This window comes from Methanobrevibacter sp., assembly GCF_045646205.1.
In the GTDB taxonomy this organism is placed as follows: domain Archaea; phylum Methanobacteriota; class Methanobacteria; order Methanobacteriales; family Methanobacteriaceae; genus Methanocatella.
This window is the reverse complement of record NZ_JAZRKF010000059.1, coordinates 1-87,702: the sequence shown is the minus strand read 5'-3', so window position 1 is coordinate 87,702 and position 87,702 is coordinate 1. Positions and strand designations below refer to the sequence as shown.

At 33.7% G+C, this 87,702-nt stretch carries 94 protein-coding genes and 3 tRNA genes; 45 read left to right on the top strand and 52 right to left on the bottom strand.

The window, feature by feature from the left end; translation table 11 throughout:
• Window positions 1–290 precede the first annotated feature (290 nt).
• From ACKI44_RS10175 to ACKI44_RS10145, 7 genes are all read left to right on the top strand, one after another.
• The gene (locus ACKI44_RS10175) at window positions 291–812 is read left to right on the top strand and encodes a pyruvate ferredoxin oxidoreductase subunit gamma (protein ID WP_407424022.1); all 522 of its coding nucleotides are present in this window, start codon (window positions 291–293) and stop codon (window positions 810–812) included.
• 11 nt (window positions 813–823) lie between these two features.
• Window positions 824–1,066, top strand: a complete 243-nt coding sequence (gene porD, locus ACKI44_RS10170; RefSeq protein WP_303736585.1) for a pyruvate synthase subunit PorD — start codon at window positions 824–826, stop codon at window positions 1,064–1,066.
• Between the two features lie 13 nt (window positions 1,067–1,079).
• Window positions 1,080–2,225 carry a pyruvate synthase subunit PorA gene (porA, locus tag ACKI44_RS10165; RefSeq protein ID WP_407424020.1) on the top strand — a complete coding sequence of 382 codons (1,146 nt, stop codon included), beginning with the start codon at window positions 1,080–1,082 and terminating at the stop codon, window positions 2,223–2,225.
• Window positions 2,226–2,227: 2 nt separating this feature from the next.
• Complete coding sequence (porB, locus tag ACKI44_RS10160; protein WP_407424018.1) at window positions 2,228–3,097, top strand: pyruvate synthase subunit PorB; 870 nt, start codon at window positions 2,228–2,230, stop codon at window positions 3,095–3,097.
• Between the two features lie 10 nt (window positions 3,098–3,107).
• Window positions 3,108–3,608: a 4Fe-4S dicluster domain-containing protein gene (locus ACKI44_RS10155; protein ID WP_407424016.1), complete on the top strand. Its 501-nt coding sequence runs from the start codon at window positions 3,108–3,110 to the stop codon at window positions 3,606–3,608.
• 10 nt (window positions 3,609–3,618) lie between these two features.
• Complete coding sequence (locus ACKI44_RS10150; RefSeq protein WP_407424014.1) at window positions 3,619–3,846, top strand: 4Fe-4S binding protein; 228 nt, start codon at window positions 3,619–3,621, stop codon at window positions 3,844–3,846.
• A 61-nt stretch (window positions 3,847–3,907) separates the two neighbouring features.
• Window positions 3,908–4,750 carry a fumarate hydratase gene (locus tag ACKI44_RS10145; RefSeq protein WP_407424012.1) on the top strand — a complete coding sequence of 281 codons (843 nt, stop codon included), beginning with the start codon at window positions 3,908–3,910 and terminating at the stop codon, window positions 4,748–4,750.
• A gap of 187 nt (window positions 4,751–4,937) precedes the next feature.
• Here the strand turns inward: ACKI44_RS10145 and ACKI44_RS10140 are convergent, their stop codons facing one another.
• The 4 genes from ACKI44_RS10140 to ACKI44_RS10125 form a co-directional block, all read right to left on the bottom strand.
• The gene (locus ACKI44_RS10140) at window positions 4,938–5,831 is read right to left on the bottom strand and encodes a PhoU domain-containing protein (protein ID WP_407424010.1); all 894 of its coding nucleotides are present in this window, start codon (window positions 5,829–5,831) and stop codon (window positions 4,938–4,940) included.
• A gap of 5 nt (window positions 5,832–5,836) precedes the next feature.
• Window positions 5,837–6,709 carry a hypothetical protein gene (locus tag ACKI44_RS10135; RefSeq protein ID WP_407424008.1) on the bottom strand — a complete coding sequence of 291 codons (873 nt, stop codon included), beginning with the start codon at window positions 6,707–6,709 and terminating at the stop codon, window positions 5,837–5,839.
• A gap of 246 nt (window positions 6,710–6,955) precedes the next feature.
• Window positions 6,956–7,028 (bottom strand) — tRNA-Thr (locus ACKI44_RS10130).
• A gap of 40 nt (window positions 7,029–7,068) precedes the next feature.
• Window positions 7,069–7,151: transfer RNA gene (locus ACKI44_RS10125), tRNA-Leu, on the bottom strand.
• A 165-nt stretch (window positions 7,152–7,316) separates the two neighbouring features.
• Between ACKI44_RS10125 and ACKI44_RS10120 the strand changes: the two genes are divergently transcribed.
• The 7 genes from ACKI44_RS10120 (at window position 7,317) to ACKI44_RS10090 (ending at window position 12,519) form a co-directional block, all read left to right on the top strand.
• Window positions 7,317–7,484, top strand: a complete 168-nt coding sequence (locus tag ACKI44_RS10120) for a 4Fe-4S dicluster domain-containing protein (RefSeq protein ID WP_058738535.1) — start codon at window positions 7,317–7,319, stop codon at window positions 7,482–7,484.
• A 6-nt stretch (window positions 7,485–7,490) separates the two neighbouring features.
• Window positions 7,491–8,267, top strand: coding sequence for an adhesin (locus ACKI44_RS10115; RefSeq protein ID WP_407424006.1), 777 nt, complete (start codon window positions 7,491–7,493; stop codon window positions 8,265–8,267).
• A 12-nt stretch (window positions 8,268–8,279) separates the two neighbouring features.
• Window positions 8,280–9,560 carry an oligosaccharide repeat unit polymerase family protein gene (locus ACKI44_RS10110; RefSeq protein WP_407424004.1) on the top strand — a complete coding sequence of 427 codons (1,281 nt, stop codon included), beginning with the start codon at window positions 8,280–8,282 and terminating at the stop codon, window positions 9,558–9,560.
• 263 nt (window positions 9,561–9,823) lie between these two features.
• Window positions 9,824–10,468: a cobalt transporter CbiM gene (gene cbiM, locus ACKI44_RS10105; protein WP_407424002.1), complete on the top strand. Its 645-nt coding sequence runs from the start codon at window positions 9,824–9,826 to the stop codon at window positions 10,466–10,468.
• Between the two features lies 1 nt (window position 10,469).
• Complete coding sequence (locus ACKI44_RS10100) at window positions 10,470–10,757, top strand: PDGLE domain-containing protein (RefSeq protein WP_407424000.1); 288 nt, start codon at window positions 10,470–10,472, stop codon at window positions 10,755–10,757.
• A gap of 76 nt (window positions 10,758–10,833) precedes the next feature.
• Window positions 10,834–11,664 (top strand): cobalt ECF transporter T component CbiQ, encoded by an 831-nt coding sequence (gene cbiQ / locus ACKI44_RS10095; protein WP_407423998.1) that lies wholly within the window; start codon window positions 10,834–10,836, stop codon window positions 11,662–11,664.
• A 15-nt stretch (window positions 11,665–11,679) separates the two neighbouring features.
• A complete protein-coding gene (locus ACKI44_RS10090; protein ID WP_407423996.1) occupies window positions 11,680–12,519 on the top strand; it encodes an energy-coupling factor ABC transporter ATP-binding protein in 840 nt (279 codons plus the stop codon).
• On the opposite strand, the gene ACKI44_RS10085 is transcribed toward ACKI44_RS10090, so the two are convergent.
• From ACKI44_RS10085 to feoB, 3 genes are all read right to left on the bottom strand, one after another.
• Complete coding sequence (locus ACKI44_RS10085; protein ID WP_407423994.1) at window positions 12,516–12,716, bottom strand: hypothetical protein; 201 nt, start codon at window positions 12,714–12,716, stop codon at window positions 12,516–12,518. The genes ACKI44_RS10090 and ACKI44_RS10085 overlap by 4 nt on opposite strands.
• Window positions 12,717–12,765: 49 nt before the next feature.
• Entirely contained in the window at window positions 12,766–12,993 is a 228-nt protein-coding gene (locus ACKI44_RS10080) for a FeoA family protein (RefSeq protein WP_303736607.1), read from the bottom strand.
• A gap of 155 nt (window positions 12,994–13,148) precedes the next feature.
• Window positions 13,149–15,167 carry a ferrous iron transport protein B gene (feoB, locus tag ACKI44_RS10075; protein WP_407423992.1) on the bottom strand — a complete coding sequence of 673 codons (2,019 nt, stop codon included), beginning with the start codon at window positions 15,165–15,167 and terminating at the stop codon, window positions 13,149–13,151.
• 698 nt (window positions 15,168–15,865) lie between these two features.
• Between feoB and ACKI44_RS10070 the strand changes: the two genes are divergently transcribed.
• Window positions 15,866–16,585 (top strand): DUF4012 domain-containing protein, encoded by a 720-nt coding sequence (locus tag ACKI44_RS10070; protein ID WP_407423990.1) that lies wholly within the window; start codon window positions 15,866–15,868, stop codon window positions 16,583–16,585.
• Window positions 16,586–16,617: 32 nt separating this feature from the next.
• Here the strand turns inward: ACKI44_RS10070 and ACKI44_RS10065 are convergent, their stop codons facing one another.
• Both ACKI44_RS10065 and ACKI44_RS10060 read right to left on the bottom strand, forming a co-directional pair.
• The gene (locus ACKI44_RS10065; protein ID WP_407423988.1) at window positions 16,618–17,505 is read right to left on the bottom strand and encodes a type II secretion system F family protein; all 888 of its coding nucleotides are present in this window, start codon (window positions 17,503–17,505) and stop codon (window positions 16,618–16,620) included.
• Between the two features lie 4 nt (window positions 17,506–17,509).
• Window positions 17,510–18,943 (bottom strand): CpaF family protein, encoded by a 1,434-nt coding sequence (locus ACKI44_RS10060; RefSeq protein ID WP_407423986.1) that lies wholly within the window; start codon window positions 18,941–18,943, stop codon window positions 17,510–17,512.
• A gap of 109 nt (window positions 18,944–19,052) precedes the next feature.
• Here ACKI44_RS10060 and ACKI44_RS10055 point away from each other — a divergent pair, with 109 nt between their 5' ends.
• Complete coding sequence (locus ACKI44_RS10055; protein WP_407423984.1) at window positions 19,053–19,991, top strand: methyltransferase; 939 nt, start codon at window positions 19,053–19,055, stop codon at window positions 19,989–19,991.
• On the opposite strand, the gene ACKI44_RS10050 is transcribed toward ACKI44_RS10055, so the two are convergent.
• The 6 genes from ACKI44_RS10050 to pth2 form a co-directional block, all read right to left on the bottom strand.
• On the bottom strand, window positions 19,988–21,241 hold the full coding sequence (locus ACKI44_RS10050; protein ID WP_407423982.1) for a tripartite tricarboxylate transporter permease: 1,254 nt from the start codon (window positions 21,239–21,241) through the stop codon (window positions 19,988–19,990). The genes ACKI44_RS10055 and ACKI44_RS10050 overlap by 4 nt on opposite strands.
• A 233-nt stretch (window positions 21,242–21,474) precedes the next feature.
• Window positions 21,475–21,936: a MarR family winged helix-turn-helix transcriptional regulator gene (locus ACKI44_RS10045; protein ID WP_407423980.1), complete on the bottom strand. Its 462-nt coding sequence runs from the start codon at window positions 21,934–21,936 to the stop codon at window positions 21,475–21,477.
• 94 nt (window positions 21,937–22,030) lie between these two features.
• Window positions 22,031–22,300: an elongation factor 1-beta gene (locus ACKI44_RS10040; RefSeq protein ID WP_303736763.1), complete on the bottom strand. Its 270-nt coding sequence runs from the start codon at window positions 22,298–22,300 to the stop codon at window positions 22,031–22,033.
• Window positions 22,301–22,319: 19 nt separating this feature from the next.
• Complete coding sequence (locus ACKI44_RS10035; protein ID WP_058738518.1) at window positions 22,320–22,481, bottom strand: zinc finger domain-containing protein; 162 nt, start codon at window positions 22,479–22,481, stop codon at window positions 22,320–22,322.
• Complete coding sequence (locus tag ACKI44_RS10030; RefSeq protein ID WP_407423978.1) at window positions 22,482–23,150, bottom strand: delta 1-pyrroline-5-carboxylate synthetase; 669 nt, start codon at window positions 23,148–23,150, stop codon at window positions 22,482–22,484.
• 45 nt (window positions 23,151–23,195) lie between these two features.
• The gene (gene pth2 / locus ACKI44_RS10025; RefSeq protein WP_407423976.1) at window positions 23,196–23,534 is read right to left on the bottom strand and encodes an aminoacyl-tRNA hydrolase; all 339 of its coding nucleotides are present in this window, start codon (window positions 23,532–23,534) and stop codon (window positions 23,196–23,198) included.
• Window positions 23,535–23,706: 172 nt separating this feature from the next.
• Here pth2 and ACKI44_RS10020 point away from each other — a divergent pair, with 172 nt between their 5' ends.
• Both ACKI44_RS10020 and ACKI44_RS10015 read left to right on the top strand, forming a co-directional pair.
• Window positions 23,707–25,485, top strand: a complete 1,779-nt coding sequence (locus ACKI44_RS10020) for a ribosome biogenesis/translation initiation ATPase RLI (RefSeq protein ID WP_407423974.1) — start codon at window positions 23,707–23,709, stop codon at window positions 25,483–25,485.
• Window positions 25,486–25,796: 311 nt separating this feature from the next.
• The gene (locus ACKI44_RS10015) at window positions 25,797–27,059 is read left to right on the top strand and encodes an ATP-binding protein (RefSeq protein WP_407423972.1); all 1,263 of its coding nucleotides are present in this window, start codon (window positions 25,797–25,799) and stop codon (window positions 27,057–27,059) included.
• Here the strand turns inward: ACKI44_RS10015 and ACKI44_RS10010 are convergent.
• The 5 genes from ACKI44_RS10010 to ACKI44_RS09990 are packed head-to-tail and all read right to left on the bottom strand — an operon-like array spanning window position 27,056 to window position 30,722.
• On the bottom strand, window positions 27,056–27,433 hold the full coding sequence (locus ACKI44_RS10010) for a putative zinc-binding protein (RefSeq protein WP_407423970.1): 378 nt from the start codon (window positions 27,431–27,433) through the stop codon (window positions 27,056–27,058). The genes ACKI44_RS10015 and ACKI44_RS10010 overlap by 4 nt on opposite strands.
• Window positions 27,434–27,445: 12 nt before the next feature.
• Entirely contained in the window at window positions 27,446–28,159 is a 714-nt protein-coding gene (locus ACKI44_RS10005; RefSeq protein ID WP_407423968.1) for a DUF362 domain-containing protein, read from the bottom strand.
• A gap of 15 nt (window positions 28,160–28,174) precedes the next feature.
• Entirely contained in the window at window positions 28,175–29,338 is a 1,164-nt protein-coding gene (locus ACKI44_RS10000; RefSeq protein WP_407423966.1) for a pyridoxal phosphate-dependent aminotransferase, read from the bottom strand.
• Between the two features lie 56 nt (window positions 29,339–29,394).
• Entirely contained in the window at window positions 29,395–30,099 is a 705-nt protein-coding gene (radB, locus tag ACKI44_RS09995) for a DNA repair and recombination protein RadB (RefSeq protein ID WP_407423964.1), read from the bottom strand.
• Window positions 30,100–30,140: 41 nt separating this feature from the next.
• Complete coding sequence (locus tag ACKI44_RS09990) at window positions 30,141–30,722, bottom strand: L-threonylcarbamoyladenylate synthase (protein ID WP_407423962.1); 582 nt, start codon at window positions 30,720–30,722, stop codon at window positions 30,141–30,143.
• Window positions 30,723–30,783: 61 nt separating this feature from the next.
• Between ACKI44_RS09990 and pgsA the strand changes: the two genes are divergently transcribed.
• The gene (gene pgsA / locus ACKI44_RS09985) at window positions 30,784–31,350 is read left to right on the top strand and encodes an archaetidylinositol phosphate synthase (protein WP_407423960.1); all 567 of its coding nucleotides are present in this window, start codon (window positions 30,784–30,786) and stop codon (window positions 31,348–31,350) included.
• Window positions 31,347–31,598, top strand: coding sequence for a DUF357 domain-containing protein (locus tag ACKI44_RS09980; RefSeq protein ID WP_407423958.1), 252 nt, complete (start codon window positions 31,347–31,349; stop codon window positions 31,596–31,598). Before pgsA ends, ACKI44_RS09980 begins: the two co-directional genes overlap by 4 nt.
• Before the next feature lie 19 nt (window positions 31,599–31,617).
• Here the strand turns inward: ACKI44_RS09980 and ACKI44_RS09975 are convergent, their stop codons facing one another.
• Both ACKI44_RS09975 and ACKI44_RS09970 read right to left on the bottom strand, forming a co-directional pair.
• Complete coding sequence (locus ACKI44_RS09975; RefSeq protein WP_407423956.1) at window positions 31,618–32,322, bottom strand: ABC transporter ATP-binding protein; 705 nt, start codon at window positions 32,320–32,322, stop codon at window positions 31,618–31,620.
• A 9-nt stretch (window positions 32,323–32,331) separates the two neighbouring features.
• On the bottom strand, window positions 32,332–33,441 hold the full coding sequence (locus ACKI44_RS09970; RefSeq protein ID WP_407423954.1) for an ABC transporter permease: 1,110 nt from the start codon (window positions 33,439–33,441) through the stop codon (window positions 32,332–32,334).
• 73 nt (window positions 33,442–33,514) lie between these two features.
• Between ACKI44_RS09970 and ACKI44_RS09965 the strand changes: the two genes are divergently transcribed.
• Window positions 33,515–33,760, top strand: coding sequence for a DUF3781 domain-containing protein (locus tag ACKI44_RS09965; RefSeq protein WP_407423952.1), 246 nt, complete (start codon window positions 33,515–33,517; stop codon window positions 33,758–33,760).
• 1 nt (window position 33,761) lies between these two features.
• Here the strand turns inward: ACKI44_RS09965 and ACKI44_RS09960 are convergent, their stop codons facing one another.
• Both ACKI44_RS09960 and fbp read right to left on the bottom strand, forming a co-directional pair.
• Window positions 33,762–36,365 carry a transglutaminase domain-containing protein gene (locus ACKI44_RS09960; protein WP_407423950.1) on the bottom strand — a complete coding sequence of 868 codons (2,604 nt, stop codon included), beginning with the start codon at window positions 36,363–36,365 and terminating at the stop codon, window positions 33,762–33,764.
• Between the two features lie 46 nt (window positions 36,366–36,411).
• Window positions 36,412–37,506, bottom strand: coding sequence for a fructose-1,6-bisphosphate aldolase/phosphatase (gene fbp / locus ACKI44_RS09955; protein ID WP_303735754.1), 1,095 nt, complete (start codon window positions 37,504–37,506; stop codon window positions 36,412–36,414).
• 503 nt (window positions 37,507–38,009) lie between these two features.
• Here fbp and ACKI44_RS09950 point away from each other — a divergent pair.
• Window positions 38,010–39,464: an ATP-binding protein gene (locus ACKI44_RS09950; RefSeq protein WP_407423947.1), complete on the top strand. Its 1,455-nt coding sequence runs from the start codon at window positions 38,010–38,012 to the stop codon at window positions 39,462–39,464.
• 68 nt (window positions 39,465–39,532) lie between these two features.
• On the opposite strand, the gene ACKI44_RS09945 is transcribed toward ACKI44_RS09950, so the two are convergent.
• Window positions 39,533–39,931: a PaaI family thioesterase gene (locus ACKI44_RS09945; protein WP_407423945.1), complete on the bottom strand. Its 399-nt coding sequence runs from the start codon at window positions 39,929–39,931 to the stop codon at window positions 39,533–39,535.
• 94 nt (window positions 39,932–40,025) lie between these two features.
• Here ACKI44_RS09945 and ACKI44_RS09940 point away from each other — a divergent pair, with 94 nt between their 5' ends.
• The gene (locus ACKI44_RS09940) at window positions 40,026–41,510 is read left to right on the top strand and encodes a DUF2142 domain-containing protein (RefSeq protein ID WP_407423943.1); all 1,485 of its coding nucleotides are present in this window, start codon (window positions 40,026–40,028) and stop codon (window positions 41,508–41,510) included.
• Window positions 41,511–41,515: 5 nt separating this feature from the next.
• Here the strand turns inward: ACKI44_RS09940 and thiI are convergent, their stop codons facing one another.
• The 10 genes from thiI to ACKI44_RS09890 form a co-directional block, all read right to left on the bottom strand.
• The gene (thiI, locus tag ACKI44_RS09935) at window positions 41,516–42,661 is read right to left on the bottom strand and encodes a tRNA uracil 4-sulfurtransferase ThiI (RefSeq protein ID WP_407423941.1); all 1,146 of its coding nucleotides are present in this window, start codon (window positions 42,659–42,661) and stop codon (window positions 41,516–41,518) included.
• Window positions 42,662–42,672: 11 nt separating this feature from the next.
• Window positions 42,673–45,372, bottom strand: a complete 2,700-nt coding sequence (gene alaS / locus ACKI44_RS09930; protein ID WP_407423939.1) for an alanine--tRNA ligase — start codon at window positions 45,370–45,372, stop codon at window positions 42,673–42,675.
• Window positions 45,373–45,622: 250 nt separating this feature from the next.
• Complete coding sequence (gene rpl12p / locus ACKI44_RS09925; protein WP_303735762.1) at window positions 45,623–45,931, bottom strand: 50S ribosomal protein P1; 309 nt, start codon at window positions 45,929–45,931, stop codon at window positions 45,623–45,625.
• Window positions 45,932–45,994: 63 nt separating this feature from the next.
• Window positions 45,995–47,011, bottom strand: coding sequence for a 50S ribosomal protein L10 (locus ACKI44_RS09920; protein ID WP_303735763.1), 1,017 nt, complete (start codon window positions 47,009–47,011; stop codon window positions 45,995–45,997).
• Window positions 47,011–47,649 (bottom strand): 50S ribosomal protein L1, encoded by a 639-nt coding sequence (locus tag ACKI44_RS09915; protein ID WP_303735764.1) that lies wholly within the window; start codon window positions 47,647–47,649, stop codon window positions 47,011–47,013. Before ACKI44_RS09915 ends, ACKI44_RS09920 begins: the two co-directional genes overlap by 1 nt.
• A 177-nt stretch (window positions 47,650–47,826) precedes the next feature.
• Window positions 47,827–48,309 (bottom strand): 50S ribosomal protein L11, encoded by a 483-nt coding sequence (locus tag ACKI44_RS09910; protein WP_407423936.1) that lies wholly within the window; start codon window positions 48,307–48,309, stop codon window positions 47,827–47,829.
• Complete coding sequence (locus ACKI44_RS09905) at window positions 48,309–48,776, bottom strand: transcription elongation factor Spt5 (protein ID WP_296798221.1); 468 nt, start codon at window positions 48,774–48,776, stop codon at window positions 48,309–48,311. Before ACKI44_RS09905 ends, ACKI44_RS09910 begins: the two co-directional genes overlap by 1 nt.
• A 237-nt stretch (window positions 48,777–49,013) precedes the next feature.
• Window positions 49,014–49,193, bottom strand: coding sequence for a protein translocase SEC61 complex subunit gamma (locus ACKI44_RS09900; protein WP_407423933.1), 180 nt, complete (start codon window positions 49,191–49,193; stop codon window positions 49,014–49,016).
• Window positions 49,194–49,316: 123 nt separating this feature from the next.
• Complete coding sequence (gene ftsZ, locus ACKI44_RS09895) at window positions 49,317–50,453, bottom strand: cell division protein FtsZ (protein ID WP_407423931.1); 1,137 nt, start codon at window positions 50,451–50,453, stop codon at window positions 49,317–49,319.
• Window positions 50,454–50,557: 104 nt separating this feature from the next.
• Complete coding sequence (locus ACKI44_RS09890) at window positions 50,558–51,121, bottom strand: pyruvate kinase alpha/beta domain-containing protein (protein ID WP_407423929.1); 564 nt, start codon at window positions 51,119–51,121, stop codon at window positions 50,558–50,560.
• Between the two features lie 46 nt (window positions 51,122–51,167).
• Here ACKI44_RS09890 and ACKI44_RS09885 point away from each other — a divergent pair, with 46 nt between their 5' ends.
• The 7 genes from ACKI44_RS09885 to ACKI44_RS09855 all read left to right on the top strand — a co-directional run bounded on the left by ACKI44_RS09885 (window position 51,168) and on the right by ACKI44_RS09855 (window position 55,559).
• The gene (locus tag ACKI44_RS09885) at window positions 51,168–52,022 is read left to right on the top strand and encodes a coenzyme F420-0:L-glutamate ligase (RefSeq protein ID WP_407423927.1); all 855 of its coding nucleotides are present in this window, start codon (window positions 51,168–51,170) and stop codon (window positions 52,020–52,022) included.
• 54 nt (window positions 52,023–52,076) lie between these two features.
• On the top strand, window positions 52,077–52,919 hold the full coding sequence (locus ACKI44_RS09880) for a hypothetical protein (RefSeq protein WP_407423925.1): 843 nt from the start codon (window positions 52,077–52,079) through the stop codon (window positions 52,917–52,919).
• A 9-nt stretch (window positions 52,920–52,928) separates the two neighbouring features.
• A complete protein-coding gene (locus tag ACKI44_RS09875) occupies window positions 52,929–53,411 on the top strand; it encodes a TIGR00295 family protein (RefSeq protein ID WP_407424030.1) in 483 nt (160 codons plus the stop codon).
• Window positions 53,412–53,417: 6 nt separating this feature from the next.
• Window positions 53,418–54,326, top strand: coding sequence for a DUF5591 domain-containing protein (locus ACKI44_RS09870; protein WP_407424028.1), 909 nt, complete (start codon window positions 53,418–53,420; stop codon window positions 54,324–54,326).
• Window positions 54,327–54,423: 97 nt separating this feature from the next.
• The gene (locus ACKI44_RS09865) at window positions 54,424–54,708 is read left to right on the top strand and encodes an iron-sulfur cluster assembly protein (RefSeq protein WP_407423923.1); all 285 of its coding nucleotides are present in this window, start codon (window positions 54,424–54,426) and stop codon (window positions 54,706–54,708) included.
• 125 nt (window positions 54,709–54,833) lie between these two features.
• Window positions 54,834–54,908 (top strand) — tRNA-Ile (locus ACKI44_RS09860).
• Between the two features lie 147 nt (window positions 54,909–55,055).
• Window positions 55,056–55,559, top strand: coding sequence for an amino acid-binding protein (locus ACKI44_RS09855; RefSeq protein ID WP_407423921.1), 504 nt, complete (start codon window positions 55,056–55,058; stop codon window positions 55,557–55,559).
• Here the strand turns inward: ACKI44_RS09855 and ACKI44_RS09850 are convergent.
• Window positions 55,553–55,831, bottom strand: coding sequence for a HypC/HybG/HupF family hydrogenase formation chaperone (locus ACKI44_RS09850; protein WP_407423919.1), 279 nt, complete (start codon window positions 55,829–55,831; stop codon window positions 55,553–55,555). The genes ACKI44_RS09855 and ACKI44_RS09850 overlap by 7 nt on opposite strands.
• A gap of 82 nt (window positions 55,832–55,913) precedes the next feature.
• On the opposite strand from ACKI44_RS09850, the gene ACKI44_RS09845 reads away from it, so the two are divergent.
• Entirely contained in the window at window positions 55,914–57,209 is a 1,296-nt protein-coding gene (locus ACKI44_RS09845; protein WP_407423917.1) for an FAD-dependent oxidoreductase, read from the top strand.
• A 2-nt stretch (window positions 57,210–57,211) separates the two neighbouring features.
• On the opposite strand, the gene ACKI44_RS09840 is transcribed toward ACKI44_RS09845, so the two are convergent.
• The 3 genes from ACKI44_RS09840 to ACKI44_RS09830 all read right to left on the bottom strand — a co-directional run bounded on the left by ACKI44_RS09840 (window position 57,212) and on the right by ACKI44_RS09830 (window position 60,345).
• Window positions 57,212–58,264, bottom strand: a complete 1,053-nt coding sequence (locus tag ACKI44_RS09840; protein WP_407423915.1) for a glycosyltransferase — start codon at window positions 58,262–58,264, stop codon at window positions 57,212–57,214.
• Window positions 58,264–59,217, bottom strand: coding sequence for a cell wall biosynthesis protein (locus ACKI44_RS09835; RefSeq protein ID WP_407423913.1), 954 nt, complete (start codon window positions 59,215–59,217; stop codon window positions 58,264–58,266). Before ACKI44_RS09835 ends, ACKI44_RS09840 begins: the two co-directional genes overlap by 1 nt.
• 66 nt (window positions 59,218–59,283) lie before the next feature.
• A complete protein-coding gene (locus ACKI44_RS09830; RefSeq protein WP_407423910.1) occupies window positions 59,284–60,345 on the bottom strand; it encodes an mRNA surveillance protein pelota in 1,062 nt (353 codons plus the stop codon).
• Between the two features lie 44 nt (window positions 60,346–60,389).
• Here ACKI44_RS09830 and ACKI44_RS09825 point away from each other — a divergent pair, with 44 nt between their 5' ends.
• A complete protein-coding gene (locus tag ACKI44_RS09825) occupies window positions 60,390–61,682 on the top strand; it encodes a prephenate dehydrogenase (protein WP_407423908.1) in 1,293 nt (430 codons plus the stop codon).
• Window positions 61,683–62,134: 452 nt separating this feature from the next.
• Window positions 62,135–64,330, top strand: coding sequence for a CDC48 family AAA ATPase (locus tag ACKI44_RS09820; protein WP_407423906.1), 2,196 nt, complete (start codon window positions 62,135–62,137; stop codon window positions 64,328–64,330).
• A 31-nt stretch (window positions 64,331–64,361) separates the two neighbouring features.
• Here ACKI44_RS09820 and ACKI44_RS09815 read toward each other — a convergent pair whose 3' ends face one another.
• On the bottom strand, window positions 64,362–65,033 hold the full coding sequence (locus ACKI44_RS09815; protein WP_407423904.1) for a PolC-type DNA polymerase III: 672 nt from the start codon (window positions 65,031–65,033) through the stop codon (window positions 64,362–64,364).
• A gap of 129 nt (window positions 65,034–65,162) precedes the next feature.
• Here ACKI44_RS09815 and ACKI44_RS09810 point away from each other — a divergent pair, with 129 nt between their 5' ends.
• The 11 genes from ACKI44_RS09810 (at window position 65,163) to glmM (ACKI44_RS09760) (ending at window position 74,789) form a co-directional block, all read left to right on the top strand.
• Window positions 65,163–65,342: a MarR family transcriptional regulator gene (locus tag ACKI44_RS09810; RefSeq protein ID WP_407423902.1), complete on the top strand. Its 180-nt coding sequence runs from the start codon at window positions 65,163–65,165 to the stop codon at window positions 65,340–65,342.
• 104 nt (window positions 65,343–65,446) lie between these two features.
• Window positions 65,447–66,328 carry a DMT family transporter gene (locus ACKI44_RS09805; RefSeq protein WP_407423900.1) on the top strand — a complete coding sequence of 294 codons (882 nt, stop codon included), beginning with the start codon at window positions 65,447–65,449 and terminating at the stop codon, window positions 66,326–66,328.
• Window positions 66,329–66,365: 37 nt separating this feature from the next.
• Window positions 66,366–67,214: a methanogenesis marker 8 protein gene (locus tag ACKI44_RS09800; RefSeq protein WP_407423898.1), complete on the top strand. Its 849-nt coding sequence runs from the start codon at window positions 66,366–66,368 to the stop codon at window positions 67,212–67,214.
• A gap of 48 nt (window positions 67,215–67,262) precedes the next feature.
• A complete protein-coding gene (locus ACKI44_RS09795) occupies window positions 67,263–68,150 on the top strand; it encodes a DMT family transporter (protein WP_407423896.1) in 888 nt (295 codons plus the stop codon).
• Window positions 68,151–68,220: 70 nt separating this feature from the next.
• Complete coding sequence (locus ACKI44_RS09790) at window positions 68,221–68,364, top strand: hypothetical protein (protein WP_407423894.1); 144 nt, start codon at window positions 68,221–68,223, stop codon at window positions 68,362–68,364.
• Between the two features lie 47 nt (window positions 68,365–68,411).
• A complete protein-coding gene (locus ACKI44_RS09785; RefSeq protein WP_407423892.1) occupies window positions 68,412–69,278 on the top strand; it encodes an SDH family Clp fold serine proteinase in 867 nt (288 codons plus the stop codon).
• A 168-nt stretch (window positions 69,279–69,446) separates the two neighbouring features.
• On the top strand, window positions 69,447–70,721 hold the full coding sequence (gene thiC / locus ACKI44_RS09780) for a phosphomethylpyrimidine synthase (RefSeq protein WP_407423890.1): 1,275 nt from the start codon (window positions 69,447–69,449) through the stop codon (window positions 70,719–70,721).
• The gene (locus tag ACKI44_RS09775; protein WP_407423888.1) at window positions 70,721–72,376 is read left to right on the top strand and encodes an ATP-dependent DNA ligase; all 1,656 of its coding nucleotides are present in this window, start codon (window positions 70,721–70,723) and stop codon (window positions 72,374–72,376) included. Before thiC ends, ACKI44_RS09775 begins: the two co-directional genes overlap by 1 nt.
• Window positions 72,377–72,385: 9 nt before the next feature.
• Window positions 72,386–72,862 (top strand): hypothetical protein, encoded by a 477-nt coding sequence (locus tag ACKI44_RS09770; RefSeq protein ID WP_407423886.1) that lies wholly within the window; start codon window positions 72,386–72,388, stop codon window positions 72,860–72,862.
• 84 nt (window positions 72,863–72,946) lie between these two features.
• Entirely contained in the window at window positions 72,947–73,345 is a 399-nt protein-coding gene (locus ACKI44_RS09765; protein WP_407423884.1) for an OB-fold nucleic acid binding domain-containing protein, read from the top strand.
• A gap of 79 nt (window positions 73,346–73,424) precedes the next feature.
• The gene (gene glmM, locus ACKI44_RS09760) at window positions 73,425–74,789 is read left to right on the top strand and encodes a phosphoglucosamine mutase (RefSeq protein WP_407423882.1); all 1,365 of its coding nucleotides are present in this window, start codon (window positions 73,425–73,427) and stop codon (window positions 74,787–74,789) included.
• A 147-nt stretch (window positions 74,790–74,936) separates the two neighbouring features.
• Here glmM (ACKI44_RS09760) and ACKI44_RS09755 read toward each other — a convergent pair whose 3' ends face one another.
• The 5 genes from ACKI44_RS09755 to glmU are packed head-to-tail and all read right to left on the bottom strand — an operon-like array spanning window position 74,937 to window position 79,697.
• The gene (locus tag ACKI44_RS09755) at window positions 74,937–76,073 is read right to left on the bottom strand and encodes a tetratricopeptide repeat protein (protein ID WP_407423880.1); all 1,137 of its coding nucleotides are present in this window, start codon (window positions 76,071–76,073) and stop codon (window positions 74,937–74,939) included.
• Window positions 76,074–76,091: 18 nt separating this feature from the next.
• On the bottom strand, window positions 76,092–76,802 hold the full coding sequence (locus ACKI44_RS09750) for an anaerobic ribonucleoside-triphosphate reductase activating protein (protein WP_407423878.1): 711 nt from the start codon (window positions 76,800–76,802) through the stop codon (window positions 76,092–76,094).
• Complete coding sequence (gene hisC / locus ACKI44_RS09745) at window positions 76,802–77,902, bottom strand: histidinol-phosphate transaminase (RefSeq protein ID WP_407423876.1); 1,101 nt, start codon at window positions 77,900–77,902, stop codon at window positions 76,802–76,804. The genes ACKI44_RS09750 and hisC overlap by 1 nt, the downstream gene beginning before the upstream one ends.
• Window positions 77,903–77,905: 3 nt before the next feature.
• On the bottom strand, window positions 77,906–78,388 hold the full coding sequence (locus tag ACKI44_RS09740; RefSeq protein ID WP_407423874.1) for a gamma carbonic anhydrase family protein: 483 nt from the start codon (window positions 78,386–78,388) through the stop codon (window positions 77,906–77,908).
• Window positions 78,389–78,404: 16 nt separating this feature from the next.
• Window positions 78,405–79,697, bottom strand: coding sequence for a bifunctional sugar-1-phosphate nucleotidylyltransferase/acetyltransferase (glmU, locus tag ACKI44_RS09735; RefSeq protein ID WP_407424026.1), 1,293 nt, complete (start codon window positions 79,695–79,697; stop codon window positions 78,405–78,407).
• Window positions 79,698–79,853: 156 nt separating this feature from the next.
• Between glmU and ACKI44_RS09730 the strand changes: the two genes are divergently transcribed.
• A complete protein-coding gene (locus ACKI44_RS09730) occupies window positions 79,854–80,021 on the top strand; it encodes a rubredoxin (protein ID WP_295725593.1) in 168 nt (55 codons plus the stop codon).
• A 131-nt stretch (window positions 80,022–80,152) separates the two neighbouring features.
• Here the strand turns inward: ACKI44_RS09730 and glmM (ACKI44_RS09725) are convergent, their stop codons facing one another.
• The 7 genes from glmM (ACKI44_RS09725) to ACKI44_RS09695 form a co-directional block, all read right to left on the bottom strand.
• Window positions 80,153–81,490: a phosphoglucosamine mutase gene (glmM, locus tag ACKI44_RS09725; RefSeq protein ID WP_407423871.1), complete on the bottom strand. Its 1,338-nt coding sequence runs from the start codon at window positions 81,488–81,490 to the stop codon at window positions 80,153–80,155.
• A 9-nt stretch (window positions 81,491–81,499) separates the two neighbouring features.
• Entirely contained in the window at window positions 81,500–82,738 is a 1,239-nt protein-coding gene (locus tag ACKI44_RS09720; protein ID WP_407423869.1) for a 2,3-bisphosphoglycerate-independent phosphoglycerate mutase, read from the bottom strand.
• Window positions 82,739–82,997: 259 nt separating this feature from the next.
• Window positions 82,998–83,693, bottom strand: a complete 696-nt coding sequence (locus ACKI44_RS09715; protein WP_407423867.1) for a TIGR00297 family protein — start codon at window positions 83,691–83,693, stop codon at window positions 82,998–83,000.
• A 155-nt stretch (window positions 83,694–83,848) separates the two neighbouring features.
• Window positions 83,849–84,430 (bottom strand): 30S ribosomal protein S3ae, encoded by a 582-nt coding sequence (locus ACKI44_RS09710; protein WP_407423865.1) that lies wholly within the window; start codon window positions 84,428–84,430, stop codon window positions 83,849–83,851.
• 277 nt (window positions 84,431–84,707) lie between these two features.
• Window positions 84,708–85,307 (bottom strand): cytochrome c biogenesis CcdA family protein, encoded by a 600-nt coding sequence (locus ACKI44_RS09705; protein ID WP_407423863.1) that lies wholly within the window; start codon window positions 85,305–85,307, stop codon window positions 84,708–84,710.
• Window positions 85,308–85,604, bottom strand: coding sequence for a thioredoxin family protein (locus tag ACKI44_RS09700; RefSeq protein ID WP_407424024.1), 297 nt, complete (start codon window positions 85,602–85,604; stop codon window positions 85,308–85,310).
• Between the two features lie 43 nt (window positions 85,605–85,647).
• Complete coding sequence (locus ACKI44_RS09695) at window positions 85,648–86,901, bottom strand: RNA-guided endonuclease InsQ/TnpB family protein (protein ID WP_407423861.1); 1,254 nt, start codon at window positions 86,899–86,901, stop codon at window positions 85,648–85,650.
• Window positions 86,902–87,702: the final 801 nt, after the last annotated feature.

The window sequence follows — 87,702 nt, the reverse complement described above, 5'->3', positions numbered from 1 at the left end:
ATTATCAAAACTTTCATGAACGTCAACCAAATTTTTTATAATTATTATTATATCATTAACATTATTAAAATTAACATTTCTTTAAAATATTTATTATATTCAAAAAGATGTAGAGGTTGTATAACAAAAAAACAAAATTGTTAAAAAGAATATTAAAAAAATAAACAAAAAACAAAAGATTAAATCAAAAAACTTTAAACAAAATTATTCAAAAATTAAATTTTAACATAAAATTTATATATTTTGTAATTTATAATGATTATACATGATAAATATATGGAGGAGAATTAATGATTGAAATTCGTTTTCATGGAAGAGGTGGACAAGGTTCCGTAACTGCCGCTGAAATTTTGGCAAAAGCAGCTTTCAAAGACGGAAAATATGTTCAGGCTTTCCCATTTTTTGGAGTTGAACGTAGAGGAGCTCCAGTAATGGCTTTCACAAGAATTGATGACAAGCCAATTGATTTAAGATATCAAGTATATAGTCCAGACTATGTATTAGTTTTAGATGATGGATTATTAAATGTAGTAGATGTATTTTCAGGAATTAAAGACAATACCGAAGTTACTATTAATACTGAAACTTTTGAAGGAAGTGGAGCACATAAAGTCCACAGTATTGACGCAACTGGAATTGCATTAGACATGTTAGGTCGTAACATTGTAAATACTATTATTTTAGGATATTTTGCTAAGAAAACCCAAGCAGTAACAATAGACTCACTTCTTGAAGTGATTGCAGAAACATTCCCAGGCAAAGTTGGTGAATTAAACGTTGAAGCTACCAGAAAAGCTTATGATATGGGATGAGGGTGATTAATATGGTAAGTATAGGATGTGTAATTAAAAACCCAGGTAATACAAGAAATAATAAAACTGGAAGTTGGAGAACTTTCAAACCGGTTTTAGATAAAGAAAAATGTATCGATTGTGATAATTGTATTATTTTTTGTCCAGATGCTAGTGTAAACAAACAACATGATATTGATTACGATTTCTGTAAAGGATGTGGAATTTGTGCATACGAATGTCCTTCAGATGCAATCGAGATGATAAAAGAATAAAGAGAGTGATTAGATGGTAAAAGAAGTAATGACCTCAAATAAAGCAGTTGCAGAGGCTGTAAGATTAGCAAAACCACAAGTTATTCCTGTTTATCCAATTACTCCACAAACTACAATTTCAGAATATTTGGCACAATACGTTGCTGATGAAAAAATTGACGCCAAATATGTTAAAGTAGAATCCGAACACAGTGCAATAAGTGCTGCTGTTGGAGCCAGTGGCGCTGGAGTAAGAGTATTTACAGCAACATCTTCACAAGGATTAATGTTAATGCACGAAATTTTATTTGCAGCAGCAGGTATGAGAACACCGTTCGTATTAGCTGACGCAAACAGAGCAATTTCTGCTCCTTTAAACATTTGGAATGACCAACAAGACTCCATTGCACAAAGAGATGCTGGATGGTTACAAATTTATGTTGAAAATGCACAGGAAGCATTGGATACCACTTTAATGGCTTATAAAATTTCAGAAAACAAAGATGTATTGCTTCCATCAATGGTATGTCTAGATGGATTTATTTTGACACACACTGTTGAACCTGTAGAAATTCCGGATCAAGAAAGTGTAGATAAGTTTTTACCTCCATACGTTCCAGAACATGCATACCTTGATCCAAAAGAGCCAATGTCAATTGGTAACTTTGCTGATCCTGAATATTATACTGAAGCAAGATATGCAATGGAAGTTGCAATGAACAACTCAATTGAAGTTATTCAAAAAACCTGCGATGAATTTGCAGAAATCTTTGGAAGACAATATGGACTTGTTGAACCATATAAAACCGAAGACGCAGAAATAATATTTGTTGCAATGGGATCACTTTGCAGTACAATCAGAGTAATTGTAGACCAATTAAGAGAACAAGGCGAAAAAGTAGGTTTACTTAAAATTAGAGCTTACAGACCATTCCCAGTAGAAGCAATAAAAGAAGCAGTAAAAGATTGTGAAAAAATAGCTGTTATCGATAAAAACTTCTCATTTGGAATTGGCGGAGCACTTTATGCTGATATGAAAGTTAAAATCGATAAGGAAATATATGGATTCATTGCCGGTTTAGGTGGAAGGGACATTACCCCAGAATTCATATTAGAAGCATATGAAAAAACCAAAGTGCCAGAAAAAGATGTCACTTGGATTGGACTTAAGGAGGAATAGATATGGTAGATATACCTGATAAAGATTTATTAGCACCAGGACACAGAGGATGTGCTGGTTGTGGAGCATCTATTGGTGTAAAATTAGCTCTTAATGCTTTAGGCGAAAATACTGTAGCTATTTCTGCTACAGGTTGTCTTGAAGTTATGACTACACCATACCCAGAATCTGCATGGGAAGTTCCATTTATTCATGTAGCATTTGAAAACTCAGGTGCTGTTGCATCCGGTGTTGAAGCTGCATTAAGAATACAAGGAAAAGAAGATGTAAATGTTGTTGCTTTCGGTGGTGACGGAGGAACTGTAGATATCGGTTTACAATCCCTTTCAGGAGCTATGGAAAGAGGACACAATATGCTGTACATCTGTTACGATAACGAAGCATATATGAATACAGGTATTCAAAGAAGTGGAGCAACTCCATTTGGTGCATCAACCACTACTTCACCAAAAGGTAGTGCAAGTTTCGGAGAAGACAGACCTAAAAAAGACATGCCTATGATTATGGCAGCTCATGGAATTCCATATGTGGCTACCGCATCAATTGCATACCCAGAAGACTTTGTAAACAAAGTTAAAAAAGCAGCTTCAATTAAAGGACCTGCTTACATCCACTTACAACAACCATGTACAACTGGTTGGGGATATCCTTCTGAAAAAACAATTGAAATGGGCAGATTAGCTGTAGAAACTGGATCTTGGATATTATACGAAATTGAAAATGGTGAATTCAACATTACTTTTACACCTGAAGAAAGAAAACCTGTAAAAGAATATTTATCACCACAAAAAAGATTCAAACATCTAGAAGAAGAGCAAATCGAAAAAATACAAAAATTCGTAGACGCACAATGTAGTGAATTAGGATTATAGGAGGAAAACTATGGAAAAAATTTCCGTAAACAGCAATATCTGTGATGGATGTCTCAACTGTGAAAATATGTGTGCATCTGTCCATACTGCATCTAGAATAAAAATCATAGAACATAAATCCTCCTTCTATGGTATTGTATGTCAACACTGTGAAAGTGCACCATGTATCAAAATCTGTCCGACAGATGCAATCAGTGACGAAAAAGTAGACACTGAGAAATGTATCGGTTGTGGATTATGTGTAATGGTCTGTCCATTCGGTGCAATGACATATACCGCAAGTATCGCTGAAAAATGTGACCTTTGTGCTGATAGGGAAGAAGGCCCCGCATGTATTAAAGCATGTACTAAAAGAGCCATTTCTGTCGTTGATCCTGCAAAAATTAAAGCTAAAAACCAGGAAAAATATATTGCTAAACTTGCAGGATTATATGAACCTGACAGCAAAAAAGGGGGATTTGTTCACGTTATTACAAGTCAAGCCAGAGCTAGATTAGTTCTGGATGAATAGGAATATTTCTATGAACTGTTTAAACTGTACAACTTGTGAAAGTGATTGTCAACTCAAAGAAGTTGACACACCTTCTTTATTTTGTATGAACTGCCAACCATCCGAAGCACCATGTATAAAAAAATGTCCAAATAATGCTTTTGAAGTATTGGGCGGAGCTATTACCATTAATGAAGAGAAATGTGATAAATGCAAGGAATGTGAAAGCATCTGTCCTATTGGAGCCATACAGATTTAACTAATTTTAAATATTTTAAAAGCCAAAAATAGTATTAATTAAATTTTAAAAGGTTTTTATTTTGATTACTAAAGATACGATTAGAGATAAAGTTTATGAACTTTATAAAGAAGCAGTCATTGTTCTTGGTGATGATGTTAAAAAATCACTCAAAGATGCTCTTGAAATAGAAGAACATGATTTGGCCAGATTGAATATTGAAGCTATTTTAAAAAATATAGAACTTGCAGAAGAAAAAGGAATTCCAATGTGTCAGGATACCGGTTTACCAGTTGTTTTTGTAAAGCTTGGAAATGTTGAAGTGGAAAACTTGCGTCAGGGAATAGAGGAAGGAATCAAAAAAGCAACAAAAGAAGTTCCTATAAGGCCGAATATTGTTGATCCATTATCCCGTAAAAATACCAACATTAATGTGGGAGATTATATCCCTCCAATAGACATTGAACTTATTGATGAGGATTATCTTGAAATTACAATATTGCCTAAAGGATTCGGATCTGAAAACAACAATGCGCTTAAAATGGCACTTCCTGCAGAAGGAATTGAAGGAATAAAAGAGTTTGTTGTTGAATCCGTTTTAAAAGCCAAAGGAAAACCTTGCCCTCCAACAGTAGTTGGCGTAGGTATTGGCGGAACATCCGATTTATGTTTAAAATTGGGTAAAAAGGCCTTGCTTGGAAAAGTTGGTGAAAGAAACCCCGACCCAGAAATAGCTAAATTAGAAGAAGAGATTTTAGAAGAAATTAATGCTTCAGGAATCGGACCAATGGGGCTTGGCGGTAAAACAACCACATTAGACGTTAAAATCCTAAAAGCACATACTCATACCGCAGGCTTGCCTATTGGAGTATGTATCCAATGTTGGGCAGACAGACATGCAACCGGAAGAATCTATGATAATTAGATTCTTTTTTTCTAATTTTTTAAAATTTTGTTACTACATGTACATGAGATAAAATATTACATTACTTTTTTTATTGTCAAACATTAATTTGAACTGTGCGATTAATTAAAATGCATAATTAAAAGATAAGTATCATTTTAAATACAAGAAAAATAAATAATTCGCATAGTAAAAGAAAAGCATATTATTACAATTGTTCTCTGAAACTACGCGGAGTGGTTGGTCTTGGAATATTTTCATGAAACTCAATAGCTACATCCTTAATTTCAACAGAAATATCACCAATACGATCAAATGCTTTAATAACTCTGAATAAATAAATGAAATAGTTAGAACGCTCTTTTTCGTCAAATGAACTTTCCGCCATTTGAGTTGCAATCAAATTAATAGCTTTAGACTGAAGAATATGTAATGATTCCTCCAATTCCATAATATCATCTTTTAGCTCAGTACGACCCTCTAAAAAAGTAAGCATTGCTAAACGAAGTATTTTTTGAGCAGTTTTATACATTTTCTTTAATTTTTTAAGAATTGACTCATTTACTTCATAAATATCATTAATAACAAATTTTGCAATATGGCCACAATAATCACCAATACGTTCCAAATCATATGCCACTTCATTATATAAAACAGATTTGGAAAACTCAGGACGTTGATTAATGCTGATTATAGTTTCAACAGAAGTTCTTATTTTTTCAACCATATTGTTAGTAGCATAATCCATTTCTAAAGCCCTTTTTGCTTTATTCTCATCATATTCTAGAAAAGCATCAAAAGAAGCTTCAATTTGAGAATGAACATGTTTGGCCATATTAGCTAGCATATCATTAATTAAAACATTACCCGAAACATCTTTTTTACTTACATATTGACCTAACGATTCGGCAACATTCTCATAGCTTTTCATATCTATCATGTAAGCTCTTTTAATGGTGCCATCCTTAATTAACGGCTGTATTAATTGAGTAACATATCTGCGTGAAATCCCCAAACGCTGAGCTATTTCATCCTGCGTTTCCGGATTTTCATACAAAATTAAATCCAAAACTTCCATTAATGTTTTATTTTTCTTTGCCATAATATCTATTTTTTAAAATCGTCCAGCAAATCATTGGATTCAAATTGGAAATCATTAGCGGATTCATTGAATCTTTTTCTAGATTGAGTACGATTGCTTCTTTGAGCATTACTTCTATGGTGAACTTGATTTGACTCCAAATTATGAGAAGCATTTCTTCTATGATGGACCTGCTTTAACTCCAAATCATCCAAATCACGAGAAGCATTTCTTCTACGATAAGTCTGTTTTAACTCCAAATCATCCAAATTTCTATTACCATTAATTTTTATAGGACTGATATCCTTGTCAGAATTTCTTGTAGATGATAAAATACTATGAATTACATAGATTAATAATAAAAATGCAATCAAAGCAATTGGAAAATCAACATAGGAATATACGAAATGGAAAACTTCTGAAACAGAACTTCCAAAATCTGAAAATCCTCTTGCTAGAAACATTAATCCGATTAATAATATTATTATACCATCAGTTTTTTTGACATGGTTTCCTTTTATAACAAACGGATAAGCGCACATGACCACCAAAGATAAACCTAAAATCCTATACAGATTATTAGCTGCAACACCCTGAATGGACAGATAAATGTTTAAAAATATGTTAGGCAAGAATCCCCATTCAGAAAGGAATGCTAGAATCAACAATAACTGGATTATCAAGATTACAATTAATGGAAATACATAAGCGACATCCCATTCAAAATTTGCAGAAATCTTTGCATTTTCAACAGGTTTTTCCAGAACTTCCAAAAATACATTATAAAGAACAGATGATAAAACTGATCCTATAATAGTACCTGTAACTCCTAAAAATATTGTTGTAACAGCAACAAATGCTGAAATACATCCCACTAAAATAATCTTTGAATGATTCAAATTATCACCTGATAAAAATTAAATTCAATAAACGTATATAATAAATATCTTTTAAAATATTTAAATATTTTTATTCCAATACTGAAATGCTTCATGAAAGACTTATTTAATTTGTATCTCATGAAAAATTATTTTAAATAAAAATAAATAAAATAAAAAAGACATTAGGCCAAATAACTTCTTTTAATGATAAAATTTATAAAACAAACACTTTAAAAAATGTTGAAATTATGAAAAAATAGCCTAAGCCTTAGGGGGGATTCGAACCCCCGACTTCCACCTTACCAAGGTGGCGCTCTACCGCCTGAGCCACTAAGGCATAATCGAGAATACTGAGAAAAAATCATGTAAAATAATAGTGCAGGAGAAGGGATTCGAACCCTCGAAGGCCTATGCCAGAGGATCTTAAGTCCTCCCCCTTTGGCCGCTCGGGCACCCCTGCATACACTATAAATGTTTGTCTTTATAATATATAAATGTTTGGTTTTAATACAGTGATATTTTGAAATTTTAAAAAACACTATTTAAATATTAGTAAAATGAAATATTAAAATAGTTATATTGAAATTATTTTTATTAAAAAATTTAATCGTGGTGTAGTACATTGATGATTATAGATATGGAAGAATGTGGAATATGTGAAGATTGCATTGACGTCTGTATGGAAGAGGCAATCACAAAAAAAGCATATAAAGTAATTATTGACCCAGACAAATGCGATTCATGCGGAGAGTGTGTCGACGTTTGTCCTGTTGGTGCGATTTATGAAGAATGATCAGATATGAAAATAAAATTTACTTTAGTCGATTATGCGATTATAATTTTAGTAATATGTGCAATAATATTTGCATTTATTCATATTACATCAAATGATGATACAGTTAATGAAAGTACTTCCTATGATTCTTCAACGTTGAATAAAATTGCTGAGAAATATTTAACTTATTATAGGCAAGGTTATATTGTAAATACAACCGTTAACGGATTTAATGCTACAGATGGAAAACCGGTTACATTGACAGGAAACATTAAATGGCTGGATGACGATAGGGGAAGTAATGTGAAGGCTCTTGTTAACTCAAACGGAAGTGATTACATCGTAGGACTTTATAATCACGTTCCTAATGCAGATGTTTATATCAACAGTATGACCTTAGAAATGAATGGGGATAAATATTCCAATCTGACGGAAATTAAAGTTAATCCTAAAAATATTACATCAGTTAACGATTTAGTATCAGGAATATCCAATGATACTGAATACGAGATTACAACAACAATTACTCTCGATTCCATTGACGGTACAAAAATGCAAGAAATAACTAATGCATTGTTCAAAAATGATGGAAGAATTTCATTTAAAGGATCAAATACTGGTATAACTGACCAAATAAATGTTGTTAGAGCCACAAGCACTGAAATATCAGAAATTAGTCAAATTCTTGATAACTTTAATGGAATTACGAATGAAATAACCATAAGGATTTATAACTGCAGTGATAATGACATCAACACCATTAAAAATAATTATGATGTTGTAAATATCCAAAAATTCTAAGTTGTGTGATTTATGAGCTTCATTTATTCAAAATTAACATCTTTTATAAATTTAATAAATGATGAATTTCATAAATCCTTTTTATTCACAACAATTTTTTCAATTTTAGCTTTTATAGAAAATCAGTGGGTTAACAGCTTTTTTAAAGGATTATATCCTAGTGAGAATTTTTTAGGCTTTTTGAAAAAGAACAATATTTTGAAAAATCATGTTTTTAATCCTTTGATTGTTCTTGTTGTTTTTGCTGCATTTTTAGTATTATCGTTAAGCCCTATTTCTAATAGTTTGACTGTAACGCTAATCATTGCATTCCTTTTCTTTTTTATTGGTGCTACAATACTGCCCAGATTTTTTTTAAATGACATGAAAAGCGTTTTAACTTTTAAAAGAAAAGACATTTATTCAATAGGATTCTGTCTGATTTTAGTAAGTATTGCATTCTTCTTCATAAGCATTGCATCTGTTGGTGGAATCCCTATTTTAAAACCGTCAATAAGATACCTATTAAAGCCAGCATTTACAATGCCCGTATTTTTGATAATTCCCGGAACTTGCATTTTAGCAAGCGTTTATTTAAAGGATTATCAGGACCAGTTAATAACCCGTTCACAGGTCAGATTCAGATTCCTCGTACTGCTTGTAATTGATGTTGGTCTTTTATTGACTTTAGGCTACAGGACACCACTGCTTGCAGCACTGCTCCTCTTAATTATCCTTGGATATTATGGAGACATAATAGCTGTATGGGAAGTTGTTCTTGGAGGACTTGTTGGAGTTGGTGCAATAATTGGAATAGGATACTTCAGATCACTCCATGAATTGACCGTGAGTAAGGCAATTGATCCCTTTTACACCCTTAAAAGCAGAGCAGACTTTACTTTGCATGTATTGAACTTACTTGATATTATCGGAGGAAACTTCGGTACGACACACGGCCAGTTACTTGCAAGCACAATACCTGGAAGTGAACTTGGACCTAGAATGATGGTGGGCAAGCTAATTGCATGGAGAACAGAAGTTACAGTAACTCCAACATTAATCGGACAGATGGTGGCTGATTTTGGAAAAGTTGGTGTTGCAGTCGAGATGTGTCTTTTAGGATTTGTTTTAGGAATCGGATTTAAGATAGTGCAGAAAACAAAAGACTATTTCTATATTGGGCTTTACAGTTTAATTTTAACTTACACCATTTTAGGTGTTGAAACCGGAATTCTAGATATCCAAGTTTTATTCTATTTTGCTGTAGCTATTTTTATTTACTTTACAATAATTTTGAAATCTATCTTTAATTAGTATTACTAATATTAAAAAAATTATGTTACCAGTATTACGAAAGTATTACTAAACCTTAGAAAAAGAAAGAAAAAGTATTACTTTAATAATCTTTATATAATAAAAATAGTATACTCTATTAATGTCAAGGAAAATTGAGATGTATTCATTAATCTTTTTGAAATATATTCCCTTAAACTTGATATTTTCTAAAAAAAGTATTACTTTTAGGAAGAACAATTTTGAAAATAAGTAATACTTAATTTAATTGGAGGAAAAAATAAATGCATATACCTGACGGATTTATCCCATTTTGGCAATGCGCAATATACTACATCATTTTAATCGTAGCATTGTACTTTGCAAGTAAATGGGCAAGACAAAACCTTGATGAGAAACGTATTCCTCTCTTAGCAGTTCTTGCAGCAGGTATTTTTGCTATAATGTCAATGAACATGCCAATTCCATTTGGAACAAGTGGACATATGGTTGGTGGAGCATTAGTAGCGATTATATTCTGTGCGCCTGAAGCAGCTGTTCTTGTATTTACCGTTGTATTAATCATTCAAGCATTAGTATTCGGAGATGGTGGAATAACTGCTCTTGGAGCAAATGTATTGAACATGGCTATAATCGGAGGATGTACTGGATTATTCACATTCAAAGCATTAAAAGGAACACTTGGAATCTACGCATCAGCCGGTATTGGTGCATGGTTAGCAACTGTAGTTGCAGCGCTAGCTTGTGCAATTGAAATGGCGATTGCTGGAACATTCCCATTAACAGTAGGAATTGCTTCAATGGTAACTTACCACATGTTTATCGGAATAATTGAAGCAGTATTAACTGTAATTGTTTTAATGGCTTTAGATAAATTTAGACCAGATCTTTTGATTTGGAATAAAAATAAAGTAGAAGGAGGAGAATAAAATGGATCAACGTGACAAAACATTGATAGTCGTTGCAATTATAATTTGCGTAATAATCTGTTGTCTTGCTCCTTTTATTGCATCAGGAGACCCTGATGGATTAGAAAAATCTGCAGAAGATGCAGGTGTTAGCGAAGAAAAAGCGATAGTAGTTATCGCTCCCCCGTTCCCGGACTACACCTTTGAACCTCTTGAATCTATTGGTGAAGTAGGTGTTCTCATTTTAGGTGCTATATTAACACTTATATGCGGATGGGGAATTGCAGAAATTGTAAAAAGAAGAAGTTAATTTAACTTCTATCTTTTTATACTATTTTTTACATAATAATATTACTTAATTTAATAAAAATTCTTAGAGAAATAATATGGCAGATATTACAAAAGCACTTAATTTAGACGAATTGGCTTCAAAAGATAGTCCCATACATAATTTAGATGGAAGAATAAAACTAATATCTGCAATTTTGATTATTGTCATTGCTGCTTTTTCAAATAACATTTTTATACCTATTGTTTTAGAAATCTTTTTGCTGATTGTTATTAAAATAGCTAAACTATCATATGCTGATTCATTTAAAAGAATTGCATTATTGCTTCCATTTGGAGGAGCAATAATTATTTTTCAACCTTTCATTCATCCAGGAAATGTTTTATGGTCATATTCCTGGATTACAGTAACTGATACCGGATTAAACTGGGCAATATTATTGATTTGCAGAATGATTGTTTCACTAACATCAATTGTAATTTTATCTTCTACAAGCCCAATGCAGCAGATTGTTGCTTCATTTAGAAGATTGAAAATGCCTAAAGATTTAGCAATGATTTTAAGTATTATGGTTAGATTTTTATTTGTGTTCATTGATGAACTGGCGGCGATTAGAAAATCCCAAAAATCAAGAAACTTCCATATACACTCCAAATTGACTCCATACAAATGGAGAGTAAAGCAAGTTGGTTATTCAGTAGCCATGATGTTTGTTAAATCATATGAACAAGGTGAAAGAGTTTATAAAAGTATGATTAGCCGTGGATTTTCAGACAAATCCGACCTATTCAATGAAAAGACATCACTTGAAAAGTCAGACTACATATACATAGGCACCATAATAGCATTAGTTATTATATTGCAAATAATTTTAATTAAATATTCAAATCACTTAGGATTCTTTGCGGAGAACTTATCTATAAATTAATGAGGCTGAATTGAAATGAATGAAGTACATCTATCAATAAAAAACTTAAGTTACACATACCCGGATGGGACCCATGCACTAAAAAATATTAATATGGAAATTTTAAAAGGGCAAAAGGTTGCAATAATGGGACCGAACGGAGCTGGAAAATCAACATTATTTTCTCATTTTAATGGATTGACCGAACCTAAATCAGGATATCTTGAAATAGATGGAAAGAAAATGGAATATGATAAAAATAGTCTTTTGGAAGTTAGACAAAAGGTAGGTATTGTATTTCAAGACCCAAATGACCAGCTATTTGCACCAACAGTAAAAGAAGATGTTGCATTCGGCCCAATGAATTTAGGATTAAGCTACGAAGAAGTAGAAAAACGTGTGAATGAAGCGTTAGAACTAGTTGGAATGGAAAAATTTAAGGATAAGACACCACACCATTTAAGTGGAGGCCAACAAAAAAGAGTTGCAATTGCCGGAATAATCGCCATGAAACCTGAAATAATGATACTTGACGAACCGACAGCAGGCCTAGATCCACAGGGTGTTGATAAGGTATTGGATATTTTAAATAACTTGAATAAAGATGGTATGAGTATTGTAATATCATCACATGATATAGAAATGGTAAATGGATTTGCCGAAAAAATATTTGTTTTAAATGAAGGAGAAATTCTTGCAAGTGGTGATAAGCAGGAAATATTTTCCGATAAAGAATTATTAAAAAAAGCTCATCTAAAAGCACCTATAACAACTGAAATTTTATATCAACTTAAAGAAAAAGGCTTTGACGTTGATACAACAAAAATAAATATAAATGAAGTCGTAGAAGAAATAATAAAAATGAAAAAAAGTTAATTTGTTGATTTTCTATTTTTAAATCTTTCCTTAAGTTTAACTATAAACTCAAATTCCTCTTCAAATTCCGGATGGTTTCCAAAGCCACAGTTTGGACAGTGCACCTGATTACAGTTATCGTGCTTTCCACAATTTGAACATCCACGGTTTTCCAACGAATTCTCATCAAATTCGAAACCGCACATCCTACATTTCATAGATAACACCACAAAAAATAGTTAAAAAAAATAAAGGAAAAAATTGAAGCTATTCTACTTCAATATTTTCAGCTTCTTCTTTACGAAGACAAACATCATATCCTTTAACACTCATTTCAATAGGATTTCCCAAAGTAGCTACTTTTTTAACAGTAATTTTAGCGCCTTTAACAAAACCCATTCCCAATAAGTGTCTTCTTAAATCAATATCCCCTGTTTTGTGATATTTAACAAGAGTTACTGTTTCACCAGGTTTTGTGTCTTTTAAGGTTTTCATTTTATCACGTTTCAATAATTAAAATAAATTTTTAGGCATACAAAATTTATTTTTAGGTATACTTAACTTTATGAAAAGTATTATATAAATATTTAGTTTTGACTAAAAATTTAAAAAATGACAATTAGAAAAACTAATCATCATTACAACTTTTCTTATCCGAATCCCATTAATCCTCCAACTTGGAAAATTAAGAAAGATACAATATATGCAGTCACTAAAGTAATACCACACATAATTAATGGCCATTTAAAGCCGTTTGTTTCCTGTTTGATTGCACCGATAGCTGCGAAACATGGAATATACAATAGTGTAAATACCATGAATGAGAATGAAGATAGTGGTGTGAATGTATCATGGATTAATGACGTGATTCCCTCTTCATCATCCTCTTCCATACCTGCTAATGTACCAAATGTTGCAACTACAACTTCTTTAGCGGCTAATCCAGCAATAATAGCTACAGCTGCTTGCCAGGTTCCAAATCCTAAAGGAGCGAAAATTGGAGCAATAAAACCACCAATCATACCTAAAACACTTTGTTGAGATCCATATTCAACACCCAATGGGAAAGTACTTAAAATCCATAAGACAATTGAACAGACAAGGATAATAGTACCTGCTTTTCTTAAGAATCCTTTTACTTTTTCCCAAGTGTGTAATAATACACCTTTTACGGAAGGAACTTTATATGTTGGAAGTTCCATAACAAACGGTGCAGACATTCCTTTGAATATAGTTCTTTTAAGAATAGCTGCAACGAGCAATGCAACAACAACACCAATAACATACATCAATGTTACCATAAGAGCCTGATTTTCAGGGAAAAATGCTGCAACAAAAATTGCATAAATTGGTGCTCTGGCAGTACAGGACATGAATGGAACAAGCATCATAGCCAATAAACGGTCAGATTCATTTTCCATTGTTCTGGTAGCCATAATAGCCGGTACACCACAACCGAATCCTAAAATCATAGGGATGAATGCTTTACCATGAAGACCCACTAGCTTATGCATAACAATATCCAATGTGAATGCTGCTCTTGCTAGATAACCACAGTCCTCTAAAATACTTAAGAATAAAAACATCAGAACAATAATCGGAAGGAATACGAGAACACCACCTACTCCACCAATAATACCGTCACAGATGAATGAAGCTAAATATTCATTAGGAATAAATCCTGCTACAGACTCGGCTAAATAGATAAATCCATCATCAATCATCCCTTGGAAAGGAGCACTTATTGTATATGTTAAATGGAACATTAAAAACATTATTCCCAAGAAAATGAAAGGAGCTAAAAGTCTATTTGTAACAATTTTATCAATTTTATCAGTAGTTGTTTCTTTTTCCACAGCAGGTCTTTGAACTGCTTCTTTCATTAATCCACTGATAAATGCATATCTTGCATTTGCTATTACTTCTTCTGCACCTTCATCAAAAATATCAATGAGATGTTTACTTACTTTATCAACTTCCATCATGATTTTCGAACTCATGCTGGATTGTTGAACTTTTTGAATTACAATACTGTCTTTTTCCAATAACTTTATTGCAGTCCATATAGATGGAACATCAAGTAAAGATTTGTCCTGTTCTATAAGAGCTTGAAGATCACTCAAATGTTCCCTTAATTCATCACCATAAGATAATTTTGCACTTGAATCAATAGGATTTGCCGCTGCCTTTTCAACAGTGGTCAATAATTCATCAAAACCATCTTTGTTTTTTGCATTAACTTCTATTACAGGAAAACCCAATAGTTCACTCATTAGTTTAATATTAATGATATGATCTTTTTTCTTTGCAAAATCATTCATGTTAAGAGCCAAAACAAGATTAGCCCCCAATTCCATCATTTGAACTGTTAAGTACAAATTACGTTCTAGATTAGCTGCATCAACTACGTTAATAATTACATCAGAATCATCATCTACAATGAAATCCCTTGATACGATTTCTTCCATAGAATGAGCACTTAATGCATAATTACCCGGCAAGTCAACAATGTCATATTCATAATCTCCATGCTTGAAACTACCTTCTGCCCTTTCGACAGTTTTTCCAGGCCAGTTTCCGACATGCTGACGCATACCAGTTAATTGATTGAATACTGTAGTTTTACCCACATTCGGGTTTCCAGCCAATCCTACAATCAATTCTTTCATTAACCATTCTCCCTTAATTTATATTGAAAAAAAGATTATTAAGAAATAAAATCTTAATAGCCCCCATTTCTTATAAAAAAATCATTTTAGTTTAAGTTTCAACCAACTTTAAAAATCCGAAAATTAGGCTAACCTAAACATAGATAAAATTTTAATTTTTATTCTATTTAAATGTTTAGGCATACCAAATTATTAAAAGTTTTAGGCATACCTAAAAAAATGAGAAACTTTATATACTAAGATAAACTACATTAGAAATAGTGATAAAAAATTAGGTAGGCCTAAATATCTAATTTAATATTACTAATGTGTTATTGGTTAAAAACCATATACTACACTCCGATTGTTATTAAATTAGTTTATCTCTCTTTTCTAATTTAATAAAAAGCATATAACTACTCTCAAGAAATTAAATATGATCATCATATTTAATTTCACCTATTTATAGTGATTTTAATATGAACAGATGATGAAAATGGCAAACAGAAAAAAATGCTGTGAAGCAGATAAGGAAACAAATACCGTAAAAAGAATTTTTAAAAAAATCTGGACCTTTTTCTTTGGATGTAACTGCCACTGAAATTATCAATTATTACATCCGATTTTCTAATTTTAACTTAACCGCTTATTTTATCTAAATAATTTAAATAATAATAAAATAAAATACATTATTAATAAAAGAAATGTAGGTAGCTAGCATGAATAGGCGGAAAAAAATAATTATTGCAATAATAATTGTTCTCCTCATAGGAATAATTACGATTATTGCAGGCGTTCTTTTCATTAATACCGGAGGCGATTTAGCTTCAGGAAATGGAAATATTTTAGTTTGTGCGATAGATGAAAGTGAACCAAGACCGGGTATGGGTGCTTGTGATATGGCATTCATTGTAAGGCTGCAAAATGGAGAAATAAAAAATTATACTGCAATTTATCCTCATGGAATGACACACCCAAATGCATCTGAACCGGCAGAAGCCCAAGCTCAAGGAGCAGGACCCAAATTATTACTCCACGATTCATTCTGGAGCAGTGATAATGAAAAATCAATGAAACTTGCAAAAGAAATCGTTGAATATCAAACCAAAACCCCAATAGATGCAGTTGTTGCAATTAACAGTAAAGGACTGGATGGAATACTGGATGCCGCATCCCCATTAAACATTAATGGAACCAAAGTAAATGCAAGCGGTATTGACATCATTCGTGAAGAACAATCAAGCGGTGGAGAATCAAGAGGAGATGCCGTGCTGGATATTGTACGTGCAGCTGCAGAATCAGCCACCAATCCAGATAAAAAAACAGCGATGATTAACGTCGCACTGAATCAATACTCCAAAGGAAACATTGTGATGACACCGCAAGGTTCTTTTGTTGGTCTTCTTGCAACAAAAGGTATTGAAAATATACTTCATTGAAAAAAAACCTAATTTAATAGATTTTAAATCTATTAAATATTAGGTTCTAATTTTTTAACAAACAATCCCATAACCACCACAATCATAGGGAATAGACCCACATACATCATCATTATCAAATTTGAAGGAATAATGTCCCCCATAACTGTAGAAGCCGCCATCAGCATTATCAGCAATATTACCGGAGCTAAAATTGCAACAAATGTGTAAATTAATATAAATGCATTTAATCTTTGAGAATAATCCTTAAGCTTCACATGCATGTCAAAGGAAATGTCATCAGCAATAATCTCTAAGCTATTGGCCAGATTTCCACCAACACGTAGTGTTCCGACAATTTGCTGAACCGCCCTTGAAAGTCCATCGGAATTAATGCGCTTAGACATTTCCAGAAGGGCATTTTCAGTTGACCTCCCGTATCTGACCTGTTCCAAAACTCTTGTCAATTCACGGGAAAAAGATCCGTAATTGGCATTAGCTACAGTAATTAACGTATCATGCAGCCCCTTTCCGGATTTTAGTTCAATACCCATATGACGTAAAGCATAAGGCAATTCCTGGTTTAAATCATTGAACTGTCTTTTTTGTTTAATTTGAGGAAAAAACTTAATGAAAATATAAAGCATTGCCATCAAAACAAAAAACATTAAAGCAATTTCCAAACCTAAAAAGACCAGTAAAAGCAAAGCAAACACAATCAAAATTGCCAAAACCTTTTTAGATAAAAAATTATTAAGAAAAACACTCCTGAAATCCTCAAAAGAAGTATTTTCCTCTTTCAGATTTTGAATCTGTGAAATGTCAAATGCCCTCGGATTACTTTCTTTATTAAATTTAAATGAAGGAATTTTGAAGTTAATGATGAAATCATAAATTACCAGAACCGCATTTCCCACATTAATAAACAGTTTATCAAACATTGGCTCACACCTTATTTATAATCTGATTCAATACATTTTGAGGATTTTTATAATATAATTCCAGAACCGCCTGAACGCCTTCAACGGAACGGATGTCGTGATTAATCATATGCTCCAAAACAAGTTGCCTGTTACCAATTTCCTTATATAAATCATTTAAAGTTCTTCCACTTAACTTAGCAATCTCAGTTAATGTTTTTGAAGCGACACTGACATTTTCTATTTTATCTGTTTCCGGATTCCATTCAAATATCTTATTTAACTGAACTGTACCTTCTTCTATACCTGCAATTTCTGCAACTTCACTGATTCTTCTGTATGAGACACCGTCTGGTCTGTATATTCTGTTTTGCATGATAATAAAATCAATTGCAGTAATCATAATTTCCGGAACGGACATCGGTTCATTGGTAAGGCGAGTAATGGTTTCTCTTGCATCATTGGAGTGAAGTGTTCCAAATCCCGAATGCCCCGTATTTAATGCAGTGAATAATGTTATTGCCTCATTTGCACGGACCTCACCGACGATTATTCTATCTGGCCTTTGTCTTAAGGAATTTTTCACCAGATCATTCATTGTCAACTCCCCACGATTTTCCGTGTTGGAAGGCCTTGTTTCCATGCGTATAACGTGTTCATGAGGGATTTGAAGTTCCAATGTATCCTCAATAGTGATGATTCTTTCCTTTGGATTGATTAAAGAAGTTAATGCATTCAGGGTTGTTGTTTTACCGGAACTGGTACCGCCGGAGATAATTGCATTAGCTGATTTTACACCCAAACCATCAAAGCACAGCCAGAAAAATGCTGCAAGTTCAATTGAAATCGTGTTGAATTTAATCAAATCAATGATGGTTAAGGGATCTTTTTTGAATTTACGTATGGTTAATGAAGGTCCGTCTGCAGAAACTGGAGGAATCGTAGCGTTAATTCTTGAACCATCCATCAGTCTTCCATCAAGGATTGGGGACTCCTGGTCTATTCTCCGGTTAATCTGTCTTGCCATTACATCTATAAGGTCTGTCAATTCCTCCTCATCCTTAAAAACAATGTTGGTTTTCATCATCCCGTATTTTCTGTGATATACAAAAACGGGTTTATTAATGCCGATAACCATAATCTCTTCCAAATCATCGTCATGAATTAACGGGTCAATCTGGCCGTATCCCACTATATCCTGAAGCAACTTTTGAGCCAAGGAGTCGATATATTCCTTTGACATATTACCTGATTCAAAAGACAGTCTTGAAAGCAGAAAATTTTTGATATCGTTGAATAATTTATTCTCATTAAGCTGAAAGTTCTCACCAGTAGAAATTGCTAAATCCACAAGGTTTTCCCTAATTTCAGATAATAATACTTCTTCTTGAGGAGTGTATTTCTGTTTAAATACTTCATATGTTTGTATTAGGTTATTAGTGCTTTTTACTTCGTTCATTTAATCACCGTTTTTTGAAATTTTTTGTAAAAATAGTATTTGTAATACTTATTAATAAATTTTTATTACGAGTGAAATTATAATTATAAAGTAAAATCAATATTAAAATATGACGGGAAAATGTAGTTGTGGCAATAACTGTTACACAAGCTTTGAAAATTTAAGCCAGAAAATTGAAAAATTGCATGAATGCGAAAAATGTGAAGACATACAGATTAAAAAATTCAGCCCCTTAAAGGACGTAGTTGATTTTGATGAATTGAACGCAGAATATAAAAGATGTGAATGCGGTAAAAGACCATTGGACATTGTAATGAGCCATATTTTAAAAATAATGATGGAAGAAGAAATAGTGAGTGAGAAAGCTTCTCTTAGGCGAAACAGTCCCGTACCATTAAGTGAGTTTTATTACAGCAGTCTAAATCCCCAATTCATTAATGAAAAGACATTAATATTGCTGCATCCGGATTTCACCCCAAAAGTAAGTGAAAGATTACTAAAAGAAGTGCCTGAAGTAAAAGGAGTGATGAAAGGAAGTCCTACCGAAACTGTCGGACAGCTTAATAAAAACAGTGAAATAAATCATTTCGAACTTCTAGATGGATGCGACATGCAGACAAACGTCATGAGAACCTTACTTGGTGAAAAAATAATAATCAACAAACATCAAAGCAAACACCACATAGAAGTGGCACCTACAACAGAATCAAAGCTCGTCAAACTACACAACTATCTGAAAAATAATGAAATTGAACAGGGCACAGCAATTGATGCAATGTGTGGCAGTGGTGCAATAGGAACCTACCTGTTAAAATATGGATTTGAAAAGGTAATATTTAATGACATTTATCCCGAAGCTATTGCCAACTTAAAGGAAACATTGGAAGTTAACGGAATAAAAGAAGGTTATGAAATACATAATGAGGCTTTTGAAGATTTGAAATGCGATAAAGTGGATTTATGTGTAATTGATTCGTTTCCAGGCGATGATGCAGAAGAAATAATAAAAAAAGCAGAAGAAATATCAGATAATGTATTAATTATCTAGATAAACATCTGCATATAGATTACAATGGCCGGAATAATCAGAACTCCCATCAAGTGAGATTTTCCAACTCCAAGATAATGAGGAAGCATTCCCATTGCAGTTGAAGTAATTAAAGCTAATATCATATAAGGAACAGGAGCTTCATAATAAAAAATGAAGATAAACAATATCAGAATTTGAAGCAGAATTACTCCTATTGACAGTTTTTTATAATCAACACCACCCATTAGTTTGGAAAAGGAATCCCCCAATTTCAATGCCAAAACCAGAGATACAGATACTGCTAAAAGAGAAGCAAAAATGTAGATTATTAAATGATTTAAAGACATTTCAGAAATTAAATAAGACATATATACTGCAATACCGCTTCGAGGATTTCCGATAATGTAAATTGCCATTAATGAAAAAAGACAATCCGAAATATTCAATCCGGAAGTTGCAAGCAAAAAATTGACAGTATCATCGTCATCATTATCGCTTGTACCACTTGCAGCCTGTGCAATGACCGTTCCCTGAGCCGGACCGAAACCTGGCAGAAAACCCAGTATGGCACCGGTGATTCCTCCGGCAAAAATACTTTTGAATTTGTTGAAATCAATGTTTAAATCATAAAATGAATTCTGATGAGGAAGGGTCGAATTATCATTTAAACTGAATAGAATCGTACTTATACCGAACAAACCTGAAAAAGTACACATTAATGTGACCCCAGATGAAATTGGAGTTTGAAAAATCGTCCATCCTAAAATTCCAGATAGTACAAACAACAAAAGAGACCACAAAAAGTCCCTATGATTACTTGTAAGGTTATAAGTCAAATAAATTGAAGCGAAAAGCAGAATCATCCAGGTGAATGGTTTGGATACTTCATGAAGCATTGGCAAAACAATGGAAAATATTGGAAGCATTAGAATTGTAACTAAAATAGCTCCAAAACCGCCGACACATACAATTCTTATAACTTCCTTTGCACGCCCCTGCAATACCATCCTGTGGCCTGGAAGTATGGATGTGGCCGTCCCTTCCTCGGGAACCCCCAAAAGCATTGAAGGAACGAATTCTATAAGCGCATGAGCGATTGACATTGCAACCATCAGTACACAAAGAAATTCCGGGCTTAAAAAAGTTAACAAGAATGTTGATGAGGCAAAAAGTATTGCTCCGGCCGTATTTACATGAATGCCTGGCACCATTCCCGTTGTTGTTCCTATTAATATTCCGATAAAACATGCAATTACTAAGTCAAACATAGATATTTTGTGAGTTAAAGTACTTTTTAAAGCTTGTTGAAGCCACTCGTAAAAATTGCTTTGAGTCAATAAGTTTTATATATAGATATACACAAAGTATATACAAGAGGTGATAGTATGATTACTTGTTCAGTTTGCGGATGTTTGAATGACCCATCAAATATGGTATGTGAAGAATGCGGATCTGACCTGATTGATGAATCAGAATTAGAATACTTATATGATGATGACAACTAAAAAGTCTTTCTGTTGAAATTCAATGATTTCATAGATAGCTTGGACAATAAGTCCATCAGTTCATCGCGATTTAAATCCAATTCCTCACAAATCATTGCATCCCATTCAAGTTCCTTTTCTTCCAAAAATTTTGCAGTCTTTAATCCTTTTTCAGTTAATGTAGTGATATATTCCCGTTTATTATTCGGATTGATTTCCCTTTTAATCAAGCCTTTCCTTTCGAATTCGGAAAATGTTCTGGAAACGCCGCTGCGGTTCATGAAACAGGCCTTTGCAATGTCTGACTGGTTAACATCAGGTTCATAATAGAGCAGCATGAACATATAGTATTGAGAATAAGATATTTCCGTTTCCTTTTTAAGAAATTGATTCAGATAATAGTCATGAGTTTCCTTAAGTGAAATTAAATGATTTAAAATAAATGGTGAATTGTTTATAATATCTTCATAATTTTTCATATTATCACATAAAATAATATGAATATTAAAGTATATAAATGTTGCTTAATGCAACAATCATTAAAACAAAAAATAAAAAAAGATTTTGAAAGATTTACATTAATCTTCCAATACCAGTAATTTCAATACTAGCTACGTCGTCTAAACCAGAGATGAATTCTTCGGTAGATTCTGTTCCACCTTCACCATCTTCAATAGTGAAGTTTAAAATTAAAGCTACTAAACCAAATGCAATTGGTTCTTCAGAAATATTTTGGAATTCAGCATCTTCTGGTAATCCGTTTTCAATAGTTTCTTTTAATGCGTCTAAGTCTACTTCAGGACTTTCAGGCATAATTTTCATAGTTGCTAATACTTCAGCCATTTAAATTCCTCCAATTAATTTAAGGACCTTCAAATCCACATTCACATTTGTAAGCGTGACCAAAGGTACGACATTTTTCACATCTTGCGATTTTTGCTCCACATTCTGGGCATTCGAATTCAACGAACGGACCAGTTAATGGGATTTCTTGTTTACATGAAATACATTCTACTTCTTTCATCTAATCACCTATTATTAGTGTGTAATCGAAATTGTAATCATTTATATTATCATCAATAAGAGATAAAACCCTTTCAGGATACATTCCATTTACAACATAACAATTAGTCCCGAATTCAATCAAAAGAGAAGGCAACATTAAATCAATTGATGACTCTTCAAAAGTTAGCAGTTTTTTAGCATCAATTTTATTAATAAACTTTGAACCTTCCTCACTAGGTTCTCGGGTATATATACCATTTACATTTGTTACTATTAAAAGGTTTGCATTTAAAGAGTGTGAAACATAAGCTGCAATTGAATCTGAAGTAACATCCCATGAGCATTCAAAGGGATCTTCTTTTTTTAAAAATTCAGAAACAACAAAAATAGGAGTTAAATTTTCATCAGATATCTTTTGAGCTTCTTCAATAGAATATGCAAGTTTTGCAGAATCCACTTTATCATTTACCAGTTTTGCAAGAATATCCATACAATCAATTGCAGTATAATGTGTCACTTCAGAAGAAAAGTTTTGAGTTGAGTCATATTTACGAATAAGATTTGCAAACTCGCCACCACCCAAAATAATTAATGAATTGGTGTTTTCTAACTTTTTTGCCAGTCCAATAGCATAATCTGGAAATAAACTTCCCCCAATTTTTACAACCTGTTTTATGATATTAATCACACCCACGTTTAATTAAAAAGAGCTATCATTAAAATGATACTTGACTCATAAAAGTTTTAAATCCCCAGTCACTTCGTCAATAATTTCATCTTCATCAGGCCCGATTGCCAAAACTGTAACGCTTGATGTAGGTATCTGAGTCCTTCCAGCATCAACTACCAAATAATTGGCCAAACCTTTCTCATCAGCATGCCTTTTCAAAGCCAATAACTCATCTACAGTCTTTACTTTACATACCACTTTAGCATAAGCCTCATTTTCCCATTTTCTAATCTTTTCTTTACTGGATTTTTTATAAGACCCAATAGATCCGTGACAACACTGGGCGGCAATTTTTCCCTTGCCCATTTTTAAATCTGTTCTTACGACCATTACCTGTTTCATAGAATCACTTTAATTCGGATGATTAATTACTATTAATTTAGTAGGGATTAGTATATAATATTTATGAAAAGGAAAATAAGCATGAAAAAAGCCATTTTTCATTAAAGTTTAAAAATCAGTAAAAACATAATTTTAATATTAAAGATTATTTTTTAATTTAGGAGAATTATTAATGAGTCGTATTTCAATACTTGACAAGGACAGATGTCAACCGAAAAAATGTGATTATCTTTGTATTAGTTACTGTCCGGGTGTCAGAATGGATGAAGACACCATAGTTATAGACGAAGATACAAAAAAACCTTTAATATCAGAGCAATTATGTGAAGGTTGCGGTATCTGTACCAACAGATGCCCATTTGATGCAATCAGTATTATTAACTTACCTGAAGCTGTTGGAGAGCCAATCCACAGGTTTGGCCAAAACCAATTTGAACTCTTTGGACTTCCAAGTTTGGAAGAGGGAACCGTTCTCGGACTTTTGGGACCGAACGGTATCGGTAAATCAACTATAATGAACATATTATCAGGAAACCTTATTCCAAACTTCGGAGACTTTGAAAATCCTCAGGAAAACTGGGACGAAGTAATAGAATACTACAAAGGGTCCTCACTTCAAACATATTTTTCAAAACTATCAGACGGTGAAATTAAAGCTATCCTGAAACCTCAGATGGTAGATCAACTTCCAAAAGTCGTTAAAGGAAAAGTAAAAGATTTGCTTGAAAACGTTAATGAAAGAGACAAACTTGAATATGTTTGCAAGGAATTGCAGCTTGAAAATGTGCTTGACAGAAAAATGGAGAACCTGAGCGGTGGAGAACTTCAAAGAGTTGCAATAGCTGCTACAGTTTTAAGAGAAGGAGATTTCTATTACTTCGACGAACCTACATCATGGCTGGATGTATCCCAAAGATTAAACGCTGTAAAAGTTATCAGGTCACTTGCAGAAGAAGGAAAAAGTGTTTTGGTAATTGAACACGACCTCGCTACCCTTGATGCATTATCAGACAACATCCACATATTATATGGTACTCCCGGAGGATACGGTGTTGTATCTGGAAGAAAAGGTGTTAGAATTGGTATTAATGCCTACATCAATGGATTTTTATCTGAAGAAAACGTGAGGATACGCAGAAACCCTATTGAGTTTACAATAAGGCCACCAACTCCTGAAGATGAAGGTGAGGCAATTGCAAGTTACACAGATATTTCCAAAGATTATGACGGATTTAAATTAAGTGCAGATGCCGGAGACATTTTCTATGATGAAATAGTAACTGCATTCGGATCAAACGGTATCGGAAAAACCACTTTCGCAAAATTGCTGGCGGGCGTTGAAAAACCGACAGCCGGAGAAGTTGATGAAGAAGTTACAATAGCATATAAACCACAATACTTAGTAAGTGACTTTGAAGGAAGCGTTAGTGACTTTTTATACATGAACGCACCAAGTTATGGAAGTAAAATCTTTGAAAGTGAAATAATGAAACCGTTTGCACTTGAAGAAATGCTCGATAAAAAAGTCTCTAAACTAAGTGGTGGGGAACTTCAAAGATTAGCAATTGCAGCAACATTATCAAAAGATGCTGAAATATATTTATTCGACGAACCAACAGCATTTTTAGATGTTGAACAAAGATTAACTGCTGCAAAGGTTATTCGTAAAATGGTTGAAAGCAGAAACGCAGCATCACTTATTGTAGACCACGATATCGTATTTATCGATTACATATCCGATAGGGCTATGGTATTCAACGGTACTCCAGGTATTGAAGGCCATGCATCAAAACCAACAGATTTAAGAACATCAATGAATGAATTTTTAGGAAATCTCAACATTACATTCAGACGTGATAAAGAAACAAAACGTCCAAGAGTTAATAAGTTGGACAGTTACCTGGATCGTGAACAGAAAGAAAAAGGAGAATATTACTACTTATCTGATTAAGATAAGCGATATTCTTCAATTAACATCACCACTTTTTTATATTTCTAAATAATTGCCAAATCCATAAATTAAAAATTTATATTCCTAAAGAAATACAAATTCTATAAAATTTAAAATTTATATTCCTAAAGAAATATAAAATCCAAAAAATTCAAAAAAAATATTCACAAAGAAATACAAAATCCATAAAAAAATAAAATTATACTTTTATAAAAATATAAATTTATATAAAATAAAAATCTATATTTATATAAGAATATAAAATTTTAAAGAATACATTTAATTTTCAATGCAAAAAATGAGGACATAATATGATTAAAAATAATATTAAACGAGAAACTTATCTGAAAAAAATTGAAGGTGTAATGGACTCAGATTTTGTAAAAATATTTACTGGAATAAGAAGATCTGGAAAAACTAGCCTTCTCCATAGCTGGGCAGAAGAACTTGAAAATAAAGGAATAAATAAAGAAAACATAATTTTTATTTCATTTGAATCACCAAAATATAATTTGATTGATAATAATATTGATTTAGACAAAATAATTTATGAAAAAACTGAAAACATTGACGGAAGAGTTTATTTGTTTTTTGATGAGATTCAACAAGTAGATAACTGGGAAAAAAGTATTAATGGATATAGAGTGACATTAGATTGTGATATATACATTTCAGGTTCAAATTCAAAATTATTATCCGGAGAATTAGCCACAGTTCTTGCAGGAAGATATATTAACATCCCAGTATACCCATTTTCTTTTAAAGAAGTAGTACAATACAAAAATGAAATAGAAGGAATGGAATTAACTAAAGAAACAATAAACGCATTATTTGAAGATTATTACTTAAATTATGGGGGCATGCCAAGTATTTTATCATTGAAAAATGATGAAAGTAGAAAAGCAGCACTAATTGATATTTATAATTCAATATTACTAAATGACATCATATATCGTTTTAAAATAAAAAATATTGATTTATTAAAAAGATATGCGATGTTCATGATGAATTCTATAGGCCAGACATATTCATCAAAAAAAATTAAAAATTATTTAAAAAGTAATGATGTTTACACTACACCAAATACATTATTAAAATACAACGAATACTTGCAACAAACATTCTTCATTTCAAAATGTAGAAGATATGATTTTAAAGGAAAAAAATTGATGAAAATTAAAGAAAAATATTATTTAATGGATCACGGATTTCATCATGCAATTGTAGAAAAAAATAGATTATGGGCTCCTCGAGTTATTGAAAATATTATTTACATTGAACTTTTAAGAAGAGGTTACAATGTAACTGTTGGACGTTTAGGTGAAGAAAATAGTGATAATGAAAAAAAAGAAATAGAAATAGATTATGTTTGTGAAAAATATGGGGAATATATCTATATACAAGCATCCTATTCCATATCATCAGAAGAAACTGCTAAAAGAGAATTCAAACCATTATTTAAAATCCCCGATAAATATGATACATACATAATCACTACAGATACACATGATTTATCATACAAAGGAGTCAAACATCTTAACATTATCGATTTCTTATTGGGTGATGAAATTTAAATATCTTTAATTTCACTCAATATGAATCGTTTCAATACTTTAACGGCCTCTTCACCATCATCATCCAATCTTATGGAATCATTAGGATTTAAATTAAATGCCTTGACGACGCTTTCCGCATCAATATTTTTAATGACTCCAATATCTTTTTCATTCAATATCGTTGAAACACAGTCATCACTGCATCCCGTTATTGATACGATTTTTGCATCTTCCAAAATTGGAGAGCAGTTGTTTGGCTGTGCAGAGTACTCTGTAATGCATGCCGCAACAATGTTGTCATTATCTAAAGCCAGCTCAACAGTAGCTGCCCTTACAACTAAACCCAATGGGCTTAATCCACTACATGATACTAAAGCAATTTTATCATCCATATTAATTACCTCTCAGTTTTTTCTGTCAAATCTTTTTTTAACCTTATCATATCCTCTTTTGAAAAAAGGACAGAGCAATACGCATTTACTGCAGCCTTCTTTATGGGCAGTACAAACTTTTCTTTTAACCTTTTCATCCTCATCAAATGCATTTTCAGGACATCTGTCAATGCAAACTCCACAGGTTGAACAGAACTCTTCAACCCAAAGCATGTCATTTTCACCGTTAACGGGCAAATTATCTATTGACGAAGTTATCATGAAAAATCCAATGTTCAATCCTTCTTTAAACATGCACATGTTACTTCGGGTAATGACACAGTCATTTGACTGCATTGCAATTGATCTTAGACTTACCCTGTCGTCTAAAGGATGGATTAAATCTGCTTTGAAGTTATTTTCCCTTAAAAAGTCTGCAACTTCAAAAGTTTTGCATCCAAATTTTTGAAATTCCTCATCTTCCAATTTGGTTTTTTCTTTTGAGGGCTTCATTTTCAATATCTCTTCAGACATCAGATATTTCAATATAAGTATATTGTCCCAACAAATATCCCATTCTTTTCTAAAATCATCACTTAATTTTGAATAGCTGACTCCGATGAAACCTTCATCTAAAATAAATTGATTCAAATCAGTTAAAAAATCATCGGAAATAGAAATTAAAGGATTAGTTGGGTTTTTAACTTTATAAAAATTAGGAATAGGTTGATGATATCTAATACGCATATCATTAACCCTCAATTATTTTTGTCTTAAAGCCTCAATAGCTTTTGGGAATTCTTCGCAGAAGACTTTAATGTCTTCAGTTGGAATTGAAAAACTTATACGTAAGTATCTGTCTCCAAATAGTTCTGAAGTGTATTCTCCTTCTCTTGCAAAAATTCCATTTTTGAACAGGTAATTTGCCAATTCTTTTGGATTTATTCCTGCACCGGAAACATCAACAGCCATCATATTAGCATCAGACGGATAAACAGGCAAAAATACTCCATCAATTTCATCAACCATTTCTTTGATTAATCTTTGGTTAGTGAATGAAATTTCACGGATTTCATCTTCCCATTCGCCTTTTGATTTTAATCCAGCGATAGCTCCATATTGTGCAATAATATTAACACCCAAATCATTGACTAAAGCATTTTTAATTACATCAATTATCGGTTTTGATGAAACTACTCCACCGATTCTTAAACCTGCCATACCGAATATTTTAGAGAAACTGTAAATTGTTAAGGTTTGGCCGGGAGCATAATTTTCAACAAGGAAATGCTCACGTGCAAAGTCTTTGTAGGTTACATCATGCAATAGGTAAATATCATTTTCAATAGCTATTTGGGCAAATTCTTTGAGCTCCTCTTCAGTGTAAGATGAACCTAAAGGATTTAACGGATCGATTAATATGACCATTTTGGTATTTTCATCCATATTCTCCCTTAAAAGTTTTGGAGTTAATTTATATCCGCATTCTTCATTATAAACAGGAACATACCTTACATCATGAGCAAAACGATTTGCAAAGTCTCCAATAATAAAGTAACCAGGATCAGACAATATAACATTATCTCCAGACTCTATTAAAGCCTGCATACATAAATATAAAGATTCGGTCGCTCCGGCAGTTAATAGTACTTCACAGTTATCAAAGCCTAAATCATCTAAAACTAACTGTCTGAGTTCGGAAAATCCTTCTGGAGGAGGGTACTTACAATATTCTTTTTCTTTAACACAGCTTGCCATTGCATCAGCTATGATATCACCGTGAAGATGGTTCGTATTTTGACCCATCCAAATCATATCTTTATCCATGAATACATCTTCAAAGAAATCGTTTGAAGAATCATATCCTTCAGGAGGTACCCTTTCTGTTTTTTTAAATTTTTTCTTAGGGTTTTTTATATCGCTCATAATAATCACTGTAATACAAAATAATAATTTATTTTAAGTTACTTATAAAATTAATGCTAACTTATCCCACGAGAAGTGATTCGGAAAACGGCTTGCCGGCCTTCGCCAATACTTCGGTGGCGCTTTAAAGTAGCAATTCTCTGATTAGTTTCCTCGCCACGTTCGAGTTGAATAATGACTTTGCTCCAGTATTGAAGAACCATTCCACCCACTGCCCTAATATCATTGTTGCCTTCATCATCAAATGCAGTGTATATCTGATTTGTTACTATAACTGCAATGTCAAAAGATCTGGCTATTTTAGATAAAATGCCCATCTGTTTACCTAATTCCTTATTAAGTTTTGAAGATTTCATGTCATCAACACGATATAAGGCAACAGCAGAATCCAATATGAAAATGTCAGTATCGGCATGGTTTTTTCTAAGCCATAATTCGATAGCACCTATATTTTCTCCCTGCTCTTGAAAAGTAGTCGGTTCAAAAACCATTATATTATTAGCAACTTCTGAAAAATCACTGCCTGCAATTTGTTTAATTCTATCAATGGAAATTCCACCTTCAGTATCCATATAAATAGCTTTTTTACCAGTTTTTGCCACATTAACAGCCAAACATAAAGCCACATTGCTTTTTCCAGAACTAGGAGGTCCGAAAATCTGGGTAACCGTACCCTTTTCAAATCCTCCATTCAACAAATTGTCAATACTTGAATTTGTAGGAATTTTATGATTATCCTCAAAGTTAGCTAATACTTTCATGAAAATACATTTGTTTTTACTAAAATATATAATATGAAGATTTATCTTCGGATAAAAATCGGTTGCGGTGCGGTTAAATCAATTATTGTTGATGCATTTTTTGATTCTAAAGGCCCCACATCAATTACCAAATCAACATCACATCCCAATTGTTCCAAAATTTCATCAGGTGTGGACAATACCTCCTCATCAGAGAGATTGGCACTTGTTGTAGTAATTGGAAATATTTTAGCCAGTTTACAGGCAATTTCATTTTCAGGCACCCTTACGCCGACATGAGTTAATCCGCTTGTAACAACACGTGGAACAACTGGCGTTTTATTTAAAATAAACGTATAAGGGCCAGGAAGATATTTATCAAGAGTATCCTTTTGATATCGAGATATTTTAGCCACGACATCTATCGCATCAGTATTTGAAACTAGAATTGACAATGGCTTTAGCAAATTTCTTTGTTTTATTTTAAAAACTCTGCGAACGGCCTTATTATTGAATATATTGGCACCCAGACCATAAACGGTATCTGTTGGATAAATTATAACTCCATCATCAGCCAATACATCAATAGCTTCATTGATTACCTTTTCATCAGGTGAGGAATTGCTTGTTTTTAATATCTTCATTTTTAATAAACCTTGATTTTTTTAAATAATTATATATGATAATTTCTTAATATATTTAAGTATGCTTGAAAGTCTAAGACCCTTATTAACAAAAATTTTAAACCCTGTTGCACGAAATTTAAATATTAATCCGAATATTGTAACTGTAATTTCTCCATTTATTGCCATTTTGGCAGCATATGGCTTTGCAAATCATTTATTAATTCTGGGATGTATTTGTATTTTATTTTCCGGATTTTTAGATGTTGTTGACGGTGCGGTTGCAAGGTATCACAATCGGGCTTCAAAATTTGGAGCTTTTCTTGATTCAACCATGGACCGTTTTGCCGATGCCATTATCTACATAGGCATAATCTTTGGAGGATACTGCGACTGGTTTATTGGGGTTTTAGCAATACACTCTGCGATTACTGTAAGTTATGTTCGTGCCCGAGCGGAATCACAGGGTGTGGACTGCAGTGTTGGAATAGCTGAAAGGGCTGTTCGTATGATTATTCTAATGATTGGTGCACTTATCGGACACTTTACACAGCCAATTTACTTTACCTATACAATAATCATATTAGTAATTTTATCATACATTACCGTAGGACAAAGAGTCTATCATGTTTGGAAGGCGTTAAAATGAGTGATTTAGAAAGTCCAGAAAAAATAGCTAAAGATATTCAAAAATTAGAGAGAAATTTAAATCAGGTTGCTCATATTGAGTTTTTAGGAAGAGAAAAAGAAGTATACGACAGGGCAGTCGATTATTGGAATGATTCCAAATATTACCTTGAAAAGAAAGATATGAGAACCGCATTCGGTTGTATAGAATATTCTCACGGCCTGCTTGACGCCCTTAGAATTATTCATGACACGATTGACGATTACTAAAAAAAAGAATTTGTGGAAATTAATCCACATTAATTTTGTCTTCAAGCAATGAATTTTCACCGGCATTAACCAATTTACCATCCAAAACTTCAATTGTTCGGTCTGCAAGTTTAGCGACATCCATATCATGAGTGACAATTATCAGCGTGACGTTTTGAGTTTTGTGCAAATCAATTAACTGCTTAAGAATTTTAGTACTTGTCTTTGAATCCAGTGATCCTGTTGGTTCGTCCGCCAATATAATTGAAGGATTGTTGGCCAGGGCACGTGCAATTGCAACCCTCTGACGTTCACCACCAGATAACTTTGACGGCTTTTGAGAAGCCTTATCCTTAAGACCTACAATATCAAGCAAATCCAATGCCCTTTTTCTCATTTCATCATTGGACATCTTAGATGTAAACATTGGAATTTCAATATTTTCAACAACAGACAAATTCGGGATTAAATTATGTAATTGGAAAACAAATCCAATCTTTTGAGCCCTGAATTCATTTAATTTCTTATTTGAAAGTAAATCATAACCTGCAACATTAATGGATCCTGAATCCGGCAAATCCAAAGCACCGAGCATGTTAAGCAATGTTGATTTGCCTGAACCTGAAGGTCCGATTATGGATACAAATTCACCTTCCTTAATTGTTAAATCAATTCCGTTCAATGCCTTAATATGTCCATTTTCATAAGATTTAACCAAATTATTAATTTCAACAATATTGCTCATCAAATCACCTCATTCATACCTCAATGCTTCAGTTGGCGGTAACTTAATCGCTTTAATAGCAGGATACAATCCTCCAATAATACCTACAATAATAGCTATTCCGAATGCCTGAACGAAAGTTTCTGCTGTAAATACAGGATTGAGTCCCATCATAGGAGCCAGGAATGTGCATAAAACAACACCAATAATCGATCCGATAATGGCTGACACAATTGTGATAACCAATGATTCACCTACAATCATGGTTAAAATTTTTCTATTGGACCAGCCCACAGCTTTTAAAACACCAATTTCACGAGTTCTTTCAAATACAGACATCAACATTGTATTGATAATGCCCAATCCCCCGACAACAATTGCCAAAAGAGAAATACCCCAGGATGATGCTTTAAGCATGTTTAACATGTCTGCCATTTGGCTCATTTCCATAACTGATGAAACTGTAGTAATATTATCACCATACATTGAATCAATTCTGTCTGCAACTTCCTGAGCATCAGCTCCCTTATCAACCTTTACATAAATGTTGGAAACACTGTCTGAATCATCATTGATTTCAGCTACCTTTTCAATAGATGTGAAAACTCCACCGGCCATATTGGAGTCCCCGGTTTCATAAATACCTACAACATCAAAGTCTTCACCGTCAACCTGCAGTTTATCCCCAACAGAGAGATTATTGTCTGCAGCATAGATTTTACCCAAGATTACCTCCGAGGAATTGTTCTTAAACATCCTTCCCTCACTGATTACAATGTCCGCCATGGTCGTACCGTTGGAATCTATTCCAATCAGCGTGTTCATGTAGTCATCACCTACCGATGTCAGGATAACATAAATCGGATAAGCTTCACTTACACCACTTACATTCGCTATTTTATCAGTCCAGTTTGCATCAATGGTGTTGGTACCGTAAGCAGAGTTTCCAGTTTCCTTACCTGAAATGGAAAAATCTGCACCTCCTGCATGAATCGTATCCTCAAAAGTTGATACCAAACCATTTGTGATTCCACCAAGAGCGACAATAACTATAATACCAATACAAATACCTACAATTGCCAATATAGCACTGTTCTTTCTCCTAAATGGATTTTTAATAATGAATTTTAAGAATGACATATATAATAATTAATCTTAAATATATAAATAACTTATTTAAAAATGTATTAACATGCAAAAAATAGGTGGTAAAATGCAAGATAAGGACATTCTAATTGAAAACATCGATAAAGTTCACACAACAGAAATGGGCATTGGAAGAATTTCCAAAAACTTGGGAATTTCAGGAGACATAGTTGAAATCTGCAAAGGCAAAATTCTTAAAAAAGAGTCTTTAGTTGAACGAAAAGGCAAAAATTATTATGTGGATATTGACGACGCTATCATTACCGTTAATGCATCAAGCTTTACCATAATAACTGCGCACAAAAAGAAATGAATTAGAATACAATATATGGGAAATATCCATAAAATTTGTAATTATAGTTATTCCAATTGGTAACCTTGCCCAGAGAGTTTGAATAGCTGATTGTATCACTGACAATCCAAGTATCACCAATTAACACCTGAGACCATAAATGACCGTAAGTGCTACCGCTATTGAATGTACATTTTCCATGCACATATCTTGCAGGAAGACCTGCTGCCCTATATAAAGCAATGGACAAATGAGCCTGGTCAACACAATTTGCTGATTTGAAATGCAGAGTTTCTACTGCACCATAAAGAGTATCATAATAGTAATCATAGGCTATCGCATCCCTAACATAGTTAAATATTGCTCGAGCCTTATCTAAATCATTAGTCAAACCGGCAGTTAATTGTCTTGCAAGTGAAACAATTTCCGGATGTGAAACCTGACAGTTTTGAGAGTCAATAAGATATGGGGTTAAATCAGAAATCGTATTTTTAGTATTCAGCACAGCTTCTGATACAAAAATATATGTTTGACCACCCTCATTTCTAGAAGGACAATAATAATTAATCAGATAATCTCCTTTAGACAAACCACCTACACTAATGGTAGCTTTACCTTCAGCATCAGTAGCTGCTCTTTTAGATATGCCTGCATAATTGAATTCGATCACTTCATTTACAATTGGATTTTCATAAGCGTCCAGCGCAGTTACTGAATAATCTCGGGTATAACCCGGATAGATCGTTATATCATACGCCATGAAAATAACTCCATCAACCAGAACATGATTGAATTTGCCATCAGCCTCATAAATATTACTATTAATTGATGTAGTGATTTCATAATTACCTATAGGTAAATTAATATTTAATTTAGCAACACCAGAAGCATTTGTAGTTCTGGTATATGGCACACCATGAATATTGAAAGTAACATCAATGTCTTTTAAAGGATTATTCTTGGCATCAGTTAACGTTGCAGTGAATGGTTTACGGTCACTATAAAGAAACTTCAAATCATTAGTGGATAAATAAGCAGGGATTTTTGAAACTACAATAGTATTAGATCCCTCATCATAATCTTCAGCACCCCTATCAGAATAAGAATACGAAATTTTGTAAGTGCCCGGATATAAGTTAATATTCAAACCGGCGACACCATTTTCATTTGTAGTACGTTTATATGACATACCATTAATATTGAATGTGACAGTTTCATTAGCCATCGGGACTAAATCCAAATCGGTTAAAGTAACATTGAACTTTGAACCGTCTTTATAATACATTTTTAAATCATTTCCAGTTAATAAAGTAGTTGAATTAGCCACAATTATAGTACTGGATGATTTATATGGATAATAATTTATGTCTCCTTTAAACTCATATTCAATAGAGTACTTGCCTTTGGAAGGATTTGAAATATGTAATGTCGCCACACCATTTTCATCAGTGCCCACAATTGTAGAAACACCATTGAATTTGAAATAAACAGGTACAAAAGGAATTGTCTTATTATTTAAACCGGCCAATACAACCTTATACTCACTATCAAAGCCTGGAATAATATGAGCATCATTGGCTTTAATAGTGGAATTGCATTTTGAAATCTTAATTTTGTTAGCAACTGACAAACCTCTGTAATCAGTTGAAGTTATAATATATTCACCAACATTAAGATTAATATTTAAACGGGCATTACCCTCATTGTCAGTTACACGAGTATATAATACACCATTAACATTAAATACAACATCGCTTTTAGCCAATGGATTTCCTGCACCATCAATAACATTGGCAGTGAATTTATGGCCATCCCTATAATACATGTTTAGCTCATCAGCTGTAATCGTAGGCAATACCTTGATATGGTTTGCAAACATGTCATCGTTAATGGAATTAACTGCAGTTAATATATAATCACCAGGATTTAGATTAATGTTAAGCTTTGCAGCACCGTTTTCATTTGTTTTCCTTTGATAGAACACCCCATTAATATTGAAAGTGATTGGAGCACCGATTAAAGGGTTTCCATGACCATCAAAAAAAGTGGCATAATACTGAGTATCGTTTTTATAATACTTCACAATGTCTTTTCCGGCAATTGTAGACAATACTTTTACGGTATTTTCAGTAAATGAAGAAGCATATTTTTCATTGCCTGCATAAAAAGAAGAAATATTATAAATTCCTGAGTTCAAGTTAATTGCAATGGATGCAACGCCATCGTTGTTTGTAGTTCTGGTGTAGTTAACATTATTGATTGTAAAAATAATTTTTTGATTCGCTAATAAAGAACCTTCATCATCAGATAAAACAGCTTTAAATGAAGTTCCGTTCTTATAATATAATTCGACATCATTTGCTGATAAAACACTTTGCTTTAAATTAGAATCGTTAATTTCACTGGGAGAACTTATTGCTATGGAGCCATCATTAACTTCTAAATCCTGTGAAGAAAAAAGAGCATTATCTTCACTTGCATTGTTTAAATCCAGTGCTGAAACGGAACCTATAATAAGGAAAAATATCAAAACAATAGAAAAAACCATTGCATATTTTTTATTAGAAATTTTCTCCGCCCCCAGTTCACTGCCAGTTTTATAAATGCTTAAAAATTTAAGCAACACTTCTTATTAAAAAGTAAAAAAAAGAAGAGATAAAAATCTCTTAAATTTAATCCATATCTTCGAATCTTTCTTCGAGTTTGGTCATTACACCAGGAAGGGAAGTATATTCCATTTCTTCAGCAGGTAATCTGTGAGGTTCGAATGGACCGTGTCTTCTGATGTAAGTTGCGATTTTAGCAGCTTGTTCACGAGTAGGGTCAAATGCAGGATCATCAAATAAGTCTACAGGACCTACTAATTCACCATTAGCTACTTGGAAACCTAAACCGACAACTCTAGGTGGTCCGTCAAATCTGATTGGGTTTGCTTCTGCTTCTGAAACAGGCATCATTGGACCATTGTGGGATCCTCTCATCCAACCACTTACCATGTGTGGGAATGCAAATGGATCTACACATTCACCGTTAGCAGGGAATCCAGATTGTGCTCTTACAACTGCTACTGGGTCGTCTTTACCAACGTATTCACCAGCCATTAAGTTTAATCTTTCAGTACTTATTGCAGCTGCGATTTCACCGTTTTTCTTCCATACTCTTTTAATTACGTATCTTCCGGTTGAACCGATTAATGCGAGTAAGTCGTACATTTCTTCAGGACAGTCTAAGATAACTTTTCTGTGTTCGATTACATCGAATACTTCAAATTTGAATCCATCGTGTAAACTTGGGTCAATTACAAGACCTGCAGTGTTGAATGGATCTGCAAACATTCTAAAGATTGGTAAGTTGAATGCACCAGGTTCGGTTTTGTCACAACAGAATACTAAAACAGGGTCAGATGGTCTTTCTTCAAATTCCATTTCTGCTACACCAGGGCCCATACCTTTGATGTTACCGGAGAAAGTATCAGATAATAAGTCTTGACCTGCACCGTATAATTTTAATTCACGAGCTCTTGCAGTAGCTTTCATGAATGCATCATAAGCGGTTTTGTGTACTTCTTCGTTTTCTTCACCTTTGTTGTGAGTCATGATTAAATCAATGTCATCTCCACAACGGGAAACATAATAGTCGTTTAAAATACCAGTTTCTAAAGCTTCGTTTAAAACTTCGTCACAGATATCCATTAATTCTGGGTGTGCAACACAGTGACCAGAAACACTTCCGATATCAGCTTTAATTACACTAACAGTAGTTTTCATTTTAAATACCTCAATATCATTAAGTTATATAAACTTAAAAAATTAATTTAGTATGATATTATTTTTGACTTGATAAGTATATAATAATTATGATTTATCAAACAACATTATCCGCCAAAACTGATTTTTAAGTGCTGAATCAAGTAAATTGTAACATGAAGCTTTGATTAATGAAAGCATATACACTTCAGTAGAAATCATTAATACCACATTTATTATCTCGAATTAGATTCCAAACATTTTTAATTAAATTTTAATTCTTATGAATAGAAATTAAAACTTAAAAAGACATCATTCTCCAAATAAATATAGTTTAACACCAATATTAACATGTTATCAATTTATTGATTTTAAAAAACACCATTGTGTTTAATGCAATTTTTTCACATGACAAAATTAGGATTCATATATTATTAATAGAATGATTATTTATATAATATTATACGATATAACGAATGATTATTTATATATGAATATACAATATAAAAAATAATGGTGATAAAATGGACCAAGAAGACAAAAATACATTAAATGCATTCATACAAAATCAAATCAATAACATACCGATAACATTAAATGATGAATTATCATATAAGAACAAGCCATTTAATCATAGAACTGATTTTCACATTATGAAAGAACATGTAGACGATTTTTTAAATGGAGATAATATAAATCGTTATTTTGTTTTGCCCGGGTTAAGAGGAGTGGGGAAAACAACACTACTCTATCAAACATATGAATACCTTTTAAAAGAAAAAGAGATTCCTCCAAATCACATTCTATATTTTTCATGTGAAACCTTAATCAAAGTAACAAAATGCGATATATTTGAAACTATAAATCATTTCCTAAAAGAATTTCATCAAAGTAATCTAAGGACATTAAACAGAGAAATTTTCCTACTGATAGATGAAACTCATTTTGATAAAAACTGGTCATTGACTGGAAAAATAATATGTGATGAAAGCAAAAAAATATTCATGATTTTTACAGGATCTTCAGCAATATCATTAGAATATCATTCTGATGCTGCAAGAAGAATGCTAAGATATCAAATATCTCCACTAAGTTACTCCCAGCATTTAAATTTAAAATTTGAATATAATGCAGGTAATATCGAGCAGGCACTATCCAATTTAATTTTTAATGGAGAAATAGATGAAGCTAAAAAATTAGAACATCAAATCGGCATGGACTTACTCAATATTATAGGGTATGAATCTACAGATTGGGACAATTACTTTAAATATGGAGGTTTTCCTGCAGTAATGAATGATGATAATTATAGGATTAGTCTGAAAAAACTATTATATTCAATAGATAGTGTCATTGAAAAAGATTTAAAAACCTTGCATAATATTAATCAGAATAGTGAAAATTATGCTTATCGTATGTTAAAATTTCTAGCACAAAAGGTTCCTGGAGAAATTTCTCAAAATACATTAGCAAATCTAATAAAATCTTCACCAAGCACTGTTAATACAATTCTGGAACTGCTAGAAAAAACCCATCTGATATTTCACTATGAACCATACTCCAGTCCCAATGCTAGAGTAAAAAAATCATGGCAATATTATTTTGCGACACCTAGTTTAAGACATGCCATTAACAAAAACTGGGGATTTTCACCCATGAATCAGAACGAATATGAGGGAATTTTATTGAAAAATTTAATAGCATCCATTTTATTCAACTTAAAACATAATGAAAATCATTTTGATTTTGATGTATTTTTTGATTCAAAAAAAGGAGGAGTTGATTTTTTAGTAAAAAAAGGATTTGAGAATCCGATACCAATTGAAGTGGGTCATGGTGATAAAAGCAAAAGACAAGTAATAAATGCAATAAATAGATATGATTCTGATTATGGAATTATAATTTCTAACACGACATCAAATATAGAAAAAAAGGATAACATTATATACGTCCCTTATAAAACATTTTCATTGATGTAAGAAAGAATAAGAAAAAAAATAAAAATTTGCCTAAAGTTTAGGGTATTGCATGTTTTAGGCCGTTAATTTCACAATTTAAAACCAGTTCCAACATATTGAACAACATCTCTTCCGGTATCATCAACAACATCAACATTGATAATGGAAGAACTGCGGCCATTTTTCTTGCATATTGCTTTTGCTATTAATTTCTCTCCTTTCGGAGCGCTCAAATAATTAATGCTGACTTGCTGAGCAACAGTCGGTGAATGAATTTGATTAGATAATGCAGCAAATGCAAAATCGGCTAAGGTAAACATTACTCCACCCATAACGCCGCCAACAGCATTTCTATGATTATCCTCAATTTTTAAGCTGCATTGACAATATTCATCGTTCAGTTCATCCAGATAAATTCCCGTGCCCATTGCAAATTTATCATTTTTAAAAAATTCTCTTGCTTCTTCAATTGAATTGAAAGTACCCATAATAACACCTTTTTAAGAATTAATATCTAAATTTTGATAAATAAATATTGCCATTAATTAAAATATTTATATAAAAAATTAAAAATCTATTAATATGAATGTGAAAAATTACGTTAATGACTATTCAAAATGTGGACTTATTTTCCTTGCATTCGTTGCAATATTTGTTTTTGCAATGTTTACACCAGAAAATTTCGCAAATTATCAAACTGAAGTAATTTTTATCACATTAGTAAGCGTTATTGGGCTTGTTTTAATATATGTTTTTTATAAACGTGAAATGGAACTGCATAAAGTTGCATTGGTAATGATTCTGATTTTTGGACTGTTAATGGTATTTATGACCCCACCTTTGAGTTTTATAGATGAATCAGCCCACTTTTCTCGCGCAGAATTAATAACAGAAGGATCATTTTATCCAGAAATTACAGATAATGGAATTTACATTGAAGATTATTTCTTTAATCTCAGGTCATCGTTCAATGGAGTTACAATACTGAGTGAAGGAAATAATTACAATACTCCGATAACAGACCATAAAGACTATTGGGACTGGACAACATCAAGTCCGTTTTATTCATACCTGTTTTCGGCATTAGGCATATTAATAGCCAAATTACTGCACTTAACTGCAATTTGGGCATTATATTTATCAAGAATTGCCAATTTGATATTTTACGGCGTTGTAGCCTACTTTATGATTAAAATTATTCCCAAGTTTAAATTGCCTCTGCTTGTTTTTTCAACAATGCCCATATGTATAGCACAGGTATCTTCCCCAAGCTATGACGCATTTATCCTGACTTTTACATTGATTATTTTAACATACTTCATTAAAATGTATCTGGGAGAAGTTGATAAGAAAAATCTAGCCATATTCTTCATATCAGTGCTCTTAATCAGTTTAATTAAACAGCCTTACATAATCCTTAGCTTACTCGTTCTTGTTATCCCATTTGAAGATAAACAACTGAAAAAATATAGCTTAATTACAATAATAGTCCTATTTATATTGACTGCACTATCTGTAAGCTCTTTATTTACGTCATTATTTACAACAACCGCTGTTCAGACACATAACACGACAACAGTATCAAACATATCCTTTGTTGGCCAAAGCAGATACATACTATCAAATCCTCCAATAATATTAACGCTAATTAAAGACATGATAGTTTCAATACCGGATTTATTCTTACTGAAAGCCAATTTCTTCCATTATACAGGATATAAAGGAATTAAATTAATTAATGTATTATACATACTGTTCTTTTTAGGATTTTCACTATTCTATAAACTGGATATTGAATTAGAAAAAAAAGAACGAGGAATATTGGCATTGATATTCCTAATTGTTTATGTTGGTATATATGCAATATTTTATCTGACCTGGAGTCCTGTCGGATCAACAAGCATTTTAGGTGTTCAATTAAGATATTTCCTACCGATAATTGCATTGCTGCCTTTAATATTCAGTGCAAAATATAAAAAAATAGAAGGTAAAGAAATTTATATCTTTACATTTATAATAATCTGTTTAACAGGCTTATTTTTACTGCCTATTACTCATTTCTATTAAAAAAGTTATTTAATTGTTTTAAAAGCTTTTTCAATAGCTTCTTTCTGATTCATTGATTCACAGGCATCTTTAAGTCTTTCCAAATCCCCTTTAGTTTCGGGATATCTTGGAACTGCACTGCATCCGCCATCATCGATTTTGGATATTTCAAATGTTCCTATCTCTTCTGCGATTCTGGTGATTTCAATTTTATCCAATCCGATTAACGGAGATAAAACTGGCATATTAACGTTATATCTGGTCACCAGAATATTGTCTAAAGTCTGTGATGCAACCTGACCTACACTGCTTCCGTCAACAATAGCCAGTGCCCCCATTTCATTTGCAAGCTTTTCTGCCAGCTGATACATTCCTGATTTACACAATACACATGTCATCTTTTCTGGTGCATCTTCTTTTGCTTTTTGGAGGTATTCACCGTATTTTACAACACGTTTTTTAATTGGAACACCCGCAGCATATTTCTGAAGCTGATCAACTATTTTATTATAGTTTTCAAGTGCCAATTCAGTAGTGAAGGGTTCATTATCACAATAAAGTGCAATCACCTCACAGCCCCTTTTCATCATCAGATAAGCAGCAACAGGAGAATCTATTCCACTAGATACAAGACAAACCACTTTTCCCTGAGTTCCCAATGGCAAACCCCCAGGACCAGGAATCTTTTCATGATAAATAAAAGTATCATCACCGCGAACTTCAACAAATATAGTCAATTCAGGATTAGTCAAATCTACCGGAGCAAGAACTCTTTTTCTGACAACCCCACCACAGAATGCTGCCATTTCCTGTGAAGTGAAATCATGAGTACCAACACGTCTGCACTTGATTGCAAATTTGGTATTCTCATCAATCATGCCTTCACTGGCAAGATTTTCAACATACTCACCCAATGTTTTATCGATGTCTTCATGATTACTGTATGTTGAAATGGCTGGAGAATAGGATACAATACCGAAAACCCTGTTTAAGTCATTTAAAGCTTCATCAAAGTTTTTTGGGAAAATATATATTCTTCCCTGGTTTCTGTCAACGTCACAGTCAATAGCGGCCTTAATGTTTTTGACTAATTTCTTTTCAAAACGGGACCTTACTTTTGTGCTTTTTAATCCGACTTCACCATATCTTGCTACGATTAAATCATATTTCATTTAATCACCCTTTAAATTAAATCAACAGCTGTTTTAATAGCATCTTCCATTTTATCAGCGTTTTTACCAGCACCCTGTGCCAATGTGAGACGGCCTCCACCACCACCACCTAAAACTCCAGCTGCAGTCTTGATGATATCATTGATTTTAACATCACTGTCAATAGCTTTTTGGGATGCTGCACCGACGATTTTACCGTCATTATTTCCCATTATAACAACATCAGCCTTTCCGTTATCAGTGAAGTCAGTAGCTATTTTTTGAAGCTCCTTAATGTCACTGTCCATCAGTTCATGGACAACTTTAAGGCCTTTGATTTCAACATAATCATCAGCTAGAGAATTCATTTTAAGTGAAGCGATTTCAGATTTTAACTTGTCGATTTGGTTTTTCTGAGCTTTCCACTCGGAGAAGAATCTGTCACATGTTTTAGGTAACTGATCGTTTTCAACTTTGAAAATTGAAGAACTTTCCCTTAAAAGTTCACCGTCATGCTGCATTGAGTCAATTGCTGCAAGTCCTGCTGAAAAGTCTATTCTTTCAACACCGTCCTGAACTCTTTCGGTTTTGTTGATTTTGATTGGACCGACAACACCGGTTCTAGGAACATGAGTACCTGCACATGCCTGTACATCAACTCCCGGGATTTTGACTACACGAATCATTTTACCCGGAACGATACCTCCCTGATAAAGTACGAATCCATATAATTCCTGCGCTTCATCTCTTGTGTGGAATTTAATGTCCAAATCAATATTATCCATTACATATTCATTAGCCAATTTTTCAATTTCGTTTAACTCTTCCTGTGTGATACGTTTATAATGAGATAAGTCAATACGTGCTCTTGTAAGTGCATTTTGAGAACCTGCCTGCCAGATGTGCTGACCCAAAACTTTTCTTGCAGCCGCTATTACCAGGTGAGTTCCTGTATGGTGGCGTGCAAGAGTTATTCTTCTCTGCCAGTCAATTTTACCAATGGCATTTTTACCGACAACTTCATCTGAGATGTCTCCATCTACATAATGCAATACCACATTGTTAATTTTTTCAGCATGAGGTATTTTAAAGACATTTCCATCAATGGAAACTTTACCAATGTCAGAAGGTTGACCTCCTCCTTCAGGGTAAAATGTTGTTTTATCAAAGATTAAACATTGCTTGCCATCCTTTTCAACCAATCCTAAAACTTCAGCTTCAAATTCTTCTTGGTAGAAATCTTTATAGAACAGTAAATCTGTTTCAGGATAATCTAATTTGAATGTATCTTTTTTAGCAGTTGTATCTTTTTCATGGGCTCCTGCAACCTGCGTAAAGAAATTATCAGGAACATTAACAGTAAAATCATCTCCTGCCATTTCAACAACTGTTTCCGGAGGAATTCCATGAGCGTCGTATAAATCTATTAACATGTCCAAAGGCATTTCATTTTTGCCTTCTTTTTTAAGTCTTTTAATGGATCTTCTAACAATGCTTTTACCTTTTTTGACTGTTGCAGCATATCTTTCCTCTTCCAAGGTAATGATATTCATGATATGCTCTTCTGAGTCACGAATTTCAGGATAGAATTTAGACAGGAAATCCAATTGTATTGCCATTACATCAGCAAGTGATTCCTTCATGTTTAAATCTTTCATGAATCTGATGGTTCTTCTTAAGACCAATCTGGCCAAGTAACCTTCTTTCACGTTGGATGGAATGATGCCGTCAGCAATCATGAATGCCAAACATCTGGTGTGGTCTGCAATAATGTAAATCGCTTCCATAGGTTCAGCAGCCTTTAAGTATTCTTCTAAAGAAAGATTTAAGCTGTCTGCTACCTGCTGTCTTAGTTCTTTTAAGTCACCGATATCTTCAATATCCATCATTCCGGCAATTTGGGCGTTTCTTCCCTGAATGTCCTCATTAATCTCAACACCAGTTAATTCCTTAAGTTTATCTACAACAGGTGCAAAACAGGCATCATAAGCTGTTGGAGTACCCTGTGAAATCCATGCGATTCTTTCAAGACCGTAACCTGTATCGACAACTTTAATTGGGATTTCTTTTTTATCACCGTTTTCCAGGGTTTCATATTGGATAAATACCAATGTTGCAAGCTCCACTCCTCTGCAGCATACCTCATAACAAGGACCTTCGTTACCTCCGCCGCTCCACCAGGATTTGATGAAAGTAATTTCTTCAGTGTTGATTCCGATATGGGCAAAGAACTCATGACAAAGCCTGATGGTTTCATCTTCCCAATAAATGAAGTCATCTTCCTTGTTGATAACTGTGTGTGTACCCATTGTAAAACAGGTCATGTGACGACCGGTTCTTCCTACATTATCAACATCGTTGAGCCTGATTGAAGGCTGAGCCATTTCTATAGGATTTGCAGGAGGCTTGACAAGACCTGATGTTATCCAAGGCTGGAAACAGAATATGGATGCTCCAACCAAAAATACGTCATCCCTCCACCTTTTAGCAAGAACAGGATATCTGTGGACATGGGTGTGCCCTTCACTTTCTAAAAATTCTCTAAAAACTTTTTGGATTTCATATAAATTGTATGGCTTATCAGTTGCAGGATTTGCAATAAACTCATACTCATCACACGGAGCGTCCCCACAAGTGTCTCTGTCAACCTGGGAGTAAAACTCCTGTCCGCAAGTTTTACATGTTTGTTTTTTATAACCAAGTTCATCAAAAATTTCTACCATAATAATCATTTTTAAAGATTTATTAGTAAAATATATGTTTTTTATATGTTAAATAATTTTAAAAAATAGTGGGTTTTTTAGAAATTTTGAATTGAGATACTTAATTATACAAATAAAAAGATTAATCCAAATATGATGAAAAATCATTAAAAGAAAAAATTGTTAAAAAAATTATAAAAAAACAGAAATTCAACTAAAAAAAGTTATATCAACTAAATTTTTAAAAAAAAAAGAAAATAAGGTGATAGATTTAAAAAATCTATCCGAATAAAGCACCTAAACCAGCTGCTGCTTCTTCTTCAGATGCTTCTTCTTCCTCTTCTTCCTCTTCTTCTTCCTCTTCAGCTGCTTCAGCTGCTGCTGGAGCTGCTGCTGCAGGTGCTGCTGCTGCCATAGCGGTAGTTTCCATAGCTTCGTCGATGTCAACATCTTCTAAAGCTGCGATTAAAGCTTTAATTCTAGCATCATCAGCATCGATTCCTGCTGCTTCAATAATACTTTTAACATTTTCTTCGTTAATATCTTTTTCTGCACTGTGCAAAATCATTGCCGCATATATATATTCCATGTTATCACCATTAGTTTGTTTAAATAATATGTTTATACAAATTAAAAAATTTTAAATTTAATTTTATCCAAAGAGAGCTCCTAAACCAGCTGCTGCTGTTTCTTCGGATGCTTCTTCCTCTTCTTCCTCTTCTTCTACTTCCTCTTCTTCTGCAACTTCTTCTTCAGCTGGAGCTGCTGCTACAGCAACGTTTGAAAGTTTTTCAGCTAATTCATCATCGATTGCACCAGCTTTATCAGCAACTGCTGAAGCAATAGCTAACATTTTAGCTTGAGCTAATCCGATAATTGGTTCTGAAGTTTCAGAAGTTAATATTGCTGCATCTACACCAACATTAATTGCTCTAGTGTAAGCGAGAGTAATAATTGTGGAAATAGTTTCATCAGTAGGTATAGCTGCATTAACAGATAAATTAAATGCTTGAGCGAATGCGCTTTGAACATCTGCTAATGTTTGTTCTTCGTCGATTGCGAGTACATCAGTAGTATAAACTGCTTCATCCTCATATACTGCTTTTAAATCAATTCCTACTTCCATTGGATTGATATCCATTCTGGATAAAGTAGCTGCTACACTTTTAGATACTTCTTCGCCTGCTTCGACAACAACAGTATCTTTTTGTACAACGATTTTACCTTTATCGATTTTTGCAGGAATTCCAACTTGTTGTAATTCACCTAAAAATGGACCTGGTTCAAAACCGGTGTCCCCAGCAGGTACAACAATATCATCAGGAGCAATAGTTCCTGGTTTAGCAGGAGCTTGGGTTTTGCTGTCTTCTAATATTTTGTACAATTTGAATGGGTTCATTTCAGTAGCAATAATTGCAACTTGACCATCCATATGTCCAGATAAATCAACAATGTTGTTTTTACTAGCATTACAATCTTCGAGAGCTAAATCAATAAGGTTTTTCTTAGACATTCTAATAACAGCTTTACCTTTGAGATTTTTTCTCATTTCTTGGAGCTGTTTTGCTGGAATGTTTAATAAGTCGACAATACCAACAACATCATATTTGTCTATGATACCTTTGAGCTCTAAAACTTCTTCTTTTTTCCATTCAGCAACATGAGCCATTAGATCACCCTCACACTTGGACCCATAGTTGTTTTAATAAACATGGATTTTATTTGACTTCTTCCTTTTTCTAAATTGCGGTCTAAGACTGTAAGAACAGTTTCCACATTTTCAGCTATATCTTCCTCGGACATGTCTTGGCTTCCAACAACAATTTGGATGATCGGTTGTTGTTTGACACCAACTTTGACAGTACTTTGTAATCTTTCTAAAAGAGGAGCTAGTTTGATACTTGCTGGCACTGGTTTTGGCATTTTGTTACGAGGACCAAGAATTGGACCTAAGAACCTACCAACGAGTGGCATCATATCAGCTTGAGCTATAAAGAAATCAACAGTGTTTGCAGCTTTTTTAGCAGCTTTTCTGTCTTTTCCTAACTCTTCTAAATCGTTTTTATTGATTACAAGATCGAGGCCTGCATCTTTAGCTTGAACAATGAGTTCCCCATCAGCTATGACTCCGATTTTTACATCTTTGCCACGGCCGTTAGGAAGAGTAACTTCCTCATTAAACCTATTTTCTGGCCTTTTGACATCTAAGTCACGGATATTAATAATAATATCTACGGACTCAGTGAAGTTTCTCGGCTTAGATTGTTCTTTAGCCTCCTTCACCGCATTAACTATATCTTGTGTCATATTCGTCCCCCATGAACATTTTCTGTTCACTGGTTTATTTTTGGTTTCATGAGAATCGATTATAAGAAAAAATTCTCCACGATTGCATGAATTAAAAAACAGTATATCAATTATAATCCGTAAATTATAACATCATATACACTGTTACATATTAACTTAAATTTTATTAACTGATATCTATTCTACTAAGATATCATCATATTTTCCAGCATCTACGTCTTTTTGTGCTTCTCTTGGGTCTTTACCATCTACAGATAATCCCATACTTACACAGGTTCCCATGACTTCTTTGGTAGCTGCTTTGTAATCGTTTGAAAGTAATGAATCGAATTTCATTCTTGCGATTTTTAAAGCAGTCTCGATTGGTAAGTCATTGACAATGTCTAAACCTGGTTCGTGAGAAGCTTTTTCGATGCCTAATTCTTGCATGATTAACGCTGTAGTTGGTGGAGTACCGATTTCAATTTCGAAATCTTTAGTATCTCTGTCAATGATAACTTTAACAGGTACTTTCATTCCTGCAAAGTCAGCAGTTTTACTGTTAATTTCATCAACTACTTGCATCATGTTAATACCGAAAGGTCCTAAAGCTGGGCCTAATGGAGGTCCAGGAGTAGCGCTTCCACCTTCGATAAGAACTTCGACTGTATCTTTAGCCATCAGTCAGCCTCCTTTTGAATTATTCTTATTTGATCAGCTTTAACAGTAACCGGAATTGGTACTGCTGCTTCTATTAACTCAAGAACAACTTCTTCACGTGATTCATCAATACGAACCACTTTAGCTCTTTCACCTTTAAATGGACCAGAAATAAGTTCAACAATACTTCCTTTTTGAATTGAGGAAATAATAGGTTCTGGTTTCAAGAATCTTTTAGCTTCTTCAAAGGTAATACCGCCTTTTCCTTCGACAACACCTCTTAAGTGCTGTACTTTCAAGTTAGGATTTCTTAAATCTATTTTTGTTTCAGATTCAACTAAGATATACCCTTTTAAAGATTCAGGTACAAGAATTGATAAAATACCTACACCAGGCATTTTAGCTTTACGTGCTAAAAGTCTAGCAACATTTCTTTCCTGACCTACAGAGGTTTTAAGAGCATATATGGAACTATTAGTATCTTCCATGAAAAATTCACCTATTTCAATATTCTTATTGTTAATAAAATCATATATTAAGTTAAAAGTTATTATAAAAACAATGTAACAAGATAAAAATAATCTTGCAAAATAGATTTCTATAATATGAATATATCTATAAATTATAGTATATATAGTTTTCAAAAAAACGAGATTTTGAAAATAAAAATTAAAATTTCATTATAATTAAATTGGGATCAAAAATAAAAAAATTAAAGAATAGTTTTATAAGCCAATTAATTGACCAACAATAACTATAACAAAACCAATAACACCGATAACTAAAATACCTAATGCAGTAATTTTAGCAAATTCGAAGTATTCAGCCCTATCAGGTTTTCTTGATACTTTTAATACTCTTTTACTATCTTTAACAAATTTATCCAAACGTTCTTGTACATTCATTTAAATACCCAAAATAAAAAATTTAGTAAATTACAATAAAATAATAATATATTAATTTATAATTATATTGCTTAATAAAGTTTTCTATAAAACCCAAAAAAATATAAAAATTTTAGGATGGATTTAGAAAATTCCATCAATAAAATCATCTAATTGATCATTGGTACTTTGAGCTTCGCCAGCAGATTCCTCATTATCATCTTCAAAATCAATGCTGGAATCCCCATCACCATTTTCAATACCTGACACAACAATAGTTGTTCTGACAGTACTTTGTAATGAAGGATCAAGTTGAGCACCCCAAATAATATTAGCTTCAGGGTCTAATTTATCAGCAACAACTTGCACGATTTTTTCAGATTCATGTAATGTTAAATCTTCACCACTGGATATGTTAATTAATGCTCCAGTAGCATTGGAAATATCAATATCAAGTAAAGGACTGCTTAATGCTTCATGTACGGATTCTAATGCTCTGTCTCCAGAGTCAGATTCACCCATACCAATCATTGCCATACCGGAGCCTTCCATGATACTCTTAATATCAGCGAAGTCTAAACTTACAATACCTGGTTTAGTAATTAACTCAGTGATACCTTTAACAGCTCTTCCTAAAATTTCATCAGAAACTAGGAATGCTTTAGTTAACGGTAAGTTTGGAGCAACTTCCAGTAATTTATCATTAGGGATAATAATTACGGTATCCGCTGCTTCTTTAAGTTTTTCTAAACCGTCATCAGCATTATTTCTTCTTCTAATACCTTCAGCTGAAAATGGCATAGTAACAACAGCTACAGTTAAAGCACCTAATTTTTTAGCGATTTTAGCGACGATTGGTGCTGAACCAGTACCGGTTCCTCCACCAAGACCGCAGGTAACAAATACCATATCTGCGCCTTCAAGTGATTCTCTGATTTCATCTTCGGTTTCTTCAGCACATTCCTCACCAATACTTGGATCTCCACCGGCACCTAATCCCCCAGAAGTTTTTCTTCCTAAAAGGATTTTTTTATCAGACTTACTGTAGTATAAATCTTGTGCATCAGTATTTACAGTGATTGTTTCAGCACCTTCAATACCGATTTCGGATAATCTTGAAATAGTGTTGTTTCCTGCACCACCTGCACCAACAACGAAAATATTAGTTTTTTGGATAAATCCGATGAGATCTTCATCAATATCGGACGTAATAGTTTTTTTGGAATCTACTTTTTCCATTCTTTCTTCGGATTCTTTGATTGCATCATCTATAAATTTCACGAATTAACCCCACATACTCTACTTAAAAATAATTGTTAAATATTTCTGTTTAAACTAATATTTAAATGCAACTATCTATTAAAAAATTTCTATGAAAATAGAAATTAATCTCTCGGCATCGCTATAATTTCATGTATTTTCATATTGAATAAATCTTTGGCATTAGCCGGAGTTAATATAACTGCAGTGTCAACACCAGAGCCTCTGCCACCTATAGCTATGATTTCTTCACCTACATTAATCAATCCTGCATCTGCAGCCATTATTGATATTTCACAGGCCACTTTTACACCATGAGAAATCATACGAAGTGTATCTGAAACAATATCCAAAGGAGCAAATCCGCCATATTTATTGGTTACTCCACGATTTGCACCGCTGAAAGCATGACATCCAACAAGTGTGGTTATTCCCTTTTCCTCAAGATCATCAATCATTTCATCACTGATTTCCAATGCGTTTTCTTCCTTAAATCCTGCATGATGAGTTACATTAATAATTTCGGCATCACCATCTATTGCATCATACAATTTTAATGCAGATTTTCCGGTTGCAGAAGCAATAACGATAGTATCAATATCATCTGAGGCATCTAATCTTTCTTTTACAGCAGCGACTAATTCATCGGTGTAGTCTTCACCTTCTTTTTCAAAGTATGTAATTTTCATCTAATCTCACCTTTAAATATAATATGATATAATATATTATTTTAATATGACTGATGAAAATATAAAGCATGTGATTAACGGGGATTATATGGTAATCCCGATAGAAACAGGATATATAAAACCAAATGAGGATTTAAACTCAATAATAAAACCTGCCCGTGAACTTATGGAGGACGGAGATTATTTGGTTATTGCAGAAACACCTGTTTCAGTTTCACAGGGCAGACTGGTTGATGAAGCCGAATACGCACCATCACTTACGGCAAAATTCCTAACGACCGTATGGAGCAAATATTTATGGGGCTACATTTTAGGACCCCTCTTAAAAATCAAGAAAAGAACAATTAAAAATTTAAGAAGACTTCCAAAAGAAACTGAAGCCCATAAAGAAGTTGTTCTGCAATTGTACGGCCTGAAACATGCACTCAAACCGGCTTCAGAAGCGGGAATTGATCTAAGTAATGCTCCCGGAACCTGCGTTTCCCTTCTTCCGGAAAATCCCGAAAAGGTAGCATGCGACATCAAATCAGAAATCGGGAAAGAAGTCTGTGTGATGATTATAGATACCGATGCCACATATATGAAAAACGGAAAATACTTTACAGGTCTTCCAATAGCTATTGATGGAATTGAAGCCGACAAAGGATTTTTTGGATATGTAAAAGGCCAATTGAGTGAAAATATGGGTTCAACACCGCTGGGCTGCAGCGAAAAGATGGAAGTTGAGAAAGCCTTAAAAATTGCAAACATCGCCGAAGATTATCAGAAATCATTATCCACAGAAATGAAAACCATCCATAGTGTAAAAAAGGTTCTTGGAACTTCAGAAACTGGAGTGACTATTGAGGCTCTTGACAGCATCACACATACCCCTGCTGTTATCATAAGAAAAATTAACTAACTTTTTATAATAGAAAAAACATAATTTATATATTATTGTTTTAGGGGTTATTAAATGAAAAATAATAAAATTACTAACAATTTTTTAAAGAAAGTTGTAGGGCCAGATAATTCAGACAATGCCAAAAAAATTTTAAGAAAATTAGAATCCGGTGTTGCAAGTGAAGAGGAATTATGTAAAAAAGTTAACCAAAAAGATATAACCGAAGAAACCATCAATAAACTATTAAATAAACTTCGAGAAGTTTCAATTACTGAGTGCGAAGAAAAAGAAGACCCTGAAACGAAAACAGAAATTTTGTGGAAATTCGATGAAGAAACAATGAATCAGCAAATCGAAGAATTTAGCCCGCAAAATGAAATAATCAACAATCCAATTACAACTGACTTTTTAGAAGAAAAAGTGGACAGTAACGATTTAGAATATATCAAATACATCATTATAGCATTAATAGACGGCATTGAAACCGATGAAGCAATACACGATCAGACCGACATTAAATTAAATACTGTCAGAAAACTGCTTTACAAGCTACACGATGCTTCAATTGCTAATTACAAAAGAAATAAAGACCCTGAAACTCAATGGTTCACATATACATGGAGATTTGAAAAAGAAGAATACATTGAAAAAATTACCGAGTTTTACACAGAAAGGTTAAATGAAAGAGAATCAATACTTGAAGACCTTGAAAATAACTTATATTTCATATGCTGTATGGAACCGGAACACTTCAAAGGAGATTATACCGAATCCTCAGAATATGAATTCTACTGTCCTGTATGTGATTATGAGTTAGAGCCTTATGATGCTGAAGCAGAAAAAACATCACTACAAAAAGAAATAAATAAAGATAAAAGGAATTTCAAGAAATTTGAAGCTTCAATTAAAGAATAAATTGATATGATGGAAATTGAAATTCTTAAAAAGGAAAAAACACCACAAAACGTTATAGATCACTCTATAGCAGTATGTAAAAAAGCATCAAAAATAGCTCAAAATTTCCCCGAAGCAGATTTGGAGCTTATCCGGAAAGGTGCATTGCTGCATGACATAGGCAGGTCCAAAACCCACGGCATCAGACATGCTGTTGTAGGCGTTGAAATAGCCAGAGAATACGGCTATGGCGAAGATGTTTTAAATATTATTGAAAGGCATATCGGTGCCGGCATTACCAAAGAGGAATCCAAATACCTGGACCTTTTTGAAAAATCCTACGTTCCTGAAACTTTAGAAGAAAAAATCGTTGCACATGCAGACAATCTAATCAGCGGAACAGAGGAAGTTGATGTTGATTTTGTAATAAAAAAATGGAAATCAAGGATGGAATACCCTGATGACAATATAAAACGTTTGATTAAACTTGATGAAGAATTAATGCAAGGATGATTAATGATGAAAGTAATATGTTCAAGTGAAGAATCTTTATATCGGCCAGAAGCCGTAAGATGGAGACAGAGAATGGAATTAATGAAACCTGTTGGTGACAGCGTTGTTTTGCTTCCATGCAGTATGAAAAAACCTTATTCCAATTCCAAATCCCATCAGACATTCAGAAAAGTTACCCGTTCATTTCAGGAGCTTATCGTAACTTCCCCATTTGGAATTTGTCCAAGAGAACTGGAAAATACTTTTCCTATTCAGTCTTATGATGTTAGTACTACCGGTTCATGGTCTCAGGACGAAATCAGAGAAACCGGACAGCTGATTAAAAAATATTGTGAAGGCAAAAATGTCATTGCCCATCTTCACGGAGGATATCTTGAATCATGTGAAGCATATTTAGACGATTTTACACTGACCTGTGTTGATGGAAAACCTACTTCACCGGATTCCATTTACAAATTAAGGATGGAACTTAAAAATCACAATAAAATCAACAGAAGAGACAAGGTTTTAAATGAACTCAGATCAATTGCCGTTTACCAGTTCGGTCCAAAAGCCCGTGATTTTATTCCCGACAATGTAAAAGCAAAAGGAAGATATCACAAGAAAATAACTGTTGATGGTACCCAGATTGCGATGCTGAATATGGATTATGGTCTTTACCGACTGAATCTGGCCGGAGGAGAAATCCTGAAAGATTTGGATATTAACATTGTAAACATTGATTTTAATCTGGAAACAAATACTGTTTTTGCTCCAGGAATCAATAAGGCAAGCCACAATATTGTTCCAAACGACGAAGTTGTTGTCGTAAAAGACTATGAGGTTGTAGGTGTCGGAAAGGCTGTTTTAACCGGTCGTGAGATGGAGCAATGTTCAAACGGTATCGGCGTTAAAATAAAACATCGCGTGAAATAATTTTCAAAACAAAAATTTAAATATATTAACATATCAACATAAGATATATTAGTTGTTATATAGATTACTAATAAATTTTTAGAGAGGTGACTATTAAATGTCAGAAGAATTAGTTAATTCAATTAGAGATGCTGTTTCCGTCATTAATGACCCACACATGGGAATCAGTATTGTTGAAATGGGACTTGTAAAAGATATTAGTGTAGATGGTGATCAAGCAAAAATCGTTATTCAACCAACAAACCCTGGTTGTATGAGTGTTACTCGTATTGCTGCAGATGCTAAAGTTCAAGCTGAAAAAGTTGAAGGTATTTCTAACGCAGAAATTATTGTTGAAGGCCATGTAATGGCAGAATCAATTAACGAAATGATTAACAGATAGATTTATTTTTCTTTCAAGTTAGTTATAATTAATTAACTTGAAAATATCTGATTTTTTACAAAAAAGTCCAAAAAACCAAAAGATTTATATATATACCATTACCAAAAATATATTTGTTGTTACATAGGCTAGTGGCACAGCATGGTTAGCGCGCTCGGCTGATAACCGGGAGGTCGTGGGTTCGAATCCCATCTAGCCTACTTTTCTAGACTGTTTTTTTCGATAACTGTTTTTACCTGATAATTTTATCTAAAATTTTTTAAGCTGACATTTTTTTCAAATCATTTAAATAGCAAGTTCTACATAATATATCTTAAATGTACAAAAAAGTGTAATAAGGGATAAAAATGTGGGAAATAATCGAAGAAAAATTTAAAAAATACCCTGCAAGAATGAGGGTTGCTGAAAAAATGATAGAATTAGGTCTTTCCGTTCATGAAGACGGAAAAGTTTACTGTGGAAATTTAAAAATAAGCGATAAATCATTAGCTACAGCAGCAGATGTCGACAGAAGAGCAATAAAATCTACGATTGAAATTATACGGGAAGATTCCCAACTATTTGATTTATTCAAAAACATTATCCCTGCCGGAACACTACTTAAAAATGTAGCAAAAATAATAGATTTGGGCGTAATCGAAATAGCTGTCGGATCAGATAACGAAGGAGTTCTTGCTGCAACAACAGATTTAATTTCAAAAAATGGAATTAACATAAGACAGGCTTATGCAGAAGACAGTGAAATGCAGGAATATCCTATCCTTACAGTAATAACGGACAGTCCTATAAATGGCGATTTGTTAAATGAGTTTTTAAAAATAAAAGGTGTCAATAGAGTTTCAATCTATTGATTTGCATTTGCTTCCATTTTTGCCTTTTCAATTTCCTTATCTTCTTCTTCAAGAATATCCAATAATTCTTCCCAAGCTTCTAAAGACTCTTTAGCAGCTTCTTCAGATAATTTTTCAATAGCATAACCAGCATGGATTAAAACATACTCACCGATTTCAACATCCGGAAGCAAATCCATTTTAGCAGCCTGTCTTGCTCCACCAAAGTCAGCATATAACACATTCTCTTCCCTATCAATTTTAACAATTTGTGCCGGTGCTGCAATACACATATTTTTCATCTCCAATAATTAAATTAATTAATACTTAAAATATATTATTAATTATTAATAAAATTATCTAAAAGGTGATGAAGTGAAAAATATCGTAATAGGATCCGGGCCTGCGGGAAGATTAGCTTCTTACGAGCTGGGAAAACTTGGTGAAGATGTTACTTTAATTGAAAAAAAGCACATAGCCGGCACTTGCCTTAATGAGGGGTGCATGGTTGTTTGTGCATTGACCGATATCTCAAAATTTATTGATTCCAACAGACGCTTTAATGAGTACGGATTTATTAAAAGTCAGATTGATGTCAGTTATGATAAAATCGTTTCCAAAATTAAAGAAACACAGGAAATGCTTAGAAAACTGAATCAGATGGAAAATGAAAGTGTTGGAAACAATGTCATTTATGGGGAAGCCAAAATTAATGAAGATGTCGTTGAAGTTAACGGCGAAAGTCTGGAATACGACAATCTACTGATAGCAACCGGTGCAAGACCGCAAATTCCTGATGTAAAGGGAAGCGAATACGGATTGACCAACAAGGATATTTTAAAACTGGATGATGTTCCGGACAAATTAAATATAATTGGAGGAGGCATTATTGCCTGTGAAATAGCTAACATATACTCCACTTTAGGAAGCAAAGTCAATGTCATTGTAAGAAGTGAATTTCTAAAAGAAATCGACATTGATGCAAAAAATTATATTTTAAAACATCTCATCAGTGACGTTAATGTAATGGAACATACAGGCATTAGTGAATGCGGAAAAAATAAAGTTGTATTGTCAAACGGCGATGAACTGGAAGGAGTTCCATTTTTTGCAACGGGAAGAGTTCCAAACTCCGAAATTGCACAGGGCTTTGTTGATTTGAATCCCGACAATACCATTAAAGTTAATGAATTTATGCAGACTTCAAGAGATAATGTATATGCTGCAGGCGATGTTACCGGAGGTTGGCAACTGACACCAGTAGCAAGAATGGAGGGCATTTGTGCTGCAAGAAATATGGCAAACTACCTGAATAAAGTAAGCTACGAGTCAGTTCCTCAAAGCATAAGTCTGAATACCGAATTCAGTTTTGTTGAAAATGAAAAAATCGGAGATGTGGAAACTGAAACTATTTCCCTGCCTGCAATTGCCGGACCGGGTGCATTCTGGAAAATACTTACCGGAGATACAGGTTATGCAAAAATAGAATTTGATAAAGAAAACAATAAAATCAAAAAAATCAACTCAATATCACCGTCATCAGTAAGCGATGTTGCATATTTATCCTATCTTATGAGAATCGACTCACCGCTGGATGAATATTCAAATTTCCTAGAAATACATCCGTCTACCGATACGAATTATAAAATTATTAAGAATTTGTGGTTATAACTCTATTTACCACAAACATCTATTATTTTTTGTGCCAAACTAGGTTTTGCATCCAACAGTTCTTCAGCGTACCTGTCTGCACTGTCCTTTATTGCTTCATAATTTTCAAAAGCAGTTAAAATACATTCGTTAGCATCTTCCATTTCTGATTCCAAAATAGCTCCTTCAAAGATACCTGCAATATTGTGATATCTTCCCCATTTGATTTTCGTTATGGTTACAATAGGAACCTTACAGGCCAGAACCTCTTCAATCATGACTCCGTCATCAGTAAGGACAGCCAAATCAATATAATTATAAAGATGATTTAACCAGTCGAGAAAACCCAAATAAATAACCTTATCCTCATTAATCATATCCATATATTCATCATGCATGGGATAACCTATTAAAAGAACATTATACTCATCAGTGAAGTCAGCGAAATTATTTGCCGCTTCAATCATGCCTTTAAAAAGAGATGAACCTGAAGAAAATAAAATAGTCTTTTTGTTTTCATCAAACAAGGGTATTTCCTTAAGTTTTTCCAAAGCAATTGCACCGTCACCGGAATCCACATCATCATCCAAAGGATAAAATGTTTTGGATAAGTTATCCGGCAAGTTATTTTCTCTGAATAAATAGTATTCAGGTAAAATTATGGAATGGTTTAATTTCGGACAGACTTTCATGTCCAAAGGAGTACAGCATAATGTAGCGCAAGGTTTTCTGGCCAATTTAGCACCGACACTGGCCACAATAGATCCTCCGCCAATAATACCTACAACAAAATCAACACCTAATTTTTTAATTAAACTTCTTGCCTTGAATGTTGCAGTAAACATTTTAAAAGCGGCTTTAATGGAAGACGCCTTAGTTGCGGCGTGACCTCCCGCCTGAGGGATTGAAATTTTATGCCATGTCAGTCCTTTCTTTTTAAAGAGAACACCCGGAGCGGATTCGTCAAGTGCGATTTCACATTGAACACCCTTTTTTTCAAGAGCCGTGATTACATTATATCCAACGACAGCATCTCCACCCAATCCTCTTCCAGTGATAATAACCAATGCTTTCACTAAGGATTCCTCCTAAGGGATTGGGGCTCTTTTGGAATAATAGCCTCCGTATGAATAGCATAAGGATTGAATAAAAGTCTTCTGAAACCTAAAGAAATTAAAATTTCGTTGTTAACTTCATACTGTTTGTCTCTAAGAACCCATTTGCGGACTAAATCTCCTAATCCCCCTCCAGTTAAAACATCCATAACATAATCCCCGAATGTAGGATCAAGAAGTCTTAAGCGTTGTCTGAAGAATACTTTAAGGGTGCTTCTTCTAACGAATGCAGTAAAGCATACTGTAAATATTGTGAGTAAAACGGTCCACCAGAATCCTCCGACCATATAAAATGCAATACCCAATGTTACAGCAAATGTATGATTACCAACTTCACCCAGCATTATTTTACCGGCAAAGTCAAGCGGGCAATAAGCAAGACATACTACAAAGAGAAGTAATGGAGTGTATGTTGCCGGAAGCTCATTGATTGGAGCAGATCCCACAATCGCCATGAAGATTACAGTAATTATTGACATTACCATTGTAACCATCGCACAGGATCCTGGCTGCATGTCTGAAATGTTTAACGGCTGGATTAAAAATGCGATAATGATTGATGAAAAACCATATCCATGAATAAAACCAACGAGCATGACCAAAATCATTCCAACACCACGTGAGAATTGGCCGATTTCAATATTCATAAAACTGAATTTTCTTCTACCGAAAATATCATCTATAAAAGCAAAAATACCGATGATTAAAACTAAATCATTATATCCAGGCAATAAATAAAAAGATAAAATTATAAAAGGAATAATTCCAACTCCACGAGGGATTCCGCCCCTCACATTAGGATATAAGTTACCCAAATATCCTCTTTTACCCAGAAATCTAAATAAAGCATCTACAAATGTTGTTCCTAATGCACAAACAATAAAAACAAAAATAAATGCAATAACCATCGACATGTACATAATACTAACTCACTTAAATATTTATCACTTATAAGTTATAATAATAATCCTATATATAATCTATGATAAGCTATATCTTAAAATGGCAGCAATACCGCCCAAACTTTCCAGTTGCTTGCCTCCATCATGTTCACAGCTGATAACCATTACTTCACCTTTCATGTTTTCAACCATGTCCATCTGCTGACCCAAATTATTGGTTGCAACCATCTTATCCAATATCAGCAGTTTTTCAACAGCTCCAAGGTTAATGGCATGAGTTGTTTCTCTTAAACCGTATGCCACTTTAGATGAATTTTGAGCAATCTGTTCTAAAAGGTCATTAACGGCAACCATTTCACTGGCCACCCTATTTTCAACAGTAAGCTTTTCAACGGTACCTTTCTTTAAAACTTCGTGGATTCCTACTCTTCCACCGGTTCCGGTACTTTCTATAATGGATTTTTTAGCCAGATCTTTATGCTTGTCTTTTAGATAATCATAGAAGTCATTTTTATAAAATCCCGGGCCTGCAATTATAATATTTTGAATTGAATCGAACTTATTGATTGAATCTATTATGCTTTCATAGAATTTAATGATATTTTTATTTCTGTTTTTGTCCAAAATGCGTTTTCCAGAAATGTTTCCCTTAACGGGACCATAATATTCAATTCCGAATTGTCTCATCAAACCCATCGTTGCAGTATCGTCTTCAATGACTACAATGATGGCGGACAATTTTTTGGAAGCATCAATTGCCTGTTTCAATCTTTTTAATGCCCATTTTGGCCATTTCAATTTTTTTATAGTTAATGGAGTGTTTAATTTTACCTCCAAAGTATGATGTGAGCCCAAAGGAATTAAATCTTCAGGACCTCTTGTAATAACTCCGGTTAATCTTAATTTTCCAGTAAATAAATGGAAATTAATGCCTTCAACATCAATGCCTAAGTAAAATGTCTTTTTTACACCCCTGTCACTTCTTAATTTATCTCCAGTATTATCCTGAATACGACGGGTAGTCTTTGATGAAACGTTGTCTGTAACTTCCACAATATGTGACAAGTGCCATAAATCATCCAATGTTTCCGGAATAACTTCAATAATTCCATCTTTTGTATTTTGTTTAAGTATTTTCATTGTACTAATTATTTTTATATGTAATGTTTATTAAAGTTATTAATATGAAAATTGGAATAATAGGCGGAACTGACGGTTTAGGAAAAACCCTGGTATATTACTTTAGAGATGAATTTGACGTGACAATAACTGCAAGAGACCATAAAAAAGGTCAAAAAGTTGCAGAGGAATTGAATGTTAATTATATTGAATCCAATAAAGAATTAGCCAGTTCCAGTGACATGCTGATAATATCCGTGCCTATTAATAACACCCCATCCGTTATCCGTGAGGTCGCTCCGTTCATGAGAAAGGACTCCGTTATGATTGACGTTACATCCGTTAAGGAAGAGCCCCTAAAGACAATGGAAGAATGCCTTCCGGACAACGTGGAATACATTCCAACCCACCCAGTATTCGGTCCGAGAACAACGGAACTGGATAATCAGGTGATTGTTCTAACGGCCCCTAAAAAAGGCAAATGGTATAAAAAAGTATATGATTATCTTGAAAGCAAAAACATGAGGATAATCGAAACTACTGCTCAGCATCACGATTATATGATGAGTATAGTCCAGGTTTTAACCCACTTTTCATTTATTTCAACAGCTTCGGCTATGGAAAAGTTAAAAGTCGACATTAATGAAACCGAAGATTATGAAAGTCCAATTTATAATCTGATGATTGATATGATTGCACGTATTGTATCACAAAATCCATACTTAACCTATTATATCCAAACAATGAACAACAATGGTCCGAAAATCAGGAAAGCCTTCAGTGAAGCTGCAGAAGAACTTAGAAAGGCCATTGACAATAATGATGATAAAAAATTCGTTGAAATAGCTATAAACGCTACAAAAAATATGGGTGATATTCAAAATGCTTTGGGTATGAGTGATAAGGCAATAAGTGCATTGAGTCATGAATATAGTCTGCTTAACGAATCAATCGGTAAGGAAATTGCTCTAAAACATATTTACTCAGGAAAAGTCCACATTGGAGTTTTAGAAAAAGTAGACGGGAAAACTGCAATTCTGGATAATGGAACTAAACTTAGAATAGCTAATATTGATGTTTTAAGCGATGAAGAGCTGTATCAGTGGAAACTGGACAACATCAAATGGAAAAAACAGTCCATCAGCTGCATTTTCAGAGAAAACGTAACTCCAAACATTATTGTCGAAACCCTGGAAAAAGTAGACAATGTAATTAAAGTGGCATTAACCGACATTTACGACGGCCCACAAATTGAGGAAGGCTTTAAAAGCTTAACGTTTGAAATAACAGCACTTTCAAAAGAATCCATCAACGGCGTTAAAAACATTTTAACAGGATTCGGTGGAGTTTTAAGATAGTTACCTTTTTGCTTCACCACACCATAAACTCCACAAGATATCCGTCACCATCAGACAATACATTATGCAAAAACACCCCATTGTTGAAAGAGGAAAAATTTTCGAAAAATACTATTTGAGAGTTATACTTCAAGTGAAAAAAAATGTTCGTTTTTAAACAAACAAATATTAAAGTAATAAAAAGTAATTAAATTTTAAAATTAAATATAACATAAGAAAAATAAATAATTTAAATTAATAAAAAATAAAATAATTTAAAATATAAAAATACTAATATATAAATAATTATATGAAAATTAAAGCTTTAAAAATTCTTATAAAAAAATTTTTTTAACCGAAACGTTTATATAGTAAAACTTACACACTATATTTGTCAAAGTTAAAATGACAAAGCTACAGAAAAAGTAGCTAAATTTCTTATCATACTAATCAAACTTATGGAGATGATATCTATGACTCAAAATGAAAAAACTTTAAAAGTTGCAGAAGCCCTTTCTCAAAGGGAAATTGGTCAAGGTATTGCAAGAATTGATCCTAATGTAATGAGTGAATTAGGATTAAACGAAAGAGACATTATTGAAATCAACGGTTCTAAAAAAACCGCAGCAATCGTACTTCCTTCACAAACCGACATCGGCCTTGGAGTTATAAGGATTGACGGATTAGTCCGTAAAAACTCCGGTGCTACAATCGGAGGTGAAGTAACAATCAAAAAAGCAAAAGCCGTTGAAGCTAAAAAAGTGGTTTTAGCACCAACTGAAGATAATATCCGTGTACAGGGAGATGTACGCAGTTTATTCCAAGGTAAAGTAATGATGAAAGGTGACATTATCGGATCTCAAATCAGAGCTCCAAGACCAAATACCGGATTCAACAGCCTATTTGATGAATTAATGGACTTTACCCCAGCAATGAGAGAAATCAGATTCGCAGTATTATCAACCCAACCTGGAGGAATCACTGTTGTCGGACAGAACACAGAAGTCGAACTTCACGAATCCCCAGTTGACGTAAGCAAACTCGAAGGAGTAACCAACCTCGTTGATGTAAGCTATGAAGATATCGGCGGTCTTAAAGAAGAAGTTAAAAAAGTAAGAGAAATGATTGAAATTCCTCTTAAAAGACCGGAATTATTTGAAAAATTAGGAATAGCTCCTCCAAAAGGAGTGTTAATGCACGGTCCGCCAGGAACAGGTAAAACATTACTGGCTAAAGCAGTGGCCAGCGAAAGTGATGCTCATTTCATCCTGATTAACGGACCTGAAATCATGAGCAAATATGTCGGAGGATCTGAAGAAAACCTAAGGGAATACTTCGAAGAGGCTGAAGCAAACTCCCCATCAATTATATTCATTGATGAATTAGATGCAATAGCTCCAAAAAGAGAAGAAACTAATGGAGAAGCTGAAAGAAGAACTGTTGCTCAATTATTAACATTAATGGATGGCCTTAAATCAAGAGGCCAGGTCGTAGTTATCGGTGCAACAAACAGACCTGACTCCTTAGATCCTGCTCTCAGAAGACCTGGAAGGTTTGACCGTGAAATAGAAATCGGCGTTCCTGATGCTGATGAAAGACGTGAAATTCTAGAAATTCACACAAGAAACATGCCTATTGAAGAAGACGTTGACTTAAATAAACTAGCAAATACAACCCACGGATTTGTAGGAGCAGATTTAGAATCATTATGTAAAGAAGCGGCTATGAGAGTAGTCAGAAGGATACTTCCTGAAATCAGAAATGATGATGAAGAAATTCCGGAAGAAGTCCTTAAAAAAATCATTGTAACAAAAGACGACTTCAAATCCGCATTAAAAGAAATTCAACCTTCAGCACTCAGAGAAGTATTAGTGCAGGTTCCAGATGTGAAATGGGACGATGTCGGAGGACTTGATGATGCCAAACAGGAATTAAAAGAAGCTATAGAATGGCCTTTAAAATATCCTGACAACTTCCAGAGATTAGGAATAAAACCTCCAAAAGGAGTAATATTATACGGAATTCCTGGAACAGGAAAAACATTACTTGCAAAAGCAGTAGCCCATGAAAGTGAAGCAAACTTCATTTCAATTAAAGGTCCGGAACTTTTATCCAAATGGGTTGGAGAATCCGAAAAAGGAGTTAGGGAAGTATTCAGAAAAGCTAAACAAACCGCTCCGACAGTAATCTTTTTCGATGAAATCGATTCCATTGCAAGTACAAGAAGTGGAAACGATGGAGATAGTGGTGTGACAAAAAGAGTCGTAAATCAATTATTAACTGAAATGGACGGTCTTGAAGAACTTGAAGATGTAGCAATCATTGCAGCAACAAACAGACCAGACATCATTGATCCTGGTTTAATGAGGCCTGGAAGATTCGACAGACACATAAAAGTCGATACTCCATCCGAAGAAGCAAGACTTGCAATCTTTGAAGTCCACACAAAAGACATGCCATTAGCAAGTGACGTTAATCTCAAAAAATTAGCAAAAGCAACTGACGGTTATGTCGGTGCTGATATCGAAGCCGTATGTCGTGAAGCAGCAATGCTCACACTAAGAAATGATATGGAATCTTCAGAAATTCCAAATAAATATTTCAAAGAAGCTATAGAAAAAGTAAAACCTGCAAACAACGCAGATGAACAGTTAGTCCAATATATGTAAGGAAGCACCCCACTTCCTTACAACCCTCCTCTTATTTTCTAGGTAGAATATCATCATCAGGTTTCATGGAATTGCTATAGTATTGGGCTTTATATTCTATGAATGGAAATGTCAAACCGCTGACACCATATTTAGGATTATAACCGAATACATTAACATATTCAACCAGATCATTACGTTCTCTTTTTAATGCTTTAGTAACTTCATATAATGCCTTTGTATCATCAATTGCCCTGTGGAAATGAACTTCTTCCACATCATAATGATGAACAGCATCGATTAACTTATGAGGATACTTCTTTCTGTCTTTAAGAACCGTATATGTATCAATCCAATTTAAACTTGAAACTATATTATCCGCTTCTGCGGGAAAATTTCTTTTTAAAAGATAATAAATAAAGGACAAATCAAACTGCGCATTGTGTGCAATCATCAATGTATTTGGAGTTAATCTCTCCTTTAAATCTTGAGCAACACTTTCCTCTTCAATACCATCATTTTTAATCATGTCATTGGTAATGCTTGTAATTTGAGTAATTCCTGGTGGAATCGGCTCATGAATATTAATAAATTCATCATACTCTTCCATAATTTCCCCATTTTCTACAGTAACCATTGCAAGTTCTATAATCTTACAGTTCCTAAAATCCAAACCCGTAGTTTCTGTATCAAAAAATATTATTTTAATTTGAATTCCCCACATTATCATTAATTAATAATATTTTATGGCCAATAGCTAAATAATATTTTCTGATTAGATATTTTAGAAAAATGAAAACTAAAAATTAATTAAAAATAACTGCTAAAAATATTATTAATATTAGGTGATATTATGGATGACAAAGAAAAAGTTATTGAAGCATTCAAAAACTCTGAAGAACCTTTGAACGCTAAAAAAGTCAGCGAACTTTCCGGTGTTGAGAAAAAAGAAGTAGACAAAATCATGAAAGAATTGAAAAAGGATGAAACCATTGTTTCTCCTAAAAGATGTTACTGGACATTGAACGAATAATTAAGAACTAGTGGAGTTTCAGGAAATATATGCTGAAATTTCACATATTATTTTTTTTATCAAAATTATATTATTTTTAAATGTCATCAGCCAAAATAATTACAATGAAAAAAATATATCTGATTTTTCCAATCCTATCCGGAATATTATTCGGTTCAAGCGGCATATTTGTCAGAACATTAACGCAAAACGGAATCGATGCAACAACACTACTGTTTTTAAGGTTTTCAATAGCAATTCCAGTTCTCTTAATTGCAATTCTTGCAACGGATAACAAACTATTGAAAGTCAGATTAAATGATTTTAAGCTGTTAATAATTACTGCAATATGCATTGTAGGCCTAAATCTATTCTACAATACAGCCATGAATACGATTTCTTTGTCAATAGCGGCAGTGCTTTTAAGTTCAGCACCCGTTTTTGTAATAATAATAGCATACATTATTTTTAGAGAAAAAATAACAAAATCAAAAGTATTGTCAATACTCCTGGTTATTGTCGGTTGCATATTGACAACAGGACTGATTGAAAATAATGTATCGAACATATCAACAATCGGATTAATCGGAGGTATCGGAGCAGCAGTTTTCTGGGCAGTCTACACCATAGCATCCAAAAAGTCCCTTGAAAACGGCATGCACACATACACAATATTATTTTATTCGATTATCCTACTGTCAATAGCTTTAATTCCATTTACAAGTTTTAACCAGATTACGGCATTTGTCAATGCAGATATATTGTCAAATACAGCATTTCTGATTCTGCATTCAACGTTTTCCTTTGCAATGCCATATATCCTGCTTACGGTATCACTTAACCATGTAGATTCGGGTAGCGCTTCAATATTGACTTCAGGAGCAGAACCATTGGCCGCATTAACCTTCGGGATGTTGATTTACAGTGAAATTCCAACAATATTAATGTTTTTTGGAATAATAATTACAATACTTGCATTGATTATACTTGCAAAAAGTGAAAGTTAAAAAACAATAAATAACAATAGTTAATTAAGGTGAAACGATGGCTGAAGATTATCACGTTATTGAAGCATTAGGTAAAACCAAAGTAGTTATAGAAAACGGAGAAGTGACATATGTTGGAGACCCTTTAGTTGATTACTGTCCAATTTTTGATAAAATCGATGATACGAAACATCTGACAAAAGATTTCATTAAATGGAATATGGAAAAAAGAATTCGTGAGTTTGGAATGTGCACTCCCCAAAGAGTTGTTAAAATGCCGGATGTCTTAAGCTTTGGAATATCCGAGATTTTAAAAACCAATACCGAACTGGGATTGATTGACTGTGTTGTGGGGGTTTGTGAAGGAACAGGAACACTATTAATAACCGATCCTGAAATAATTCAAGGAGTTGGAGGGAGAGTTTCAGCCCTTGTAAGCACTACACCAATACCAGAAGTCATTAAAAAGGTCGGGGTTGAAAATGTGCTTAATCCTGAAACTGCCGAATTAGATCCTATTAAAGGACTCCAAATGGCAATAGACAAAGGTTTTAAAAACATTGCAGTTACAATTCTTCCATCAGAAATAATAAATGATATTCGCCAATACCCCACACCTGAAGATGTCAACGTTTACATTTTCGTAGCACATACGACAAATGCGGACGATAATGAAGTGGAAATCTCATTTAAAAATGCAGATGTCATTACAGCATGCGCTTCCGACAAGGTCAGGAAGTATGCTGCAAAAGAAAAAGTTTATTATTCCGGTTCTAAAGTTCCGATATTTGCCATAAGCGAAAAAGGCAGGAAATTTTTAGACAACCGTCTTGAAAAGATAGGAAAAGATTTAACAATTAATGATTATCCTCTTGATTTAGAAAATCATCCAAATCCTTTAGTTTAATAAAAATATGAATAAAATAATATAAATCAGCATATACAACATGAAATTATGAAAAAAATCTATTTGATTTTACCTATTCTTTCAGGAATACTATTCGGGTCAAGCGGAATTTTTATTAGAATTCTCACCCAAAATGGAATGGATCCGGCAACACAATTATTTTCCAGATTCATTATCTCAATTTTTATAATGCTTATAGTAATTCTGATAACAGATAAAAACTTATTGCGAGTAAGTTTGGATGAATTAAAACTCCTGATTATCGCTTCAATCAATATTATAGCACTTAATCTATGTTTTACAATTTCAACAAATACCCTCCCATTATCCCTTGCCGCAATACTTTTAAATTTAGCGCCTGTTTTTGTTATTGTATTTGCATACATAGCATTTAAAGAAGAAATAACAAAGAAAAAACTTATTCCAATGATACTAATTATCATAGGATGTATTTTAACAACAGGACTTTTGGAGAGAAATACATTAAACATATCCGCAATTGGAGTTCTGGCAGGAATAGGTACGGCATTTTTCTGGGCGAATTATAACGTTGCATCCAAAAAATCCGTTAAAGAAGGAACACACAGCCACACATTATTATTTTACACAACAATATTAATGACCGTCATGTTAATTCCATTTACTGATTTTAGCCAGATTACAACATTTGTTAATGTTGATGTCGGCGCAAATGGAGTATTTTTAATCTTAAATGCATTGCTGGCATTTATACTGCCATACGTTTTACTTGTAGAATCAATGAACTATATTGACGTAAGTAGCGTAGCCATATTTACTGCAGGTGCAGAACCTCTTTCCGCATTATTATTCGGAATAATATTATATGGGGAAATTCCAACATTATTAATATTTATTGGAATTATAATAACAATAATAGCCATTTCAACACTTTCAAAAAATGAATATGAATCTTGACGCATTACTTTAGGAAAAATATATATTTAATATCACCATAATTATAAACATTAAATATAGAGGTGATTTCATGAACGAATTAACTCGAAATGAAATTAATGAAATATTTTATAAACTAAAACTTCCTAAAGAAAACCTTAAAACCAAAAATTTTGAAGTATGGGAAGTTCCACCAATTAAAAAGAATGTACATTATTATTCTAGTTCTGAATAATATTGATGTATTTAATTTAAAACAAATTAACTAAAAATGTGATTATAATGCCATCACTAATTGAAATTAAAAAAGAAATAGATAGTAATCCGATAGATAATCTTAAAAAATATGTGAAATTATTATCCGAGCATACAAACAGAAATGTAATTTTATATTATTCCGGTTGGTTAAATGTTTCACCAGATAATCCAGTTAGTATTAATGATAATGACATGAATGGATTTATGGCTATGACCCACGGATTAACTTTTGAAAAAGGATTGGATTTAATATTACACACCCCCGGAGGTAGTGTTGCTGCTACAGAGTCCATTATTAATTACATCAATCAGATGTTTAATGGAAATATAAGGGCAATAATTCCCCAATTGGCAATGTCTGGAGGAACTATGATTGCTTGCTCCTGCAATGAAATAATTATGGGAAAACAATCAAGTTTAGGTCCTATTGATCCACAAATTTTAGGAGTGCCTGCTCAAGCCATAATTGATGAATTTATCACTGCTAAAAAAGAAATTAAAGAGGACCCATCATGCATTCCCTTATGGCAACCCATAATAGGAAAATATAGTCCTACTCTTTTAGACTCATGCCAACATGCAATCAAATGGTCGGAAGAGATATTATACAAATCTTTAGAAAGAAATATGTTCTACAATCAAGATGATGCACCAATTGAAAAAATTATGAATACATTAGCTTCTCATCAAAACACAAAAGCACATAATAGACATTTATCTCTCAAAAAATGTAGTGATATTGGTTTAAATGTTTCTGCATTAGAAAATGACAATAAATTACAGGATTATGTATTATCAATACACCACTGTTCTATGGAAGTTTTTGAACGAATGAATGTCTACAAAATTTTTTGTAATCAAAAATCACCCCTGAATTATATGTACAGTTAATAATTATTCTCATCTTTACATACTTTGTTAATTAAAGAATATCCCTGTTTAATTAATCAACATCAAAAATAACTCCCAGAATATAGAGTAAAAAAATTTAAATTATATAATTAAATACTTTAATAAACATAATTATTTTATCAAAGTTAATTTAAATGAGGGAATATTTTGACTCAAAAAAGCGAAGCAGTAAAAGGCAATATCACACAGGAAATGAAAGATGTTGCAAAAAATGAAAATATTGAAGTTGACAAGCTAGCAAGATTAATAGCTGATGGGAAAGTTGTTATTCCCAAAAACATCAATAGCCATGCCAGAGCATGTGGTATCGGTGAGGAACTTTCAACCAAAATCAATGCAAATATCGGATCATCCAGCAAAATTGATGATTTGGATTTGGAAATCAACAAGGCAAAATTGGCTGTTGAATATGGTGCAGATGCCATAATGGACTTGTCAACAGGTTCTGACTTAAAACTATTTAGAAAAAAAATAATGGATGCAGTGGACGTTATCATAGGAACTGTACCGATTTATGAAGCAGGAGTTGTTACCCTGGCTAAAGGAAAAGAAATAGTTGATATGGACCCTGATGATATTTTTAAAGCTATTGAAAATCAGGCACGTGAAGGTGTTGACTTTATGACACTTCACTGCGGAATTACAAAAGATTTAGTTTCCAAACTGGAAAAACAAAAACGTATGATGGGAATTGTAAGTCGTGGAGGTACATTCATGGCCTCATGGATTAAGCATAATGAACTGGAAAACCCTTTATACGAAAATTACGACTATCTTTTAGAGTTATCCTATGAATACGACATTACATTATCTTTAGGTGACGGTTTAAGGCCAGGCTGTTTGGCTGATGCAAGTGATATTCCCCAAATTCAAGAATTAGTTAACCTTGGCGGCCTTGTTAAAAGAGCACAGGATGCAGATGTACAGGTCATGGTAGAAGGACCTGGACACATGCCTTTAAATCAGATTAAATCCAATATGGAAATCCAAAAAACAATATGTCATGGAGCACCATTTTATGTATTGGGACCTCTCGTTACTGATTTGGCACCTGGCTATGACCACATTACCTCCGCAATAGGTGGAGCAATAGCTGCGAGCAGCGGAGCTAACTTTTTATGTTATGTAACGCCTGCAGAGCACTTGTCACTTCCTTCCCTTGAAGACGTTAAGGAAGGAGTCATTGCATCCAAAATAGCTGCTGAAGCCGCTGATGTTGCACGTGGACTTCCACAATCATGGATTAAAGAGCGACAAATGGCAAAAGCAAGAAAGGAATTTGATTGGGATGCCCAGTTTGACCTTGCATTCGATAAGTCAAAACCAAGAACATACCGTGACAAATGTGAACTTGACGATGATGAAATGTGTGCAATGTGCGGAGAATATTGTGCAGTAAAAATAGCAAAAGGCGATTTCTGATGAAATATCAAGAATTAGTAGATGTATATTCAGCTTTGGAAGCTACAACAAAACGTTTAGAAAAAACAGACATTATTGCAGAGTATCTAAAAAAATTAGATGCTGATACAATAGGTAAAGTGGGACTATTACTTCGTGGAGGAGTCTTTCCGGCATGGAGCTCAGAAGAAATTGGTATTGGAGCCAAATTAGTTGAAAGAGCTGTTGCAGAAGCCGTAGGAACTACACAGGCCAAAGTTGAAGATGCAGTTCGTGATGAAGGAGATATCGGTCTTGCATGCGTTAAACTATATGCAAAAAAGTCCCAAATGACATTTTTCTCCCAGCCCCTGACTATTAACTTTGTCTTTAATAGCCTTCAGAAATTATCAAAAATAAGCGGATCACGTTCTACTAATCGTAAAATCGCAATCATATTGGAATTATTATCACAGGCTTCAGCTACAGAAGCCAAATATTTAACCCGTACCATCACAGAAGAACTTAGAATTGGTGTTGGAGACGGTATTGTTCGAGACGCAATAGCACAGGCCTTTGACATTGATAAGGCAATTGTTGAGCGGGCACAGATGCTGACCAATGACTTTTCCGTTGTTGCAACCACAGCATTTCTGGAAGGTGGAGAAGGTTTATCCAAACTTAATTTGACTCCGGGAACTCCAGTTAAACCAATGCTTGCACAGCTTTCACCACCAGTGGCCGAAATCATTCCGGAAATGGGAACTGCAATTTGTGAGACCAAATATGACGGTATCAGACTGCAGGTTCACAGAAACGGCGATGAAATAAACATTTTCACGCGCAGACTGGAAAATATCACCAATGCACTTCCGGAAATCGTTGATTTGTTTAATGAATACCTGCCTCATGAGGACTATATCGTTGAAGGCGAAGTGATTGCTACCCGTGACGGTAAGCCGCTGCCTTTCCAAAACATTTTGCATAGAGTAAGACGTAAATACAATGTTGAAGAGGCAATGGAAAACGTTCCTTTAAAATTATACTTATTTGATGTCTTATATTATAAAGAACCTATGATTGACGAACCGTTGATGGACAGGAGAAATACCTTAGAAGCTATTGTGGACACCAGCGTTGATGAAATGAATTTAAGTACGATGATTGTCGGAACGCCAGACAACATTGATGAAATTGAAGAACTCTTTAACTCATCCATTGCGGCACATCACGAAGGAATCATGATTAAGGATGCTTCAGAGCCATATATTCCTGGAATTAGAGGTAAAAAAATGCTCAAATATAAAGCAGAACCTGAAACCTTAGACATGATTGTTGTCGGCGGAACATACGGTATCGGTAAAAGAGGAGATTTCGTCGGGTCTTATCTTGTAGCACTCAGAGATGAAAATGACGAATTTAAAACCGTGGCCTATGCTGCAACAGGTCTTGATGATGCTACTTTGGAATACCTAACCAAGAAAATGAAAGAAATTGAAATTACAACAAAAGGCCGCGAAATTATTGTTGAACCTAAAATCGTTTTAGAAATTGCATTTTCCGAAATTGTAGAATCCCCGGAATATGAAACAGGTTATTCAATAAGATTTCCGGTTGTCAAAAACATCAGAAAGGATAAGGGACCAAAAGACGTGGATACTGTTGAAAGATTACTTTCAATGTATGATGCACAGTGAGGTGATAGGATGGAATGTCTGCAATGCGGTGAAGAGTATGATGAGGATTTTAATGACGACTGCCCATACTGCGGATGTTCAAAGGATGCTGTTGAATGTCCAGATTGTGGTTCAGCAGTTGATGACGACGTAACCTGCAGTGTATGCGGATACATGCTTCATGACGGCTATGAGGATTATTATGGCATAGACTCTGAAGATGATGAAGACGATGATTCATTTGAAGAAGATAATGACTTTTTCGAAGAAGATCCCGGAGACAATATATGTGAAAACTGTACCTACTGGCAAACACACCGTTTAGGATCTGCTTATGGAATGATATGTCAAAAAAGCGGCGCAAATACCGACCCTGACGATTCATGCGGATATTTCAGCAAGATGTTTCACTTTTCAAACTACGGCGATGAAGGCCAGTACAGTTTTATCGACACAGAACAGGAAAAGAAAAGAAAACTGGATAACTGGCGCAACAGAAGATTCTAAACCCAGACAATATAACCGAGTTGGAACAATTTAACTCGATTAAATACTATCCCATTTATTAAGCATAAAGTCAAATCCAAAAGCATGGATATTACAGATGACAAATTATTAAGAATAGCTTTAGTAACCTCTTTAATTGGATTGATTGGATTAATACTCTTTACTCCATCAATTGAAGTTAAAGAAGTTAAAATAAAGGATATAACCCGTGCAATGATTGATGAAGAAGTAAGCATTAACTGTGTTGTCAGTGATGTGAAATCCTCCAAAAGCGGCAGCAGTTATTTTTTAACGATTAATGACGGGACCGGCCAGATTCCATTGATTATTTTTGAAAGCCAAATCGCCCAGATGCAATCGAATAAGCTGGAAATTGAAGATTTTAAAGATAAAAAGGTTAATGTTGTCGGAAAGATTACCGAGTACAATAATGAAATGGAAATCGTTCTCTCGAGTGGGGACAGCCTGAAAATAATAAGTTAAAATTATACTTATTAATGAATAGTTATTTATTAATTGAAATCAAAAAGTACTATAATAAAGCTTATAGGAATTTATTAATATGTCAGAGAAAAAAAGATTATTCGGAACTTTCGGAGTTAGAAGAACTGCAAATGATGTTATGACTCCTGAATTTGCATCAAGGCTCGCAGCATGTTACGGAACTCAAATCCAAGGTACTGTTGCAGTCGGTGGAGATACAAGAACAACCAGCCCAATGTTAATGGAAGCCGTAAAGGCCGGACTTTTATCATCCGGCTGTGACGTTGTGGATTTAGGAATCCTACCGACCCCAGGTGTGCAATATGCTGTTCGTAAATATTATGACGGCGGAGTGATGATTACTGCTTCACACAATCCTCCAAAATACAATGGTATTAAATTTTTAGATGAATATGGTATCGGCATTCCTGATGAAATGGATTTGGCTATTGAAGAGTTATACTTTGACAGTGAACCGAAAAGAGCAGAATGGTTTGAAATCGGTCAAATTTACCATAACGATAAAATAATTGATGAATATATTGATGAAGCAATCTCAAAAGTTGATGCTGAAGCAATTAGAGAAGCAAACTTGAAAGTGGTAGTTGACTGCGGATCCGGTGCCGGAGCTTATACCGCACCATACCTAATTCGTAAATTAGGCTGTGACGTAACAACCCTCAACTGTCAAGCAGATGGAGCATTTCCTGGACGTGACCCTGAACCTATTGAAGAAAACCTTCAGGAATTAATAAGTGTTGTAAAGGAATTGGGAGCAGATATCGGTCTTGCTCACGACGGAGATGCTGACAGGACAATCTGTATTGATGAGAAAGGAAACTTCGTTTTAGGAGACAAAACCTTCACACTTGTTGAAAAACAGATGCTTAAAGAAAACGGCGGAGGAATCATTGTAACTACCGTCGCAACCTCCCAGGCAATTTATGATATTGCTGATGAATACAATGGTGAAGTAATAGCTACTGCAGTTGGAGATTTACTTGTTGCTCGTGAATTACATGAAAAAGACGGATTATTCGGTGGAGAAGAAAACGGCGGTTTGATTTTCCCAGACTTTGTTTATGGAAGAGATGCAGTAATGACTGTAGCCAAAATCCTGGAAACCTTGGCTTTGGAGAAAAAATCATTATCCGAGCTAGTTGCTGAACTTCCGGTTTATTATGCAAGCAAAACCAAAATCGAATGTCCTGACGATTTAAAACAGGATGTCATGGACAACATAGCTGAAGAGATTAAAACCACAACAGATTTCAAATTGGATTTAACTGACGGTGTTAAAATCTTAAAAGAAGATGGTTGGGTTATTATCAGACCTTCAGGTACAGAACCTATTTTCAGATGCTTTGCTGAAAGTGACTCACAGGAAAAAGCTGATGAAATGACTGAATGGGGTCTCGGTTTAATTAAAAAATACAAAGGCTAAAATTGGAGTAACTTTTACTTCAATAATTTTACTTTTTTGATAAATTAAAATATAGTTTTACGATGAAACTATTAAAATAATTAACTCTTTTTTTAAAATAAATAATTTTAGATTATAGAAATTATAAAAATTATGGTGGCATCTACATTAAAAGTTATCCAAACATTCTTCTTTCAGGAAAAATGCATCTTCATTGTCGGGATTTCTAAGGAGCACCTTATTGAAACTGTCAACTGCTTCTTCAAACTTACCCAGTTCCATTAATACAACACCCTTATTTAATAAAAAGTCAATATTATATTTTTCTAAAGAAATTGCCGTATTAAAACATTCCAATGCCTCATCATACTTACCCAAATCAATATAGGCATTACCCATCCTGTTGATAGCATCGGCATCCATTTCAGAGTCATCAAGACAGACTTCCACAGCCCTGTCGAAGGATTCAATGGCCTCTTCCAAACGGCCCATATCAGATAAAAGGTTTCCTCTGGCATTCCATACTTCAGGATTTTCACTGTCAATGACAATAAGCTTATCGTAAACCCTTAAAGCCTTATCATATTCACCTAAAACCTCCAAAATAAAGCCTCTCCAGTACAGTACAATAGGGCTGCTTGGAGAATAATTGTAAGCAATAGTGCTTGATTTATAAGCGCCATCCAAATCTCCTGCATTTAAAAGGGCGATAGCCTTGTTATTTAGGATATAAACATTATCAGGTTCAATTTCCAAAGCCTTATCGTAACATTCAATGGCATCATCAAACTTGCCGAGCCTTGAAAGGTTATCTCCCTGTTTATTTAAAAGGTAAACGTCATTGGGATCGATTCTTAAAGCCGCATCATAACACATTGTTGACTTGTCAAATTTACCGCTGTCAAAAAGAATATCTGCACGTTTGGTAATCATTGATTTTTCGTCGATTTTATCTCCTTTCCAGTCATCAATATCCAACTTTTCAAAATAAATTACCTGAAACTTATCGGAGGCATCGACTCGACCACCATACATTTTTTTAAATTCCCTTAACATATCCTTTGAATCTTTAAAACCTTCTTCACGTGCTATTTCATCATTGCCAATAATTTCTTCAAAAGCAATGTCTTCAACATCGGTGACAATGGCTTCAAAAATCTTCATTTTTTCTTTTGAAACAAGATTCCAGTAACAGTATAATCTGTCACCTTTTTTAAGAGGAGTTTTCCAAAGTTTTCTGATAGTTCTTCTTTTTTTACCTGTAATTACATCAATATCATTACTGGAAAATGATAAAATCGGCATTTTGGACCTCCCATTAATTTATTCGATTATCTGTTCACCAAATTCTGCACTTTTTACTTTAACGATTCCATCAAACAATGGCTTAATGTCTCGAGCCAATTTTGCTAAATCGTGAGGATTAGGAACCTCCACTTTTTCCAAAGCAGGATCTAAAACGTTTTTATTTCTGAACTGCTGAATGGTGTAAATATCTCCTTCAACATCAAGGACAAGATTGTGAATATCTTTTTTAGTGTGTAAAGTAGGAACATAAGTGGTTCTGACTTCCAGGCGAACGTTTTTATCGGCATTTAAAAGTTTCATTGATTTTTTAACTTGATAACCTACATTTGAGCCCGTGACTTTTCTGTATTTTTCAAAAGGCGCTTTAATATCCAGTGAAACGAAATCCAATAATTCCAATTCCAATAATCTTTCAATTTTTTCGGGATAAATTCCGCTTGTATCAAGCTTTGTTTTAAGGCCTATACTTTTAATGTAAGTAAATAATTCGATTAATGCATCCAGTTGCATCAATGGTTCACCGCCAGATATGACAACCGCATCAATGAAATCAGCTGAATTATCTATTTCCGCTTTTATTTCTTCAAAAGTCTTTTGAGTATTGTCCTCCAATAGCTCGACATTGTGACAATATCTGCAGGCAAGAGGGCATTTGGACATGAAAATAACCAAAGACATATTTCCATGGAATTCAACTGAAGATATTAAAGTACCGCCAACATACATTAGTCTACTACCTCATGAACGATTTCAATGAATCTTTTATTTTCTTCCATAGTACAGATACTAATCCTTATCCAATATTCATCCAAACCCTTAAATGAAGTGCAGTCACGTACGATTATGCCTCGTTTCATGAATTCACGAGTGATTTCTGCTGCAGTATAACCGGTATCCTTAACGCCAATTAAAATAAAATTGGATTTGGATGGAAATACATTTAAAGAATCTATTTTAGACAGTTCATCGATTAAATAATCCCTGCTTTCAATTCCATCCTTAATGGATCTTTCAATATAATCCTTATCCTTAAAGGTATTGACCGCTGCAACATAAGACAATCTTGTTAGGGAAAATACGGGTTTGATTCTGTGCATATATTCGATTATTTCTTCACAGGAAAGACCGTAACCTATTCTCATTCCGGCAAGGCCCAATACCTTGGACATTGTTCTGATTATGAAAATATTGCCATATTCATCGATTAAGTCTTTATTGGTGACTTCTGAATATTCAAAATAAGCCTCATCAATGACAATTAAGATATCAGGATTTTCACCGGCTATTTTTATCAAATCATTTCTATCGATTAAAGTTCCGGTAGGATTATTAGGACTGCATAGAAACATCATTTTGGTTTTAGGAGTAATCTTATCATAAATTGAGCCTACATCCAAAGCATTCTTATCCAAATCCCATCTGGCATAAACAGGTTTGGCCCCATATTGCTTTAAAAGATATTCATAATACATGTAGGACGGCAAAGGTACGATAAACTCATCACCAGGTTCAATGAAGGTTTTTGCCAATACATCAATGATTTCATCAGCACCATCCCCGCCAATTATTACCTGAGAATCTTTAACGCCGGAGTATTCTGCCGCAAGATGAACAACTTCCTTAAGCTGGGATTCGGGATACCTGTTAATGGAAAGGGATTCCTCCGCAATAGCTTCAATGGCTTTTGGAGACGGACCCCACGGGTTTTCATTTGATCCCAATTTAATAATATCTTCCTTTTTTAATCCGAATTCAGCAGCTATTTCATCCTGTGATCTTCCGGGAACATATGAGTCCATATCACTAACAATTTGTCTTGGTTTCATGGTTTAATCTTCCTTATACTGTTTGGAAAGTTTTACATAGTTATCCGCATTATCTTGGATATGTTGAATCTGTTCTGGAGTTGTTTCTTTAATCAATTTGGCCGGAACACCTAAAATCAAACTGTTTTCTGGAAATTCCTTTCCTTCACTTACAACAGCACCGGCTCCAACGATTGAGTTTTTACCTATTTTAGCGCCGTTTAAAACTGTTGCATTCATTCCTATTAACACGTTGTCTTCTAAAGTGCATCCGTGAATAACTGCTCCGTGACCGACAGATACATTATCCTTGATTTCCACCGGAAAGTCCTTGGAACAGTGGACTACACAATTATCCTGGACATTGGAATTATTTCCTATTTTAATTGGAGCTGTATCACCTCTTATAACAGCACCATGCCAAATAGAAACATTTTCACCGAGTTCAACATCACCAATTACTTGAGCACCAGGGCATATTACAATAGAGTCTTTTTTATTTTCCATAATATCACTAGTTTTTTTAATTTTTGTCGTCTTTATTCTTGTCTTGAATAATATGATTTTGTTTTAATAATACTCTTGTATCTGAAGGTAAATCTTCGTACAGTAAAACATTAGAACCGATTGTGGAGTTGGAACCGACTTTTACACCAGGAGAGAAACTGGAATTGATTCCTGTTTTTACAGAGTCTCCAATAATAGCTCCAAGCTTACGTCTTCCACTGTCCTCCATTGAATCTTTGATTTTGGTTTTAATGTTTGCATTATCAAAACGTAAATTAGCAATGTTAGTTCCTGCTGCAACGTTACAGTTAGAACCGATTACAGAGTCTCCAACATAACTTAAATGACTTACATTGGTATTTTCCATGATAATTGAGTTTTTAATTTCAACTGCATTACCTACATGGACATTATCACCAAGGTAAGTGTTACCGCGAATATAACAGTTAGGGCCTACATCACAGTTTTTACCAATGTAAACATTACCTTCGATGTAAACTCCTGCTTTAATGACACTTCCTTCACCCAAATGAACTTCACCATGAAGATGTGCCCCATTTTCAACTTTACCTTTAATTTTAGTCTTTAAATTACCGATCAATTCTTCATTAACTTCAATAAGCTCCCATGGTCTTCCAACATCAATCCAATCCTTGTCTGTTTTATGACCTATGACCTTTTTGCCTTCATCAATCTGCATGGATACAGAATCGGTAATTTCATATTCTCCTCTTTCAGAGATTTCTGTCTTTTCGATTTTTCCAAAAATATCTTTATTGAAGACATAAATACCAGTATTAACCAAATTACTTGGTGCATCTTCTCTTTTAGGTTTTTCAACAATGCTTTTGATGTTTCCGTCTTCTATTTCAACAACACCAAAAGCGGAAGGATCTTCTACTTCAGTTAAAACCATCAATGTATCAGGTTTCAACTCATCATATTTTTCAATGATTTCATGAATAATCACATCATCAAGTATAATATCCCCATTTAAAACAATTAAACTGTCTTCAATGAAATCTTCACCATACGAGATAGCATTAGCTGTTCCTAGGAAATCTTCTTGTGTTTTATAAGTGATATTTACACCAAATTCAGAACCATCACCGAAGTAATCCCTTACAATTTCTTCCTTATACCTGACAATTAATAGAATATCCTTGATACCATTGTTTTTTAATGCTTCTATGTTATATTGAATAATTGGCTTACCAGCGACAGGCAACATGGTTTTAGGCTTCGTAAGTGTTAATGGCCTCATCCTTGAACCTTCACCAGCACTTAAAATTATTGCTTTCAATTTTATTACCCCATTTAAATTAAAAAATTATTGTAAAATATTATGTTTTTTCTAATATATTAATTTATTAAGAATTTTGTCAAATAAGTAATTTTAAATATAAGTATCAATACAATTAAAATTATATTGGCAATGCTAATAAAAAAATAAGGAGATAATAAAATGACTATATATGTTTGTTTACACTGTGAATACAGATTCGATACAGAAAAAGGAGATCCTGCATACAACATTCCTGCTGGTGCAACACCTGCAGACATGCCTGATGACTGGGTATGCCCAGAATGTGCAGCTCTCGGAATAGAAGCATTTATCGCAGAAGAAGAATAAATCTTCTTCTAACTTTTATTTTTTTATTATTGCATTAAACCAAACATCACCCAACTTAAATAAATTGTTTTCATGTATGAAAATAGTTAAAAATTCTTTTAAAAAAAAAGTTAAAGATGAATAAAATTCATCTAAATATTGTCGTTTATTATTTTTTTACAGGCTTCATTAATTTCATTAGCTCTTTTTTCATCACGGGACTCTAAAGTGATTCTGACATAGTCTTCAGTTCCGGAAGGCCTTACTAAAACCCAACTGTCATCGTTAAATGTTAATCTAACACCGTCAATAGAGTTAATGTCTTTAATGTCATCAAATTCTGCTTTTAACAAATCTTCCATATTTTCCATTACTTTGATTTTTGCTTCTTTAGAACAGGTTATTTTTTCACGGATATTTGGATAAGATGGAATTTCTGCAAGCAAATCTGATAATTTTCCTTTTTTGGATACTAATTCAGCCATTCTAAGACCGGATAAAATTCCATCAGGACACATACAGAAATCAGGGTGCAGCCAGGTTCCTGAAGGTTCTCCACCGAATGCAGCATTCTTTTCAATGATGACTTCCGCCACATTAACGTCACCGACAGGAGTTCTGAATACTTCACCGTTAACTGATTCATCCATACATAATCCCGCATCGACTGTTGTTACAACATCTCCGTCAAATTCTTTGGATATTAATGCTAAAAGGGAATCAAATGGAGAAATATTACCGTTTTCATCAACAGTTATCATACGGTCTGCATCACCATCATGAGCAATACCCAAGTCTGCCCCAATAGCTACAACAGTTTTCATTAAGTTGCCGAGGTTTTCAGCATTAGGTTCGGGATTTCTTCCGGGGAAAAATCCGTCCGGCTGGGAGTTAAGGGTTGTTACTTCACAGCCTGCTTTTCTAAATACTAAAGGTGATATTTCGCTTCCCGCACCTGATGCGCAGTCAATGACAACTTTTAAGCCAGGTTTAATTTCAACGAGGTTTACCAAATCATCAATATATTGGGCTTTGATTTCCTCATTAATGGAAATTGAACCTACCTTATCCCAGGTTACTGATTCATATAACTTATTATTGTAAATATTTTCTATTTCTGCTTCCTGAGCTTGGGTGTATGCCATTCCGTTTTTATTCCATAGTTTGATTCCGTTATACTGTGAAGGATTATGGGATGCTGTCAACATGATACCTGCATCACCGTCAAGTTTTTCGGTTGCATAACCAACCAATGGAGTTGGAACCATTCCGATTTTAACTACATCTACGCCGCTTTCAAGTAAACCTGCACAAATAGCCTGATCCAACATTTTATTGGTTGTTCTTGTATCATAACCTATTACAACCTTACCTGAATTACCGAGATAAGTCGCAAGGGATTTACCTACATTTAAAGCAAGTTCACATGTTACTTCAGAGCCTATTTTACCTCTAATTCCGGATGTTCCAAATAGCTTTCCTGATGCCATTTAACTCACCTAAGCCCCAAATTTGTGTGCATAGTTCATTAAATCCATCATGATGTTCATTACATCGCTTCCACGGATTCTGTTAAGTCCGCCTTTTGCACATGCAACTTCTGAGAATTCGCATACGTCATCAACTCTTACTTCAGGACCTCTGATTATTACAGGAACTGGATCTCCTGAGTGGTTTAAAACAGATATTGGAGTTGAATGATCTGCTGTTAAGAAAATATAAACGTCTTCAAGTTTTATTAACTCACTCATGACAATTTCATCCACCTGTTCGATGAATTCTTTTTTCTCCTTGATTTGGCCGTCATGGCCTGCTTCATCTGCACCATCGATATTTATTAAGAAAAAGTCATGGTCTGAGTTTTTAACCTGATCAATGATTGTATCACGAATATTGTATAAATTGGTATCAATTCCACCAGTTACATCTTCCATTTCAATGATGTCCATTCCTGCAAATCTTCCTATTCCCATGATAAGACCGGTTTCTGCAATACAGGCAGAGTTGACTTCGTATTTATCATTTAAAGATTCGACAACAGGAACTTCTCCTGCACCACGAGGGATGATGATATTTGCTGGAGGTTCACCTTCTTCGATTCTTTTTAAATTAACAGGATGGTCTTTAACCATTTCATAAGATTTTTTGACTAATTGGTTTAAGATATCTGCAGTTTTTTGAGCTTCAGCGGAGTCATCCAAAGCTTTAACTTCTTTAGGTTTATTTCCTTCCACTTTAGGGTCTGCATCACTTACTTTATCAGATAAGCCTTCGCCTCTTAAAACTAAAACTGCCCTGTGGCCGGTGGATTCTTTGAAAATAATTTTAATATCTGGATAATCCTCTAAAACCATAGTATTCAATACGTCAACGATATCTTTGGTTCCTTCCTTAATTCTTCCGGCACGTCTGTCTGTGACTATTAAATCATCATCTGCAGTTGAAAAATTGCATCTGAATGCAATGTCACCCGGAAGCACGTCTACACCAACACCATTCGCTTCAAATGGTCCCCTTCCAGTATAAACTTCATATGGATTATATCCTAAAATGGACAAATGTGCTGTGTCACTGCCCGGAATAATACCCGGAGCAATTGAATCCATAATACCAGTAATTCCCTCACAAGCCATTTTATCCATATTTGGAGTATTTGCAGCTTGAAGAGGGGTTTGATTGTCAAGTTCTTTTATAGGACGGTCACCCATACCATCCATAATTAATACAATTCCCTTCACATTATCACCTTTAATAAATATACATTAATAATTCTATTTTTCAATGGTTATATAATTTAATATTCTTTAGAAAATTAATCTAGGTAAACGGCCTTATCTGGAAAATCTATTTAAGTATCGTTCGAAGTTAGGATTATTGCAGTTTTACTTTCCTCAATGGCCTTTGATTTATCAATGGACAATAATTAAGATATTTTAAAATATAAGATATTTTCTTTCAATGAATCTGTAAAAATAAGGTTTTTGTAAAAAACAGTAATTAAATAAGAATTATCCCAACAATTGCACCGGTAATCGTTGCAATTAAATTAACATGCTCATTTGTTAGCATGTTTGCCCTTTCAAAAGTTGCACCTAAAAAACTATCCATAAAGCATCCTACAGTACCGGATATTACAGACACTACAATAGCGGATAGGGGATTTGCAACAATACCTAAGAGATATGCAGATAATCCGATAATCAATGCCCCAATCATTCCAACAGCTGTACCAAGTACAGATACTGCACCATCAGTTCCTGGATCTACCTTTTGAAAAGTGGTGATTAATCTTGGCTGCTGTAAAATACCTATTTCGGAAGCCAATGTGTCTGCAGTTGCCGTTGCAATAGCTCCGATAAACCCTCCGACAAATGGCAAGTAATATCCTCCAAAAGCAGCCATCATGAATGCGACAATACCATTTGAAATAACATTTTTAGAAGATCTTCTTCCTTCATACTCACCTAAAGAGTGCTTATATTCTTTGGAGTATTTTGTTGCAAGCAATGATAAAACAAGGAATATCACTAAAAGAAGAAGCCAGTTGGCGCCGGCTGAAAATATGATTACAATACCCATTAACACCATTGTTAATGAGCCCAATAAATCAAGAGATTTTCTTTTGTATGTAATGATGCCTAAAATAAACAAAGCGATTACATAACCCCAATTAATCATTGCCGTTTCAACCATAATACCACTAACTATTAAACATTATATTTATACACCACAGTATAAAAATTTTTACAAAAGTATAAAAAAGTAATTGTTGAGGTATTTGTAAAAAAAATCGAAAATTATCGGCTAAAGTTAATTTTAATTAAAAAAAAGAAATTGTAAAAGTAATCTTAGTTGATTACTTTACTTTTGATGATTTCCACTCTTTTAAGTGGGTAGATTTTTTTAGCAGTGTGGTAAATTTCAGATGCTAATTTACCATTTACAGAAGATTTAACTAATTCTTCGTAAGTTCTTTCTGCTGCAGTTTCTTTGAGTAAATCTTCAATGACTTGTCTCATGTATTTTTGTTGGGAAGATTTTGCTCTTCTGATTGTTACTGCTAATACATGAAGTTTGATTCTGCGGTCATCTTTAGTTTTTACAATAGTGGAAGCATCGATTCTGGATGTCCCTCTTCTAATCATACTTCTTACGTAATCAGTAGTGGTTTTGTGACCAGTAAATTTGGTGGATGCAACATCACCAGCTACACTTTCAATTTCAAATCTGAGTTTAATGTATTGTTTTGAGAAGTCACCGGTTAATTCTCTCATTGTAACTTCTACGCCTCTTCCTATTAAAAGATCTGCATCTTTAGCTGGAGTTTCTCCAATTTCTTTTTCTTCAAACATTAATGGTGTTTTAATTGTATACCATGATTTTTCTTTCCAAGTGTCACGTACTCTACGTCTTGATTTTGCTTTTGCCATTATATCAACCGTTTTTTAATTTTAAAATATTTTTAATAATTTAGCGAATAGCTATTTAATTTTGAAAAATAGTCCTCAAATAGAGTATTTCATTAATCTTACATAAAATAATCTATAAAATGAAATTATAACAGATTATAGTTCTATAATCTCTTATTTGACTATTGTGAGTTCTTCTCACGTTATTTAAGGAATAATTTGTAATTTAGTTTTATTTAATTAAAACCCGCCCATAAAGGTTATTATTACATATTTTATTCATAGTATATAAATATTGTTAGAAAAATAACATGTAAATTGCACTGACAATAATCAGCACCGCAAAAATTTTCGGGATGAAACTTGTTTTTTTAACAAAGGATTCCAGATTGATTTTGGATATAATGAAACTTAAAGCCAGAAGCGTCAAACCGAATCCCAAACAGTATAATACAATATTAAAAGCAGCAAATAACGGATCAGCGGAAGTTACAAGAAGAGAAATCAATGATATCAGATAGGCACTGTAACATGGAACCCAAGCAACTGACGTTAAAAAGCCCAGTGAAAATGAACCGATGATTCCCTCATGATTAATAGGTTTTACATTGAAATTAAAGGAATAATTTGCCAGAATCAAAATTCCGATAATCAGAAGCAGAAATGATGAGAAAATTCTGATATAACTGATATACTGATAGACTGCGGCTGTAAAAAATGCAGTCAGGAAAATGATTACCGTGAAAATTGAAAACAAACCACAGATAAAAGATACAATTTCAGTTTTCGTTTTGGAATTTAAACTGAATCCTACAAATATTGGCAATATTGGAAGTATGCATGGTGACAATATTGAAATAACACCAGTAAAAAAAGAAATTAGAGGAAATAAATCCATTTACATCCCCTTAATGTAGTTTAAAAATTCATTTGCCTCAACATAACCGTCGATTTTACCAATCTGTTTTTGATTTGAATCCAAAAATATCATGGTCGGTGTTCCAAAGACCTGATACTTTGCTGCAAGCTGCGGATTTTTATTAATATCAACGATAACAGTTATGTAACCGCCCTTCAGTTTGGATATTAATTCTTTGTTTGATAAGGTATTTTCCTTAAGCAAATCGCAATAATAACAGCCATCCTGATCAAAAATCAGAATAATGCTTTTGTTTTGTGATTGTGCGTCACTGATTGCCTTGTTTGAACCTCTCCGGCTTTGTAGAAGCCGGAGATTCTTAGGCCGTACATATAATATTTACTTCACAATTACTTAGAAATATTTCTAAGTATTTTTGTGGAAACATATGTACGAAATCTACTAAGCTTGGCACCGGTGAACCAACGGCGCGTAGACCTTCGTCTAAAATATTTAATGCTGCATTCAAATCCCTTAATAAAGGAGCATGACAATGTGGGCATTCCCATTCTCTTTCTCCACGTTCTAAGTCATCATTTATTTCGCCACATGCCCAGCATTTTTTACTTGATGGGAACCATCTGTCGATTTGTACGAATTGTCTGTTGTACCATTTTGCTTTGTATTTTATCATTTCGACTAGTTTTCCCCATCCGATTTCGTGTATGCTTCTGCTTAGGTTGCTTTTAATCATTCCTCGAATGTTGAGCTTTTCCATTGCGATGAATCGATGGTGTCTGACTATGTTGTAGGATACTTTATGGTAGTAATCATTTACTACATTATTTTTTTTGTTTATCCATTTGTGGAGTTTTTTGAGAGTTTTTTTCCAGTTGGATCCACCTTGTTTTTGTCGTGCTAATTTTTGTTGGTAGTATTGTATTCTTCCGTTGATTCTTTTGAGGTCGGGTTTGGCTATCACTCGACCGGTGGAGAATGTTAGGAAGTCTGTTATTCCAAGGTCTATTCCTAGGTAGTATCCGTATGGAAATTCTTCTCGAGGATTTATTTTTTCTAGTTGGTATGCTATGCAAACGTACCAACGTCCGTTTTCTTTTTTAATAGTTGCTTCTTTGATTTTTCCATCTATGTCTCTTTTATGTTTGACTTCGATTAATCCAAGTTTGTTTATGCGGAATTTATCTTCTTCCCATCTTAGGGAGCCTTTGATGCCATCTTTTGTTTTGTAGTCGTTGTTTCGTAGTGTGATGGATGTTACTGGATTTCTTTTATATGATTTGAACTTGGGAAATCTTGTTCTATTGTTGTAGTATCCTTCATAGGCTTTTATTAGTCTGTCTGTTGATGCTTGAATACATGTTGATTCTGCTTTTTCGAGGAAAGGCTTTTGTTTTTTTAGAGATTTAACTATACCCTGAGTATAACTACGATTTACTTTAAATTTAGAGCCTATTCCAAATTCATTAACTAAATTACTGCGATAGATACTAAATTCCAATGCTTTGTTATAAACATAAGCACTAGCACGCATATTAAACTCCAATACTTTCTTTAATTCCTCATCAGGAACAAATTCACATTTATCCGTCAAAATAAAAAATTCTTCACACATAACCCCAAAACCAATCCACAACTAAATTATATTAATATCAAATATTACCATCCATTTCTTTAGAAAAAAAACATAAAATATTGGATAAATAAAAAAATGACCATTAATTTTAACTCCTAAAAGTTATAAAAGATAAAATCATTTAACAATTTAAACTAAATCAATCAAATACTATGTTTTTCTTCCACAACCATATTTATAATACTCCCATATATAAAGACTTTATCCGAGAGCATTTGACGACTAATCGTGCGACAAGCTAGGGTCTATTTCCCATTTAGAATCAGTGAAATTTAATTTCAATCCCAGTTATGACGGGATTTTCCCCATTGAAACTCATAATTAAGTGATTGATTATGGGGTTGCATGATATTATGCATAAATAAGTATAAAGCATTCATTGTATTTATGTGCTAGGGAAAGAGTGAAAAAGGTTAACGTAAGTGAACAATTGTAAGCTTCGTAAGTCAAGCCAATAGGTAGAATGCATCGTTAAATTTAATTTAACTAACTATTGTTGCGAATTCATAGGAACAATCAATTGATTAGGTGATTGTTTAGTCATAACCTTACAGTAATTTGCCGGAGTATAGATTGGACCTTAATTCATTCGTTTCTGAAGTAGATCAACTTGGTAAGCCTCACGAGGTCTCACAATAGTTTGTGAGTAAGTGGATTGTGAATGAAACCTAATTCCTTAGGAGGTAGAGGATATCAGAGAAAGCAAAAGCCATTAACAGTCGAAAGACAATAGGAAATGGGAATAATAACTATAATGGATACCACACCTTTGTGTGTGGC

What these genes read in the sequence shown, in the direction of transcription:
- cbiQ (WP_407423998.1), top strand. Translation starts at nt 10,834, where the DNA reads ATGGCAGATATTACAAAAGCACTTAATTTAGACGAATTGGCTTCAAAA.
- ACKI44_RS09835 (WP_407423913.1), bottom strand. Translation starts at nt 59,217, where the DNA reads ATGTCGATGGTTATTGCATTTATTTTTGTTTTTATTGTTTGTGCATTA.
- ACKI44_RS09885 (WP_407423927.1), top strand. Translation starts at nt 51,168, where the DNA reads ATGACTGATGAAAATATAAAGCATGTGATTAACGGGGATTATATGGTA.
- porD (WP_303736585.1), top strand. Translation starts at nt 824, where the DNA reads ATGGTAAGTATAGGATGTGTAATTAAAAACCCAGGTAATACAAGAAAT.
- pth2 (WP_407423976.1), bottom strand. Translation starts at nt 23,534, where the DNA reads ATGAAACAGGTAATGGTCGTAAGAACAGATTTAAAAATGGGCAAGGGA.
- pgsA (WP_407423960.1), top strand. Translation starts at nt 30,784, where the DNA reads ATGCTTGAAAGTCTAAGACCCTTATTAACAAAAATTTTAAACCCTGTT.
- ACKI44_RS09880 (WP_407423925.1), top strand. Translation starts at nt 52,077, where the DNA reads ATGAAAAATAATAAAATTACTAACAATTTTTTAAAGAAAGTTGTAGGG.
- ACKI44_RS09790 (WP_407423894.1), top strand. Translation starts at nt 68,221, where the DNA reads ATGAACGAATTAACTCGAAATGAAATTAATGAAATATTTTATAAACTA.
- ACKI44_RS09750 (WP_407423878.1), bottom strand. Translation starts at nt 76,802, where the DNA reads ATGTATGTTGGCGGTACTTTAATATCTTCAGTTGAATTCCATGGAAAT.
- glmM (WP_407423871.1), bottom strand. Translation starts at nt 81,490, where the DNA reads ATGGCATCAGGAAAGCTATTTGGAACATCCGGAATTAGAGGTAAAATA.
- ACKI44_RS09970 (WP_407423954.1), bottom strand. Translation starts at nt 33,441, where the DNA reads ATGTCATTCTTAAAATTCATTATTAAAAATCCATTTAGGAGAAAGAAC.
- ACKI44_RS09730 (WP_295725593.1), top strand. Translation starts at nt 79,854, where the DNA reads ATGACTATATATGTTTGTTTACACTGTGAATACAGATTCGATACAGAA.
- ACKI44_RS09980 (WP_407423958.1), top strand. Translation starts at nt 31,347, where the DNA reads ATGAGTGATTTAGAAAGTCCAGAAAAAATAGCTAAAGATATTCAAAAA.
- ACKI44_RS10090 (WP_407423996.1), top strand. Translation starts at nt 11,680, where the DNA reads ATGAATGAAGTACATCTATCAATAAAAAACTTAAGTTACACATACCCG.
- ACKI44_RS10050 (WP_407423982.1), bottom strand. Translation starts at nt 21,241, where the DNA reads ATGTTTGACTTAGTAATTGCATGTTTTATCGGAATATTAATAGGAACA.
- ACKI44_RS09765 (WP_407423884.1), top strand. Translation starts at nt 72,947, where the DNA reads ATGGATATTACAGATGACAAATTATTAAGAATAGCTTTAGTAACCTCT.
- alaS (WP_407423939.1), bottom strand. Translation starts at nt 45,372, where the DNA reads ATGATTATTATGGTAGAAATTTTTGATGAACTTGGTTATAAAAAACAA.
- ACKI44_RS10070 (WP_407423990.1), top strand. Translation starts at nt 15,866, where the DNA reads ATGAATAGGCGGAAAAAAATAATTATTGCAATAATAATTGTTCTCCTC.
- ACKI44_RS10155 (WP_407424016.1), top strand. Translation starts at nt 3,108, where the DNA reads ATGGAAAAAATTTCCGTAAACAGCAATATCTGTGATGGATGTCTCAAC.
- ACKI44_RS09975 (WP_407423956.1), bottom strand. Translation starts at nt 32,322, where the DNA reads ATGAGCAATATTGTTGAAATTAATAATTTGGTTAAATCTTATGAAAAT.
- ACKI44_RS09900 (WP_407423933.1), bottom strand. Translation starts at nt 49,193, where the DNA reads ATGAATGTACAAGAACGTTTGGATAAATTTGTTAAAGATAGTAAAAGA.
- hisC (WP_407423876.1), bottom strand. Translation starts at nt 77,902, where the DNA reads ATGAAACCAAGACAAATTGTTAGTGATATGGACTCATATGTTCCCGGA.
- ACKI44_RS10040 (WP_303736763.1), bottom strand. Translation starts at nt 22,300, where the DNA reads ATGGCTGAAGTATTAGCAACTATGAAAATTATGCCTGAAAGTCCTGAA.
- porB (WP_407424018.1), top strand. Translation starts at nt 2,228, where the DNA reads ATGGTAGATATACCTGATAAAGATTTATTAGCACCAGGACACAGAGGA.
- ACKI44_RS09890 (WP_407423929.1), bottom strand. Translation starts at nt 51,121, where the DNA reads ATGAAAATTACATACTTTGAAAAAGAAGGTGAAGACTACACCGATGAA.
- ACKI44_RS09990 (WP_407423962.1), bottom strand. Translation starts at nt 30,722, where the DNA reads ATGAAGATATTAAAAACAAGCAATTCCTCACCTGATGAAAAGGTAATC.
- ACKI44_RS09830 (WP_407423910.1), bottom strand. Translation starts at nt 60,345, where the DNA reads ATGAAAATACTTAAACAAAATACAAAAGATGGAATTATTGAAGTTATT.
- ACKI44_RS10065 (WP_407423988.1), bottom strand. Translation starts at nt 17,505, where the DNA reads ATGTTTGATAAACTGTTTATTAATGTGGGAAATGCGGTTCTGGTAATT.
- ACKI44_RS09770 (WP_407423886.1), top strand. Translation starts at nt 72,386, where the DNA reads ATGGAATGTCTGCAATGCGGTGAAGAGTATGATGAGGATTTTAATGAC.
- ACKI44_RS10080 (WP_303736607.1), bottom strand. Translation starts at nt 12,993, where the DNA reads ATGAAAACCTTAAAAGACACAAAACCTGGTGAAACAGTAACTCTTGTT.
- rpl12p (WP_303735762.1), bottom strand. Translation starts at nt 45,931, where the DNA reads ATGGAATATATATATGCGGCAATGATTTTGCACAGTGCAGAAAAAGAT.
- ACKI44_RS10085 (WP_407423994.1), bottom strand. Translation starts at nt 12,716, where the DNA reads ATGAAATGTAGGATGTGCGGTTTCGAATTTGATGAGAATTCGTTGGAA.
- ACKI44_RS09800 (WP_407423898.1), top strand. Translation starts at nt 66,366, where the DNA reads ATGGCTGAAGATTATCACGTTATTGAAGCATTAGGTAAAACCAAAGTA.
- radB (WP_407423964.1), bottom strand. Translation starts at nt 30,099, where the DNA reads ATGAAAGTATTAGCTAACTTTGAGGATAATCATAAAATTCCTACAAAT.
- ACKI44_RS10055 (WP_407423984.1), top strand. Translation starts at nt 19,053, where the DNA reads ATGACGGGAAAATGTAGTTGTGGCAATAACTGTTACACAAGCTTTGAA.
- ACKI44_RS10060 (WP_407423986.1), bottom strand. Translation starts at nt 18,943, where the DNA reads ATGAACGAAGTAAAAAGCACTAATAACCTAATACAAACATATGAAGTA.
- ACKI44_RS10115 (WP_407424006.1), top strand. Translation starts at nt 7,491, where the DNA reads ATGAAAATAAAATTTACTTTAGTCGATTATGCGATTATAATTTTAGTA.
- thiI (WP_407423941.1), bottom strand. Translation starts at nt 42,661, where the DNA reads ATGAAATATGATTTAATCGTAGCAAGATATGGTGAAGTCGGATTAAAA.
- ACKI44_RS09740 (WP_407423874.1), bottom strand. Translation starts at nt 78,388, where the DNA reads ATGGAAAATAAAAAAGACTCTATTGTAATATGCCCTGGTGCTCAAGTA.
- ACKI44_RS10015 (WP_407423972.1), top strand. Translation starts at nt 25,797, where the DNA reads ATGATTAAAAATAATATTAAACGAGAAACTTATCTGAAAAAAATTGAA.
- ACKI44_RS09755 (WP_407423880.1), bottom strand. Translation starts at nt 76,073, where the DNA reads ATGCCGATTTTATCATTTTCCAGTAATGATATTGATGTAATTACAGGT.
- porA (WP_407424020.1), top strand. Translation starts at nt 1,080, where the DNA reads ATGGTAAAAGAAGTAATGACCTCAAATAAAGCAGTTGCAGAGGCTGTA.
- ACKI44_RS10110 (WP_407424004.1), top strand. Translation starts at nt 8,280, where the DNA reads ATGAGCTTCATTTATTCAAAATTAACATCTTTTATAAATTTAATAAAT.
- feoB (WP_407423992.1), bottom strand. Translation starts at nt 15,167, where the DNA reads ATGAAAGAATTGATTGTAGGATTGGCTGGAAACCCGAATGTGGGTAAA.
- ACKI44_RS10140 (WP_407424010.1), bottom strand. Translation starts at nt 5,831, where the DNA reads ATGGCAAAGAAAAATAAAACATTAATGGAAGTTTTGGATTTAATTTTG.
- ACKI44_RS10000 (WP_407423966.1), bottom strand. Translation starts at nt 29,338, where the DNA reads ATGAGCGATATAAAAAACCCTAAGAAAAAATTTAAAAAAACAGAAAGG.
- ACKI44_RS10035 (WP_058738518.1), bottom strand. Translation starts at nt 22,481, where the DNA reads ATGAAAGAAGTAGAATGTATTTCATGTAAACAAGAAATCCCATTAACT.
- ACKI44_RS09965 (WP_407423952.1), top strand. Translation starts at nt 33,515, where the DNA reads ATGCAAGATAAGGACATTCTAATTGAAAACATCGATAAAGTTCACACA.
- cbiM (WP_407424002.1), top strand. Translation starts at nt 9,824, where the DNA reads ATGCATATACCTGACGGATTTATCCCATTTTGGCAATGCGCAATATAC.
- ACKI44_RS10175 (WP_407424022.1), top strand. Translation starts at nt 291, where the DNA reads ATGATTGAAATTCGTTTTCATGGAAGAGGTGGACAAGGTTCCGTAACT.
- glmM (WP_407423882.1), top strand. Translation starts at nt 73,425, where the DNA reads ATGTCAGAGAAAAAAAGATTATTCGGAACTTTCGGAGTTAGAAGAACT.
- ACKI44_RS09820 (WP_407423906.1), top strand. Translation starts at nt 62,135, where the DNA reads ATGACTCAAAATGAAAAAACTTTAAAAGTTGCAGAAGCCCTTTCTCAA.
- fbp (WP_303735754.1), bottom strand. Translation starts at nt 37,506, where the DNA reads ATGAAAACTACTGTTAGTGTAATTAAAGCTGATATCGGAAGTGTTTCT.
- ACKI44_RS09810 (WP_407423902.1), top strand. Translation starts at nt 65,163, where the DNA reads ATGGATGACAAAGAAAAAGTTATTGAAGCATTCAAAAACTCTGAAGAA.
- ACKI44_RS10100 (WP_407424000.1), top strand. Translation starts at nt 10,470, where the DNA reads ATGGATCAACGTGACAAAACATTGATAGTCGTTGCAATTATAATTTGC.
- ACKI44_RS10045 (WP_407423980.1), bottom strand. Translation starts at nt 21,936, where the DNA reads ATGAAAAATTATGAAGATATTATAAACAATTCACCATTTATTTTAAAT.
- ACKI44_RS09825 (WP_407423908.1), top strand. Translation starts at nt 60,390, where the DNA reads ATGAAAATTGGAATAATAGGCGGAACTGACGGTTTAGGAAAAACCCTG.
- ACKI44_RS09905 (WP_296798221.1), bottom strand. Translation starts at nt 48,776, where the DNA reads ATGGAAGATACTAATAGTTCCATATATGCTCTTAAAACCTCTGTAGGT.
- ACKI44_RS09775 (WP_407423888.1), top strand. Translation starts at nt 70,721, where the DNA reads ATGAAATATCAAGAATTAGTAGATGTATATTCAGCTTTGGAAGCTACA.
- ACKI44_RS09705 (WP_407423863.1), bottom strand. Translation starts at nt 85,307, where the DNA reads ATGGATTTATTTCCTCTAATTTCTTTTTTTACTGGTGTTATTTCAATA.
- ACKI44_RS09940 (WP_407423943.1), top strand. Translation starts at nt 40,026, where the DNA reads ATGAATGTGAAAAATTACGTTAATGACTATTCAAAATGTGGACTTATT.
- ACKI44_RS09945 (WP_407423945.1), bottom strand. Translation starts at nt 39,931, where the DNA reads ATGGGTACTTTCAATTCAATTGAAGAAGCAAGAGAATTTTTTAAAAAT.
- ACKI44_RS10150 (WP_407424014.1), top strand. Translation starts at nt 3,619, where the DNA reads ATGAACTGTTTAAACTGTACAACTTGTGAAAGTGATTGTCAACTCAAA.
- ACKI44_RS09915 (WP_303735764.1), bottom strand. Translation starts at nt 47,649, where the DNA reads ATGACACAAGATATAGTTAATGCGGTGAAGGAGGCTAAAGAACAATCT.
- ACKI44_RS09950 (WP_407423947.1), top strand. Translation starts at nt 38,010, where the DNA reads ATGGACCAAGAAGACAAAAATACATTAAATGCATTCATACAAAATCAA.
- ACKI44_RS09815 (WP_407423904.1), bottom strand. Translation starts at nt 65,033, where the DNA reads ATGTGGGGAATTCAAATTAAAATAATATTTTTTGATACAGAAACTACG.
- ACKI44_RS09795 (WP_407423896.1), top strand. Translation starts at nt 67,263, where the DNA reads ATGAAAAAAATCTATTTGATTTTACCTATTCTTTCAGGAATACTATTC.
- ACKI44_RS09850 (WP_407423919.1), bottom strand. Translation starts at nt 55,831, where the DNA reads ATGTGTATTGCAGCACCGGCACAAATTGTTAAAATTGATAGGGAAGAG.
- ACKI44_RS09920 (WP_303735763.1), bottom strand. Translation starts at nt 47,011, where the DNA reads ATGGCTCATGTTGCTGAATGGAAAAAAGAAGAAGTTTTAGAGCTCAAA.
- ACKI44_RS10020 (WP_407423974.1), top strand. Translation starts at nt 23,707, where the DNA reads ATGAGTCGTATTTCAATACTTGACAAGGACAGATGTCAACCGAAAAAA.
- ACKI44_RS10005 (WP_407423968.1), bottom strand. Translation starts at nt 28,159, where the DNA reads ATGCGTATTAGATATCATCAACCTATTCCTAATTTTTATAAAGTTAAA.
- ACKI44_RS09875 (WP_407424030.1), top strand. Translation starts at nt 52,929, where the DNA reads ATGGAAATTGAAATTCTTAAAAAGGAAAAAACACCACAAAACGTTATA.
- ACKI44_RS09785 (WP_407423892.1), top strand. Translation starts at nt 68,412, where the DNA reads ATGCCATCACTAATTGAAATTAAAAAAGAAATAGATAGTAATCCGATA.
- ACKI44_RS09855 (WP_407423921.1), top strand. Translation starts at nt 55,056, where the DNA reads ATGTGGGAAATAATCGAAGAAAAATTTAAAAAATACCCTGCAAGAATG.
- ACKI44_RS09715 (WP_407423867.1), bottom strand. Translation starts at nt 83,693, where the DNA reads ATGGTTGAAACGGCAATGATTAATTGGGGTTATGTAATCGCTTTGTTT.
- ACKI44_RS09865 (WP_407423923.1), top strand. Translation starts at nt 54,424, where the DNA reads ATGTCAGAAGAATTAGTTAATTCAATTAGAGATGCTGTTTCCGTCATT.
- ACKI44_RS10010 (WP_407423970.1), bottom strand. Translation starts at nt 27,433, where the DNA reads ATGGATGATAAAATTGCTTTAGTATCATGTAGTGGATTAAGCCCATTG.
- ACKI44_RS09870 (WP_407424028.1), top strand. Translation starts at nt 53,418, where the DNA reads ATGAAAGTAATATGTTCAAGTGAAGAATCTTTATATCGGCCAGAAGCC.
- ACKI44_RS09695 (WP_407423861.1), bottom strand. Translation starts at nt 86,901, where the DNA reads ATGTGTGAAGAATTTTTTATTTTGACGGATAAATGTGAATTTGTTCCT.
- ACKI44_RS09710 (WP_407423865.1), bottom strand. Translation starts at nt 84,430, where the DNA reads ATGGCAAAAGCAAAATCAAGACGTAGAGTACGTGACACTTGGAAAGAA.
- ACKI44_RS10120 (WP_058738535.1), top strand. Translation starts at nt 7,317, where the DNA reads ATGATTATAGATATGGAAGAATGTGGAATATGTGAAGATTGCATTGAC.
- ACKI44_RS09910 (WP_407423936.1), bottom strand. Translation starts at nt 48,309, where the DNA reads ATGGCTAAAGATACAGTCGAAGTTCTTATCGAAGGTGGAAGCGCTACT.
- ACKI44_RS09805 (WP_407423900.1), top strand. Translation starts at nt 65,447, where the DNA reads ATGAAAAAAATATATCTGATTTTTCCAATCCTATCCGGAATATTATTC.